We start from the raw sequence: 115,343 nt of genomic DNA on the forward strand, positions 1-115,343 counted from the left end.
GCCCGGTGCTGGAACGTTAAGGGGACCGGTTAGTCACATTTCGGTGTGGCGAAGCTGAGAACTTAAGCGCCAGTAAACGGCGGTGGTAACTATAACCATCCTAAGGTAGCGAAATTCCTTGTCGGGTAAGTTCCGACCTGCACGAATGGCGTAACGACTTCTCGACTGTCTCAACCATAGGCCCGGTGAAATTGCACTACGAGTAAAGATGCTCGTTTCGCGCAGCAGGACGGAAAGACCCCGGGACCTTTACTATAGCTTGATATTGGTGTTCGGTTCGGCTTGTGTAGGATAGGTGGGAGACTTTGATCATCGAGCGCCAGCTTGGTGGGAGTCGTCGTTGAAATACCACTCTGGTCGTGCTGGATGTCTAACCTCGGTCCGTGATCCGGATCAGGGACAGTGTCTGGTGGGTAGTTTAACTGGGGCGGTTGCCTCCTAAAGGGTAACGGAGGCGCCCAAAGGTTCCCTCAGCCTGGTTGGCAATCAGGTGTTGAGTGTAAGTGCACAAGGGAGCTTGACTGTGAGACTGACGGGTCGAGCAGGTACGAAAGTAGGGACTAGTGATCCGGCGGTGGCTTGTGGAAGCGCCGTCGCTCAACGGATAAAAGGTACCCCGGGGATAACAGGCTGATCTTCCCCAAGAGTCCATATCGACGGGATGGTTTGGCACCTCGATGTCGGCTCGTCGCATCCTGGGGCTGGAGTCGGTCCCAAGGGTTGGGCTGTTCGCCCATTAAAGCGGTACGCGAGCTGGGTTTAGAACGTCGTGAGACAGTTCGGTCCCTATCCGCTGCGCGCGTTGGAGTCTTGAGAAGGGCTGTCCCTAGTACGAGAGGACCGGGACGGACGAACCTCTGGTGTGCCAGTTGTTCTGCCAAGGGCATGGCTGGTTGGCTACGTTCGGGAGGGATAACCGCTGAAAGCATCTAAGCGGGAAGCCTGCTTCGAGATGAGGGCTCCCACCCACTTGATGGGGTAAGGCTCCCAGTAGACGACTGGGTTGATAGGCCGGATGTGGAAGCCTCGTGAGGGGTGGAGCTGACCGGTACTAATAGGCCGAGGGCTTGTCCATGTGTGCTCGCGTCCACTGTGTGGTTCTGAAACAACCAGCTACCCATACGCACTTGTTCTGGCAGTGATGTCAGGGCGGGGTGTGTGGGTGTGGAGAGTTTCATAGTGTTTCGGTGGTCATAGCGTTAGGGAAACGCCCGGTCACATTCCGAACCCGGAAGCTAAGCCTTTCAGCGCCGATGGTACTGCAGGGGGGACCCTGTGGGAGAGTAGGACACCGCCGAACAAATTTTGAGGCCCGGCCTCGGATCCTGTATCCGAGGCCGGGCCTTTGCCGTTTTCGGGCCTGGGGTAGAGTCGGCCCGCGACATCCCCGCGTACACCCGCAGGTCCGTACGCGCCGGCACACACGTAGACGCACATACAGCAGCAGGAGGGGCCCCGGTGGAGGTCCAGGAGACACGGGTGCAAACGGATCGGATCTTCACGATCCCCAACATCCTGAGTATGGCGCGCCTGGTCGGCGTTCCGGTGTTCCTGTGGCTGATTCTGTGGCCCGAGTTCGGCGGCCCCAAGGAGGACGGGTGGGCACTCCTCGTGCTCGCCTTCAGCGGGGTGAGTGACTACCTCGACGGCAAGCTCGCCCGGCGCTGGAATCAGATCAGCGAACTGGGCCGGGTGCTGGACCCCGCCGCCGACCGGCTGTACGTGCTGACCACCCTGGTGGGCCTGACCTGGCGCGGCATCCTCCCGCTGTGGATCACCGTGCTGCTGCTGGCCCGTGAGGCCATGATGGCCGTGATGCTGCTGATTCTGCGGAGGCACCGCTACGGCCCTCCCCAGGTGAACTTCATCGGGAAAGCGGCTACCTTCAACCTCATGTACGCCTTTCCGCTGCTGCTGTTGAGCGACGGGAGCGGGTGGCTCGCGAGCCTGGCGACTGTTTTCGGCTGGGCGTTCGCGGGTTGGGGTACAACCCTGTACTGGTGGGCAGGGTTCCTCTATGTGGTGCAGGTCCGGCGACTTGTCAGGGCGGACGCCACGGCTGGCTGAGTCAAGAGGAGGACGTTTCCGACATGAAGGCGGTTGTAATGGCCGGCGGCGAGGGCACACGCCTTCGCCCCATGACATCGAGCATGCCGAAACCGCTGCTGCCGGTGGTGAATCGCCCCATCATGCAGCACGTTCTCAATCTGCTCAAGCGGCACGGGCTTACCGAGACGGTGGTGACGGTCCAGTTCCTGGCCTCCCTGGTGAAGAACTACTTCGGGGACGGCGAGGAAATGGGGATGGAGCTTTCCTATGCCAACGAGGAAAAACCACTGGGTACCGCGGGGAGCGTCAAGAACGCCGAGGAGGCACTCAAGGACGACGCCTTCCTCGTCATCTCCGGCGACGCGCTGACCGATTTCGATCTGACCGAGCTCATCGCGTTCCACAAGGAGAAGGGCGCACTGGTGACGGTGTGCCTGACCCGGGTGCCGAACCCGCTGGAGTTCGGTATCACCATCATCGACGACGACGGCAAGGTCGAGCGTTTCCTGGAGAAGCCGACCTGGGGCCAGGTCTTCTCGGACACCGTCAACACCGGGATCTACGTGATGGAGCCGGAGGTGTTCGACTACGTCGAGCCCGATGTGCCCGTCGACTGGTCCGGTGACGTCTTCCCGCAGCTCATGAAGGAGGGCAAGCCGATCTACGGCTTCGTCGCCGAGGGCTACTGGGAGGACGTCGGCACGCACGAGAGCTACGTGAAGGCCCAGGCGGACGTCCTGGAGGGCAAGGTCGACGTCGACATCGACGGCTTCGAGATCTCGCCCGGCGTGTGGGTCGCCGAGGGCGCCGAGGTGCACCCGGACGCGACGCTCCGCGGTCCGCTGTACATCGGCGACTACGCGAAGGTGGAGGCCGGCGCGGAGATCCGCGAGCACAGCGTCATCGGCTCCAACGTCGTGGTGAAGACCGGCGCCTTCCTGCACAAGGCCGTGATCGCCGACAACGTGTACGTCGGTCCGCAGACGAACCTGCGCGGCTGCGTCATCGGCAAGAACACCGACGTGATGCGGGCGGCGCGGATCGACGAGGGCGCGGTCATCGGCGACGAGTGCCTGATCGGCGAGGAGTCGATCATCGCGGGTACCGTCCGGGTGTACCCGTTCAAGACCGTCGAGGCCGGCGCGTTCGTCAACACCTCGGTGATCTGGGAGTCCCGCGGCCAGGCGCACCTGTTCGGCGCCCGGGGCGTCTCCGGCATCCTGAACGTGGAGATCACCCCGGAACTCGCCGTGCGGCTCGCCGGCGCGTACGCGACGACGCTCAAGAAGGGCGCGACGGTCACCACGGCCCGTGACCACTCCCGTGGCGCCCGCGCGCTCAAGCGGGCGGTCATCTCGGCGCTCCAGGCCAGCGCGATCGACGTGCGCGACCTGGAGAACGTGCCGATGCCGGTGGCCCGGCAGCAGACCGCGCGGGGCAGTGCGGGCGGCATCATGATCAGGACCAGCCCGGGCCGGCCCGACTCGCTGGACATCATGTTCTTCGACGAGCGCGGCGCCGACCTGTCCGGGGCGGGGCAGCGCAAGCTGGACCGGGTGTTCTCCCGACAGGAGTACCGCCGGGCGTTCCCGGGCGAGATCGGCGACCTCACCTTCCCGGCGACGGTCTTCGACTCGTACACCGGCGCGCTGCTGCGGGCGGTGGACACCACCGGGATCGCGGACGCCGGGCTGAAGGTCGTGGTCGACGCGGCCAACGGCAGCGCGGGCCTGGTCCTGCCGAGCCTGCTCGGCCGGCTGGGCGTGGACGCGCTGACCGTCAACCCGGGCCTCGACGAGGCGCGGCCGACCGAGACCGAGCAGAGCCGGAGGGCCGGGCTGGTCCGGCTCGGCGAGATCGTCTCCTCGGCGCGGGCCGCGTTCGGGGTGCGTTTCGACCCGGTCGGCGAGCGGATGTCGCTGGTCGACGAGCGGGGCCGGATCGTGGAGGACGACCGGGCGCTGCTGGTGCTGCTCGACCTGGTGGCCGCGGAGCGGCGCAGCGGCCGGGTGGCGCTGCCGGTCACCACGACCCGTATCGCCGAGCAGGTCGCGGCGTACCACGGCACCCAGGTGACCTGGACGACCACCTCGCCCGACGACCTGACCAGGGTCGGCCGCGACGAGGGCACGATCTTCGGCGGCGACGGGCGCGGCGCGTACATCGTGCCCGAGTTCAGCGGGGTCTTCGACGGCTCGGCGGCGTTCGTGCGGCTGATCGGCCTGGTGGCCAGGACGCAGCTCACACTCAGCCAGATCGACGCCCGCATCCCCAAGGCGCACGTCCTCAAGCGGGACGTGCCGACACCGTGGGCGGTCAAGGGCTCGGTCATGCGGCGGGTGGTCGAGGAGGCCGGCGACCGGTCGGTGGACACCACCGACGGCGTGCGGGTGGTGGAGTCCGACGGCCGGTGGGTGATGGTGCTCCCGGACCCGGCGGAGGCCGTCACGCACCTGTGGGCCGAGGGTCCCGACGACGCGTCCGCGCAGGCACTGCTCGACGAGTGGTCCGAGGTGGTGGAGAGCGCCGGTCCCTGACCGGTCCGGATGTTCGGGTGACCGGTTGCCGACCGGTTGCCGACCGGTCGGTCGCCGGTCGGCAACCGGTCGCGAGGCTTCCCGAAGCCGTCGCGGAACCGGTCCGGCCGCCTGCCGGAACCGGTCCGAAAGCGGACCGGGAGCGGTCGGAACCGGTCGCGCGGGGTGAACGGCGCGTCTGGAGGGGCCCGTTCGAAAGTGGGGCCCCCGACGTGCGACGATGTGCGGCATGCCGCAGCAGCAACCCGATCGGAGCAGCCCTGTACCCGGGGCCGCTCCGCGACGCCTCGACGCGTCGATGTCGCTGCTGACGAACATCATCGAGCACAGCCTCGACGACGGGTACGCGCAGGCCGCGGCCCGGCGCGGGCAGGTCGGCACCTCGCGCCTGCCGAAGGCGCTGGGCGGCAGGCTGGGACTGGCCGCCGGGCTGGTGCTCGCCGCGCTCGTGGTGACGCTCGGGGCCGCCCAGGCGCGGGAGTCGGCGCCCACGGTCGCCAAGGAGCGCCAGAACCTCATCGACCGGATCCAGACCGAGACCAAGAGCACCGACCAGGTGCAGAAGAACGTCGACTCGCTGCGGGACACCGTCTCCGCTCAGCAGCAGGCCGCGCTGAAGCAGAAGGGCGACGGCGGGGAGCGGCTGGTCGAACTCCTCGCCGCCGCCACGCCGGTGCACGGCCCGGGGATCAAGCTGGTCGTCAACGACGCCGAGGAAGCCTCTGAAGGGGGCACCGGCGGCCCACGGGAGAGCAGTGGCTTCTCCGACACCGGGCGGGTCCGCGACCGCGACATGCAGCAAGTGGTCAACGGCCTGTGGTCGTCGGGCGCGGAGGCGATCTCGGTCAACGGCGAGCGCCTGACGGCGCTGTCGGCGATCCGGGCCGCCGGGGACGCCATACTGGTCGACAACAAGCCGCTGGTGCCGCCGTACACGGTGCTGGCGATCGGGGACGGGAAGCGGTTGAGCACGACATTCCAGGACAGCGCGGACGGGGAGTACCTGCACGTGTTGGTGGCGAACTACGGCATCAGGTCGAGCATCAGCGTGCAGGGCGACGTCCGGTTGCCCGCCGCGCCGTCGCTGATCCTGCGGTACGCCGCGCCCGACGTGGCGACGCCGTCCGAAACGCCGTCCCAGAAGCCGTCCAAGACGCCGTCCGACGGGAGGGGTTGACGAAGTGATCGCCGTTCTTGGCCTCGTGGTGGGGGTCGTGGTCGGGCTGGTGGTGCGCCCCGTGGTGCCCTCGGGCGTCGAGCCGTACCTGCCGATCGCCGTGGTGGCCGCGCTCGACGCGGTGTTCGGCGGGCTGCGGGCGATGCTCGACGGGATCTTCGACGACAAGGTGTTCGTGGTCTCCTTCCTGTCCAACGTGGTGGTGGCGGCGCTGATCGTGTTCCTGGGCGACAAGCTCGGTGTCGGCGCGCAGTTGTCGACCGGCGTGGTGGTCGTCCTGGGCATCCGGATCTTCTCCAACGCCGCCGCGATCCGCCGGCACGTCTTCCGGGCGTGAGGCGGCGATGAGCGACGAGCACCAGGGCGGGAGCCGTGAGGGCCCGGAGGGCCGCGAACGCCCGGACGGCAGCCCCGAAGAGCCCGGCAGCCCCGAAGAGCCCGGCAGCGTCGGGGAGCCGGCGGCCGGGCCGCGGACGGGGCGGCAGCGGCTGGTGGCCGGACTGTGGCCGCCGCGGCTGACCCGCGCACAACTCATCGTCGCGGTCCTGCTGTTCGTGCTGGGGCTGGGGCTGGCCATCCAGGTACGCACCACCAGCGACGACAACAGCACGCTGCGCGGGGCGCGCCAGGAGGACCTGGTGCGTATCCTCACCGAGCTGGACAACCGCGGCCAGCGGCTCCAGGACGAGAAGCGCGGGCTGGAGAACCAGCGCAGCGAGCTGGAGACCAGCTCCGACCAGGCTGCGGAGGCGCTCAAGCAGACGCAGGAGAAGGCCAGGGAGCTCGGTGTCCTGGCCGGTACGGTGGCGGCGAAGGGCCCGGGGATCACCCTGACGGTCAAGGACCCGCACGACCAGGTCGAGGCGGACTCGCTGCTGGACACCGTCCAGGAGCTGCGTGCGGCGGGGGCGGAGGCGATCCAGGTGAACAACGTGCGCGTGATCAGCGACACTTACTTCACCGACAGCACGAACAGCGTGCTCGTGGACGGGCACCGACTGGCCCAGCCGTACGTCTTCAAGGTCATCGGGAACCCGCCGGATCTCGAACCCGCGCTGAACATCCCCGGCGGGGTGGTTCAGACGCTGGAGAAGGAGCAGGCGAGTGCCGATGTGGTCAGGTCGCAGAAGATCGTCGTGGATGCCTTGCGGCCGTCGGAGCAGCCTGACTACGCTCGGTCATCCCAATGAGGCGGGGGTCGGGGGCCTGGCCGGGTGCTGAGTGGTGGAAACTGTGAGTAGTGAGAGTTCGTCCTGCCCCACGGGCGGGTCTGCTTCTTTCAAGGGGAATCGCCCGTGAAGTTGTTTGGGAAGTTGTTCGGCAAGAGCGCCCGCCAGTCGGGTGACCCGGCCACGGCACGCCACCGTGCGCCGCGAAGTGGTGAGGAGGACACCGGCCAGCCGGCGGAGCGTCCGCTGTTCCGCGCGGACGCGCCGCAGCAGGACGGCGGATTTTCGGCCGCGCCCGGCGTGGCGCCTGTTGACCACGGTTCGGCGCCCCGCATAGGTTTCGGGGAATCTTCGGCCTCGGACACGGGTGGTGAGCAGGGCGTGCTGGTCTGCGGCAGGTGCGGGCACCAGAACGCGGCGGCGAGCCGCTTCTGCAACAACTGCGGCGCGCCGCTGCGCGCGGGGCAGGGCACCGGGTCGTTCGAGCGGCCGTCGGAGACCACCTCGACGATCTCGATCTCCAGCATCGAGGCGTACGAGGCCGAGGCGACCGGCCAGACCCCGATGCCGTCGCTCTCCCCGGAGGCGCAGGCGGCCGTGGCCGCGCTGCCCCTGGGCTCGGCGCTGCTGGTGGTGCGCCGGGGGCCGAACTCCGGCAGCCGCTTCCTGCTGGACGGCGAGCTGACCACCGCCGGCCGGCACCCGCAGAGCGACATCTTCCTGGACGACGTGACGGTCTCGCGCCGCCACGTGGAGTTCCGGCGCGGGGCCGACGGCGTGTTCACCGTCTCCGACGTGGGCAGCCTCAACGGCACCTACGTCAACCGGGAGCGGATCGACGCGGTGCAGCTTTCCAACGGGGACGAGGTGCAGATCGGCAAGTACCGGCTCGTGTTCTACGCGAGCCAGGCGGGTGTCTGACCCTCCCGCCGCAGGTCCCAGGGAAGGTGCGCATGCCGCGATCGACAGGCGGTGCCGGTGACGGCACCGCCACCGTCCCGGCCGCAGAGGACGGCACCCTGCTGAGTATCGGCGCGGTGCTGTCCCGGCTGCGGGACGAGTTCCCCGAGGTCACCATCTCCAAGATCCGCTTCCTGGAGGCGGAGGGGCTGGTGGAGCCGCAGCGCACCCCCTCGGGGTACCGGAAGTTCGGTGTCGCGGACGTGGAGCGGCTCGCCTACGTGCTGCGGGTGCAGCGGGACCACTACCTGCCCCTGCGGGTGATCCGCGAGCACCTGGACGCCCTCGACCGGGGCGAGCCGGTGGCGCTGCCGGGCCCCGGCGAGTCCCGCGGGGTGCTGGACGGCTCCATGGAGCCCGAGGAGCCCGCCCGGATGCGGATCGGCCGCGACGAGCTGCTGGCCGCCACCGGGGCCGGCGGGGACGCCCTCGCCGAGTGGGAGTCCTACGGGCTGGTCCTGCCGGACGCCGACGGCGGCTACGCCGCGGACGCGGTGAACGTGGCCCGGCTGATCGTGGACCTCGGGCGTTTCGGACTGGAGCCGCGCCACCTGCGCGCGGTGAAGGCCGCCGCCGACCGGGAGGCGGGCCTGGTCGAGCAGGTGGTGGCGCCGCTGCGCCGGCACCGCAACCCGCAGACCCGGCTGCACGCCGAGGCGACCGCCCGGGAGCTCGCCATGCTGTCGGTGCGGCTGCACGCCGCGATGGTGCAGTCGGCGCTGCGGGTCCGACTGGACTGATCGCGGCCGCGCGTCCCCGGTCCGGCCGCACGGTTCGGCCCCTCGGTCCGGGCACGAGCGGTCCGGTTCCACGCCCCGCCCCCCGGCCCGGTTCCGCGGGTCCGACGGCGGGCACCGGCGGCCGGCCGACCTGCGCCGCGCCGCCCCTCCCGGCGTCGGATTTCGGTCGGATCGCGGCCGGAACCGCGGCCCGGAGCGGCATCCGCGGGGGCGAACCGCCTGGCGGAGGCGGGTTCCGGAACGCCTCGGAGCCGCGCCCGGCGGCTGCCCGACTACCCAAACCCCGCAGGCACGGCCTAGGGTTGCTGGTGTGAACGAGCTCGACGTTGTGGGTGTCCGGGTCGAAATGCCCTCCAACCAACCGATCGTGCTCCTGCGTGAAGTAGGAGGCGACCGGTACCTGCCCATCTGGATCGGGCCGGGAGAGGCGACGGCCATCGCTTTCGCGCAGCAGGGCATGACGCCTGCGCGACCGCTGACTCACGACCTCTTCAAGGACGTGCTCGAGGCGGTGGGACAGACGCTGACGGAGGTGCGCATCACCGACCTGAGGGACGGCGTGTTCTATGCGGAGCTGGTCTTCGCCGGCGGGGTGGAGGTCAGTGCCCGCCCGTCCGACGCCATAGCGCTCGCCCTGCGCACCGGCACGCCGATCTACGGCAGCGACGGTGTGCTGGACGACGCGGGGATCGCGATCCCGGACGAGCAGGAGGACGAGGTGGAGAAGTTCCGCGAGTTCCTCGACCAGATCTCGCCCGAGGACTTCGGGACCAGCAACCAGTAGGCTCCGCCGGTCGGCGGGGCCGTGGGGACCGGTAGGACGCGAGCGGCAGACCGGTCGCCACCTGGCGCGGGCCGCGACCGCGCGCAGGACGACGCCCGGACGGGCGCGGCGCGACCGGGTGACGCCCGCCCGGGGCGGACGCGCCATACCGCCCCCAAAGGGGGCAAGGTTGCCGCCATGCAGCCATTCGGAACTGTGTTCCCGCTGTGCGCTCGGAGCAAACCACTCCTGGGGTGAATTTCACTCGGCGTGCCGAGCGTGGCGATCGTTGACGCACGTGTGACGACTGCCTACCGTCAGAAGGGAAAGTCCGGTGGCACGTGCGCGCGGCCAGCGGACGCGAAGGGGACGGAGGGCGTCGTGAGAAGTACCGGCGACGGTTTGGCGACCGGCGGCCCGTATCCGGCCCGGGGGGCGCTCGCCCCCGCGGCGGTGGGCGCGGACGGCGGCCCACCGGCCGAGACGCCGTCCGAGCAGGTCGGCTACCGCGGCCCGGCGGCATGTGCCGCCACCGGCATCACCTACCGCCAGTTGGACTACTGGGCCCGCACCGGCCTGGTCGAGCCCAGCGTCCGCCCGGCCTACGGATCGGGCACCCAGCGGCTGTACGGCTTCTCCGACGTCGTCGTGCTCAAGATCGTCAAGCGGCTGCTCGACACCGGTGTCTCCCTCCAGAACATCCGCACCGCCGTCCAGCACCTGCGCTCGGTCGGCCCCGGCGAGCTGGCCCGGATGACGCTGATGAGCGACGGCGCGACCGTCTACGAGTGCACGTCGCCCGACGAGGTGGTCCAGCTCCTCCAGGGCGGCCAGGGCATCTTCGGGATCGCGGTCGGCGTGGTGTGGCGCGACGTGGAGAGCGCGCTGTCCCAGATGCACGGCGAGCGCGTGGACACCGGCGAGACCCTGGTCGGGCACAACCCGGCCGACGAGCTGGCCCGCCGCCGCAACAAGGCGGTCTGAAGCACCCGGGTCCGAGGGCGTCCGGCCGCCCGACCCGCCGTCGCCGTACACGTGTACGGCTGATGTCGGCGGTATGCGGGACGCTGGAGGTGTGAGAAGTGCGCCGACGATCCTCCACCTGGACATGGACGCGTTCTTCGCCGCGGTCGAGCAGGCGTCCAAGCCCAGCCTGCGGGGCAAGCCGGTGGTGGTCGGCGGCCTGGGACCCCGCGGTGTGGTCTCGACCGCGTCCTACGAGGCACGCGTGCACGGCGTCCACTCCGCCATGGCCATGGCGCACGCCCGCCGGCTCGCCCCCCACGCGGCCTACCTCGTGCCGCGCTTCGGCATCTACCGCCAGATCAGCGAGATCGTCATGGCCCTGCTGCGCGAGGCATCACCCCTGATAGAGCCCCTGAGCGTCGACGAGGCGTTCGTCGACCTGGAGGCGGGCGGGCACGCCGGCGACCCGAGGGCCGTGGCCCGCGGGCTGCGCGCCGACATCAGGGCCGCCACCGGCCTGACCGCCTCGGTCGGGCTGGCCGGCTCCAAGCTGCTCGCCAAGATCGCCTCGGAGAAGGCCAAGCCGGACGGCCTGGTGGTGGTCGAGCCCGGCACCGAGCGGGCGCTGCTGGACCCGATGCCGGTGCGCACCCTGCCGGGGGTCGGCCCGGCCACCGCCGAGCACCTGCGCAGGGCCGGCATCCTCACCGTCGCCGAGATCTCCCGGGCCGGCGAGGGCGAGCTGGTCCGGCTGCTCGGGAAGGCCCACGGCGCCGGCCTGCACGCCATGGCCGCCGGTGTCGACAACCGCCCCGTCGTCGCCGACCGCGACGTCAAGTCCATCTCGGTCGAGGACACCTTCGACACCGATCTGACCGACCGCGCCCATGTGCGGTACGAGATCGACCGGCTCGCCGAGCGCTGCGTGCAGCGGTTGCGCGGGGCCGGCCGCTCCGGCCGCACCGTGGTGGTCAAGGTCCGGCGGTACGACTTCTCCACGCTCACCCGCTCCGAGACGCTGCGCGCCCCCACCGACGACCCGGCCGTGGTCCGCGAGACCGCCCGCCGCCTCGCCGAGGCCGTCGACACCACCGGAGGCGTGCGGCTGCTCGGGGTGGGCGTCGCCGGGCTGGCCGACTTCACCCAGGAGGACCTGTTCGCCCACGCCGAGAGCGAGCTCGCCCTGCACGGCGGGTCCGACCAGGGCGTCCCCGAGCCGCTGCCCAGCAGCCCGCCGCCGGCACCCGAGCGGGCGAACCGCTGGCTGCCCGGCCACGACGTCGTCCACGAGGTCCACGGCGCCGGATGGGTGCAGGGCAGCGGTGTCGGGCGGGTGACCGTGCGCTTCGAGGTGCCCTCGGACAGCCGGCCGGGCCGGGTGCGCACCTTCCCGGTCGACGACCCGGCGCTCAGCCGCAGCGACCCGCTCCCGCTGGCCGCCCAGCGGGAGCACGGCCCGCCGGGCGCCCCGGGCACCCGGCACGTGTCGGAGGCGGCCCCGGACCCCCAGGACGCACCGGCGGCCCGGGAGACCCCGTAGAGCACAGGGGCCCGCCCCCCGGCTCCGCGCCGGCGGCCGTGCCCGCTCACTCCCCGTCGGCCAGCTCCCCGAAGTCCCCGGACGGCGCCCGCTCGGCGCCCGCGCGCGGCACGTCCATCCCGTAGTGGTGGTAGAGCTGCAACTCCTGCTCGGGCGACAGGTGCCGGCCCACCCCGAAGTCCGGCGCGTCCTTGATCAGTGCCTTCTCGTACGGCACTCGCAGCGTGTCGCCGTCCAGCTCGCTCGGGCCGAGCGGCACGAACGCGTCCCGGGTGAACAGGCCGGTGCGCACCGCCGCCCACTCCGGCGTGCCGGTCGCGTCGTCGAGGTAGACCTCGTCCACCGTGCCGATCCTCGTCCCGTCACGGTCGAAGGCGCGGCGGCCGATCAGGCTGCGCGGATCGATGTCGGTTCGCACGGTCCCTCCAAGCACTCCGACCAACCCCGGGCCGCCGTCACACGGCGGATGCTTCTTCCTACCCAAAGCCACGATCGGGGCGGTGTCGACTCGGCACCTGTCCCCACCCGTGCCCCGGAACGCGCTGGTAGGCTGGCAGCAGGCCGTCGACCCCGTGCGGGAGAGTCCTCCAAGAGCCCGCCTGGCGGCGGGTGGCGGAGGACGCCGAAGGAGCAAATCCTCCCCGGAAACTCTCAGGCATCCGTACCGCTCGGGCGAGGTCACTCTGGAAAGCAGGACCTGTCCCGGAAGCAGCGCGGCCGCCGGGACGCGTCCTCACCGACGGTGAAAGCCGCCCCGTGGCCGGGGCGGTGAAGCTCTCAGGTTCTGATGACAGAGGGGGAGGCCGTACGGGTGCCCGTGACGGCACCCCCGAAGGTCGTCACAGACCAGGAGGCCCCCGAAGATGAGTGACCGCCGAACCACGCTCGCCGAGCTCGAGGCAGGCCGGCCCTTCGCCCGCCGCCACATCGGTCCCGACGTCGGGGCGCAGGCCAAGATGCTCGCCCAGGTGGGCTACGGCTCGCTGGACGAACTGACCGCCGCGGCCGTCCCCGACACCATCAGGAGCACCGGGGCGCTCGGCCTGCCCGCCGCCGTCACGGAGGCCGAGGCACTCGCCGAACTGCGGGCGCTCGCCGACCGCAACCAGGTGCTCACCCCGATGATCGGCCTGGGCTACTACGGCACCTTCACCCCGCCGGTCATCCTGCGCAACGTGCTGGAGAACCCCGCCTGGTACACCGCCTACACCCCGTACCAGCCGGAGATCTCGCAGGGCCGCCTCGAAGCGCTGCTGAACTTCCAGACCGTCGTCGCCGACCTCACCGGTCTGCCCACCTCGGGGGCCTCCCTGCTGGACGAGGGCACCGCGGCCGCCGAGGCGATGGCGCTGTCCCGCCGGGTCGGCAAGGTCAGGAACGGCGTCTACCTCGTCGATGCCGACACCTTCCCGCAGACCCTCGCGGTGATCCGCACCCGCGCCGAACCGACCGGCGTCGAGGTCGTCACCGCCGACCTGTCCGCGGGCATCCCCGCCGACGTCGCCAAGCGCGGCGTCACCGGGGTGCTGCTCCAGTACCCGGGCGCCTCGGGCGCCGTACGCGACCTGCGGCCGGTCATCGAGCAGGCGCACGACCTGGGTGCGATCGTCACCGTGGCCGCCGACCTGCTGGCGCTGACCCTGCTCACCCCGCCCGGCGAGCTCGGCGCGGACATCGCGGTCGGCACCACCCAGCGCTTCGGCGTCCCGATGGGCTTCGGCGGCCCGCACGCCGGCTACATGGCGGTCCGCGACTCCTACGCCCGCAACCTGCCGGGCCGGCTCGTCGGCGTCTCCGTCGACGCCGACGGCGACACCGCCTTCCGGCTGGCCCTCCAGACGCGCGAGCAGCACATCCGGCGCGAGAAGGCCACCAGCAACATCTGCACCGCCCAGGTGCTGCTCGCGGTGATGGCCGGCATGTACGCCGTCTACCACGGGCCCGACGGACTGGCCGCCATCGCGCGCCGCACCCACCGCTACGCCGCGGTGCTCGCCGCGGGCCTGCGCGCGGCCGGCGTCGAGGTCGTCGGGGACGCGTTCTTCGACACCCTGACCGCGAGGGTGCCGGGCCGGGCCGCCGACGTGGTGGCCGCCGCCCGCGCGGCCGGCGTCAACCTGCGGCAGACCGACGCCGACCACGTCGGCGTCGCCTGCGACGAGACCACCGACCGCGCCGCGCTGGCCGCGGTGCTCGCCGCGTTCGGCGCCGCCACCGTCGACCTCGACGCGCTCGACGACGCCACCGCCGACGCGCTGCCCGACGCGCTGCTGCGCACCGGCGACTACCTCACCCACCCGGTCTTCCACCGGCACCGCAGCGAGACCTCGATGCTGCGCTACCTGCGCCGCCTCGCGGACCGCGACTACGCCCTGGACCGCGGCATGATCCCGCTGGGCTCGTGCACCATGAAGCTCAACGCGACCACCGAGATGGAGCCGGTCACCTGGCCGGAGTTCGGCGCGCTGCACCCCTTCGCGCCCGCCGACCAGGCCGAGGGCTACCTCAGCCTGATCCACGGCCTGGAGGACCAGCTCGCCGAGATCACCGGCTACGACAAGGTCAGCCTCCAGCCGAACGCCGGATCGCAGGGCGAACTGGCCGGCCTGCTCGCGGTGCGCGCCTACCACCGCGCGAACGGCGACCTCGACCGCACGGTCTGCCTGATCCCGTCCTCCGCGCACGGCACCAACGCCGCCAGCGCCGTGATGGCCGGCATGAGCGTGGTCGTGGTCAAGACCCGCCAGGACGGCGACGTGGACGTCGACGACCTGCGCGCGAAGATCGAGCAGCACCGCGACCGGCTCGCCGTGCTGATGGTCACCTACCCCTCCACGCACGGCGTGTTCGAGGAGCACATCACCGACATCTGCGCGGCCGTGCACGACGCCGGCGGACAGGTCTACGTGGACGGCGCGAACCTCAACGCGCTGGTCGGGCTGGCCCGCCCGGGCCGGTTCGGCGCCGACGTGTCCCACCTGAACCTGCACAAGACGTTCTGCATCCCGCACGGCGGCGGCGGCCCCGGCGTCGGCCCGGTCGCGGTCCGCGCCCACCTCGCCCCGCACCTTCCCAACCACCCGCTCCAACCCGAGGCCGGCCCCGCCACCGGTGTCGGCCCGGTGTCGGCCGCGCCCTGGGGCTCGGCGGGCATCCTGCCGATCTCCTGGACGTACGTCCGGCTGATGGGCGCCGAGGGCCTCAAGCAGGCCACCCAGATCGCGGTGCTGAGCGCCAACTACGTCGCCAAGCGGCTGGAGGCGCACTACCCGGTGCTCTACACCGGTCCCGGCGGCCTCGTCGCCCACGAGTGCATCGTCGACCTGCGGCAGCTCACCCGGGAGACCGGCGTCAGCGTCGACGACGTGGCCAAGCGGCTGATCGACTACGGCTTCCACGCGCCGACGATGTCCTTCCCGGTGGCCGGCACCCTGATGATCGAGCCCACCGAGAGCGAGGACCTCGCCGAACTCGACCGGTTCTGCGAGGCGATGATCGCGATCCGCGGCGAGATCGACCGGGTCGGCGCGGGGGAGTGGCCGGCGGACGACAACCCGCTGCGCTCGGCCCCGCACACCGCGGCCGCGCTCGGCGGCGACTGGGACCACCCCTACAGCCGCCAGGAGGCCGTCTTCCCGGCCGGGGTGCACCCCGCGGACAAGTACTGGCCGCCGGTGCGCCGCATCGACGGGGCGTTCGGCGACCGCAACCTGGTGTGCTCCTGCCCCCCGCTGGACGCCTACGAGGGCTGATCCGCGCGGCGCCTCCGCGGGGCGCCGACGGGGCTCCGGAGACGGCGCCCTTCGACCGGGAAACGGTCGAAGGACGCCGTCGCGCGTGCGCGACCGGCCGGGCGGGCGATGCGCCCGGCACCAATGAGGAGCGCGCTCGTGAAATGCCTGCGGAATGCCGTCCGGGGAGCAAGACTGGGACCGGCCGCGCGAGAACGGGGGACCCACATGAGCCAGTCAGGCCACGCGACCGACCGCACCATTCACCTCTCGCAGCGAAAGACACCAGTGACCATGTGCCAGCACGAGCCGCAGTGCCCCACCGCCGACAGCCCCGACCGTGAGGCGGCCCTGATCGTGGCCCACCACCCGGAGCAGGGGTGGAGCCTGCTGTGCAACGGGGTGCTGCTCTTCGAGGACACCGGGGAGATCCTGCCCGACGGGCAGATCATCGCCCCGCACCGGCCGCTGGCCTCGGCGGGTGCCGCCACGGTCGTCTGACGGCGCGGCCGTGCCCGGCCTGCCCGCGCCGCAGGGGACGCGGGCCGACCGGGCACGGCTGGTTCCCCCGAGCGCTGGGCGCCCGGGAGAACGGGCCTCGTCCGGGTCCCTACGCGGGGGAGCCGGCCAGCGGCGGAGGCGCGAGCCACGCGCTGAGCAGCGGCGCCAGCTCGACGATCCGGTACACCCGGTGCGAGGCGATCCCCGGCGGTGCCGGGGCCAGCGGGATGACGAGGTCGGCCGGGTCCGGCTGGGCGGTGGCGGCGTCGGCGCGCGGCACCGAGTGCAGCCACAGCGCCATCATGTACCGGCTCGGCACCGAGAGCAGGTGCGGCTGGTAGGTGGCCGGCAGCGGCTCGGCCTGGCGCAGCGCCCGCTCGGTCGAGGCCAGGTAGGGACCCTCGGAGAAGCGTGAGAACACCCAGCCGTCGGGGGTCGCCACGGTCTCGCCCGCCGCGGCCACCCGGGCCCCCGCCCTGATATGGAACCGCCAGCCGGCCAGCCGCGCGTGAGGCAGGCCGCCGGGGACCGACGCCGGTTCGAACACGTGGACCGGCAGGGGGAGTTCGGCGTCCAGCGGGCCCTGCGCGGTGCGCAGGGCGGGGGTCCGGGCTTCCAGGACCGCGGTGGGCGAACTGAGCGCGGCCAGGACGCTCAACAGGGCGGGTGCGGGTGCAGGGGGGACAAGCAGCGGCATGGTGTTGTCGCCTCTCACTGGGAGACACGTGGTGCGGGCACAAAGCGGTGCGGGCGAGGTGCGGACGGCGCGGTCAGTACCCGGTGGGGGTTACTGCTCAAGCTCGCCCGGCGACGGCGGATACTCTGCCTCGTGCGCGGAGTTTATACGACGTGTGTTCGCTCCATGTTTCATCTACCCGCTGCCGGTATTACCCGCAAGGCGGTTATCCGCCTTCCTCCCCGGCTGCCCGGCCGGCATTCCCGCAGGGTATCGGACGGTTGCCCCCGATTTGCGCCCCGTACGGTCGGCCGGAAACATACGGTGGTATTCATCAGGATTTTACGCGCGTCCCTGCTCCGAATGTGCCACCGGTACATGACCACTGCCGGTCACTACGGCAAGCGTAGCGTGCACACCGGGTCCCGGGGGGCGTTATCGATCAGCCGGCTGGGCATCCTCCCGTGAGGACCCGCACGAGGAGGGACGCTTCGATGGGGGAGAAGGTCGTGGCCGGGGAGTTCGACCTGGCCGACCGGCGCATGTACCGGAACAAGCTCCAGCAGTGCCTGCTGGGGCTCGAGAGGCTGCTGGCGGAGCGGCGCTTCGACCGGCCGCGCAATCTCATGGGTCTGGAGATCGAATTGAATCTCGCGGATTCCGACGGACTGCCGCGCATGATGAACGAAGAGGTTCTGGAGCGCATCGCGAGCCGAGATTTCCAGACCGAGCTGGCGCAGTTCAACATTGAAGTGAACATCGCGCCGCACGCGCTTTCCGGCCGGGTCCTCGACCGGCTCGCCGAGGAACTGCGCACCGGTCTCGGCTACGCCGACCGGATGGCCGGGGAGGTCGGCGCGGGCATCGTGATGGTCGGAATCCTGCCCACCCTCCAGGCGCAGGACCTGGTCTCGGCGAACCTCTCCCGGGCCGACCGCTACACCCTGCTCAACGACCGGATCCTCGCCATGCGCGGCGAGGACATCACCCTGGACATCGAGGGCGTCGAGCACCTCGTCTACACCTCCGCCTCGATCGCGCCCGAGGCGGCCTGCACCTCCACGCAGATGCACCTCCAGGTCACCCCGGGCCGCTTCGGCCCGGCGTGGAACGCCGCCCAGGTGGTGTCCGCGCCGCAGGTCGCGATCGGCGCGAACTCGCCCTTCCTGTTCGGCCGCGAGCTGTGGCGCGAGACCCGCCCGCTGCTGTTCCAGCAGGCCACCGACGTGCGCCCGCAGGAGCTGCGGGCCCAGGGGGTGCGGCCGCTGACCTGGTTCGGTGAGCGGTGGATCGACTCCGCGGCGGACCTGTTCGCGGAGAACCTGCGCTACTTCCCCTCGCTGCTGCCGATCTGCGACGCGGAGGATCCGCTGCGGGTGCTCGACGAGGGCGGGGTGCCCCAACTGCGCGAGCTGACCCTGCACAACGGCACGATCTACCGCTGGAACCGCCCGGTCTACCAGGTCGTCGACGGCGTGCCGCACCTGCGGGTGGAGAACCGGGTGATGCCGGCCGGGCCGACCGTCGCCGACGTGATCGCGAACGCGGCGTTCTACTACGGCCTGGTCCGCGCGCTCGCCGAGGCGCCCCGGCCGATCTGGCAGCGGCTGCCCTTCGGCGCCGCCGCCGCGAACTTCGACGCCGCGTGCCGTGACGGTGTGGACGCGGTGCTGCACTGGCCGCGTCCGCGCGGCACCGCCCTCAGCCAGGTGCCGGCGACCGACCTGATCCGCGACGAGCTGCTGCCGCTGGCCGCGGCCGGGCTCGACGGCTGGGGCATCGACCCCGCCGACCGCGACCTCTACCTCGGCATCATCGAGCAGCGCTGCCGCCTCCGTACCAACGGGGCCCGCTGGCAGGCCGAGACGTTCCACCACTACCTCGGCCGCGGGCTGGACCGGCGTGCGGCGCTCGCCGCGATGACCCAGCGCTACCGGGCCCTGTCCACCGAGGGCTCCCCGGTGCACACCTGGCCGCTCCCGGACTGACCCGTCGGGCGGCGTCCGGGCAGGTCGCGGGACTGGGCAGGTCGCGGGGACCGGCCCGGTCGCGGGACCGCGGCCCAGCTTCGTGGCGTAGGCTCGCGCGGCACACGCAACGGCGCCGCGTGGGGGCGCGGCGGTGCGGTGGTAGGGCGGCGGGCGGGATCTTCGTATCGTGTCCACGACGACACGGGAGGACCGCGTGCAGGCACCAGTACAGGCACAGGCCGGGCAGCCGGGCCGGCCGCAGCCGCTGCTCGAGGAGCGGACGCTGCGCAGCGAGACGCTGATCGTGCTGGCGCTGTCCCTCGGCGCCAGCGGCGTCTCCGCGGTGATCAGCTTCATCGGGTCGGTGACGCGGCCGGGCGCGCTGAAGGACCAGGCCGCCACGCTGGTCGGCTCGCAGGCCCCCGGCCGCCCCTGGCTCGACCTGGCCTGGCAGGTCTTCGCCATCGCCACGGCGCTCGCCCCGGTCGCGCTGGTCGCGCACCTGTTGGCGCGCGAGCGGGTCGGGATGCCCGCGCTCGGCTTCGACCTCACCCGCCCGCGCCGCGACCTGGCGTGGGGGGCGCTGGTCGCGGCGGTGATCGGCGGCACCGGACTCGCCTTCTACCTGGGCGCGCGGGCCGCCGGCTTCAACCTCACGGTGGTGCCGGAGTCGTTGCCGGACGTGTGGTGGCGCATCCCGGTGCTGGTCGCCTCCGCCGTGCAGAACGCGGTGCTCGAAGAGGTCATCGTGGTCGGCTACCTGCTGCGCCGGCTCGACCAGTTGAAGTGGTCACCGACCGCCGCGCTCGTCGCCAGCGCGGTGCTGCGCGGGTCGTACCACCTGTACCAGGGCATCGGCGGCATGGTCGGCAACATGGCGATGGGCGTGGTGTTCGTGCTGCTCTACCGCCGGTGGGGCCGGATCGGCCCGCTGGTCGCCGCGCACTCCCTCATCGACACGGTCGCCTTCGTCGGGTACGCGCTGCTCGCGGGGAAGGTGGGCTGGCTGCCCACCGGCTGAGCACCCGCCGGCGGGGCGGACCTCTTCCAGGCTGGACGTTTCCCGGCTGGATGTCCCCCGGACGGATCGGCTCGGGCGGCACGCGTACGGGGGTCCGCCGGCCCTTGCGGCAACCCGCCTTTCAGGGCACCGCGTGCAGTTCACCGTCGATTACCGTCACGGCCGTGCCGGTCAGCTCGACCCGGTCGCCGCGCAGGCGCGTCCCGACCAGCCCGCCGCGGGCGGACGCCTGGAAGCCGGTCAGTGCCGCACGGCCCAGCCGGGCGGACCAGAACGGCGCGAGAGCGGTGTGCGCGCTGCCGGTGACGGGGTCCTCGTGGACGCCGACGCCGGGGAAGAAGCAGCGTGAGACGAAGTCGTAGCCCGCCCCCGGGTCGGCGGGCGCCGCTGTGGCGATCACCCCGCGCCGGGACAGCCCGGCGAGGGCTCCCGCGTCCGGGGTGAGCGCGCGCACCGTCGCCTCGTCGGCCAGCTCCACCAGGAGGTCGCCGCAGTCCGGGCCGGTGTCCAGCACGGTCAGCGGCTCGGCGCCGAGTGCCGCGGCCAGTCCCGGCGGGGCCTGCTCCGGGGTGAGCGGCGCGGTCGGGAAGTCCAGCGCGATGGCGCCGTCGCCCGCGGTCGTCGCCGCCAGCACCCCCGCCTTCGTACGGAACCTGACGGTGCCGCGCGTCTGGCCGGTGGTCCGCAGGACGTGCGCGGTGGCCAGGGTGGCGTGCCCGCACAGCCGTACCTCGGTGGTCGGGGTGAACCAGCGCAGCGCCCAGTGCGCGTCCTCGCCGTCACCCGGGGGGAGCGGGTGCGCGAACGCCGTCTCGGAGAGGTTCAGCTCGGCCGCGACCTGCTGGAGCCAGCCGTCGGCGGGGAAACCGTCCGCCCCGAGCAGCAGGACGCCCGCGGGGTTCCCGGAGAAGGGCCGGTCGGTGAAGGCGTCGACGATCCGGATGCGCATGCCGCGAGGCTACGGGATCGGGGCCACGGGCAGGAGGGGGCCTCCCCGGGGGCGGGGGCGGGCATACGGCGGGGCTGGTCCGGTGGGGCGGGCGGGCTCACGGCAGGGCTGGTCCGGCGCGCGTCGTGCGCCGCGCCGGACGGGGGCTCGCAGCGGGACCCGGGGGCGTACACACGGCGCCGCCGCCCTCCCGGAGCGGCGGCGGGTTGCCGGCGGCCGGACGGATCGCCCGGTGCCGGGCGCTTCAGGCGTGCTGCGGAACCTCGTCCTTGAGCATGCCGCGGATCTGCTCGCGCATCTCCGGGGTGTCGGCGTGGCCGTGCACGGACGCCGCGTGCTCGGTCGCGGCACGCACGACCTCGTCCTCCTCGCCCGAGATGGTGAGGGTGCAGTTGGACTCGCTCGGGAAGTCCCGGCAGTCGGCTACTTTGCGCATGGTGCACCTCCTCCTCTCCTTCCAGCGTAGTGCGGGGACCGGCGGGTGCAGAGCGTGCGGGCCGGGCCCGGGCTGGGCGGTCGTACGGGGGTGGGCCGTCCGGTGGCGCGGGGCGACCGGTGATGCGGCCCGGGGGCGGCGGGGACGGTGCCCGCGCGGTGGCCCGCGCGGGGGATACCCGCTTGACCGGGGAATCCGGCGTGGGCAGGCTCTGCACGGTGACCGGAGACGAGGCCGTATCCCCCTGCGTGGTGGGGGCGTTGCTGCGTTACCCCGTGAAGTCGATGCTCGGCGAGGAGGTGGGCGCCGCCGAGGTGACGGAGCGGGGGCTGCCCCACGACCGCGGACTCGCGCTGGTGCACCGCGAGAGCGGAAAGGTCGCCAGCGCGAAGAACCCGAGGATGTGGCGCCGGCTGCTCACGCTCAGCGCCCACGCGACGCCGGCGGCGGTGCGGATCGTGCCGCCGGACGGCAAGGCGCTGTGGAGCACCGACGCCGACGTGGACGAACGGCTCTCCGAACTCCTCGGCCAGCCCGTCGTGCTGACCGGCCGCCCGCCGGCCGGGGCGGAACTCGACCGGGCCCACCCCGACGAGGTGCTGCGCCACGGCATCCGCGCCCCCGTCGGCGTGGACGTGGGCCGACTGGGCGGCGCCGCGCCCGAGGGCACCTTCTTCGACTTCGCACCGCTGCACCTGATCACGTCGGCCACGCTGCGCCGCATCGGCGAGCTGAGCCCGCTGGGCGCGGTGGACGTCGCCCGCTACCGGCCGAACATCGTCGTGGACGGTGCGGGGGCGGGGTTCGCCGAGAACGACTGGCTCGGGCGCGACCTGCGGATCGGGGAGCGGCTCACGCTGCGCGTCATCGCCCGCACCCCGCGCTGCGCGGTCCCCACCCTCGCACACGGCCCGCTGCCCCGCGACACCCACGCCCTGCGCGTCCCGGCCGCCCACAACCGGGTGGAGCCGATGGCCGACTCCGACCCGCAGCCCTGCGCCGGCGTCTACGCCCAGGTCGTCCGCCCGGGCCGCGTCGCGGTCGGCGACCGTCTGACGCTCCTTGCCGCCGGCGGTTAGGGTCCCCGCCCGACCCGCCATCACGGCCCCCACGCGTGGGCCCATGCACGGGCCTCGTCGCCCGCCGCGTCGCCGTCAGCCGGCTCCGGAACCCTCACATGCCCGTGCGCGTATCCGTGCCCGTGTCGGCGGCCCGGGCGGCCGTGACCGCGCGCGCGACGGCCGCCGTGGCGGCGAGGGCGAGGGTGGCCAGGCCCGACGCCGCCAGCACCGGGCGCGGTCCGAGCGCGGCGGTGAGGGGGCCGCCCAGCGCGGTGCCCACCGGCGCGGCGGTGAGGAGGGCCGCGCCGCGGGCGGCCAGCACCGTGGTGAGCAGAGCCGCAGGGGTGCGGTCCTGGAAGAGGGTGAAGGAGAGCGCGGTGAAGGGCCCGTAGATCAGGCCGCCGGCGGCGAAGCAGACGAGGGTGACCGACGCCGGCGCGCCCAGGCCGAAGGGCACGAGTGCCACGCCCCAGCCGGCGACGATCCCGAGCGTGACCGGCCACAGCGGGAGCCGGCGCAGCGCACCGGCGCCCAGAGCGCCGAGGACGGCACCCACCCCGAAGAGCGTCCAGTACAGGCCGAGCAGGCGCGCGCCGGCGTGCAGGTCGTCGGTGACGTGCAGGGGCAGCGCGACTTCGACCGGGCCGTAGAGGAAGTTGAAGAACCAGGTCAGGGCGAGGATGCCGAGCAGTTCGGGCTGGCCGGCGAGCAGCCGTCGGCCCACCGCGCGGTGCTCTCCGGCGGGTTCCGTCACAGTGGCCGCCGGGGCAGGGGCGGCGGTCCCGGGCGCGGTGGCCGCACCCGTCGAACCGGCCCTGCCGGCCGTGTCGGGTCCGGTGCCCGGTTCCGGTTCCGGTCCCGGGGTCGTGGCCGTGGTCGGGGCCGGGGACAGGGCGGAGGCCGGCGCCGGTCCCGGACGCCCGACGGTCGCCGCCGCGCTGTCGGGCAGGGCCGGAGCCACCGTGTTCTGCGCGGGCACCTCCGCCGGGCCCGGGTCGGGGGGTGTCGTGGGGTTCGGGTCGGCCGGTGCCGCCGTGGTCTGTGCGGGCACCTGCGCGGGGACCGGGTGGGGCGGTGTCGCGGAGCCAGGGGTGTCATGGTCGTCGCCGTGCCGGACGGCCACGCCGAGCCGGCCCGTCTGCACGGCCAGGAAGGCGAAGGACAGGGCGTCCAGGCCGATGATCCACGCCGGGGCGACGGCGGCCGCCAGGAAGCCGGCGAGCGCGGGACCGACGATCACGGCGGCCGAGCCGCTCGTGCTGACCAGCGCGTTCGCGGCGAGCCGGTGCCGCGGCGGCAGCGCCTGCGCGAGCAGCGCGTACTTGCCGGCCCCGCCCCACGCGTGCAGCAGCGACGAGCCGGCCAGCAGCGCAACGTAGACGCCGGGGCGCAGCACCCCCAGCGCCCAGGCCAGGGGCACGCAGCCCAGCAGGACCGCGCGCAGGCAACTGTCGGCGGCCAGCAGCCGGCGGGCCGGGACGCGGCGGAGGCGGGGCGCCAGGACGAGCGCGCCGAGGGCGCCGGGGAGCGCGTACGCGGCCACCGCGGCACCGAGCAGGATCCCGGCGTCGCCCGTCGGCGCGATCGACAGGGCCGTCCAGGCGACGGCGACCATGCTCATGCCGTCCCCGAGGTCACAGGCGGCCAGGGCGGCCAGCAGACGCCGCACGGGGCGGTGCGTGAAGAGCGGGCGGTAGGCGGGCGGCAGCAGGAGCAGGGCCCGGCGCGGGGTGGGAGTGGGCACCGGCCCAGGCTGCCGCCTCAAGCGCGGTTGAGGTCAAGCCGCAGCCGAACCGTACTCCTCGGACGCGCCCGGTCCGCCGGGACATCCGACCCCGGCATGGGAACGACGCCCGGTGCCGCCCGGGGGCCTCGCCACGTCAGGAGGTCACCGCTACGTCAGGCGGTCACCGGCACGTCGGGAACGTGTGCGGTGGTACGAGGCCAGGGCGGTGTTGAGGACGACGGCCACGGTGAACCAGAGGAACGGCGACCGGTGCCCGAGCACGAGCAGCGCCAAGGCGGCGGCGCCGAACACCCCCGCCTTCACCCCGAGCTGGGCAGCGTACGGAATCGCGAACATCCCCCAGAGCACGGCGGCGCCGAGCGGTGCGGCCACCGCGAGGGCCAGGGACCCCGCCCAGCCGAGGCCACGGGTGGAGCCCCACCAGGCCAACAGGCCGAGCGCCACCACCTCCAGCAGGAAGGCGAGGCCCTCGTTGACGAGGAAGAAGGCACGGACGGCCGGTGGCGGCGAAGCGGTCATGGGGCCACCTTCATGGTTCCGCGGGAAGGGGTCCACCCCGATCGACCCGGTCCCGCCCGACGGCCGGGCGGGACCGGGACCACGGCGTCCCCGCGGCGGTCGTGCAGCGGTGCCGCCGAAGCGCGGTGGGGGCGATCAAGGACCACGGCGACCGGACGGCGGCGGTTTCCGGAGGGGCTTGCCAGGCGATGGGTTCCGATATATCGTTGAGCTGTCGCGTACGATCAACGATGGAAGGAGCGACATCATGCGTTCCCAAGGACATGCACATGGTCACGGAAACCGCGGACCCGGACATCGCGGGTGGGGCGAGCGAGAGGGGTCGCGGGCGGCGTTCGGGCCGTTCGGGCCGCCCTTCGGCGGCGGGCCGTTCGGGCCCGGCGGCCGCGGGCGCGGCGGACCGCGCGGACGCGCCCGGCGGGGCGACGTGCGCGCGTCGATCCTGGCGCTGCTCACCGACCGTCCCATGCACGGCTACGAGATGATCCAGGAGATCGCCGAGCGCAGCGGCGGCGCGTGGCGGCCGAGCCCCGGCTCGGTCTACCCGACGCTGCAACTGCTGGAGGACGAGGGCCTGATCGGCAGCGAGAGCGAGGGCGGCAAGAAGCTGTTCACGCTCACGGACACCGGTCGGGCGGAGGCCGAGGCCGGCCCCGACGCGCCCTGGGAGGACGCCGGTCGCGGCGTCGACTGGGACGCGCTCAACGAGATCAGGAGGGCCGGCGGAGGGCTGATCGAGGCGTTCCGCCAGGTCTGGGCGACGGGTACCCCGGAGCAGCGCGACAGGGCGCTGACCGTGGTGAACGACGCGCGGAAGAAGCTGTACCTGATCCTCGCCGACGAGGACGTCGAGAAGTAGTACCCGCGATGGCGCCGGCTCCGTCGGCGCCACGCGGCCGGTCCGCCGGCGGGCACCGCGCCCGGCGCCGGAACCGGCCGCACCGACCAGGCCGCCGCGGCCGCCCACATGACGACGGGCGGCCGCGGCGGCCTCTCCCATGACGGGCGTCCGCACACCCCGGGCGGTGGGCCGGACGCCGCGCCCGCTCCACCCGGCTCGACCCTGGGACTCCGCCCGGTTCGACGCCCGGACTACACCCGGCTCGACCCTCGGACCAGCAACCGGGTCGGCACGATGTACGCGTGCACGAGGTCCGCCGGCCGCCCTGGATCGGCGTCCAGCAGGCCGCGCAGGGCCGCGACCGCGGCCTCGCCCAGCGCGCGCTGGTCCTGCGCGACCGTGGTGAGGGCCGGACGGACCAGCGCCGCCGCGTCGATGTCGTCGAAGCCGACCACCGCCAGGTCCCGCGGCACCGACAGCCCGGCGTCCGCCGCCGCGTGCAGCGCGCCGATCGCCATCTGGTCACCCGCCGCGAAGATCGCGGTCGGCGGCTCCGGGAGGTCGAGCAGCCCGCGCGCCGCGGCCTCGCCGCTGGCCAGGAAGAAGTCGCCCTCGACCACGTACGCGTCGGGCACGGGGAGCTTCAGCCGCTCGCACGCCCGCCGGTAGCCGGTCAGCCGCTCGGCCGCCGGCGGCAGGTGCAGCGGGCCGGTGACGGTGGCGATCCGGCGGTGCCCCAGCTCGTACAGGTGCTGCACGGCCGCGGCCGCGCCCGCCGCGTTGTCGGAGCTGACCCGTACCGTGCGCGGGCCGGTGAACGCGGTGTCGATGCCCGCGCAGGGCACCGTGGAGGCGGCCAGCGCGCGCAGGCACCGGTCGTCGGGGGGAGTGGTCAGCACGATCACGCCCTCCAGGTTGTGCCGCTGGACCGCCTGGAGGTACGCCCCGTCGGGGTCGTCGTCGCCCGCGGTGGTGAGCAGCATCAGGTGGTAGTCGGCCTCCGACAGCGCGGTGCGCACCGCGCTGAGCAGCCCGAGCAGGAAGGGGTTGTGCAGGCCCTGCGCCTCCTGTCCGCTGTCCCAGATCAGCCCGATGGTGTCCGAGCGGCGGCGGACCAGCGTGCGGGCGGGCTCGTTGGGCGCGTATCCCAACTCCGTGGCCAGCCGGCGTATCCGGGCGCGGGTGGCCTCGCTCACCTCGGCGCGGTCGTTGAGCGCCCGCGAGACGGTGGCGGTCGACACCCCGCTGCGGCGGGCGAGTTCACGGATGTTCACGAGGTAGCCGTTCTGCGCGAGTTCGGACAGGAAAGCGCTCCCGTAAGGGTGCGGCACGACAACGCCCTGCGTACAGTCCTGACGATCTGTGAATACGGGTGCCGGACGGACCGTGGGCACGGAATCGTTTACGGTGCCGGGGCCCGGACCGGCCGTGGGGGAGCGCCGGGCGAGGCACCCGCGGCGGCGCCGGGCGGTCCGCGGGCGGGGCAACCCGCCGTCCACGGCGGGGCGGTGTGTGATGGACGCTGTCCGGAGAGCGGCGAGAGCGGCACGGCGGAAGGGGCACGGCATGGACGGGCGGACGGACGGCGGCGACGGCCGGCACGCGGCGGAGGGCCCGGAGGCGGGCCCGGTGGGCGCTCGGGACGCCGGCTCGGGGAGTGGGCAGGACGCGGGGCGGCGCGAGGACGAGGCGTTGCTCGCGCGGACCCGGGCCGTACCGGTGCTCGCCGGACCGCTGCCGCACCTCGACCCGGAGCGGGTACCGGACGCCCCCGGGCCGTTGTTCGCCGAGTGGCTGGCCGCGGCGATCGACGCCGGGGTGCCCGAGCCGCAGGTCATGACGCTCAGCACCGCCGCCCCCGACGGCACGCCCAGCGCCCGCGTGCTGATCCTGCGCGGCATCGACTCGGCCGGTTGCGCCTACGACTTCGCGTCGGACTCCCGTACCCGCAAGGGCCGCGACCTGGCGGCCAACCCCCGCGCGGCGCTCACCTGGTACTGGCCCGCCCTCGGCCGTCAGATCCGGATGGCGGGGCCGGTCGTCGTGCTCGGCCCCGACGCCACCGCGAGGGACTTCCTCGGCCGCGGCGAGCACGCCCGGGCGGCGGCGTTCGCCGGTCCGCCGAGCGCGCCGCTGGACTCCGCCGCGCGGTACGTGGAGGCGCTGCGGGTCGCGCGCGACCTCGTCGCCGCCGAGCCGGACCGGGTGCCGGCCACGCACACGCTCTACCGGCTCCGGGCGGACGAGGCCGAGTTCTGGCAGGCCGACCCGGCGCGCTTCCACGTCCGGGTGCGGTACGGGCGGCAGCCGGGGGGCCGGGGGTGGTCGCGGACACTGCTGTGGCCGTGACCAGCACGGTCCGGACGAACGCCTTCCGGATCGGCTCCCGGACCCGCTCCCGGACCGGCTTCCGGGGCCGGCGGCGCGGCCGCCGCCGGTGCCCGAGATGACGCTGCTGTCGCGGACTGCCATCATGTCCGGATGTCGTCAACTCAGGTGCGGAGCAGCGGGGTCGGGCTCGCCCTGCTGTCGGCGGTGGCCTTCGGCGGGTCGGGGGTGGCGGCGAAGCCCCTCATCGAGGCCGGGTTCGAGCCGCTGCACGTCGTCTGGATGCGGGTGGCCGGCGCGGCGCTGGTGCTGCTGCCGGTCGCGCTGCGGCACCGGCGGCTGCCGCTGCGCCGGCCGGGGCTGGTGATCGGCTTCGGGCTGCTCGGCATCGTGGGCGTCCAGGCGCTGTACTACCTGGCGATCTCCCGGATACCCGTCGGCATCGCGATCCTCGTGGAGTACCTGGGGCCCGCGCTGCTGCTGGGCTGGGTGCGGTTCGTGCAGCGGCGGAAGGTGAGCCGTGCCGCGGTCGTCGGGGTGGTGCTCGCGGTCGGCGGCATGTGCCTGGTGGTCCGGATCTGGTCCGGGCTCGCCTTCGCACCGGTCGGCCTGCTCTGCTCGTTCGGCGCGGCCTGCTGCCAGGTCGCCTACTTCGTGCTGGCCGACCACGGCGCCCAGGACGGCGCGTCCGTGCCCGCGGACCCCGGCGGCCTCGCCGCCGACGGGTTCGCCGCCGACGGGTTCGCGGACGCGCCGGGTGACAGCTTCCCGAGCGGGTTCGACGACCGGCCCGGCCACCGGCCCGACGACCGGTTCACCGACCGGGCCGAGGACGGGTTCGCCGACCGGGCCGGTGACGGCGCCGGCGACGGATCGGCCGACCGGCACGGGGACGACGCCGAGGACGGGGGAGCACCGGACCCGGTCGCGGTGGTCGCGCACGCGCTGCTGATCGGCACCGCGGCGCTCACCCTGGTCGCGCGCCCGTGGGACATCGCCTGGACCTCCCTGGCCCACCAGGTGCCGCTCGGCGACGCGGACGTCCCCGGCATCCTGCTGGTCGGCTGGATCGTGCTGGTGTGCACGGTCGTCTCCTACCTGACCGGGGTGGTGGCGGTGCGGCGCCTCAGCCCGCAGGTCGCCGCGGTCGTCTCCTGCGTGGAGGCCGTGGTCGGCGCGGTGCTCGCCTGGTTCCTGCTGGGCGAACACCTCGGCGTCCCCCCGCTGTTCGGCGGCGCGCTGGTGCTGGTCGGCGCGTTCGTGGCGCAGACGGCCCTGCCCGGGGCGGCGGAGCCGGGGCCGCCCGCGCCGCCTGCGGTTCCGGAGCCGCAGGCCGAGCCGGACCTCGCGCCGCGGCCCTGATCCGAACGGACCGCGTCGCCCACCGACCGCCGGGAACGGCGGACGGGCCGTGTCCGACACGGCCCGTCCGCCGGCCCCCGGGGCACCCCGCCCGCGCGCTCCCGTCCCGCCCGCGGCGCGAGGCGTCCCCGGGCGGTCGGTGGCCGACGCGGTCCGCGCGCTCCCGTCTCCGCCGGGAGCCTCGGGGGTGCTCCCGCCCCCGCAGGCCGCGCCGGGAGCCCCCGGGCTGCGGGGGCCGCTGCTCCCCGGGCGGGACGACTCCCCGCCCCCGGGCCCCGCGGGCGGGGGCTACAGTGGCGGCATGCGCTCCTTCGCTGTCCTTCCGCCGCCCGCCGCCTGACGCGGGCGGCCCGGACCAGGTCACATCCACGGCCCGCCGTGGCGCCGACGGACCTCATGGCCGTCCCGCCATCCCCGACGGGCGTGCGACGACAGCTACGGTGCCTCGCTTCGTTGTCGGGATCATCCACATACAACCCGGTATGAGGACGACCCTCGCGCCTTGCGATCCACCGCATCCGACGTCCCACGCCGATCCGCCGGGGACGACGGGACAGCCCTTCGGCGCCCCGCGGCGATGAGCGCTGCCCGCAGACGGTGATGTTCGCCTCTCAACTCACTTTCTGGCGGGAGAACTCCCTTGTCACGTGCGCAGTTTTCGGCTGCCCGGACCAGCTCCGGGCAGGGGCTGCTGTATGTCGTCTTCGCCGCGACCGCCTGGGGCACGGCGGGCGCCGTCGCCGCGGTCCTCTACCGCGGGAGCGGCCTCGGTCCGCTCGCGCTGACCTTCTGGCGGGCGGCGGGTGGCTTCGTCCTGCTGCTCGCCGCCCGTACGGTGCGCCGGGTGCCCGCGCCGCGGGCGACCGTCCCCGGGCCCGCGGGGAGGCGGGTCGCCGCGGCGCGCAGCAGCCTCCCCTCCGCGGCCGTGCCCTCGGCTGCCTTCCCCTCCGCGGCCGTCCCTTCCGCAGCGGTGACCGCGGGCGGACCGGTGCCCGTCGTGCTGCCGACCGCGCCGGCAACAGGCGCCGCCCCCGCGGGCACGCCGGTCCTGGGTGCGGCGTCCGCTCCGCAGCCGTCCGTACCGAGGCCGTCCGCGGCTCCCGCGGTGCCCCTGCGGGCGCGGTGCGTCCGGATCGCGGTCACCGGCGCCGGGCTGACGCTCTTCCAGGTCGCGTACTTCTGCGCGGTGCGCTCGACCGGCCTCGCGGTGGCCACCGTGGTCACGCTCGGCTCGGGGCCGGTGCTGATCGCGTTGGCCGCCCGGGCCGTGATGGGCGAGCGGATCGGCAGGGGCGGCGCGGTCGCGGTGGCCGGGGCACTGCTCGGCCTGGCGGTGCTGGTGCTCGGCGGCGGTGGCGCGCAGGTGCGCCCGGCCGGGGTGGCGCTGGCGGTGCTGTCGGCTGCCGGGTACGCCGGAATGACGCTGCTGACCCGGTGGTACGGCACCCGCGGGGCGGCCGGCGACCCGCTGACCACCTCGCTGTGGTCCTTCGGGATCTGCGCGGCGGTGCTGCTGCCGGCCGCATGGGCGGAGGGGTTGCTGCCGCACGCCGCGCACCTCGGCCGCACCCTGGCGTTGCTCGGCTTCCTCGCCTCCGTGCCGACCGCGCTCGCCTACGCGCTGTACTTCGCGGGCGCGGCGGTGCTGCGTGCCGCGACGGTCTCGGTGGTGGCGCTGATCGAGCCGGTGTCCGCGGCCGTGCTGGCGGTGACCCTGCTCGGGGAGCGGCTCACCGCCGCCACCCTGGCCGGGACGCTGGTGCTGCTGGTGGCGGTCGGCGCGCTGGCCTGGGAGGAGGCGCGGGTGCGGCCGGCCGCCGGGGCCGGCCCGGACACGACGTCAGCCGGCTGACAGCCGGCGGAGCTGGTGGGCTCGCGCGGCCGCGTCGCCGGGTGCGGCGCGGTCGGCGAGCAGCCCGGTGACCCGGCGCCGCACCTCCTCGGGCTTGTTGCCGCCGTACTTGAACTTGGCCCGCACCCGGGTGACGTCGATCCGCACCCCGCGGATGCCGGCGAGCATCCGGCCGAACGGCTCCTGGCCGGGGGCGATCGGCGCGGTGCCGCCGTCGGGCTGGAAGTGGGAGATCTGGCGCCGCAGCAGGTCGGCCTTGGCCTGCGGGTCGTCCAGGACACGGGCGACGCCGGTGAGTTGGACGGCGGCGTAGAAGCTGGTCGGGGTGCCGTGCTCGGGAGGCGCGCCCGGTGCGGCGTGCCAGGGGCCGGGGATGAAGGCGTGGTCGTCCACCACGCTGAGGGTGACCTGCGGTGCGGCCTCCAAAGCGCCCCACAGCGGGTTCGGCCGGGCCAGGTGCAGCAGGACCTCGCCGTGCGCGCCGGACGCCGGGTCGTACACGAAGTGGGTGGGCTGGACGAACGGCGGTTCACCGTCGAGGCCGTTGACCGCGAGCTGGCCGAAGTCGTGTGCGGCCAGCCACTCCTGCCACTCCGCGTCGTCGCAGGCCGCGTCCCAGGGGTGGATCAGCACGCGGAGCCGTCCTTCCGGTCGGTGCCGCGCGGGCCGGCGGGGGCGAGGTAGCGGGGCAGGGGGAGGGAGGCGGCCGCGTGGTCGGCCGGGACGGGGGCGGCGTAGGCGGGCGCCACCGGGACGACGCCGGACCAGTGCGGCAGGTCCAGGTCCTCCGGCTCGTCGTTGGGGCCGCCGGTGCGGATCTTCGCCGACACCTCGCCCAGGTCCAGCCGGATCACGGCGGTCGCGGCCAGCTCCTTCGCGTTGGCGCGGCGGGAGTCGGCGGCCCGGCCGGGTACGGCCTGCTCCACGATCGCGTCCAGCGCCAGGGCGCGCTCCTCCGGGTCGGTGACCTGGTGGGCGGTGCCGTGCACCACCACGGAGCGGTAGTTGATCGAGTGGTGGAACGCCGACTTCGCCAGCACCAGCCCGTCCACGTGGGTCACCGTCAGGCAGACCGCCAGCCCCGGCCCGCCGCCCGCGCCCCGCAGCGGGCGCGAGCCCGTGGACCCGTGCACGTACAGCCGCTCGCCGTGGCGCGCGTAGAGGGTCGGCAGCACCACCGGCGCGCCGTCGCGGACGAAGCCGAGGTGGCAGAGGTAGCCCTCGTCGAGGATGGCGTGCACCACGGCGCGGTCGTACGAAGCGCGGTCGGCGGAGCGCGTCGGGACGGTGCGGTCGGTGGCGGGGTAGGGCGGCCGGGCGGGTTCGGCGGGTTCTGCGGGAGCGGGCGGCGCGCTGGGCATGGTGCGATCCTTTGAACTAGTGCATAATGCTGTTTGTGCTAGGAGATTACTCGATCACCGGCCGCGGCGCATCGGCGATCGCCGCCGACATCGAACGCGCGGTCGGCACCGGCGCGCTGCGGCCCGGCGCGGTCCTGCCGCCGCTGCGCGAACTCGCCCGCGAACTCGACGTGAACCCCAACACGGTCGCCGCCGCCTACCGGTTGCTGCGCGACCGCGGGGTGATCGAGACGGCCGGCCGCCGCGGCAGCCGGGTGCGGGCCCGCCCGGCCGTCGCCCCGCGCGAGGCGATCCGGATCGAGGTGCCCGCCGGCACCCGCGACCTGTCGACGGGCAACCCCGACCTCGCGCTGCTGCCGCCGCTGGCCGACGCCCTCGCCGACGCGGCCGCCCACCACGCCCTCGCCCCCGGCCTGTACGGCGGCACCACCGTCGATCCGGACCTCGCCGACCTGGCCCGGGCCGCCTTCGACGCCGACGGGGTGCCGGCCGGCCCGGTCGCCCTCACCTCCGGGTCGCTCGACGCGATCGAACGGGTCCTCGCCGCCCACCTGCGGCCCGGTGACGCCGTCGCCGTGGAGGACCCGGGCTGGGGCAGCGTGCTGGACCTGGTGCCGGCGATGGGCCTGCGCGCGGTGCCCGTCGCCGTCGACGACGAGGGCCCGCTGGCCGCCGACGTCGCCCGCGCCCTGGCCGCCGGCGTGCGCGCCCTGCTGGTCACCGACCGCGGCCAGAACCCCACCGGCGCCGCCCTGTCCGCGGCCCGCGCGGCCGAACTGCGCGCCCTGCTCGCCGCCCACCCGCACGTCCTGGTCATCGACGACGACCACCTGCACGGCCTGGTGGACATCCCCCTGCACTGCCTGTCCGGCGCCACCGACCGCTGGGCGCTGGTCCGCTCCACCGCGAAGGCGTACGGCCCCGACCTGCGGCTGGCGGTCTTCACCGGCGACGAGGTCACCGTGGCCCGGGTCCGCGGCCGGCACCGGCTCGGCGCGGGCTGGGTCAGCCACCTGTTGCAGCGGGCGGTGGTGCACCTCTGGCGCGGCGACGCCGTGGACCCCGCGCGCACCGCCCGCTCCTACGCCGTCCGCCGGGACGCCCTGCTCGCGGCCCTCGACGGGCGCGGGGTCGCCGCCCACGGCCGGTGCGGCCTCAACGTCTGGGTGCCGGTCGCCGACGAGACCGGCGCCGTCGCCGGGCTGCTCCAGCACGGCTGGGCCGTCGCGCCCGGCGGGCGCTTCCGGGTGAACTCCCCGCCCGGCATCCGGATCACGGTCTCCCCGCTGGAAGCGGCCGACATCGCTCCGCTCGCCGACGCCGTGGCCGCGGTGCTGCACCCGGCGGGGGCGAGCCGCTTCGGCTGACACACCTGCGCCCCGGCCCGGCCCGCGCCCCGGCGCCCGGGACACCGGGTGGGCGTCCCGCTCAGCGCGCGGCGGGCGGCTCCAGCAGGTCCGTCGGGTCCGTGTTCGCCCCGCACAGCACCACCGCCACCTTCTCGCCGGGCGCCGCCCGGTAGCCGCGGGCGGGGTCCTCGGACGGCAGGAGCGCGGCGAGCGCGGTGGCGGCGGCGTGCTCCACCACGATCCGGCGCTCCTCCCACAGCGACCTGCGGGCGGCGACGATCTGCTCCTCGGCCACCAGCACCGACCGCGCGCCGTCCTGCCGCACCGCGGCCAGCGCACCCTGCCAGGCCCGGCGGGCGCCGAGCGCGTCCGAGGCGACGGACTCCACCTCCACGTCCACCAACCGCCCCGCCTCAAGTGCCGCGTTGAGCGCCCGGCAGTTCTCCGGCTCCACGGCGACGGCCCGCACGCCGTGCTGCCGCGCCGAGGCCGCGACCCCCGCGAACAGCCCGCCGCCGCCCACCGAGACCACCACCGTGTCCAGGTCCGGCACCTGCGCGTGGATCTCCTCCATCAAGGTGCCCGCCCCGGCGCTCACGTACGGATCGGCGTACGCGTGCTGCGCGAGGGCGCCGGACTCCGCGGCGAAGTGCTCGCACGCGTCGAGCGCGTCCGCGTACTGCGTGCCGACCAGCCGGACCTCGGCACCGTAGCCGCGCAGCCTGGCCACCTTCAGGGCCGGGGCGTTGCGCGGCAGGAACACCGTGGCGTTCAGGCCCTGCCGGGACGCCGCCCAGGCGCACGCCAGGCCGGCGTTGCCGCCGCTGGCGATGCAGACGCCGGCTGCGGGCAGCGTGCCCGCGTCGCGGTGGGCGGCGAGGAAGTTCTGCGCGCCGCGCGCCTTGAACGAGCCGGTGTGCTGCATGTATTCGAGGGCGAACCAGACCTGCGGGCCCCGCGGTCCGCCGGCCGGGGGCACGACGGCCACCGGCCGGACCCGGCCGGCCACCCGGTCCGTGGCGGCCTTGACGTCTCCGTAGCTGATCTCGTGCACGTGGCGCTCCGTATAACGGTAGAGGGAGGTCGGCGCCGGGCCCGGTCGCGGGGGTGTGCGCCGCATCGACACGCTACGCCCGGGTGCCCTTCGGCCGACGCTGGGTCAGCGCCGCCCCCACCAGGATCACCGCGGCGCCCACCGGTTCGTTCCAGCTCAGCGACTCGCCGAGGAGCAGCACACCGGCGGCGGTGGCGACGATCGGGATCAGGTAGGTGACCATCGACCCGATGGTGGGGCCCTTCTCCGCCACCAGGCCGTACTGGACCAGGAACGCGGCCCCCGTGCCGAGCGCGCCCAGCGCCAGCACCGACAGCACCGGCCGCGCCGGGAAGGACGACGGCATCGAGGTGAACAGCGGGGTGACGACCAGGAGTTGCAGGGTGCCCACCGCCAACTGGCTCGCGGACATCGCCAGGTGGGAGGCCCCGGTGCCGCTCAGGGTGCGCCGGACGTAGGCCCAGCCCACCGCGTAGCTCAGCGCCGCGGCCAGCGCCATCAGGGTGCCCTTCGGGTCCTGCCCGGAGAAGCCCTGCCACGCGCCGAGCACCGTCAACACCCCGGCGAAACCGAGGCCGACCCCGGCGAACCGCTCCCGCGAGGGCCGGTCCTCCGACAGCGCCACCAGCGAGACCAGCATCGAGAACAGCGGCGTCGCCGCGTTGCATATCCCCGCCAGCATCGACGGGATGCTCTGCTCGGCGGTCGCGAACAGCGTGAACGGCAGCGAGTTGAGCAGGACCGCGGCCACGAAGAGGTGCATCCAGGTGCGGCGGCCGCGCGGCAGCCGCTCCCGCTTCACCGCGACCGCGGCGGCCAGCACCGCGGTGCCGAAGACCATCCGGCCCAAGGTGACCTGGAGCGGCGCGAACGCCTCGTTCCCCACCTTCATGAACAGGAAGCTGAAGCCCCACACCAGGCCCAGCGCGGCGAAGCGGACCCGCCAGTCCAGCAGCCGGCGCGGCCCGCGCGGCGGTGGCGCGGGGTCCGGCCCCGCAGTGGCCGCGGCGGACACCTGGACGAGCGGCTCGGCGGACGGCCCAACGGCCGTGCGCGGACCGGCGGAAGTCTTCATGGGTCCACGATGACGGCCGCGACCTCGTAGAACAAGCGAGATCTCCTGCATCGACGACGTAGAATCGCTTACATGTTGTCCCTGGAACGGCTCCGTGTCCTGCACGCCATCGACACCTACGGCTCGGTGAGCGCCGCGGCCGAGGTGCTGAACGTGACGACCTCCGCGGTGTCGCAGCAGATGGCCAAGCTGGAGCGGGAGACCGGGCAGGCGCTGCTCGGCAGGAACGGGCGCGGGGTGCGGCTGACGGACGCCGGCCGCCTGCTGTCCGGACACGCCGAGAAGATCCTGTCCCTGGTCGAACTCGCCCACGCCGACCTGGAGGCGCACCGCGGCGCCGCGGTCGGCGAGCTGCGGGCCGGCGCGTTCCCGACCGCGGTGCGCGGGCTGTTCCCCGCCGCGCTCGGCGACCTGCGCGCCGCGCACCCCCAACTGCGCACGGTCGTCCACGAGCTGGAGCCGCACGACTCGCTGGCCCGGCTCACCCGCGGCGACATCGACCTCGCGGTGGTGCTCGACTGGTACAACAAGCCGCTGTCCCTGCCCGGTGGCCTGGCCAAGGCGCCGCTGTTCGACGACATCGTGGACGTCGCCCTGCCGCTGGGCCACCGGCTGGAGGGCCGCGCGGAGATCGAGCTGGACGAACTGGCCGGCGACGAGTGGATCGCCTGGCCGGACGGCGGCTTCTGCCACGAGTGGCTGCTGTTCACGCTGCGCGGCAAGGGCATCGAGCCGCACGTCGCCCACCACGCCGAGGAGCACGCCACGGTGCTCGCGCTGGTCGCGGCCGGACTCGGGGTGGCCGTGATGCCCCGGCTGGGCCGCGACCCGGTGCCGCCGGGCGTGCGCATCATCCCCGTCCGCCACACGATGCGGCGGCACGTCTACGCGGTCTGGCGCGAGGACGCCGACCGCCGTCCGGCCATACGGGTGGCCGTGGACGCGCTGCGGGCGTCCGCCCACGCCTACCGGCCGCCGGCGGACTGAGGGACGCGCCCGGAGCACCGCGGGCGCGGCGGGGAGACGGCGCCGGGGAACGGGCCGGAAGGGGCCGGGGGAGACAGGGAGACGGGGAGCCGGGGGGACGGGCGGCGGAGGTGGGGCGGGGGAGCGGGCGACGGAGGGCCGGTCCGGGTTCGGGGCCCGCCCCGCGAACCCGGACCGGCGTACAGGGGGTCAGGCGAGCGTGATCTTGTCGCCCGACACGGTGACGCTCTTCGCGGGGAGCGCCGCGGTGGCCGGCCCCTGGGCCACGGAGCCGTCCGCCACGTGGAAGGCGCTGCCGTGGCACGGGCATTCGATCAGGCCGTCGGAGACCTTGGCGACCGTGCAGCCCTGATGCGTGCACACCGCGGAGAAGCCCTTGAACTGGCCGGCGCTCGGCTGGGTGACCACGACCTTCTGGTCGGCGAAGACCTTCCCGCCGCCGACCGGGATCTCCGAGGTCGTGCCGAGCGCGGTGCCACCGCCCCCGCCGCCGGCCGACGGGGTGCCCGAGCCGCCGGTCGTGTCCTGCGCGGCGGACGAGCCGCTGGAGGCGCCGTCCGAGGAGTCGGAGGAGGAGCCGGAACCGCAGGCGGTCAGGACGGCGGCGAGGCCCGCGCCACCGGCCGCCGCGACGACGCCGCGGCGGGTCGGTGACACGGGGATTCCGGAGCTTTCTGCCATGGGGTTGCATCCTGTTCGTGGAACGGACCGGACGGCGGGGCCCTCGCCGGCCGGCAGCGTGCTGTCACGCGTACCGGTTCATACGGACGGCCGCGGCGGGGTGTTCAACGCGTCGCAGAGGAATACCAACTGGTGTCGCAACAGCCCCTCCACCATCACCGGATCACTCGGTCCGTGCGTGGCGTGCGACAGCGGAAGCACCTGGTGGTAGCGGCCCGCGGCCAGCAGCGCCTCCGACAGGCGCAGGGTGTGCGCGGCCACCACGTTGTCGTCGGCCAGACCGTGTACCAGCAGCAGCGGGCGCTCCAGCGCGGCCGCCAGCCCGATCGGCGAGCTGCGGTCGTACGCCTCCGGGTCCTCGTCGGGGTGGCCGAGGAACCGCTCGCGCCAGTGCGTGTCGTACAGCCGCTGATCGCTGGGGGCCGCGCCGCTGATCGCCGCGTGGAACACCTCCGGGCGCCGCAGCACCGCCATCGCCGCCAGCGAGCCGCCGAAGCTCCAGCCGCGGATCGCCACCCGGTCGAGGTCGAGGTCCGCGCAGTGCGCGGCCGCCGCGTGCAACGCGGTCACCTGGTCCTCCACGGGCGCGCCCAGGGTGTCCTTGTGGACGGTCTTCTCCCAGCGCGGGCCGCGCCCGGGGGTGCCCCGGCCGTCGGCGACGACCACCGCGAAGCCCTCCTCGGCGAACCACTGCGCCTCGGCCAGCGGCCAGGTCGCCGCCCGTACCGCCAGCCGCAGCGCCGGGCCGCCGTACGGCGCGAGCAGCACCGGCAGCCGCCCCGACCCGGGCCGGTGCCAGGACGGCAGCAGCAGCGCGGTCCGGATGCCGTGCTCACCCGCACGCAGCCACGTCACCCGCGGTGCCACCACCGGCCGGGCCGCCCGGCACGGCACCCGCAGCTCCCCGCCGGGCCCGGTCACCCGGATGTCGCGGCCGTGCTCGGTCAGCGACGCCAGCAGCAGCGCGCCGCCGGCCCGCCGGCCGGTGTGCAGGCCCGGGTCACTGCTCAGCCGGGTCGCGCCGCCGTCCGGGCGGTAGGACCACAGGTGCTCCTCGGTCGGCTCGTCGCACGCCGTGAACAGCACCGACTCGCCGTCCACGGACAGCACCTCGCGGATCTGGAGGCCCTCCGCGGTGACCGGTTCGCCGCCGACGGTGAGGAACCGGGTACCGCCCTCGTCCGCGGTGTGCACCAGGGCGCCGGACGCGGTCCGCGCGGGGGTGCCGGGCACCAACTGCACCCACGCCGGGTCGCGTTGCTCGTGCAGCAGCCGGGTCGCGCCCGTCGCCGGGTCGGCGGCCAGCACCCGTACGCTCCGCTGGTCGCGGCTCTGCACGCTCAGCAGCGGGCCGTGCGCGTCCCAGGCGGCGGCCGTCAGGTACTCGTGGGCGGCGCGGTCCCAGACGACCTCGGTGCGGCCGGACGAACCGGCCGGGCCTCCCGACCCGCCCGCGCCGTTCGCCCGGCCCGCTCTGTTCACCCCGCCGGAGCCGGCCGTGTCGGAGCCGGCCGCGTCGGTCCCGCCGCCCACGCCGCGCGCGTCCAGGATGTGCAGCGACACGTCGGCGTTCGCGGTACCGGCCGCCGGGTAGGCCATCGCCCGCGGCCGCCGCGTCGGGTCCACCTGGTCGGCGATCCACCAGCGCGCCACCGGCGCGGTGTCCACGCGCGCGACCAGCAGCCGGTCGCCGTCGGGGGCCCACCAGTAGCCGCGGTGGCGGTGCATCGACTCGGCCGCCACGTGCTCGGCCGCGCCGTACGCCACCTCGTCGCCCTCCGGTACGGCGAGCGCGCGGTCCGCGCCGGTGGCGAGGTCCAGGACGTGCAGCGCGCCGCCGGTCAGGTAGGCGACGCGGCGGCCGGTCGGGTCGGGGCGCGGGTCGAGGACGGGCCCGGCGGTGGCGTGCCGGCGCGGCGGCCGCCCGCCGGCCGGGTCCGCGGTCCACAGCGCGCCGTCCAGGGCGAACGCCACGACGCGCACGGCCGCGTCGGCGGCGTAGCCGACGATCCCGGTGGCGCGCTGGCGGGCCCGCTCGCGCCGGACCAGTTCCTCCGGCGGAACCTCGCCGGCGGGGTCGGCCAGCGCGGCCGGGTCGGCGACCAGGTGCTCGCCGTCGGAGTCGAGCCGCCACAGGCACCCGACCCGGTCCTCGGGGCCGCGGGTGCGCACGTAGAGGACCGACGAGCCGTCGGGGGAGAGGGTGAAGTCGTGCGGGACGCCCAGGGAGAAGCGCTGGGTGCGGGCGAACTGGGCCGGGAAGTCGCGATGATCGGTGATCTTGTCCATGAGGGCAGTCTCCCCACCGATAACCTGGGGGGATGTTGAGAGAAGTGACCGGCATCCGCTACGTCACGCCGCTGCGCGAGGGCGGCTCGGTGCCGGGTGTGGTCGAGGCCGACGACCTCGGTACCTACGTCGTGAAGTTCAGCGGTGCCGCGCAGGGCCGCAAGGCGCTGGTCGCGGAGGTGATCGCGGGCGAACTCGGCCGCCGGCTGGGGCTGCGGGTGCCCGAGCTGGTGCGGTTCGACTTCGATCCGGTGATCGGGCTCGGGGAGCCCGACGAGGAGATCCAGGACCTGCTCAAGGCGAGCGGGGGGCTGAACCTCGGGATGGACTTCCTGCCGGGCTCACTCGGGTTCGATCCGCTGGTCTTCACCATGGAGCCCGAAGAAGCGAGCCGCATCGTCTGGTTCGACGCGCTCATCGCCAACGTCGACCGGTCGTGGCGGAATCCTAACATGCTGGTCTGGCACCGGAAGGTGTGGCTGATCGACCACGGCGCCTCGCTCATCTGGCACCACAACTGGCGGTCGGCGCCCGCCGCGTCGGCCAAGCCGTACGACGCGACCGACCACGCGCTGTCCCGGTTCTCGCCCGAACCCGCGGCAGTGGCACCGGAGTTGGCGGCCAAGGTGACGGAGTCGCTGCTCACCGAGGTGACCGCCCTGGTGCCGGACGAGTGGCTGCTCGACGAGCCGGGCTTCGACTCGCCGGACGACGTGCGCGCGGCGTACCGCGAGCTGCTGGGCGCCCGTGCGGCCGACATCCACGAACGCATCACCACCGCCCGCGTGAAGGCGAAACAACCGCCGCCGGAGTGGCTGCGCACCTGGGTCGAGGGGAAGAACGCGGAATGAGCGGGCGGGACGTCTTCGAGTACGCGGTGGTGCGGGTGGTGCCGCGGATCGAGCGCGGCGAGCTGATCAACGCGGGCGTGCTGGTGTACTGCCGCGCGCAGGAGTACGTGGGCGCGAGGGTGCACCTCGACGTGGCGCGGCTGCGCTGCCTCGACCCCCGGGTCGACGTGGAGGGCGTCGAGGCGGCGCTGCGCGGCTACCAGGGCATCTGCGAGGGGGGGACCGCCGCCGGGCAGGCGGCCGGGGACGACCCCGGGCGCAGGTTCCGCTGGCTGACGGCCCCGCGCAGCACGATCGTGCAGCCCGGGCCGATCCACACCGGCCTCACCCCGGACGCGCGCAAGGAGGCCGACCGCCTCCTCGACCTCCTCGTCCGCTGAGCGGCCGCCCGCCGCCCGCCCGCCGCGCCGCCCGCTGCCCGCACGCGCCCAGGGCCGCCGGGAACGCCTTCCAGGCCGGGGCCCCGGGGGAGGGACGGCGCGACCGGACCTCCGCCGGCGGGCGGCCCCGAAAGCGGCGAAACCGCCCGCTCCGGGGGGTCCTGTTGACAGCGTCAGCGCCCCCTCCTACGGTTCGGGACGTGACCTACTAAGCGGTCGCTCATCGGGCGGGCGCGTCATCGGGCCGAGGCTGAGGAGACGAAGATGTCCACCACCGACCAGCGCGTCGCGATCGTGACGGGCGGGGCCCGCGGTATCGGAGCGGCGACCGCGGTGCGGCTGGCCGCCGAGGGCCGGGCCGTCGCCGTCATCGACCTGGACGAGGGCGCCTGCAAGGGGACCGTGGAGTCGATCACGGGCGCGGGCGGCCGCGCGATCGCGGTCGGCGCGGACGTCTCGGACGAGGCCCAGGTCGAGGCGGCCGTCGCCAGGGTGGCCGAGGAACTGGGCGCGCCCACCATCCTGGTGAACAACGCGGGCGTGCTCCGCGACAACCTGCTCTTCAAGATGTCCGCCGCCGACTGGGACACCGTGCTGGGCGTGCACCTGCGCGGCGCGTTCCTGATGACCCGCGCGGTCCAGAAGCACATGGTGGACGCGAAGTTCGGCCGGGTGGTGAACCTGTCCTCGTCCTCGGCGCTGGGCAACCGCGGGCAGGCCAACTACGCCGCCGCGAAGGCGGGCATGCAGGGGTTCACCAAGACCCTCGCCATCGAACTCGGCAAGTTCGGCGTCACCGCGAACGCGGTCGCGCCCGGCTTCATCGTCACCGACATGACCGCCGCCACCGCCGCCCGGGTCGGCATGGGCTTCGAGGAGTTCCAGGCCGCGGCCGCCACCCAGATCCCGGTGCAGCGGGTCGGCCGCCCCGAGGACGTCGCGGGCGCCATCGCGTTCTTCACCGGCGACGCGGCCGGCTTCGTCTCCGGCCAGGTGCTGTACGTCGCCGGCGGCCCGCTCGACTGACCCGCGCACCCCACCAGTAGCGAAGGCGTACCAGCACATGACTGAACTCCCCCCGGACAGCGGCCGCGCCGCGATCGTCACCGGTGCCAGCCGCGGCATCGGCTACGGGATAGCCGAGGCGCTCGTCGCCCGCGGCGACCGTGTCTGCATCACCGGCCGCAACGAGGACGCGCTCAAGGAGGCCGTCGAGCGCCTCGGCGGTGGCGACCGGGTGATCGGCGTGGCCGGCAAGGCACACGACGAGGCGCACCAGGAGGCGGCCGTCGGCCGCGCGATGGAGGCGTTCGGCCGGATCGACCACCTCGTCAACAACGCGGGCACCAACCCGGTCTTCGGGCTGCTCACCGACCTCGATCTCGGCGTCGCCCGCAAGGTCTACGAGACCAACGTGCTGTCCGCGCTCGGCTTCGCGCAGCAGACCTGGCGCGCGTGGCAGCAGGAGAACGGCGGCTCGATCGTCAACATCGCCTCCATCGCCGGGATCGCCCCCTCGCCGTTCATCGCCGCCTACGGAATGAGCAAGGCGGCCATGGTCAACCTGACGGTGCAGCTCGCCGCCGAGATGGCGCCCAAGGTGCGGGTCAACTCCATCGCCCCGGCGGTGGTGAAGACGAAGTTCGCCGCGGCGCTGTACGAGGGCCGCGAGGAGGAGGCGGCGGCCGCCTACCCGATGCAGCGACTCGGTGTGCCGGAGGACATCGGCGGCGCGGCGGTGTTCCTGCTGTCCGACCAGGCGTCCTGGATCACCGGGCAGAACCTGGTGGTCGACGGCGGCCTCATGCTCAAGGCAGGCGCCTGAGCGCGGGCGGCACCGGTGCGGAGGCGGCGTCTCGCCGTCGCCGCACCGGCCGCGCCGCCCGGTTCGCGGACGGGGGCGGGAGTGTCAGTGGGGCGCGGTAGTTTCGGGATCAGTAACCGATCGCGTACCGGAGGTTCCCGACGTGCCCAGCATGCTGCCCGACTCCTGGCAGGCCGTACTCGGCGAGGAGTTGGACAAGCCCTACTTCCAGCAGCTCACCGACTTCGTCGCGGCCGAGCGGCGGGAGCACCAGGTCTTCCCGCCCGAGGAGGAGGTGTTCGCCGCCCTGGCGGCCACCCCGTTCGACAAGGTGAAGGTGCTGGTGCTCGGCCAGGACCCGTACCACGGCGCGGGGCAGGGCCACGGGCTGTGCTTCTCCGTGCGGCCCGGGGTGCGGACCCCGCCGTCGCTGCGGAACATCTTCAAGGAGCTGAAGGACGAGTTCGGCTACCCGGTGCCGGACAACGGCTACCTGATGCCCTGGGCCGAGCAGGGCGTCCTGCTGCTCAACGCGGTGCTGACGGTCCGCGAGGGCGAGGCCAACTCGCACAAGGGCAAGGGCTGGGAGAAGTTCACCGACGCGGTCATCCGCGCCGTCTCGGACCGCCCCGACCCGGCCGTCTTCGTGCTGTGGGGGAACTACGCGAAGAAGAAGAAGCCGCTCATCGACGCCGACCGCCACACCGTCATAGAAGGCGCCCACCCCTCGCCGCTGTCGGCGAAGCTCTTCCTCGGCAGCCACCCCTTCACGCAGATCGACGAGGCGGTCAAGTCCCAGGGCCACGAGCCGATCGACTGGCGCATCCCCGACCTGGCGTCCGTGTAGCGGTACCGGCCGGGAGGCCCCACGAGGCCGCGACGGCGACCCGGCCCCCGGCCCGGGGTCGGGTCCGGGCCGGGAACCGGGAGCAGGGGGTCAACGGCGGTAGACCTGGTGGCAGATCGAGGACGCCTGGCCGTCCGGCGCCCAGCCGCCGTACTCCTCGCCGAGCCCGCAGACGTCGGGCGCGGTCGGCGGCGCCGGACGGGCGGGGCCGCGCGGGCGGGGGACCACGGGCCGCGCGGCCGTACGCGGGGGAGGCGCCGCCCGCGCGGGGCCGGCCGCCCCCGGCGCGCCCGGCGACGGGGTGTCCGACGGCGGGGTGTCCGGACGCGTCGTGGCGAGCACCCGGTGGGAAGGCGCCGGCACCACCCGCACGTCGTCGGGCCGCTCGGGCCGCCCGGACACCGGTCGCTGCGCCTCGCCGCCGCCGGTCGGCGGCGGCGAGACGGTGGTGCACCCGGCGAGCGCGTACACCGCGCACAGCGCGAACACCGGGGCCTGGAAGGGGAGGAGGCCACGCACCCGCGTCACTGTGCCGCACCCGGCACGGCGGCGGGTATTCCCCGCAGGGGTGAATGTGCGCCCCGTATGCTGCCGTGACACCGCACGGCCCGTACCGCACCAGGAGCACGGATGGCAGCGCCCAGCGCCCCCTTGAAGATCGGCGTCATCGGACTCGGTGACATCGCGCGGAAGGCGTACCTGCCGGTGCTCGCGGCGCAGCCGGGGCTGGAACTGCACCTGCACACCCGGACCCCCGCGACCCTGGCCGCGGTCGGGGACGCCTACCGGCTGCCGCACCGGCACGCCACCTTGGACGCACTGCTGGACCAGGGCCTCGACGCGGCCTTCGTGCACGCCCCCACCGTCCACCACGGGGAGATCGGCGCCCGCCTGATCGAGGCCGGTGTCCCGACCTACGTCGACAAGCCGCTCGCCTACGACCTGGCCGGCGCCCGCCGCCTGGTGGACCTCGCCGAGACGCGCGGCGTGCCGCTGGCCGTCGGCTTCAACCGCCGCCACGCACCCGGGTACGCGCAGTGCCTCGACCACCCGCGCGACCTGATCCTGATGCAGAAGAACCGGGTCGGCCTCGCGGACGAGGTGCGCACGGTCGTCTTCGACGACTTCGTGCACGTCGCCGACACGCTGCGCTTCCTGGCGCCGGGCCCGATCGAGCAGGTCCGGGTCTCCGCCCGGGTGCGGGACGGGCTGCTGCACCACGTGGTGGCGCACCTGTCGGGCGACGGCTTCACCGCGATCGGGTCCATGAACCGCATGAGCGGGTCCACCGAGGAGATCCTCGACGTCAGCGGTGCCGACTCCCGCCGCCAGGTGCTCAACCTCGCCGAGGTGGTCGACCACAAGGGCCAGCCGAGCGTGCGGCGCCGCGGGGACTGGGTGCCGGTGGCGCGCCAGCGCGGCATCGAGCAGGTCGCCCTCGCCTTCCTCGACGCGGTCCGCGCAGGCCGGCCGCTCGACGCGCGGGACGCGCTGCGCACCCACGAGCTGTGCGAGCGGATCGTCGCGGAGATCACCGGGAGTCCGGTGCCGGGTCAGGAGACCGGTTGAGCGGGGGCGCCGAGAGGCCGGCGGGAGCCGGGGACCCAGCGGGGGGAGCGGCCCCCTCGGACAGGTCGTCGGATGTGGCGGGCGGGTGGTCGCCGCCCTGATCGGCGGGGCGGGCCGGTTCGGTCCCGCCGGGCGCTTCGGTCCCGGGCACGCCGGCCGCGCGGCCCGGCCCGGTCGCCTCGGCACGTGCGGCGGCCGCGGCCCCGCGGCGCACGGTGCGGACCGTCTCGCGGACCGCGGCGGCGAGCACCAGCAGCAGGGCGAGCCGCGGCACCCAGTCGCCGAACCGCACATACGGGCTCGTGTCCGTGGCGGTCGGCACGTCGTACACCGCGGCGGTGCTGCCGCCCGTGCCGACGCGGTGCCCGACCCGCGTGCCGTCGGGGCCGTAGACCGCGCTGATCCCGGTGAGGGTGGCGTGCACCATCGGCCGCCAGCTCTCCGCGGACCGCAGCGCCGCGAGCGAGGCGTGCTGCGCGGGCGCCCAACTGCCCTGGAACGACGCGGTGGACGACTGGGCGACGAGCAACCGCGCGCCGTCCGCCGCCAGGTGGCGGCTCATGTCGGGGAACGCCGACTCGAAGCAGACCAGCGGACCGAACCGCAGCGTCCCGGTGTCCATCACCACCTGACGGCTCCCCCGCCGGCGGTCCTCCCCGGCGGCCTTCCCGACGGAGGTGGCCCAGCCCAGCAGCGGCCGCATCGGGACGTACTCCCCGAACGGCACCAGCCGCATCTTGTCGTACGTCGGGCCGGTGACGCCGTGCGGGCCGACCAGTGCGGAGGTCTTGGAGATGCCGGTGCCGTCGGCGCGTTCGGCGTCCACGTCGACGAGCAGGTCGGCGCCGACCAGGCGGGAGAGGGCCGCGAGCGTCGCGGTGGTGCCCGGGTGGTCGGACAGGTCGACGCCGACGCTGCTCTCGCCCCACACCACCAGGTCCGGGCGGCTGCCGGCCAGGCGCCGGGTGAGGCGGACCTCGCGGGCGAACCGGGCGGCCGGCCCGGCCACCGGGCCGGGCTGCACGACGGCGATCCGGACGGGCGCGGCGCGCTGCGGGCGCGGTGCCCACAGCCACACGGCGCCGGTGGCCACCGCCGAGGCGAGCAGCGCCGCGGCCGCCGCCCGGCGCGCCGACGGCAGCGCGCACAGGGCCGCGACGGCGGTGTTGACCAGCACCACCAGGGCGCTGACCAGCCACACCCCGCCGATCGAGGCCAGACGCAGCGCGGGCGCCACCTGCCACTGGCTCGCGCCGAGCAGGCCCCAGGGGCCGCCGAGGTACTGCCAGGAGCGGACGAGTTCGATCAGCAGCCAGCCGCTGGGCAGGAGGACCAGTGCGGTGCCCACCGCCGGACGGCCGGTCCCTGCGCCCAGCAGCCGCCGGACCAGCCAGCCCCACGGTGCCCACAGCCCGCCGAGCAGGAGGGCGAGGACGGGCAGGAAGACGGTCAGGCTCGGCAGCAGCCAGTGGTGGACGGCGAGCATGAAGCCGGCGCCGCCGAACCAGCCGTCCAGGGCCGCCCGGCGTCCGGTCGGGGCCGAGCGGACGAGCAGGAGCCAGGGGACGAGGGCGACGTAGGCGAGCCACCACAGGGAGGGGGCGGGGAACGCGAGGGCCGGGAGGGCGCCGGCGGCGACGGCACCGAGGGTGCGCCGCGCGCGGCCGGGAGCAGAGCGCCGCGTGAGCCCGGGGGGAGGGTTCTCGGCGTGCCCGGGTGCGGGGCGCCGCGTGCGGCCGCGTGCGGGGCGGGGCTCGCCCGGGAGCGGGGTGGGGCGGGCCGTCGGCGTCATCCGCTGCTCCCTTCCTCGGGGCGCTGACCCCGCCCGGGGCGCCTCCGTGCTGTCGGACCAGGGGCCACCTGCCGGTGGGGCGGCGCCACCGGACTCGCCGCCCCTCCGGCACCACGTCTTCGCAAGAGCCGCTGTGGCGGGTCGCGCGGCCCACCGGTCCGCGGGTGCGGTTGGGCGACGGCACCCGGGCGGGCGACGGCACCCGGTTGGGCGACGACGCGCGGCCGGTCCGCGGGCGACCCGTGGTGTCCCGGAGGGACCGGACCCTGCGGCGCCCCCGGCGGCGCACCTCCGTCGGGGCACCCCGGCCGGGCGGACCTGGGTACCCGGGCAGGGGTCAGGCCGAGGCGTCCTCGGACACCGCGCGGTTCCGGGTGGTGACGACCGCGGCCGCGGCGAGAGCGGCGGCGCCGAAGGCGGCGGCGATCACCCAGGGACGGTCGAGGCAGTGCCCGGTCGCGTGGTCGAGGGAGAACCGCCCGGGGCCCGCGAGCCCGAGGGACGCGGCCGTCCAGCCGAGGAGCGCGGGGTGCTCGAACCCCCCGGACATCGCGAAGAAGCCCGCCGGGGCGTGCACGGCGACGGCACCGGCCATCGCGCCGGCGGCGGCCGCACCTGCCGCGGGGGTGGCCAGGCCGAGCGCGAGGAGCGCGCCGCCGCCCGCCTCGCCGAGCCCCGCCGCGACGGCGGCCGGCCTGCCCGGGCGGAAGCCCATGTGCTCCATCGCGCCGGCGGTGGCGGCGAGCCCGCCGCCGCCGAACCACCCGAACAGCTTCTGCGCACCGTGTGCGAAGAGCGCCGACCCCGCGCCGAGACGCAGCGCCAGCAGTCCGATGTCCTTGCGGTACGCCGATCCCATGACCGCGTCCTTTCGTTGGCCCGGACCCTCCGTCGGAAGGGCCCCACCCGGCCAGTGTGTGCGGGTGGCCGGCCATCGCGCCGCGCCAGGCGGTCTGTCCGGGCGACACCCGACGGCCGACGCCAGCCGGGGTAGCCGACCGCCGACCGACCCCGGCCCGTGGCCGTCGTCCGGGCGCCGGCCTGTGCCGTGGGGAGCGGGCCTACGGCGGACCGGTGCGGTGGGAGGCCGCGCGCGGTGTGCGGTGGAAGCCGCCGGCCAGCGACCCGCGGCAGCGGACCGCGGGTGGGCGTGGGAGCCCCGGTCCCCGGCGGGAGCGCGGGCGTCCGCACCGCGACGGGCGAGGCGGAGGAATCGGGCCCCACTCGCGCAGGGCGGGCCCGGCGCCCGTCACGGCAGGCGGTTCCAGGCGGTCAGCACGTGCCGGCCGTGTTCCGTACCGAGCCGGCTGACCGTACCGGTGGCGAGTTGGAAGAGCGCGCCGTCGGCGGGCGGCAGCCCGAGCCGCCGGGCGGTCAGCACCCGCAGGAAGTGCGCGTGGGCCACCAGGACGACGTCGCCGCCGTCGCCGTTGGTGAAGGCCGCCTCGACCCGGGCGAGCACGCGGTCGGCGCGGTCGCCGACCTGCTCGGGGCTCTCCCCGGGGTGCGCCTCGGGACCGGGCACCACGCCGTCGGTCCAGATCTCCCAGGTCGGCCGGGTGCGGTGGATGTCGCGGGTGGTGACGCCCTCGTAGCCGCCGTAGTCCCACTCGTGCAGGTCGGGGTCGATCCGCACGTGGTCCAGGCCGGCCAGCTTCGCGGTCTGCTGCGCGCGCTGCATCGGGCTGCTGATCACGCACCCGATGTGCCGGGTGGCGAGCAGCGGCGCCAGCGACCGCGCCTGGTCCTCGCCGTGCTCGGTCAGCGGCAGGTCGGTGTAGCTGGTGTGCTGACCGGACTGCGACCACTCGGTCTCGCCGTGCCGGATCAGGACGAGCTCACCCATCGGACACCTCCCGTGGCGCCCCGCGGCGCCCGTTTGTGATCATATGCCGACTGCCCGCCGCGACCACCGCGCGGGCCCGCCGTGCACCTGGTCGGCACAACCACGCGCCGGGCGCCGGGCTTCCCTCCCGCGCCGCGTCAGTACGATGGCGCGGGTCGCTCCGGTTGCGGAGGCGGCGCGTTCTCGGTCGGATCGAAGCAGCGTACGGGGGTACGCCCCGGGCGCGCGCGGCGTGCCGTGGGCGACCGAGGAGACGGACGGGCGGACGCGCGGGCACGCGCGGCAGCGACCAGTAACAGGAGCCGGAATGAACGACGCACCCCGCACGTACGACGTGGTCGTCATCGGAGCGGGCCCGGTCGGGGAGAACCTGGCCGAGCGGACCCGGGCGGCCGGGCTCAGCACGGTTGTCGTGGAGAGCGAACTCGTCGGCGGTGAGTGCTCCTACTGGGCGTGCATGCCGAGCAAGGCGCTGCTGCGGCCGGTGGCCGCCCGCGCCGACGCGCGCCGGCTGCCGGGACTGGCCGCCGCCGCGGCCGGGCCGCTGGACTCCGCCGAGGTGCTGGCCCGCCGGGACGAGTTCACCTCGCACTGGAAGGACGACGGCCAGGTGCAGTGGCTGGACTCCGCGACCATCGACCTGGTCCGGGGCCGCGGGCGGCTCGACGGGCCCCGGCAGGTCGTGGTCGACACCCCGGACGGCGGAACGGTGCGGCTGGCCGCGCGGCACGCCGTCGCGGTCTGCACCGGCACCACCGCGGCGCTGCCCGACCTGGCGGGACTGGCCGACGTCAAGCCGTGGACCAGCCGGGAGGCGACCAGCGCCCGGCAGGTGCCGGAGAGCCTGGTGGTGGTCGGGGGCGGTGTGGTCGCCGTGGAGATGGCGACCGCCTGGCAGGCGCTCGGCGCGCGCGTGACCGTGCTGGTGCGCGGCGGCGAACTGCTGGGCCGGATGGAGCCGTTCGCCGGCGAGATGGTCGCCGACGGGCTGCGGGAGGCCGGCGTCGAGCTGCGGTTCGGGGTCTCCGTGGCGTCCGTGGTGCGCGAGGGCCGCCAGGTGCGGGTCGGGCTCGACGACGGCGGCGAGCTGACCGCCGACGAGATCCTGTTCGCGGTCGGCCGCGAGCCCCACACCGCCGACCTCGGGCTCGACACGGTCGGACTCACCCCCGGCGACTGGCTGGAGGTCGACGACACCTGCCAGGTCACCGCGGTTCCCGACGGCTGGCTCTACGCCGCGGGCGACGTCAACCACCGGGCGCTCCTGACCCACCAGGGCAAGTACCAGGGCCGGATGGCCGGGGCGGCGATCGCCGCGCGCGCCACGGGCCGGCCGGTGGACAACTCGCCCTGGGGAGCCCACGTCGCGACCGCCGACCATGCGGCGGTGCCGCAGGTCGTCTTCACCGACCCCGAGGTCGGCTCGGTCGGCCTGACCGCCCAGGAGGCCGAGCGCTCCGGGCGGCGGGTGCGGGCGGTGGACTACGACCTCGCGAACGTCGCGGGGGCGAGCCTCTACGGCGACGGCTACCGGGGCCGGGCGCGCATGGTGGTCGACCTCGACCGCGAGGTGCTGGTCGGGGTCACCTTCGTCGGGCCGGGGGTGAGCGAGCTGGTGCACTCCGCCACCGTGGCCGTCGTGGGCGAGGTGCCCGTCTCCCGGCTCTGGCACGCGGTGCCCTCCTACCCCACCATCAGCGAGGTGTGGCTGCGCCTGCTGGAGACCTACCGGGGATGACCGCGCGGCCCGGTCCGCCGGGGCGGGCGACGACTCCGCGGACCTCGCCGCGGAGTCGTCGAGCGGAAGGCGGACGGCCGACGGCCGCCGCCGCGCCGAGGGCCACCGGCCCGGGCGGCCGGTCGTCCGCACCCTCCAGCGTTCCAGCCGGCGTCGGACCGTCCACGCGGCCGGGGGGCGCCACGCGCGCCGGCTACACCGCCGGCGCCGCGGTCAGCCGGGGGTACAGCGCGGCGGCGCCGGCCGAGAGGGCCGCCTTGACCTGCCGGGCGGTGTCGTCCGCGGTGACCTCGAAGTCGCCCGCGGCGAAGCCGTCCAGCGCGGCGCGGACGATGTCCGCCGGGTGGGACTTGGGCGCCTGCACGTCGGTGGTGAGGTCCGTGTCGACGTAGCCCATGTGCAGGCCGGTCACCTGGGTGCCCTGGGCGGCGAGTTCGACGCGCAGCGCGTTCGTCAGCGACCACTCCGCCGACTTCGCCGCGCAGTAGGCGGCGCTGGCCGGGAGGGCGACCCAGGACAGCGCGGAGAGCACGTTGAGCAGCCCGCCGCCTCCGTTGCGGGCCAGGACGGGGGCGAACGCGCGGCTGACGGCGAGCGTGCCGAAGACGTGCGTGTCGAACTCCCGCCGGAAGTCGGCGAGGTCCCCGTCGAGGACGGAGGCGCCGGTGGCGATCCCCGCGTTGTTGACCAGGAGGGTGACGTCGCCGGCCTGCTCCGCGGCGGCGCGCACGGACGCGGGGTCCGTGATGTCCAGCGTCAGCGGGACCGCGCCCGGTACGGCGACCTTCCGCGGATCGCGCGCGGCGGCGTAGACCCTGGCGGCGCCGCGGTCGAGCAGTTCCTTGACGAACTGCTCGCCGATGCCGCGGTTGCCGCCGGTGACGAGGGCGACGGAGCCGTCGATCTTCATGGGATGCCCTTCGGTGGGCCGGTCCGACGGTGCCGACGGGCCGGTGCTCGGTGCTGCGGGTGGGCCGGGCGGTCGTGGAAACCGATCGGTTTCCACCTACGGTAGACCGATCGGTTTCCGATGTCGAGCGCGGGCGTTAGCCTGGGCGCATGACCACCACGGCGAAGCCCTCACCGCGCGACCGGCTGCTCGACGCGGCGGCGGAGCTGATCTACCGGGAGGGCGTCGGCACCGGCATCGACGCGCTGTGCAGGGCGGCCGGGGTCTCGAAGCGGTCGATGTACCAGCTCTTCGGCAGCAAGGACGAGGTGCTGGCCGCCGCGCTGGCCCGGCAGGAGCCGCGGCTGGCCGCGCTGCTGATGCCGCCGCCCGGCGAGCCCGCCGCCCCGCGCGAGCGCATCCTGTACGTCTTCCGGCGCATGGAGGAGGCGGCCGCCTCGCCCGGCTACCGGGGGTGCCCCTTCCTCTCGGCGCAGGTCGAGCTGAAGGACCCCGGGCACGCCGCCAGTTCCGTGGCCGCGCGCGGCAAGCGGGGCATCACCGACTTCTTCCGGGCCGAGGCCGAACGCGCGGGCGTGGCCGAACCCGGCCTGCTGGCCCGCCGGCTGGCCGTCGTGTACGACGGCGCGAGCACCCGCGCGGGCATCGGGTCCGAGGTCCTGGACGGCCTCGCGGTGAGCACCGCCGCACTGCTGCTCGACGCCGCCGGGCTCACCGAGCAGGAGGGACCCGCGGAGGACACCGCCGGCGGTGCGAAGGACGGTGGCGAAGCCGCCTGACGGGAGGCGGACGGCCCGGACCGGCGGTCGCGGGTCGGGGCCGGGGCGCCCGGGTGCGCGCCGGGCGCCCGCACGCGGGCCCCGGCCCCCGCGACCGCGCCGACGCGCCTCCACCCGCCGGGGTCCGCGGCGGGGACGGACCGGGCCCCGCGAGCACTTCACCGGATCGACGCGCTCAAAGGTTGGGGATACATGATGTGCCGGGCCCGGGGGCACGTGTCCAGCCGGACATGACCGCCCACGGGCTGGCCGGCCGCGGCGCCTTCGGGACCGCGGCCGCCACGGCGGCGGGACCGGTCGCGGGACCGGTCCGGCCGGCGCCCGTACCCGCATCCGCTTCCGTGACCGAGGAGACGAAGTCCGATGAGCAGCAGGGCCGATCGCAAGCCCCCGTACGCCGACTCCCACCCCGTGCCCTCCGGGCGCCGCGCGGCCGCGCCGCGCCGGCCGGAGGCCCCTGAGACGGGCAGCGCCGCGCGGGAACACTGCAGGCGCGTCGCGGGATTCGCCGAACCTGCCGAAGCGGCCGACCCGGCCGAACCCGCCGAACACCGTCCGTCGGCGTCCCGAACTCCCGCGTCCCGCAGGGTGATCGCGGGCGCCCTGTGACGGGCGGAACCGAGCAGCCCCGCGGCACCGGTCCGGTCGGCCGTACCGAGGACGCTGGCACCGCCGCTGCGACCGGTGGCGGTACGGCGGGGTCCGCCCGCGGAACCGAGCGCGGCACGGAGCGGCCCCGCGCCACTGATGCGGCCGGCCGGGTCGGCCGTACGGCAGGAGGCGGCGGCACCGAGGAACCCGACAGCGCGGCGCGGCCCGCCACGGGGTGGGTGCGCCGGCTCGGCGCGTACTGCCTGCGGCACCGCCGGGACGCCCTGATGGCCTTCGGCGGTGCCATCGCCGCCGCGATAGCCACGGCGACGCTCCCGCTCGTGCTGCGGCACGTCGTGGACCACGTCGCCTCGGGCCGTACCGGGTCCCTCACCGTGTGGACGGCGGTGCTCGCCGGGCTGGGCGCCGTCCGCTTCGCCGGCGGCTTCACCCGCCGCTACACCGCCGGCCGGCTGTCGCTGGGCGTCCAGTACGACCTGCGCAACGACGCGTTCGCGGCGCTGCTGCGGCTCGGCGGCGCCCAGCAGGACGGCCTGCGCACCGGCCAGATCGTCAGCCGCTCCATCTCCGACATCACCCTGATCCAGACGCTGCTGCAGTTCCTGCCGAACATGACGGGCAACGCCCTGATGTTCGCGGTCTCGCTGGTCTTCATGGCGTGGCTGTCCCCGCTGCTGACCCTGGTCGCGGTCGTCGTCGGCCCGCTTCTGTGGCTGATCGCGCTGCGCAGCCGCCGCGACCTGTTCCCCGCCAACTGGCACGCCCAGCAGGAGGCCGCCGAGGTCGCCTCCGGCGTGGAGGCGACCGTCACCGGGGTGCGGGTGGTCAAGGGGTTCGGGCAGGAGGAGCGCGAACTGGTCGGGCTGGAGGGGCGCGCCCGCCGGCTGTTCGCGTCCCGGCTGCGGGTGGTCCGCTACAACAGCCGCTACAACCCGGCCCTGCAAGCGGTGCCCGCGCTCGGCCAGGTCGCGGTGCTCGCCTTCGGCGGCTACCTCGCGCTGCACGGCCGGATCTCGCTGGGCACGTTCCTGGCGTTCACCAGCTACCTCGGCTCGTTCGTGACCCCGGTCCGCCAGGTGGCCACGCTGCTGACCGTGTGGCAGCAGGCCAGGGCCGGCACCGAACGCGTCCTGGAGGTCATCGACGAGGCCCCGGTGATCACCGACGCGCCCGATGCCCGCGAACTGCCCGACGAGCCGCCCGCGCTGTCCTGGCAGGACGTCACCTTCGGCTACGGCGAGGGCCGGCCGCTGCTGGACGGCTTCAGCCTCGACATCGCGCCGGGCGAGACGGTCGCCCTGATCGGGCCGGCCGGCTCCGGCAAGTCCACCGCGGCGGCGCTGCTGCCGCGCTTCTACGACGTCCCCTCCGGCACGGTCCGCGTCGGCGGCACCGACGTGCGGGAGCTGACCCTGGACTCGCTGCGCGGCCGGATCGGCTTCGTCTTCGAGGAGAGCCTGCTGCTGTCCGACACGGTGCGCAACAACATCGCCTACGGCGAGCCCGGCGCGAGCCAGGAGCGGGTCAGGGCGGCCGCCCGGGTCGCGCGCGCCGACGAGTTCGTCGAACGGCTTCCGCAGGGCTACGACACGGTCGTCGGCGAGCAGGGGCTGACGCTGTCCGGAGGGCAGCGGCAGCGCGTCGCGCTCGCCCGGGCGCTGCTGTGCGACCCGGCGGTGCTCGTGCTCGACGACGCGACCTCCGCGATCGACGCCCGCGTCGAGTCGGAGATCCACGCGGCCCTGCACGAGGCGGTGCGCCGCCCCACCACGCTGATCATCGCGCACCGCCGCTCCACCCTGGAACTCGCCGACCGGATCGCGCTGCTGGACGGCGGCCGGGTGGTGGACACCGGCACGATGGACGAACTGCGGTCCCGCTCGGCGCTGTTCCGGTCCCTGCTGTCGGCCGTCGACGTCCCCGAGCCGGAGGCGGACCACCGGCCGGGGTCGGCGGGCGATGCCGTGGCCGCCGCGGGAGCGGCGGGCCCGGGCGAGCCTGCGGGTGCCGTGGCCCTCTCCGCCGCGAGCGACGAGGACCCTGACCCGGCGGCCACCGTCGCCGCGTCCGCGTCCGCGTCCGGTTCCGGGTCCGCGGCCGCCGCGAGCGCCGCGGCCGGCGCCACCGGGGCGCGTGGCACCGCGCCGGACCGGGCCGGGGCCCTCGACGGCGCCGGGACACGGGCGCCGACCCCCGCCCGCGACGGCGGCCCGGCCCGTGACGCCGCGGCCCCCGCCGTCACCGCGGACCTGTGGCGGCGCCCCGACGGCGAGGACGACCCGGCCGTCGGCGAGGTCGCCGCACTCCGCGCCGCGCAGGCGATGTCGCTCTCCTCGGCGACCGCCGGACGCGGCCGCGGCCCGGGCGGGGGCGTGCTCGGCGGGGCCCCGCCCACCCCCGAACTCCTCGCCGGACTGGCGAAGATGCCGCTGCGCGACGCCGACCCCGACGTGCCCGCGGACCGTACCCGCGCGGCCGACCCGCACTTCGGGCTGCGCCCGCTGGTGCGGCCGTTCCGGCTGGCGCTGCTGCTGGGCCTCGCCCTGGTCGCCCTCGACGCGCTCGCCCAGATCATCGTGCCGGTGCTGGTGCGCAGGGGCGTGGACGACGGGGTGGCGCACCACTCGGGACGGGTGCTGCTGGAGGCGGCGGCCGCCGCCGCGGTGGTCGTCCTCGCGGACTGGCTGATCGGGGTCGGTCAGATCCGCACCACCGGCCGTACCGGCGAACGCCTGCTCTACACGCTGCGGGTCAAGACGTTCGCCCAGCTCCAGCGGCTCGGCCTGGACTACTACGAGCGCGAGCTGGGCGGCCGGATCATGACCCGGATGACCACCGACGTGGACGCGCTGTCCACCTTCCTCCAGACCGGTCTGATCACCGCGGTGGTCAGCCTGCTCACGGTGTTCGGCGTGCTCGTCACCCTGCTCGTCATCGACGCCGGGCTGGCGGTGGTGCTGCTCGGCGCGCTGCCGCTGCTGGTCGTCGGCACCGCGGTCTTCCGCCACCACTCGGTGCCCGCCTACCACGAGGCGCGCGAGCGGGTCAGCGCCGTCAACGCCGCCCTCCAGGAGAACGTCACCGCGATCCGCGTCACCCAGGCGTTCCGCCGGGAGCGCCGCAATGCCGAGGACTTCGCCGGGCTCGCCTGGTCCTTCCGCGACTCGCGGCTGCGGGCCCAGCGCTACATGGCGACGTTCTTCCCGTTCGTGGAGTTCCTGGGCACCCTGTCCACCGCCTCGGTGCTCGCGGTCGGCGCCGGGCAGGTCCGCTCCGGCGCTCTCACCGCCGGCACCCTGATCGCCTTCCTGCTCTACGTCGACCTGTTCTTCTCGCCGATCCAGCAGTTCTCGCAGGTCTTCGACGGCTACCAGCAGGCGGTCGTCGGGCTCAGCAGGCTGCGCACCCTCATGCGCACCCCCACCGGCACGCCGGTCCCCGAACATCCGCGCGAGGTACGCCGGTTGAAGGGAGAGGTGGTCTTCGACGACGTGTCCTTCGGGTACGAGGGCGGCGGTGGGCAGGAGGTGCTGCACGCCGTCCGCCTGCGGATCGCGCCCGGCGAGACGGTCGCGCTGGTCGGCGCGACCGGCGCGGGCAAGTCCACCGTCATGAAGCTGATCGCCCGGTTCTACGACCCCACCTCCGGCGCGGTCCGGGTCGACGGCCACGACCTGCGCGGACTGGACCTGGCCGGGTACCGCAGCCGGCTCGGCGTGGTGCCGCAGGAGGCCCACCTGTTCAGCGGCACCGTGCGCGACGCGATCGCCTACGGCCGGCCCGGCGCGACCGACGCGGAGGTGGAGGCCGCGGCCCGCGCGGTCGGCGCCCACGAGATGGTGGCGACGCTCGAAGCCGGGTACCTCCAGCCGGTCGGCGAGCGCGGCCGCAACCTGTCGGCCGGGCAGCGCCAGCTCCTCGCGCTGGCGCGGGCCCAACTCGTGGACCCGGACGTGCTGCTGCTGGACGAGGCCACCGCGTCGCTCGACCTCGCCACCGAGAGCAGGGTGGCGGCGGCCACCGACGCGCTGACCCGCCGGCGCACCACGCTCGTGGTGGCGCACCGGCTCACCACCGCCGCCCGGGCCGACCGGGTGGTGGTGCTGGACCACGGCACGGTCGTGGAGACCGGCACGCACGCGTCGCTGCTCGCCGCGGGCGGGGTGTACCGGAAGCTGTGGGACGCCTTCCGGCAGCAGGGCGCCGCGGCCACCGTCGACCAGTTGGCGGCCGGAGGCGCCTGAGCCCGGGCGCCGGGGCCCCTCCGCCCCCGGCGCCCGCCCGCGCGGGCGTCAGGGGCGCGGCGGGAGCCCGAGGTGGTCGCGCAGGGTGGTGCCCGCGTACTCGGTGCGGAAGACCCCGCGCTCCTGGAGGAGCGGCACCACCGTGTCGGCGAAGGCGTCGAGGCCGCCGGGGGTGACGTGGGGCACCAGGATGAACCCGTCGCTGGCGTCGGCCTGGACGTACGCGTCGATGGCGTCGGCCACGGTGGCGGGGGAGCCGATGAAGGTCTGCCGTGCGCTGGTCCTGATCACCAGGTCGCGGATCGACAGGTGCTCGGCGGCGGCCAGCTCTCGGTACTCGCGGGCGACGGCCAGCGGGTCGCGGACCATCCGCACGCTGGCCCGGCCGCGCGCGAGGGTGTGCTCGCCCGGGTCCGGGTCCACGTCCGGCAGCGGGCCCTCCGGGTCGTACGCCGACAGGTCGCGGTTCCAGACCTGTTCGAGCAGCTTGATCGCGGTCTGGCCGCTGACCTGGGCCCGGCGGACCTCCCGGGCGGCGTCCTGGGCCTCGTCGTCGGTGTCGCCGAGGACGAAGGTCGCTGCGGGCAGGATCAGCAGTTCCTCCGGGGCGCGGCCGTAGCGGGCCAGCCGCCCCTTCACGTCGCGGTAGAACGCCTGGCCGGCCGCCAGTTCCGCGTGCCGGCTGAAGATCGCGTCGGCCGAGCGGGCCGCGAACTCCCGGCCGTCGTCCGAGTCGCCGGCCTGGAAGACCACCGGGCGGCCCTGCGGGCTGCGCGGCACGTTGAAGCGGCCCTCGATGGCGAAGTGCTCGTCCTCGTGCCGGAAGGCGCCGGCGCCCGGGCCGGTGAGGAAGCGGCCGGTCGACCGGTCGGCCGCGACCTCGTCGCCGCGCCAGGAGTCGAACAGCTCCTGGGCGGTGCGCAGGAACTGCTCGGCCCGGGTGTAGCGGTCGCCCTGTTCCAGGAAGCCGCCGCGGCGGAAGTTCTCGCCGGTGAAGGCGTCCCAGGAGGTGACCACGTTCCATGCCGCGCGGCCGGCCGACAGGTGGTCGAGGGACGCGAACTGCCGTGCCACCTCGTAGGGTTCGTTGAAGGTGGAGTTGATGGTGCCGGCCAGGCCGATCCGGTCGGTGACGGCGGCGAGCGCGGCGAGCACGGTGAAGGTGTCGGGGCGGCCCACCACGTCCAGGTCGTAGATGCGGCCGCCCTGCTCGCGCAGCCGCAGTCCCTCGGCGAGGAACAGGAAGTCGAACCTGGCGCGTTCGGCGGTGCGGGCGAAGCGGGCGAAGGAGTCGAACGCGATGTGGCTGCCGGCCTCGGGGTCGCTCCACACGGTGGTGTTGTTGACGCCCGGGAAGTGGGCGGCGAGGTGGATCTGCTTCTGCTGCGTGCTCATGGGTGTCCGGTCCTCCGGCTGGGGCGGGTCAGGGTGACGGCGCGGCAGGCCGCCCGGGGCGGGGCGCGCGGGGGCCTCTCCCCGGCGCCGCCGCGCGGCGCGGCGGGGCGGTCAGCGGCGACAGAGCGCGCCGGCCACCCGCAGCAGGTCGATGTGCCGGCGCCCGTGCAGGTGGACCACCCGGCCGCGGCGCGGCAGCGAACGCGCCGCGGCCCGGAGCGTCATGGCGGGCCCCGCCCTACACGCCGGACCCGGGGACGAGCCCGCCCCGGGCGCGGCCGTCCCCGACCACGGCGCCGACGGCCTCGTCACCGGACCCCGCGGGGCGGCCGGGCGCGGGTGCGCCGACCGGACGGAGCCCGCCGCGGCACCCTCGGCCGACCGGGGCGACCCGGGCCGCCCGGCCCGCGAACGGCGGCCGGCCTGGACCGGGCACCGGTCGCGGCGGACCGGTGGCGGACCCGGCCCGCGGGACGGCGAGCGCGGTGCGAGCGTGGGCCTCGGGCATGGCCGCTCACCTCACGTCGAGAGGGGAGGCGGGCGGGGGCACGGGCAGCGGCCCGGGGGCGGGCGCGGACACGGCGTCCGGCGCCGGCGCGGCCTGGTCGGGCACCCGGACCTGGCGGAAGAAGGTGGTGCGGCGGAGGGTGAAGCCGATCGACTCGTACAGCCGGATGGCGGAGGTGTTCGCGGCGGCGGCGTGCAGGAACGGCGTGTCGCCGCGGGCACCGATCCCGGCGGCGACGTGGCGGACCAGGCGGGTCGCCAGGCCGTGCCCGCGGTGGTCGGGGTCGGTGCACACCGCGCTGATCTCGGTCCAGCCCGGCGGGTGCAGCCGCTCCCCGGCCATGGCCACCAGCGCTCCCGCGCGGCGGATGCCGTGGTAGGCGCCCATCTCGACGGTGCGGGGCAGGAAGGGGCCCGGCTGGGTCCGCGCCACCAGGTCCAGCATCTCGGGGACGTCGGCGGGGCCGAGCGGCACCGCCTCGGGGTCGGGCTCGCCGCGCAGCGTGGTCGCCACGAGCTGCACGCCCGCGATCGCCTCGCCCGCGACCCACCCGGCGGGCGGCTCGGCGAGCCCGGCGATGGTGAAGGAGTTGCCCGGCCCGACCAGCTCGGCGAGGTCGGCCCACGCGCGCGGGTCGGCGGGGTCCGCGACCGCGACGAACGGCGACACGTCGCGGAGGTAGCGGCCCGCCCGGCCGACGAACTCCGCCAGGTGCCGGTGCTCGCCGCTCATCGAGGCCCAGGCGGCGTTGTCCAGGACGTGGGCGCCGGGCGTCCTTGCCGGGTCCTGCGGGAGGGGCGCGTACGAGGGCGGTGGCGTGGTCCGAGGGCTGGTCGACATGGGCGCCGTGACTCTCCGTTCCGGATGTGCGGTGTGCGGTGTGCGGCGCCCGGGGGCGCCTGCGGGTGCTCCTGAGGGACAACGCCGGCCCGGCCCGCGGAAAATCCCGCGGGACCGGGCCGATCCGGCGGCCCGGCCCGACTCCGGCCGGAGCCGGGCCGGGGTCGGGGCGCCGTCAGGAGTTGCTCAGCGGCAGGCCGGGCGGGTTGATCCGCGCGCTCGGCACCGCCTCGTCGCTGAGGTTCCACGCGGCCAGCCACTTCGCGTACTGGCCGTTCCTGATCAGGTAGTTGATGGCGTCCGACAGCGGCTTGACCAGGCCGTCGTCCTTCTTGGTGGTGGCGCAGATCAGGCCCTGGAGGCTCGCCCCGGCGCCGGAGTAGGTGCCCGCGCTGCGGGTGGCCTGCGGGCTGCCCGCGGTCTTGGCGACGTGGTAGGCGACGCTGGGGTTGGGCGCGAAGTAGGCGTCGATGCGGCGCGAGTCGAGTGCCAGGTAGGTGCTGTTCGCCTCCTGGTAGTACTTGATGGTGAGCTTCTTGCCCTCCGCCTTGAGCTTGCTCTGCCACTCCAGCAGGATCTTCTCCTGGTTGGTGCCGGAGGCGACCGCCACCGTCTTGCCCGCGAGCTGGTTGAAGTCGCCGGTGAAGTTCCAGGCGTCGTCCTTGCGGACCTCGAAGCCGACGTTGTCCTGCCGGTAGCTGGCGAAGTCGTACTTCTCCTTGCGCTGCTCGGTGTCGGTGATGTTGGAGAAGCCGACGTCGGTCTTGCCGCTGTCGATGCCGATGAACAGGTTGTCCCAGGTGGCGTCGGTGAGCACCGGCTTGAGCCCGAAGACCGCCGCGACCAGTCGGCCGAGGTCGGGCTCCGACCCGGTCAGGGTCTTCTGGTCGGTGCCGGTGTAGCCGATCGGCGGGGAGCCCGAGGGCAGGAAGCCCAGGCCCACCACCAGTTCCTTGCTGTCCAGGACGGACTTGGGCAGCTCGGCGCGGATCGAGGCCACCTCGGGCACCTTCAGGGTGGTCTGCTTCGCCGCGCCGTTGGACAGCGCGCCGACCGTCACGGTGCCCTTGGCGTCCGCCGTGGCGGGGGCGCCGGAGCCCGAGCCGTCGTCGCTGCCGCAGGCGGCCAGGCCCAGCAGGAGGGATGTCGCGGCGACGGCGCTCAGGGCGAGTCTGGAAGCGGTACGGGGCATGGCGGCCTTCCTTGGCGGGTGCGGCGGGGAACTGCGGGGGACACGGACACGGGGACCCGGGAACGGCGGGGCCCGGAAGCGAGGGACACGGAAACGGTGGGGACCCGGGAACGGCGGTGGCGGCGACCGGGGTGCGGTGGGACGCGGGGCGGCGGCCCGGAGCCGGGCGGCCGCCTCACAGGACGCGGCTGAGGAACTCCCGGGTCCGGGGATGGCGCGGGGCCGACAGCACGTCCGCGGGCGGCCCCTGTTCCAGGACCCGGCCGCCGTCGAGGAAGACCACGCTGTCGGCGACCTCCCGGGCGAAGCCGACCTCGTGGGTCACCACGATCAGCGTGGTGCCGCCGGTGGCCAGGTCCTTGATCACTGACAGCACCTCGCCCACCAGTTCGGGGTCGAGCGCCGAGGTGGGCTCGTCGAAGAGGATCACGCCGGGCTCCAGCGCGAGCGCCCGCGCGATGGCCACCCGCTGCTGCTGCCCGCCGGACAACTGCCGCGGATACGCCTCGGCCCGGTCGCCGAGCCCGACCCGCGCGAGCAGTTCCCGCGCCGCCTCGCGCGCCTGCGCCCGGCTCCTGCGGCCGGTCGCCGCGGGCGCGGCGGCCACGTTCTCCAGCGCGGTGAGGTGCGGGAAGAGGTTGAAGTTCTGGAAGACGAAGCCGATCCGGCCGCGCTGCGCGAGGATCGCCCGCTCGCCCAGCTCCTTGAACCGCCCGCGGTGCCGGCGCACCCCGACCGGCTCGCCGCCGACCTCGACGTGCCCGGCGTCCAGCTTCTCCAGGTGGTTGATCGTCCGCAGCAGCGTGGACTTGCCGGAGCCGGACGGCCCGAGGATCACCGTCACCTCGCCGGCCGGCACGGTCAGGTCCACCCCGGCCAGCACCTGCTGCGCGCCGAACCGCTTGTACGCGCCCCGGACGGTGACCGCGACCGGCCGCGCCGCGCGTTCCCGCGTCCCGCCCGCCTTCGCCGCCGCGCTCATCGGGCCGCTCCCGTCGCGAGCCGGGCCCGGGCCCGGAGGTCGAGGAACCCGGAGCGCAGCCGTTGCAGCGGTGTCGGCGGCAGGGTCCGCAGCGCGCCGCGGGAGAAGTACCGCTCCACGTAGAACTGCGCGACCGACACCACGCTGGTCAGCACCACGTACCAGACCGTCGCCACCAGCAGCAGCGGCACGATGTCGCCGGGGTAGGTGCTGCCCAGCGTCTCGACGCGGCCGAAGACGTCCAGCAGGGAGACGTAGAAGACCAGCGACGTGCTCTTCACCAGGCCGATGAGCTGGTTGACGTAGGCCGGCACGATGGCGCGCAGCGCCTGCGGGAAGATGATCCGGGTGAACTGGTAGTGCCGGGGCAGCCCGAGCGCGGCCGCCGCCTCGTGCTGGCCCTGGTCCACCGACAGCAGCCCGCCGCGCACCACCTCGGCGGCGTACGCGGCCTCGTTGAGGCTGATCCCGACCACCGCGACCACCATGCTGGTGGCGGCCCTGGACTCGTCGAAGTCGACGAAGTGCGGGCCGAACGGCACACCGAGGCTCAACGTGGCGTACAGCGCCTGGAAGTTGGCGAGGAACAGCAGCACCACGATCAGCGGGATCGAGCGGAACAGCCAGACGTACACCCAGCTGACGATCCGCAGCACCGGGCTGCGCGACATCCGGGCGAGGGCGAGCACCACGCCGGCGAGCAGCCCGAACACCGCGCTCCACGCGGTGACCTGGAGCGTGACGCCGAGCCCGTGCAGGATGACCGGCCGCAGGAACCAGTAGCGGAACCTGCCCCACTGGAAGAACGGGTTGGTGGCCAGGCCGTGGGCGATCTGCGCGACGACCACCAGCACCGCCGCGGTCAGCACCCACCGCAGCGGGTGGCGCAGCGGCACCACCCGCTGTTCGTCGGCGCGGTCCGGCGCGAGGCCGGCGCCCTCGCGGTCGGGGGGTGGCGGGGGAGGCCCGTCGTCGGTGGGGGCGGCGGCGCGGGGCAGGTCGGTCATCTGGCGACTCCGGCGCGGGGAGGACGGCCGCACCGCGGCCCGCGTCCCGTACGGGGCGGCGCGCGGCGGCAGGCGGCGGTGGAGGGAAGGGGGAAGACTGGGGTGGGCGAACGCGACTCGCGCACACGGTCGTTCGTGCGCGCCGGGGCTGCGACGGGTGGTGCGGGGTGCGGGGTGCGTGCCGACGTGCGGTTCGTGCCTCGACGGGCGGGCGGCCCGGGGGTGTTCAGCCGCGACAGAGTGCGCTGCTGACGCGCAGCAGGTCGATGTGCCGGGCCAGGACCGCACGGTGCGGGCGGTGGCAGCGCCGCTGCTCCGTGCCGTGCGCCGTGTCCATCCCGCCCACCTTCGCCGCCCGTTGCCACGGGCCTCGCGTCACTGCTCGACGGCCGGGCGGAAGCGCCCTGACCCGGGCGTCAACGTAGGCAGCGCCGTTACACGTGTCAATGCGGGGCGCGCCGGTACGCCCCCGTGTGTACGGGTTTCGGCGGACGGGTTTCACGCGCCGTTCGCAATCCGCGGGACCGCGCCGCGACCGGGTGGTCGGGCGGAGCGGCGGTGGCCCGCCCGAGGCGGTCGGTGCCAGGCGCACCGACCGGCGCGACCGGCACGACCGGCACGGGCGACCCTGGCGGGAAGCGGGTCAGCTCGCCTTCCGCCCGGAGGACGCCGTCTTGCGCGACGCCGTCTTCTTGGCGGCGCCCGACGTGGAGCCGGCCGCCTTGGACGTGCCGGCCCCGGAACCGTCGGACTTGGCCGCGGCCTTCTTCGTCCCCGCCCGCTTGCCCGACGCCGCCTTCCTGGCCCCGCCGGACCTCCCGCCGGAGCCGGAGCCGGACCTTCCGCCGGAGCCGGCCCGCCCGCCCGACGGCTTCGCCTGCTCCACCGACGCCCGCAGCGCCGCCATCAGGTCCACCACGTTTCCGCCGCCGGCCTCCTCGCCGACCGTCGGCGGCTCCGCCCCCTCCAGCTTCGCGGTCACCAGTGCCTCGACCGCCTGGGCGTACTCGTCGTGGTACGCGGTGAGGTCCGCCTCGCCCAGCGCCTCGATCAGGGTGTCGGCGAGCTTCAGCTCGGAGTCGCTGATCTTGACGCTGCCCTTCGGCGCCGCCTCCGCGGGGTTGCCCAACTCGTCCGGCCAGCGCAGCGTCTGGAGCAGGAGCACGTCGTCGCGCGGCATGACCAGGGCCAGGTGCTCGGAGTTGCGCATCGCGAACTTGCCGACCGCGGCCTTCCCCGACCGTTCCAGCGCCTCGCGCATCAGGACGTAGGGCCGGTTCGCGCCGGCCGAGGCGGGGGCGAGGAAGTAGGGGGTGTCGAGTTGCATCGAGTCCACCGACGCCAGGTCCACGAAACCGCTCACCTCGATGGTCTTCGCGGTGGGCAGCGGCAACGACCGGAGGTCGGAGTCGGTGACCTGCACGAGCTGGTCGTCCGGCGTCTCGTAGGCGCGGCCGATGTCCGAGGCGGTCAGCACCTCCTCGTCCAGCTCGCAGGTCTTCTGGTAGCGGACCCGGCCCTGGTCGGCCAGGTGGATCTGCCGGAAGCCGACCTTGTGGCTGGAGACGGCGGAGCCGAGCTTCACCGGTATCGACACCAGACCGAACGCGAGGTTGCCCGACCAGACGCTGCGCATGGCGTGTCCTTTGTGTCAGGTTATGGGATGTTTATCGTATGCCGATCACCGAGGTCGAGGGCCGCCGGCTCAGGCTCAGCCACCTCGACCGGGTGCTCTGGCCGGAGACGGGCACCACCAAGGCGGAGCTGCTGGAGTACTACGCCACCGTCGCCGGGGCCCTGCTGCCGCACACCACCGGCCGGCTGGCCAGCTTCGTCCGCACCCCCGACGGCGTGGACGGCCAGCGGTTCTTCCAGAAACGCCCGCCCGCCGGTACGCCCGGGTGGGTGACCACCACCGAGCGGGTGCGCAGTGGCGGCGAGCTGATGGACCAGGTCGAGGTGAACGACCTCGCCACCCTCGTCTGGGCCGGCAACCTCGCCTGCGTGGAGATCCACACCCCGCAGTGGCGCGCGGCGGACCCGGACACCGCCGACCGGCTGGTCCTCGACCTCGACCCGGGACCGGACCGCACGGTCGTGGACTGCTGCCGGGTCGCCCTCGACCTGCGCGAACGGCTCGCCGCCGACGGCATCACCGCCCTGGCCAAGACCAGCGGCTCGAAGGGGCTGCACCTGCTGGCCGCGCTGCGCGGCGCCACGCCCGACCAGGCGCGGGCGTACGCCAGGACCGTCGCCCGCGAGCTGGAGGCGGCGCACCCGGACCGGGTGGTCTCCCGCATGGCCAAGGCGGACCGGGCCGGGCGGGTCTTCATCGACTGGTCGCAGAACTCGGCGAGCAAGACCACCGCCGTGCCCTACACAGTGCGCGCCCGCGCCCGGCCCACCGTCTCCGCGCCGCTGACCTGGGACGAGGTGGCCGCCGCCGACACGCCGGAGCACCTCGCCTTCACGATCGGCGAGGTGCCGGAGCGGCTGGAGGAGATCGGCGACCCGCTCGCCGCGCTGCTCGCACCGGGCGGTGCGGGCGCGCTGCCGGGCTGAGGCGCCTCCGGCGCGCGGGGGTCAGGGGCGCGGAGCGCCCTGCCAGCGCCACTTCTCCAACCGGTCCCGGCCGGGCAGCGCGGCGCGGCCGGTCGACCACAGGAGGGCGGGCCACGGCTCGGCGTCCGCGGGGGCGTCCGGGAACAGCCGGTGCAGCGTCCGCGCGCACAGGCCGGCCGGCGGCCGCCACGGCAGGCCGAACGCGGCCGCCACGTCGTGGGTGTGCACCAGCGTCTCCACCACGCCCATCGCCCCGAACCCCTCCGGGTCGGAGGCGCCGAACACGTGGTGCGCGCGCACCTCCGGCGCGGTGGTACGCACCATCGCCACCAGCAGCGCGCCGCACGCCTCCAGCGCCTGGAGCAGCCCGGCCGGGCCCTCCGCGCGCGCCACGAACACCATGCCGGTCGGCCCGTCCGGCCGCTCCTTCCGCCAGGAGACCGGCACATGGGTCGTCAACGGCGGTGTCCCCGGGCCGAGTTGGAGTGCATACGCGAACAGGTCGTCGGCCAGGTGCTCCACGGTCTCCCAGCATGACCAGGTCAGGTCGCCGGCCGGCCGCTCCCAGCCGTCGGCCGGCACCTCGTCGAGCGCACGCACCGCCAGCCGTACGGCCAGCGCCACGTCGTCGGCGGTGACCGCTCCGACCGGTCCGGGGGCGGCGGGGGACGGGAGGCGCGAGGCCCGCGCCCGGGGTGAGGGATCCACGCCCGGCACCGTATGCCGCGCCGGGCGCAACGGCCAACCGGATTCCGCCGAGGCGCCCGACCGGTGCGGGTGGGCCGCGCCGCCGTGCGGGTTCGGGTCAGGTGGGCGGGTGCGGGTCAGGCAGGCGGCGCGGGCGGGGTCCAGACCGCGAACCACTGCTCGGCGCCGTACTCCTCGAACCGCCCCGCCTCGGCGAACCCCAGCTTCGTCGCGACCCGCACCGAGCGGTCGTTGGCGGTCCGGGTGGTGAGGACCACCGGCTCACCGGGGCGGGTGGCGGCGAACCAGCCGAGCACGGCCCGGCACGCCTCCGAGGCGTAGCCGCGGCCCCAGGACCGGGGCAGGAACAGGTAGCCGAGTTCGGCCTCGCCGCCGTCCGGCCGGACATGGCCGGGACGCTGCGCGTCACGCGGGTCCAGCGTGATCATGCCGATCATCGCGCCGTCGAGTTCCGCCACGAAGACCCCCGGACGCTGCCCGGGCACCTCCGGCATCCCGCGTTCCAGCTCCTCGCGCGGCCGCGCGCCGCCGACGTGGACGCCCACCTCCGGAGAGGAGAACAGTTCGACGAACGCCGGCCGGTCCCGCGCCTGCGAGGCGCGCAGCACGAGGCGGTCGGTGCTCAGCGGCGCCGGCGGCCAGGAGGCGGGGTCCACGGTCATGGGGGGAACCTATCCGGTCCCCCCTGCGGGCGCGGCCCCACGGCCCGCCGGGGAAGCGCTTTTCGGCCGGCCGGCCGGGAGCCCGCGGGCCGGCCGGTCATCCCGCGCACAGCCGGTCCAGCGCCGCCCGGCTCCCGGCGTCCGCCGCGCGGAAGATCAGCAGCCTCTGGCCGGGGTCCTGGAGCGGCGCGAGCACCTCGAAGTCCACGGCGATCGTGCCGGCGTCCGGATGCCGGAGCACCTTGCGCCCCCGCCCGCTGACCTCGATGTCCCGCTCGTCCCACAGCCGTGCGAACTGCTCGTCGGCGGCGAGGAACCCGTCGATGAGGCCGGTGAGCGCCCGGTCCTGCGGGTGCGCGGCCCAAGCCGAGCGCAGGTGCGCGACCCCCTCCCGCACGACGCGCTCCCGGTCGACGTACAGCTCGCGGACCTCCGGGTGCAGCAGGCACAGCCACATCGCGTTGCGCCGCTCCGGGGGCAGGGTGCCGAAGTCCACCAGCAGCCGGGCCATCTCGTGGTTCCAGGCCAGGATGTCGAAGCGGTGGTTCACCAGCATGACCGGCAGCGGCGACAGGTCGGCGACCAGCCCGGACAGCGGCGCCGCCGCGGACGTCGCGGGTGTCCCGGCCTCGCGGGGACGCTGCCGCGCCAGGTCGAAGAGGTAGGCGCGCTCGGCGGCGGGCAGGCGCAGCGCCCTGGCCAGGGCCTCCACCACGTCGGACGACGGCCGCAGTCCGCGGCCCTGCTCCAGCCGCACCACGTAGTCGACGCTGACCCCCGCCAGTTCGGCGACCTCCTCGCGGCGCAGCCCCGGGGTGCGCCGGGCCTGCCGGCGCGCGGGCAGGTCGAAGTCGCCCGGGTCCAGCCGCTCGCGGCGGGCCCGCAGGAAGGCGGCCAGCTCCCGCGCTGTGTCCACGCTCTCGGTCGTCATGCCCGGTGCAACACCCAGGGTGGTACCGGCCTTCCCAGGAAGCGCCCTCCCTTACCCCTCTCCCGCGGCGGCCACAGGCTGGGTCCCGTAACGCACCACGAGCACAGGAGGACACGATGCCGCTCACCCTCGACACCTACCGGCTGCTGGGCCGCTCCGGGCTGCGGGTCTCCCCGCTGGCGCTGGGGGCGGCGACCTTCGGCACCGAATGGGGCTGGGGCGCCGGCAAGGAGGAGGCCCGCGCGCTGTTCGACCACTACGTCGAGCGGGGCGGCAACTTCGTCGACACCGCCAACACCTACACTGACGGCAGCTCCGAGCGCCTCCTCGGCGAGTTCGCCCACGGCCGGCGCGAGAGCCTGGTGCTGGCGACGAAGTACACGACGCTGCGCCGGCCGGGAGACCCCAACTCCGGCGGCGGCCACCGCAAGAGCCTGTTCGCGTCGGTGGAGGCGAGCCTGCGCCGGCTGCGCACGGACTACCTCGACCTGCTCCACCTGCACGTGTGGGACCCCGCGACGCCGGTCGAGGAGATCCTGCGCGGCCTGGACGACCTGGTCCGGCAGGGCAAGATCCTGTACGCGGGGATCAGCAACTCCCCGGCGTGGCAGGTGTCGCGCCTCCAGGCGATCGCCGACCTGCGCGGCTGGACGCCGCTGGTCGCCCTCCAGATCGAGTACAACCTGATCGAGCGGACGGGCGAACGCGACCTGATCCCGATGGCACGGGAGATGGGGCTGGGGGTGCTCCCGTACTCCCCGCTGGCCGGCGGCCTGCTCACGGGCAAGTACAGCCGCGCCGACCTGGCCGGCGCCCCGGCCGGCCGGCCCGCGGGGGACGCAGCGGGCGCCGGCAGGTCAGCCGCCGACGGCGGCGGCGCCGACGGAGCCGGCGCGGGAGGCGGCGCGGCCACGACGGAACCCGCGCCCGGTGACGGCACCCGCAGGAACTTCAACCTCGCCCTGGGCACGCTGACCGAGCGGAACCTGTCGGTGGCCGACGCCGTGCGGGAGGTGGCCGCGGAACTCGGCCGCACGCCCGCCCAGGTCGGGCTCGCCTGGACGCTGCGGAACCCGGCCGTGACGGCGCCGGTGGTCGGCGCCCGCACCCCCGCCCAGCTCGCGGACAACCTGGGCGCCCTGGACGTGGACTTCCACCCCTCGCAGCTTGCCCGCCTGGACGCCGCGAGCGCGTTCGACCTCGGCTACCCGCACGCGATGCTCGCCAGCGAGCACATCCGCAAGGTCACCGCGGGCGACCTGAAGACCGAGGCCCGCCGCTGAGAACCGCTGGGCCTGTCCGGCGGATCCTGCCGGGCTCACGGCGTCCGGCACCGCACCTCCCTGCGGTGTCGAACCACCCCCTTACGACCCGGTACGAGGGTGTTCCTCCGCCTTGCGACGCACGGCACCGGACGCCGCGAGCCCGACCGGCACGATCCGCCGGACAGGCCCTAGCCGGCGGTGTCCGCGCCGGTGAGCGGGGCGGGGGCCGCGTCGAGCCGGGCCAGCTCGTCCTCGGTGAGCAGCCGGGAGCGCAGCAGGAACCGGACGCCCTCCGGCGCCTCCACGGAGAAGCCGCTGCCGCGTCCCGCGACCACGTCGACCGTGAGGTGCGTGTGGCGCCAGTACGCGAACTGGCTCGCGCTCATCCAGAACGGCACGTCGTCCCCGACCCTGCCGAGCAGCACGTCGGCGGCGCCCACCCGGAACTCCCCGCGCGGGTAGCACATCGGGGAACTGCCGTCGCAGCAGCCGCCGGACTGGTGGAACATCAGCGGGCCGTGCCGGTCGGCGAGCCGTTCGAGCAACTCCTCGGCGGCCGGGGTCAGTTCGACCCGCCGGACACCGCCGGCGGGTCCGGCCGGCTCGCTCGGGTGCACCGGGGAAGTCATCACAGCCCTCCGTTCCTGGCGGACGGCGGGCGGGCACGCGGTCGCCGACCGCGCCCGGACCGCCGTGGGCCGCGGCGGTGCGGCCCGCAGCATCGAGGCTACTGCCGGAACCCCGCCGCCGAACCCCCCCCGCGACGCGAGGTACGTCCACACGCCGGTCCCGGCCGCCCGCGCACGGGATCGGACGGGGGCCGGAACTCGGGCTTGGGGCCGGACGCCGGGATCGGACGCCGGGCCGGACGGGGGATCGCTCCGGGATCGGACGCCGGGCCGGACGGGGGTCGGAACTCGGGCTCGGGGCGGGAGCCGGAGCCCGGGGGAGAGCCGGAGCGGGGGCCGCCGTGCGCCCCGCACGGCGGCCGGTCAGCGCAGGAACAGCCCCAGCAGTCCGAGCAGGGCCTCGGGCCGGTGCAGCGGGATGATGTGGCCGCAGTCCTCGATCACGTGGCCCACCAGGTCGTCGGCGATCGGCCGCAACTGGCGTGCGAGCGCGGGCCCGACGGGATGGGCGCCGATCGCCATGGTCGGCACGGTCAGCCGGCCGCGCGCGGCGGCCGCCCGGATCTGCCGGGAGCTGTCGGGCATCGCGCGGTAGTACGCGAACGCGCGGCGCAGCGCCGGTCCGCCGGTGTACGCGGCGACGAAGGCGTCGCGGACGTCGGCCCGCATCCCCTGCCCGAGGGTGCCCGCGTCGAGGAACCAGTCGACGTAGCGGGCCTCGTGGCCGGCCAGCACCTCTTCCGCGAGGCCCGGCACGGAGTGGAAGCCGAACCACCACGGGGGACCGCCGGCGAGGAAGTCCTCCGCGCCGGGCAGCGTGCCGAGCAGCGACTCCATGACCACCAGGCGGCCGACCAGGTCGGGGCGGCGCATGGCGAGCAGGAAGGCGGGCGGGGTGCCCGCGTCGATGCCGACCACGGCCGCGCTGGTCTCGCCGAGGGCGGCGAGGAGCGCTTCGGCGTCGGCGGCCAGCGTGCCGGCGTCGTACCCGCCGTCGGCCGGCGCGCTGGCGCCCAGCCCGCGCAGGTCCGGGGCGATCACGCGGTGGTCGCGGGCCAGCTCGCCGATCACGTCGGTCCACAGCCGCCAGGTGTGCGGGAACCCGTGCAGGAGCAGGACGGCGGGGCCCTCCCCGGCGGTGGCGACGTTCAGCTCGACGCCGCCCGCCTCGACGCGGCGCAGCACCACCGGCGGTGCGGGACGAGGGGCGGTGGAAGGGGGCACGGGCGGCACGGGACCTCCAGTGAGGTGGTTACCAATGGTGACGACCCCACCGTAGGAAACTATGATGGGTCGGCCAAGACCGCACTTCCGCCCCAGGTGGTGAGCTTCAGGTGACCGCCCCTCCCGCCGGCTCCGCCCCTTCCGCCGGCTCCGCGCCGTCCGCCGGACCGGCGCCCTCCGCCGCTCCGCGCGGCCGCGGGGACCTCTTCGACCCGCTCTGCCCGACCCGGCGGCTGCTCGACCGGATCGGCACCAAGTGGACCTCGATGGCCGTGAAGGTGCTCGCGGAGGCGCACCCGCAGGAGGTGCGCTTCGCGGAGCTCCGGCGCCGGATGGCGGGCGTCTCCCAGAAGATGCTGTCGGTCACCCTGCGCGGCATGGTCCGCGACGGCCTGGTCGCCCGCCGGGTGGAGCCCACCGTCCCGCCCCGCGTCCACTACCGCCTCACCGACCTCGGCCTCTCCCTGGAGGGCCCGCTGTCCGCGATCAGGAACTGGGCGGAGGAGCACATGGCCGAGATCGACCACGCCAACGCCCGCGCGGACGACCTCCCCCCGGACGCCTGACCGCCGATGCCTGACCCGCCGACGCCCGACCGCCGGCGGCCGAGCACCCCGCCGACCCTCGGTGCGCCGGCGCTCAGCGGAACGTGTGGACCACCTGGACGGTGCCGACGATGTGGGCGTTGAACTCTGGCAACTCCTCCGCCGGGACCCACAGTTCGAGGATCGTCCGGCCACCCGCCCGCCGTACGGGGTACCGGCTGAGGAAGCCGGAGCGGACCTCGAAGCGCGTCACGAAGCCGACTCCGCTGTGCGGCACGTTCCACTCCCGCGCGATCCGGATCGCGTAGTCCTCGTTGAGGACCGGGTAGAAGATCGGCTGCTCCGGCAACCGGGGCGGCCAGGCCCTCCAGTCGAGCGCGCGGACGAGGGCCAGTTCCTCGGGGCCGGTCGGGCGCCACAGGGTCGTCGTCGCGGGCCGGCCGGTCATGGGGCCCCTCCTCGGGTGGTGGGCCGCCACGGCGGGCCCGGTGGTCCGGACGGTACCGGCGCGTCCACCCCGGCGGCCAGCGGTTAACGCCCTGGCCCCACCTGGTCCGGCCGTGTCGGCGGCGCACTACCCGGTCCGGCCGTGTCGGCGGCGCCCCACCCGGCACCGCTGACACACCGTCACCAGGCCCCGGGCGCCTCGGGGGTCCGCATCGCCCCTCCCGCTTACGTGCAGTTGACCGCCTTTGTCCCCCCGACCCGCGCACCTTTCCTTGACACCCCTCCGGCGCCCGGAGGAACATCGTCTTCCATCTCCTGACAACGTTGTCGGGTTCGGCCCTGCCACCCGCCCAGCCGGGGGGAGAGGCCGTTCCCTGCCGATCACCCGTACTCCACGAAGGGCAGGATTGGTGCCAGACTCAACCCCGCACCGGACGGTCGGAACCCGCCGCAGGCGCAGAGCCGCCTGCGCGCTGGCCGCGGCGACCGCACTCCTCGGACTCGGCCTCGGCGCCGGGACCGCCCAGGCCGCGGCGGCGCACGGCGCGCCCGCCGACCCGGCCGCCACCGTCAACCCGCTGATCGGATCGTCGAACGCGGGCAACACGTATCCCGGCTCCGTGGTGCCCTTCGGCATGCTCGCGTGGAGCCCGCAGAACTCGACGGGCAACCAGTTCTCCACGCCGGCCCCGGGCGGCTACCGCTACGACGCCACCACGATCCGCGGCTTCAGCCTCACCCACCTCAACGGCGTGGGCTGTTCGGGCGCGAACGGCGACATCCCGATCATGCCGTACGTCGGCGACGTCGACTCCTCGCCCAGCGCGGACACCAAGGACGCCACGTACGCGAGCACCTTCAGCCACGCCAACGAGACCGCCTCGCCCGGCTACTACAAGGTCGGCCTGGACAGCGGCGCGAGCGCCGAGCTGACCACCACCGCCCGGACCGGGACCGGGGAGTTCGGCTTCCCGGCCGACAAGCCCGCGAGCATGCTGCTGCGCACCTCCAACTCCGAGAGCGGCAGCACCGCCGCCGACGTCCACGTGGACGCGGCGACCCGGACCGTCACCGGCTCGGTCAGCGCCGGCAACTTCTGCGGCCCGCAGAGCGCGAACAACCGGCACGACCTGTACACCCTGTACTTCACCGCGCACTTCGACCAGCCGTTCGCGAAGGTCGGCACCTGGACCGACGGCACGCTCAGCCCCGGCTCCACCTCGGCCTCCGGCGGCACCGGCTACAACTCCAGTGGCAACCCCGCCGCGGGCAAGGGCTCCGGCGCCTACGTCACCTTCGCCCAGGGCACCACGCACGTGCAGGCCAAGGTGGCGATCTCGTACGTCAGCGCCGCCAACGCCGAGGCGAACCTGCGCGCGGAGAACCCGGCGAAGAAGTCCTTCGCCGCGGTCCACGCGGAGGCCGTCGCCGCCTGGAACACCGCGCTGCGCAAGGTGCAGGTCTCCGGCGGCAGCGACGCCCAGACCAGCACCTTCTACACCGCGCTCTACCACTCGATGCTGGAGCCGACGCTCACCAACGACGTCAACGGGCAGTACCTGGGCGGCGACCGCAAGGTCCACCAGCTCGCCCGCGGCCAGAAGGCGCAGTACGGCACCTTCTCCGGCTGGGACCAGTACCGCGCCCAGGTGCAGTTGCTGACGCTGCTCCAGCCGAAGGTCGGCAGCGACTACGCCCAGTCGCTGTTCAACTACGCCACCCAGCGCGGCGGCGAGTGGGACCGCTGGCTGCTGGAGAACGGCAAGACCAGCGTCATGTCCGGCGACCCCTCGGACGCGGCGCTCGCCGGCATCTACGCCTTCGGGGGTACCGACTTCGACGTCAAGGGCGCCCTCGCCTCGCTGGTGAAGGCCGCCACGGTGCCGACCGCGAACGACTCCGACAGCGCCGGCTGCAACGTCGAGTGCGTCGGCCAGCGCCCCGCACTCGACCAGTACGAGGCGCTCGGCTACGTGCCCGCCGACGACTGCAGTTGCTGGGGCGGCGCCGCCGAGACGCTGGAGGACGCCGCGGCCGACTTCGGCCTGTCGCAGCTCGCCGGCCAGGTCGGCGACCGCGCCGACGAGAAGGAGTTCGCGCAGCGCAGCGGTAGCTGGACCAACGTCTTCGACCCGGACGCCACCGCGCAGGGCGGCTGGATGCGCAACCGCAACTCCGACGGCTCCTGGGCGGGCACCAACTTCAGCCCCGCCACCGGTGACGGCTTCGTGGAGGGCACCAGCTCGCAGTACAGCTGGATGGTGTACTCCGACATCGCCGGGCTGGCCCAGGCGATGGGCGGCGACAAGGCCGCCGTCGACCGCCTCGACGCGTTCTTCCACGACGCCGACGGCAGCTTCGACTTCACCGCCGACGACCCGACCAAGAACGACCCCACCAACGAGCCCGACATCAACGCGGCCTACCTGTACGACTACTTCGGCGCGCCCTACAAGACGCAGGAGACCGTCCGCGCCGAGACCGACTCGCTGTGGACGGACACCCCCGGCGGCATCCCCGGCAACGACGACGCCGGCACCATGTCGTCCTGGTACGTCTTCTCCGCGCTCGGCATGTACCCGCAGGTCCCCAGCCGCGCCGACCTGGTGCTCAGCGCGCCGGTCTTCCCGCACGCCGTGATCCACACCGGGCTGGGCAGGACCATCACGGTCAACGCCCCGCAGACCTCGGCGAAGAACGTCTACGTCCAGAGCCTGCGCACCAACGGCAAGAGCTCCGACCAGCCCTGGGTCCCCGCCTCGTTCGTCACCAAGGGCGGCACCCTGGACTACACCCTCGGCAGCACCCCGAACACCAAGTGGGGCAGCGCCGCGAAGGACGCGCCGCCGTCCTTCCGCGACGGTGAGGCGCCGTTCTTCGGCCGCACCACGCCCGGCTCGGTCAAGGCCGAGCCCGGCGGGACCGCGGACAGCACGCTGACCGTCTCCACCATCCAGGACCGCGGGCAGGAGGTGCGCTGGTCGGCGTCGGTGCCGGACGGCATCACGCTCAGCCCGGCGAGCGGGCGGATCAACCTGAAGGCGAACGGCACCGCCGGCGCGAAGCTGTCGGTCTCGGTCGCCGCGGGCACCAAGTCCGGCGTCTACGAGATCCCGCTCACGCTGACCTCCTCGGCCGCCTCCCACGGCAGCACCCCCGCCCCCAAGGCGTGGCTGTCGGTGACGGTCGGGGTCAAGGGCAGCATCAGCTGGTACGTCAACAACCGCGGCATCTCGGCCGACGACGCCGACCCCGCCGCGAACTTCGACGGCGGCGGCTGGAGCTACTCGGCCAAGGCGCTGGCCGCGGCCGGGGTCACCCCCGGCAGCACCGTCTCCGCCGGCGGGTTCGACTTCGCCTGGCCGCAGGTGACGGCGGGAGCCCCCGACAACATCCAGGTCGGCGGCGGCGACCAGGTGCTGGACGTGTCGAAGACGTCGGCGGGCGCCACCCGGCTCAGCCTGCTGGGCAGCGCCGACGACGGGCCGACCAGCGGCACGGCCACCCTCACCTACACCGACGGCACCACCCAGCAGGCCGACATCGGCTTCAGCGACTGGACCCTCGGCGGGGGCGGTGACCAGCCCTCCTTCGGCAACATCACGGCGGTGCACACCGCGTACCGCGACGTGATGGGCGGCACCACCGACCCGGTGGGCACGGACGTCTTCGCGACCGCGCCCATCACCCTCCAGGCGGGCAAGCAGCTCGCCTCGGTGACGCTGCCGGCCACCACCACGGGCGGCGACATGCACGTCTTCGCGGTGGCCACCGCGTGACACACGCCGCGGGCGGCCGTCCCCGGACCGGGAAGGAGGGTCCGGGGACGGCCGCCCGCGGCTGCCGGGCCGGCCGCTCAGGCGGCCGGGTGCACCGCCACCGTCCGGGTGCCCGCGGTCAGCCCGTCCAGCGTGACGTAGCCGTCCTCGGCCCGGGCGGCGTACGCCTTGGCCTTCCTGCCGTTCCAGGCCACCCTGCCGTCCACGTGCACGCTGACGGTCCGTCCGTCGGTGGGTACGGCGACGCTGCCGCGGGTGCCGCGCGGCACCCGCACCGTCAGGGCGAAGGCGCCCTGGCCGGAGTGCTGCCAGTCCACGCCGAGCGGGCCGCGCGGGGTGGGTACCTGGCCGCGCGCCCAGGCGACCGAGCCGGGCCGCGGCCGTACCGACCAGGTGGTGAAGCCCGGTGCGGCCGGACGGATGCCGAGCAGCTCGTTGGTGAGCGCCGGCACCACGCCGGTGGACCAGCCGTGCGCCATGCTCGTGTAGGCCCCCTCGTACAGCGAGCCGTCCGGGCCGATCCCCTCCCAGCTCGTGATGCCCGGGTCGTGGGTGTCCATCCAGCCGTAGGTGCGGCGGATCTGGTCCAGCGCGGAGTCCGCCCGGCCGGAGCGGAAGCGCGCGACCAGCTCCGGGTAGGAGGTGAAGGCGTAGACCCGCTGGGAGGCGCCGTCGAAGATCGTGTCGTTGTCCATGAAGGCGTTGCCGTACGGCAGCACCGTGGTGGCGTCCAGGTGGGCTAGGGCGGAGGCGGCCCGGCCGGCGTCGGCGACGCCGGCGGTGATCGCGATGGCGTTGCCGTCCTGGGCGTGCCGGGCCGGGCCGCTGGAGGAGTCCAGGTAGGCGCCGGCGGCGGCGTCCCACAGGTGCGCGTTGATCGCGGCGGCGACGGTGGACGCCCGGGTGCTCCAGCGGGCCGCGTCGGCGGAGTTGCCGAGGTAGGCGGCGATCGAGGCGGCGTCGGTGAGCGCCTGGACGTAGTTGGCGTTGTAGTAGGTGATCTGTCCGGAGCGGCCGAGGAAGGCGTAGTCGCCGTACCCCGACGTGCCGTTCAGGCCCTTGCTGAGCAGCCCGTCGCCGTCGGTCACCGACGGGTACCAGGAGTCGAGGACCTTCGTCAGGTGCGGGTAGTAGCCGCTGGCGTAGGCGCGGTCGCCGGTGTGCAGGACGTAGTCCCAGCTACAGGTCACCCACCACAGCGGGTAGTCGAAGAGCGGGAGGGTGTAGCCGTTGATCGACGCCGGCGGTATCCAGCCGTCGGAGCGCTGGTGGTCGGCGAGGTCGGCGAGCACGTTGCGGGCGGCGGCCGCCGCGTCGTCGTGGGTCAGGTAGAGGGTGCGGGCGGACACCGCGAGGTCGCCGACGTAGGGGTCCCGGTCGCGCTTGGCGCCGTCCTGGAGGACCAGCTTGCCGTCCAGGGTGGGGCTGTCGGCGCCGCGCGGGTCGATGTCGTCGGACCGGAAGGTGTCGGTGACCAGCTCGTTGGTGTAGGCGGCGCCGTACCAGTAGCGGTTGAGGTCGTCGTCGGCGCTGAGGAACCAGCCGCTGTAGGAGTCGGGGGTGCCGAGGTAGGCGGTGAACTCCAGCCACACCTCGTCGACGGACACCTCGCCCCACGGCTGCGCGGCCGGCGCGTCGGAGGCGAGCGCGTCCAGGCTGATCTGGAGGTAGCGGAAGCCGTGCAGGCCGTCGGCGTAGACCTGGGTGCCGGACTGGTAGCCCTTGGTGTCCTTCCAGTCGGCGCCGCCGGCCGGCACCGCGAACTGGTCGGTGCCCTGCGAGGCCACTCCGGACTGGTCGGCCCGGGTGAAGTCGCTGCGGTCGGTGAGGAACTGGACGGTCTCGGAGAACGCCAGCCGCACGCCGGGGGAGTTGTCCGAGGCCGAGCTGAACCTGACGTGCGGGTAGCCCACCACGACCTTGCCGAAGTCCACCACCACGCGCGGCACGTCGTCGTCGGGCAGCAGCCCCGGGTACACCTCGTTGATCCGGGTGAACTCGCCCTGGGGGGTGCTCTGGTCGGCCGTGACGTTGATCCGGACCCGGGTGGTGGAGACCGTGGCGGCGAACGGCACGGCGCGCCGCACGGAGGTGTTGCCGGTGACGGTGGCGGCCGGCTGCCAGGCGGAGCCGTCCCAGGTCTCCACGGTGAAGTCGGTGGGCACGCCGTCGGCGTCGGACAGCAGCGTGACGCCCGGCAGGGACAGCGGCGCGGCGGTGGTGACGGTCAGGGTGTCCGGGTAGGCCGCGATGGTGTCGTCGTTCCAGAACGTGTCGGGGTCGCCGTCGATCGCGTTGGCGGCGTCGTAGGTGCGCGGCCGGCCGTCGTCACCGCTGTTGGGGGCGTGCGAGGAGGAGGCGGCGGCCGTGGTGCCGGCCGGCCAGCGCGGCGGCTGGGGCGGCTGCGGGCGGCTGAGCCGGGTGACGCCGCCGCCGGGGGCCAGCAGCGCCTTCGGGTCGGTCACGGCGCCGCTGCTGCGCAGCACGGACACCGGCCGCACAGTGCGGCTGGTCGGGCCCTGGACGTAGCGCTGCCAGTCGGTGGTGCCCTGCGGCGCGCCGTGTCCGGCGCTGTCGGCGGCGGCGGTCCCGGCCGCGCCGAAGGTGAGCCCGGCGGCCGCCAGCGCGGCGCCGCCGAGTCCGGCCCTCATGACGGTACGGCGCTGCGGCCCGGACGGGCGGGAACCTTCTCCGGAGGGGGAGTTGGGCATGGTGGCGGCTCCAGACGGGAATGCGGTATGAAACGATTCAAGGACGGAGTGCGGCTTGAGGCTACAAGCACTTCCGACCTCCGTCCAGGTGTCGCGTCGGGCCGGGATCGGGCGTGGCCGCCGCCCGCTCCCGGGCTCGATCCGACCGCGTTCGGGCTTGAATCGATATGGACGGCGCGTCGGCGCCCGATTCCTGAGGGGCCGTCAGGCGTCGAACGCTTGACGTCGGGGCGCTTCGTCGCCAGGATTCCAGTCATTCTTGGCATGCCCTGCGCCGCGGATTCTCACAGGCCCGGTCTGTGTGGAGAGCTGACAACGTTGTCAACGAAGTGGAGTACACGATGACCCGACGGACGCGGCTGCGAAGAGCGGCCACCGCGGCAGTGGTCGCGCTCGCCGCGGCCTGCGCGGCGGCCCTGCCGGCGCAGTCCGCCTCGGCCGGCACGGTGAGCGCGGGCGGGGACCTCACCCACCTGGTGAACCCGTTCATCGGCAGCCAGGACGACGGCAACACCTACCCCGGCGCGGCCGTGCCCTTCGGCATGGTCCAGCTCTCCCCGGACACCGGCCACAACACCGGCTACGACTACAACCAGGACCACATCCTCGGCTTCAGCTCGGTGCACCTGTCCGGCGTCGGCTGCGGCCTCGGCGGCGACCTGCCGGTGCTGCCCACCACCGGTGACATCACCAGTACCGACGACGCCCAGTACGCCGCGCCCTTCAGCCACGACGACGAGAGCGCCTCGCCCGGCTCCTACCAGGTGAAGCTCGGCACGGGCATCACCGCGGAGCTGACCGCGACCACCCGCACCGGCTGGCAGCGCTACACCTTCCCGGCCACCGACAAGGCCAACGTCCTGCTCAACAGCGGCCAGGCGCTGCACAAGGTGACCAGCAGCACCGTCACCGTGCTGGACGACCGCACCGTGCTCACCGCGATCACCGGCAGCGGCTTCTGCCAGGACACCAAGCCGTACACGCTGTACACCGAGACCCGGTTCGACCGGCCCTTCGCCTCCTACGGCACCTGGAACGGCGACACCGTCACCGCCGGCAGCGCCACCTCCACCTCCACCGGACGCGGCGGCGCCTACGTGCGGTTCGACACCACCGAGGACCGCACCGTCACCGCCGTGACCTCGCTGTCGTGGACCGGCCCGGCCGGCGCCGCGAAGAACCTCGCCGCCGAGGGGCGCGGCAGCTTCGACCACGCCCGCGACGCCGCCCGGCAGGCGTGGCAGGACCGGCTCGCGCAGATCCGGGTCAGCGGCGGCACCGACGAGCAGCAGCGCACCTTCTACTCCTCGCTCTACCGGTCCTTCCTCGCCCCCAACGTCGGCGACGACGTGGACGGCCGCTACACCGGCTGGGACGGGAAGACGCACGCGGCCGACGGCATCACCTACTACCAGAACTGGTCGCTGTGGGACACCTACCGCACCCAGCAGCAACTGCTGTCGCTGCTGGCGCCGCGCGAGTCCCGGGACATGGCGCTGTCGCTGCTGCGGGTGGCCGACGAGAGCGGCCAACTGCCGCGCTGGGGCTACGCCTCCGTCGAGACGAACATCATGACCGGTGACCCGGTCACGCCGTTCCTCGTGGACGCCTACCGGCAGGGCCTGCTCAAGGGCCACGAGGAGGAGGCGTACCGGGTGCTGAAGCAGCACGTCGACCACGCCGCGCCCGACTCCTCACCCTCCGCGGACCGCCAGGCCGACGCGGAGTACCTGGCCGGCGGCTACGTGCCCTACGACCCGACCCGGCCGCAGACCAAGCCCGGCGACGACGACTACCAGCACGGGCCGTCCGCGACGCTGGAGTACGCCCTCGCCGACGCCGCGCTCGGCGGGATGGCCCGCGACCTGGGCCACACCGCGGACGCGGAGAAGTACCTGACCCGCGGCCAGAACTACCGCAGCATCCTCAACCCGGCGACCGGCTTCTTCCAGGCGCGCGACACCGACGGCGCGTTCGTCGGGCCCACCGACCCCGCCTCCAGCGTCGGCTTCCACGAGGGCACGTCCTGGCAGTACATGTGGCTGGTCCCGCAGGACCTGCCCGGCCTGGTCGGCCAGATCGGCGGCACCGCCGCCGCGAACGCCCGGCTGGACTCCTTCTTCGCCTACGACCAACTGCTCCAGGACCCGGCCGGCACCGCCCGGAACGTGTGGGTCAACGGCACCTACTCGTACTACAACCAGGACAAGTACAACCCGCAGAACGAGCCCGACCTCAGCGCGCCGTACACGTACCTGTCCACCGGGCAGCCGTGGAAGACCACCGACGTGGTGCACGCCGCCCTGACGCTGTTCACCGACGCGCCCAACGGGGTCACCGGCAACGACGACCTCGGCACGATGTCCGCCTGGCAGGTGCTGTCCGCGATCGGGATCTACCCGATGGCCCCCGGCACCGACGAGTGGGGCGTGTCCACGCCGCTGTTCGACCGCGTCGACCTCAGCCTGGACCGCGCGTACTACCCGGCCGGCCGGATGACCGTCACCGCGCCCGGCAGCAGCGACTCCGACCGCTACATCCAGTCCGCGAGCCTCGGCGGCAAGAAGCTCTCCCACACCTACGTCACCACCGCCGACATCAGGGCCGGGAAGAACATCGCGCTCAAGCTCGGCACCTCCCCGTCGAGCTGGGGCACCGCCAAGGCCGACGCCCCGCCCGCGCTGGACCAGGTGCCCGACAACCGGCGGCACACCGCGGCGGCCGCCAGCCCGGCCGCGCCCGGCATCCTGGCCGGGGCGAAGGCCACCGAGGTGGACCTGTCCGCGGTGCTCTCCGGACCCGGCACGGTCGCCGGCTCGGTGAGCGTGTCGGCGAAGGCGCCGCTGACGGTGGACCCGTCCCGCGCCTCCTTCACCGTCGTGTCGAAGTCCCTGCCGGCCACCCACGTGGTGCCGCTGCACGTCTCCGCCCCGGCCGGCACGCCCGACGGCACCTACCCGGTGACGGTCACGGTGAAGCAGGCCGGCGGCCCGACCGCGACCAGGACCGTGCCGGTCTCGGTGACCAGTGCGACCTGCCAGGGCACCGGCGGCTACTGCGCGCAGGACCTGTCCGCGCAGTACGACCTGGACGGCGTGAGCGTCTCCGGCGGACCCGGCGCCGACTTCGACGGCACCGGCACCAGCTACCCCGCCGAGCAGATGCCGGCCCCCGGCACCGGGGTGCTGGCCGGGCGCGCGTACGACTTCCCCGACACCGCGGGCACCGCGAAGAACTTCGTCACCGCCCACGGCCAGACCCTCTCCCTGGTGCCGCGCGCCTACTCCGGACTCGACGTGCTGCTCTCCGCGCACGGCGGCGACGTCACCTCGACCGCGACCGTCCACTACTCCGACGGCAGCAGCGCGCAGGTCGCGCTGGACGCCACCGACTGGGCGGCCGCCTCCCCGCGGCTCGGTGAGGACACCGCGGTGCACGCCGACAGCCGCTACGACTCCGGCGGCGCGCCCGACGGTGTCGCGGTGAACCTGTGGCACGTCGGCATCCCGCTGGACAGCGGCAGGACCGCGCAGTCCGTCACCCTCCCCGACAACACGAACCTGGCGCTGTACGCGATCAGCGGCCACAACGCCTGACCGGCCGTCACCCGCGTCCTACCGGCCGCCGTACGGCGCCCGACCGACCCGCCACGTACCACCGGTGCCCCGCCCGCCCGCGACCCCCGTGCAAGCGGGCGGGGCACCGGTCAGCACCTGGAGCCGTCACCAGAAAGGCAGCACCTTCATGAGAAGTGGCCGATCCCGCCGCACGCTCGCCAGATCACTGCTGGCAGCCGCGGTGTCCATGGCCCTGACCGTGCCCGCCGCCGGCCTCGCGCACGCCGCGGGCAGCGGCTCGCACGGCGCGGGCGACACCCCCGCCCCGGCGTTCACCACCTCCTTCGAGTCCGGGCAGGCGCAGCCGACCTGGACGAGCACCTCGGAGACCGACGCCAAGGGCAAGGCGTGGGTGTCCGGCGTCACCGCCGGCACCGTGCCGGTGCTGGCCGGCAGCATCAAGGACCAGATCGCCAAGGTCACGGCCAACTCCGACAACCCGCCCAACGAGACGGCCGACAAGGCCGCCGACGAGGACTCCAACACCAAGTGGCTGACCTTCGCCACCACCGGCTGGCTCCAGTACCAGCTCACCGGTGACGTCACCGTCAAGAAGTACGCGCTGACCTCGGCCAACGACAGCCCGGACCGCGACCCGAAGAACTTCGAGCTCCAGGGCTCGGACGACGGCTCCACCTGGACCACCGTCGACACCGAGAGCGGCCAGACGTTCGCCAACCGCTACCAGTCGGAGATCTACGAGGTCGCCCACCCCGGCGCCTACAGCTACTACCGGCTGAAGGTGACGGCCAACAGCGGCAACACCGGCGCCACGCAGCTCGCCGACCTGATCCTCTCCGATGGCTCGGCCGCCCCGACGCCGGTGGCCGGCATGACCACCGACGTGGGCAGCGGCCCGTCCTCCGGGCCGGACATCAAGGCGAACGTCGGCTTCACCGGCGCCAAGGCGCTGGAGTACGCCGGCACGCACACCGCCTCCGGCGCGGTTCAGGCGTGGAACAAGCTCTACAGCGTGCACATCCCGGTGAAGAGCGACACGCAGTTGTCGTACGACATCTTCCCGGAGCTGACCGGCGGGGACCTGAAGTACCCCAGCACGTACGCCTCGATCGACCTGCACTTCACCGACGGCACCTACCTGAGCCAGTTGCGCAAGAGCGCGCAGGACGTCAACGGCGTGGCGCTCACCCCGCGCGCGCAGGGCGACTCGAAGATCCTCTACGCCTCGCAGTGGAACGCGGTCGCCGCGTCCGTCGGCAAGGTCGCCGCGGGCAAGACCATCGACCGCATCCTGCTCGGCTACGACGACCCGGCCGGCAGCAACGCCGAAGGCGCCGCCACCCAGTTCAAGGGCTGGATCGACGACCTGACGATCGGCGCGGCCCCCGCGGCGAACACCTCCGCGAGCTACGTCGACCACGTCGACACCCGGCGCGGCACCAACTCCTCCGGGTCGTTCTCCCGCGGCAACAACCTGCCGCTGACCGCGGTGCCGAACGGCTTCAACTTCTTCACCCCGGTCACCGACGCGGGCTCGGACAGCTGGGAGTACAGCTACGCCGCCCAGAACAACGCCGACAACCTGCCCACGCTCCAGGCGCTCGGCATCAGCCACGAGCCCAGCCCGTGGATGGGCGACCGCGACCTGTTCCAGGTGATGCCCTCCACGGCGACCGGCACCCCGGACCTGGACCGCACCAAGCGCGCGCTGCCCTTCAAGCACTCCGACGAGGTGGCCCAGCCCGACTACTACGGCGTGACCTTCACCAACGGCCTCAAGGCCGAGATCGCGCCCGCCGACCACTCGGCGATCCTCCGCTTCACCTTCCCGGGCGACACCGGTGACCTGCTGTTCGACAACATCGACAACAACGGCGGCCTGACCCTCGACGCCGCCAACGGCACCCTCGACGGCTACGCGGACCACAAGAGCGGGCTGTCCACCGGCGCCAGCCGGATGTACATCCACGCCGAGTTCGACCGGACGCCCGGCACCGCCGCCAAGACCACCGGCGCCGGCCGCGACAACGTCACCGGGTACGCGCAGTTCGACACCTCCGGCAACAAGGTGGTGACCATGCGCGTGGCCACCTCCTTCATCAGCGCCGCCCAGGCGAAGAAGAACCTGGACCAGGAGATCCCGCAGGGCACCTCCTTCGACACGGTGAAGAACCGCGCCGCGCAGGCGTGGAACGCCAAGCTCGGCAAGGTCCAGGTGCAGGGCGCCAGCGACGACCAGCTCACCACGCTCTACTCCGACCTGTACCGGATGAACCTGTACCCGAACTCCGCCTCGGAGAACACCGGTACCAACGCCCACCCGGTGTGGCAGTACGCCAGCGCGTTCTCGCCGCAGGGCACCAGCACGGCCACCCAGACCGGCGCCAAGGTCGTCGACGGCCAGGTCTACGTCAACAACGGTTTCTGGGACACCTACCGCACCGAGTGGCCGGCCTACTCGCTGCTGGAGTCCGACACCGCGGGCAAGCTCGCGAACGGCTTCGTGCAGCAGTACGAGGACGGCGGCTGGACCGCCCGCTGGTCCTCGCCCGGCTACGCCGACCTGATGACCGGCACCAGCTCCGACGTCGCCTTCGCCGACGCCTACGCCAAGGGCGTCACCGGCTTCGACGCCAAGGCCGCCTACGAGGCGGCGGTGAAGAACGCCACCACCGTCTCGCCGATCTCCGGCACCGGCCGCAAGGGCATCGACACCTCCGTCTTCACCGGCTACACCAACACCTCGGTGGACGGCAGCGTCTCCTGGTCGCTCGACGGCTACGTCAACGACTACGGCATCGGCACCATGGCGGCGAAGCTCGCCAAGGCGCCCGGCACCTCGAAGGCCGACCGCGAGCGGTACCAGGAGGAGTCGGCGTACTTCCTGGCCCGCGCGCAGAACTACACCACGATCTTCAACCAGAACGTGGGCTTCTTCGAGGGCCGCAACGCCGACGGCTCCTGGCGCGTCGCGGACTCCGCCTACGACCCCAAGACCTGGGGCTACGAGTACACCGAGTCCAACGGCTGGAACTACGCCTTCACCGTGCCGCAGGACCCGGCCGGCCTGGCCTCGCTGTACGGCGGCCAGAAGAACATGGAGAAGAAGCTCGACACGTTCTTCTCCACGCAGGAGACCGCCCAGGGCGACACCGGGTCCTACGGCGGCACCATCCACGAGATGATCGAGGCCCGTGACGTCCGGATGGGCGAGCTGGGCATGAGCAACCAGCCCTCCTACGGCATCCCGTACATGTACGACTACGCGGGCGCGCCGGCCAAGACCCAGGCCACGGTCCGGGAGATCGAGCAGCGGCTGTTCACCGGCAGCTCGATCGGCCAGGGCTACCCCGGCGACGAGGACAACGGCGCCACGTCCACCTGGCAGATCTTCAGCGCGCTCGGCTTCTACCCGCTCCAGACCGGCAGCGGCAACTACGAGATCGGCTCGCCGCTGTTCACCAAGGCGACGATCCACCTCGACAACGGCAAGACCATCACCGTCAACGCCAAGAACAACAGCCGCAGCAACGTCTACGTGCAGTCGCTGAAGGTGAACGGCAAGGCGTACGACAAGGTCTACCTGACGCAGGACCAGCTCGCGAACGGCGCCACGCTCGACTTCACCATGGGATCCAAGCCCTCGAACTGGGGCACCGGCAGCAAGGCCGTCCAGACCTCGCTGACCCCGGCCGGCGGTACCCCGAAGCCGCTCGCGGACACCACCGGCGCGGGCCTCGGCACCGCCTCGGCGGCCGACGGCACCGCCGTCGCCGGCCTGTTCGACAACACCTCCAAGACCGCGGTCACCTTCCCGTCCGCGACGCCGCAGGTCACCTACGCCTACCAGGGCAGCGGCAAGGCGGCCGAGCAGAAGGCCACCTTCTACACCCTGACCTCCGGCAGCACCGCCGCGCAGGACCCGAAGAGCTGGCAGCTCCAGGGCTCCGACGACGGCGGCAAGCACTGGAAGACCGTGGACACCCGGAGCGGCCAGACGTTCGACGACCGCCTCCAGACCCGTCCCTTCGAGATCGCCCACCCCGGCGCCTACTCGTCCTACCGCCTGGTGGTGACCGCGAACAACGGCGGCACGTCCACCACGCTCTCCGAGGTGGAGCTGCTCGCCACCTCCACGGGCACCGGCCACTGATCCGGACCCGCTGAACACGGCGCCCCCGTCACATCCGTGGCGGGGGCGCCGCCTCGTTCGGCTGTCCGGGCGAGCCGCCCGTGTGCCTGAGGGCCCTCGCCCGGCCCCCCGGGTTGACTGGCGTGCACGCCCGGACCCGGGCGCACGGCAGGCGGTGCGAGGGAGGCCGGGTGGTCGCGGTGGCCGGAGGCGGGGGCGGGGGCGACGGGCTGGACTACGCGGCCCTGTTCGCCGCGATGCCGGCGGCCTGCATCGTGCTCGACCGGGAACTGACCATCCTCGCGCTCAACGACGCCTACACCGAGGCCACCGGCCGGACCGCGGCCGACCTGGTCGGCCTGCGGTTCTTCGACGCCTACCCGCCCGACCCGGGCGACCCCGCCTCGCGCGGCGCCGAGGTCCAGCGCCGGTCGCTGGAGACCGCGCTCGCCTCGGGCCGCACCAACATACTGCTGCTGCACCGCTTCACCATCCCCCGCGCGGACCGCCCCGAGCACTTCGCCCCGCGCTGGTGGAACGTGGTGAACCGGCCGGTGCGGGGCCCCGGCGGGCAGGTGGAGCTGCTCATCCACCAGGTCGACGACGTCACCGAGTACGTCCGTGCCGAGCGCGGCGCCGACGATGCCGCGGGGAGCGGCGCCGGGCAGGAGCCGGGCCCGCGGACCGACGACGTGGTCGTGGAGGCGCCGCGCGCCGAACTGTTCACCCGGGCCCGTGAACTGCAGCGGGCCAACGCCCGGCTCCAGGAGTCCGCGGTGCGCACACACGACGTGGCGCTCACCCTCCAGCGGGCGATGCTCGCCACGCCCGACCTGGCGGCGCACCCCGAGGTCGCGGTGCGGTACCTGCCGGCGCTGGAGGGCATGAACGCCTGCGGCGACTGGTACGACGTCGTCGACCTGCCCGAGGGCCGGATGGCGCTGTCGGTCGGCGACGTGGTGGGCCACGGGGTGAACGCCGCCAGCGTCATGGGCATGCTGCGCGCCGCGCTCAGCGCGGCGATCCGCGTCGCCGACAGCCCCAGCGGCGCGCTGGAGACGCTGGGGCTGTACGCGCGCTCCCAGGACGGCGCCGTGGCCACCACCACCTTCACCTGCCAGCTCTTCCCGGCCAGCCGGCTGCTGATGTACAGCAGCGCCGGCCATCCGCCGCCCGTGCTCATGCACCGCGACGGCTCGTCCGAACTGCTGGACCGCGCCACCGACCCGCCGCTGGGGGTGCGCATGGAGCACGTGCCGCGCCCGCAGGCCACCGCCGACTACCGCCCCGGCGACATCCTGGTGCTCTACACCGACGGCCTGATCGAGCGGCGCGGCGAGGACATCGACGTCGGACTCGGCCGGCTGGTCGACGCGGTGCGCGCACTGCGGGCGCTGCCGCCGGAGGAGGTGGCGGACGGCCTGCTGCGCGCCATGGCCGGGCCGGCCGGCCAGCAGGACGACATCTCGCTGCTGGTCACCCGGCTCTGACGGCCGGTCGGCCCGGGCCGACCGGTGCCGCCGCACCGGGCCGCGCGGGCCGCCGGATTGCGGCGTCCCGCTGGTTGACGCTGCATGGCCGCGATGATTCACTTCCTCCCTGAGAGCGCTCTCACGAGGTCAGGGCCAGGCCAAGTTCTCCTCCTTTTCCCACCACTCACAGGGAGAGCCGTGTCCGTCATACCCACGCGCCGTACCATGCTCCGCGGGGCGGCAGTCGCCGCCGCGGTGCCGCTGGTCGGCGGTATCTCCACCGGATCAGCCTTCGCCGCGCAGCCCGAGCACCGGGGCGGCCCCCAGCACCACGGCGGCGCCGATCTGGGCCCGAACGTCCTGGTCTTCGACCCGTCGATGGGCGACGCGGCGATCCAGGCGCGGCTCGACGCGGTGTTCGCCACCCAGCAGTCCAACCAGTTCGGCACCGAGCGCTACGCCCTGGCCTTCAAGCCCGGCACCTACCACGTCGACGTCAACGTGGGCTTCTACACCCACGTGCTCGGGCTGGGCGACAGCCCCGACGACGTGGTGATCAACGGCCATGTCACCGTCGACGCGCAGTGGCTGGACGGCAACGGCACGCAGAACTTCTGGCGCGCCGCGGAGAACCTGAGCATCGCGCCTCCGGACGGGCTGGAGCGCTGGGCGGTGGCCCAGGCCGGGCCGATGCGCCGGGTGCACGTGAAGGGCGACATGACCCTGTGGCCGAGCCCGCCCGGCAACCAGTGGTCCAGCGGCGGTTTCCTCGCCGACAGCGTGGTGGACGGCCAGGTCGAGTCCGGGTCGCAGCAGCAGTGGCTGTCGCGCAACGACACCTTCGGGAGCTGGACCGGCTCCAACTGGAACATGGTCTTCGTGGGCACCCAGGGCGCGCCCGCCCAGTCCTTCCCCACGCCGCCCTTCACCACCGTCGACCGGACCCCGACCGTCCGCGAGAAGCCGTTCCTGACCGTGGACCGGCACGGTGCCTACCACGTCTTCGTGCCCGCCCTGCGCGGTGACAGCACCGGCACCACCTGGGCGCACGGCCCCGCCCGGGGGCACAGCATCCCGCTCTCCGACTTCCACGTGGCCACGCCCGGCGAGTCCGCCGCCGACCTCAACCGTGCCCTGGCCGGCGGCCGGCACCTGCTGTTCACCCCCGGCGTCTACCCGCTGTCCGCGCCGCTGAAGGTGGACCGCCCCGGCACCGTGGTGCTGGGCCTGGGGCTGGCCACGCTGCGGGCCACGCACGGCAACTCCCTGGTGGAGGTCGCCGACGTCGGCGGAGCCACCGTCGCCGGCGTGCTCCTGGAGGCCGCCTCGGCCCACTCCCCGCTGCTGCTGCGGGTCGGACACGGCCGCAGCCGCGTGCGCCACGCCGCGGACCCCACCGCGCTCTTCGACGTCTACGCCCGCATCGGCGGGGCGCTGTCCGGCGGCGCGGGGGTCAGCGTCCAGGTCGACAGCAACGACGTGATCTGCGACAACCTGTGGCTGTGGCGGGCCGACCACGGCCTGGACGGCTCCGTCGGCTGGTCGGTCAACCCGGCCGACACCGGCTTCCTGGTCAACGGCGACCACGTCACCGCCTACGCGCTGGCCGTGGAGCACTACCAGAAGTACGAGGTGGTGTGGAACGGCAACCACGGCCGCACGTACTTCTTCCAGAACGAGCACCCGTACGACGTGCCCACCCAGTCCGCCTGGGTGCACGGCGGCACCAACGGGTACGCCGCCTACAAGGTGGGCGACGCCGTCACCGACCACCACGCCTGGGGGCTGGGCAGCTACTGCTTCTTCGACCTGGAGGCGAACATCTACACCGACCGCGCCTACGAGGTCCCCGACACCCCCGGCGTGGTCTTCACCGACCTGATGACGGTCTGCCTCAACGACGCGGCCGGCGGGGGCATCCTGCACTGCATCAACTCCAGCGGCGACCCGGTGGAGAACGGCTTCGGGACGTACAACATGAAGCGGTACGCGAACGGCGTCGCAACCGTCTGACGGCGCCGGAACGGGCGTCGGGCAGGCCGCCGGTGCGGACCGGGGACGACCCGGTCCGCACCGGCGGCCGCGCATCCGGCGGTGCGCCGGTGCCGGGCGGGGCGGGAGGTCAGCCGGCCGCCGGCCGCGCCCAGTCCTCGATGGTGGCGCCGGCGGTGAAGCGCAGCGCGGGGTCGGCGTAGCGGGCGGCCGGCACCGCGTAGAGGGCGTCCACGTCGGCGCGGCGCTGCGGGTAGAGCGCGGTGAGCAGGGCGAGTTCGCCCGGGTCGGCGGGCAGTGAGGCGGCGGCGAGCAGGAGGCGGGCGGTCGCCTCGTCGGGTCCCGCGGCCTGCCGGGGAGCGCCTTCGGGGGTCGTGGCGGCGTCGTGCATGGCGGTGTCCTTCCGTCGGTGTGTGCGGCGCCCGCGTGCCCGCGGGCGCGGGTCGGGGGCCGCGGTCAGCCGGGGTACGGTGCCGCGCCGGCCGGCAGCCGCAGGTGCCAGTCGGTGGACTGCTGGAAGGCGTCGGCGGCCCGCAGCAGCACCGCCTCGCCGAAGGCGGGGCCGGCGAGTTGGAGGGACAGCGGCAGTCCCGCGGCGGTGAATCCCATGGGCAGCGCGATGACCGGGTTGCCCACGCTGTCCCAGTAGGGCGTGTGGATGAAGCGGAAGAGCGTGTCCACGTCGAGCCGGCCCTCGGCGTCGACGACCGACTCGTAGGCCGGTGCGCCGACCGAGACGGTCGGGCAGGCGATGACGTCCACCTCCTGGAAGAGGCGGGCGAGCGCGTCCTGGGCGACCCGGCGCACCCGTTGGGCCTGGACGTAGTCGGCGCCGGAGACCAGCGCGCCGAGCGCGACGGTGGCCCGGGTGGAGCTGAAGTAGTCGCCCCACCGCTCGGCCAGGTCGGTGCGGTGGTAGGCGAGCGCCTCGCAGGACATGGTGACCATGTCCGCGGTGATCATCTCCGACCAGTACGGCAGGGTCGTCCCGACGACGGTCGCGCCGCGCTCGGTGAGCACCGCGGCCGCCGCCTCGAACGCGGGCGCCGCCGCGGGGTCGCTGCCCTCGGGGAAGTGGTGTTCGCGCACCAGGCCGACCCGCACCCCGGTGAGGTCGCCGGTCAGGGCGGGGGCGGTGAACGGCGCGTCCACGCAGTCCGGGTCGCTCGCGTCCGGCCCGGCCAGCACCTCCAGCACCGACGCGCAGTCGCGGGCGCTGCGGGCCAGCGGGCCGATGTGGTCGAGGCTGTAACCCAGCGGAACGCAGCCGGACTTGGGCACCCGGCCGAAGGTCGGCATCAGGCCGGTCACCCCGCAGAAGGCGGCCGGGATGCGGATGCTGCCCGCCGTGTCGGTGCCCAGCCCGGCCAGGAACAGCCCGCCGGCCACCCCGGTGCCGGTGCCCGAGCTGGAACCGCCCGGCCAGGTCGCGGTGTCCCACGGGTTGCGCGGCACCGGGAAGGGCTTCGTGGTGTCGGGCATGCCGCAGGCGAACTCCATGGTGGAGGTCTTGCCGGTGATCACCGCGCCGGCCGCCTTCAGCCGGGCGACCGCGGGCGCGTCCCGGCCCTCGCCCCACCGGCGGTCCAGCACCAGGCTCTGCGCGGTGGTGGGGCCCTCCGCCATCGCCAGGATGTCCTTCACCCCGAACGGGATGCCGTGCAGCGGGCCGCGGTCCCGGCCGGCGGCCAGCTCCCGGTCGGCGCGCTCGGCGGTGGCCAGGGCGTACTCGTCGAACCGGTGGAGGTAGGTCCCGGTGGCCGCGTCCAGCCGGTCGGCCGCGGCCAGCGCGGCTCTGGTGAGGTCGGCCGAGGTCACGCTGCCCTCGCGCAGCGCCCGGGCCGCGTCGGTGAGGGTGACGGGCAGGCCGGTGGTGGTGGTCATGACGGCAGCTCCAAGGGGCAGGAGGGAAGAGGGAGTTCGGTACGGCGGCGCGCCGGTCCGCGGGCCGGCGGGGTCGGCGGCGGTACGCGGGAGGGGGAAAGGGGTTCGGCGGGGCGGCCGGGTGTCAGGCGCCCGGTGGCCGGGCGGCCACCACGGCCCGGGACACGAACCGCATCCGGTCGCTGCGGGTGTAGATGAACGCGACGTCGAACGGCCGGCCGTCCGGGTCGTAGATGACCTGCTCCATGGCCAGCAGCGGCGCTCCCGGACGCAGGCCCAGCATGCCGGCGGTGAGCGGGTCGGCCAGCTCGGAGCCGATCACGAACTCGGACTGCCCGAAGTCCGCTCCGGCGGTGGCCATCAGCGCGTACCAGTCGGTGGTGAACGGGCTGTCGCCCAGCCGCTCCGCCTCCGGGTAGAGCGCGTAGTTGGTGGCGACGAGCAGCGGTTCCTCGTCGAGCAGGCCGATGTACTCCAGCCGCAGGCACGGGGTGCCGGGCGGGACGCCGAGGCGTTCGGCGACCGTGCCGGGCACGGGGATGCGGGTGCGGTCCAGCACCCGCGGGCGCATCCGGCGGTCGAGCAGGCCGTCGGCGGTGGGACGCACCGCGCCGTGCGCCTCGGCGAGACCGGTGGTCACGGTGGCGGTCACCACATGGGTGCCGACGCCCTGGGTGCGCTCGATGAGGCCGTCGGCGCGCAGCATCGCCAGCGCCTCCCGGACGGTGGCCCGGGACATCCCGTGGCCGGCCATCAGCTCCGACTCGTGGGGCAGCAGGCCGCCGGGGTAGCCGTCGCGCTGGATGGTGGTCCTGATCATGTCCCGCAGCCGGCGCACCTCGTGCACGCGCGCGGTCTCGCGGCGGCCGGGGGAGGGCGTTACGGGTCTCATCCGGCGCCATGCTGGCCGGGTCCGGTTGCCGGCGGGTTTCCGGTCCCGCACGGGCGCGTTGCGATCGGTGCCCGCGCTCACGCCTGCGCCTCCTCGACCGGGCCTGCACCGGCGGCGTGCGCGGGCACGGCGGCCGGGCCGTCGCCGCCGCGGGCCACCAGGGTCGGCACGGTGGGCATGCCGAGCATCGTGGCGCCGGCCGGCGGCCGCCAGGCGCTGGGCTTGCAGCGGTCGTGGCAGGCGCCCTCGGTCGAGCAGCACAGCGAGCAGATCGTGCCGCGGTGGAACGGGCAGGTGGCCAGGTCGGACACGTCGTAGTCGCCGCCGCACACCGTGCAGGGCAACTCCTCGACCCCCGGGGGGAACTCGCTGAGGCGGGCGATGTACCAGCGGCCCCGGGTCGCGGCGGCGACCAGCGGCGGCAGCAGCAGCGCGAGGCCGACCGACAGGAAGGGGGCGAGCGCGGCCGCGGTCGGGCCGAACACCTTGTAGGAGGCGGTCATCGACACCCCGGCGGCCACCAGCATCGACCCGAAGCCCACCGGGTTCACGTGGTAGAGGTGGGCCCGGTGGAAGACGACCTGCGGCGGGCTCAGCCGCAGCCAGCGCTTGTTGATCACCAGGTCGCTGAACATCGCGGTGATCCAGGCGACGCCGATGTTCGCGTACCAGGTCAGCACCGTGACGATGTGGTGGAAGATGTCCAGCTCCATCAGCACCAGCGCCAGGCCCACCTGGAGGAAGACCCAGGCGGCGCGGCCGGGGTGGCGGTGCAGCAGCCGGGAGAAGAAGTTCGACCAGGACAGCGAGCCCGAGTAGGTGTTCATGATGTTGATCTTGAGCTGGGAGAGCAGCACCAGGCTGCCGGCGAGCACCAGCGCCGAGGTGTGGCCGCCGGTCACCCGCTCGAAGACCACCGTGAACAGGTCCACCGGCACCGCCACCACGCCCGCGTCCGCCCGGGTGCCGGCGTAGCCGACCAGCAGCGTGGAGGCGAAGAAGATCGCCACGGCGAACAGCGACATGCCCGGCCCGCCGAAGAGCACCGCGAGCCGCCAGGAGCGCTCCCGGCCCGGCTCCGGGTCCTTCATCAGCCGCAGGTAGTCGCCCTGCTCGCCGATCTGGGTGGCCAGCGACAGTTGGGCGGCCGCGATCGTGAAGACCGCCAGCACGCTGATCCCGGCCGCCCCCGACGCGGAGACGGTGGCCGGCGAGGTCATGTGGTGTCCCGCGTCCGGCGAGGTGACCGCCGCCCCCACCGCCAGGCCGATCAGCGCCACCCACAGCGGCCAGGTCCACGCCTGGAACTTCGAGCTGAACGTCATCCCGTACAGCGTCAGCGGGATCATCACCGCCGCCACGAGCACGTACGACAGGTGGATGTCGAGGTGGGTCAGCGCGGTGACCGCCTGCGCCATGATGGCGCCCTCGTACGCGAGGAAGATCAGCGTGTAGGTCGCGTACACCAGCGAGGTGAGGGTCGAACCGAGGTAGCCGAAGCCCGAACCGCGGGTCAGCAGGTCGATGTCCACGTGCTTACGGGCGATGGCGAAGGCCAGCACCAGGGTCAGCGGCACCGTCACCGCCGCGGCCACCAGGAAGCCGACCAGCGCGTTGCCGAACCCGTACGCGTCGACGAACGCGGCGTCCAACGCGTAGCCGGCCATGGCCGAGATGCCCACCAGGCAGGAAAGGAACACCATCCACGGCGACCACTTGCGGAAGGCCGCGGGCGTGAAACGTAGCGAGTAGTCTTCCATCTCCGGGTTGTCGGCCAGGCCCATACCCACCATCCCCTTCGTAGCGGAGCCGTCGCAGGCGGCTTGGCCGGGAAGCTATGAAGGGGGTGTTTCGCGCCGATGCCGGGCCGCTTTACGCCTCGCTACGCCGACCGGCGCCCCGCGCCCGGCCCTCCTACCTGCGCTGATGCGTCCGGACCCGGTCCGGTACGCCGCCGCCGGCCGGCATGCGCCGCTCCCCGGCCGGAGCGCAGGGGCGGTTTCGGGCCAGGGGCGTGAGCGTGGGCGGGGACGAGGCGGGGGCGGCCATCGCGACCGGCCGTGGCGCTACGGCGTCTCCCTCGGGTCCGCGGCGCGGCCCAGGACGCCGCCGGCGGAAGGCGAGGCCGACGGAGACGCCGACGCCGACGCCGAGGGGGAGGGCGCCGTGGTCGGGCCGGTGCCGCCCCCGCCCGTGCCGCCCCCGGTCGAGGTGCCTCCGCCCCCCGACGTGGTGCCGGTCCCGGTGGAGGGAGCGGTGGACGGCGTCGGGGAGGAGGGGGCGGTGGGCGCGGTGCGGCCGGTGCTCGGGGTGGTGCCGCTCGGCGTCGGCGTGCCGGATTCCGCGGGGCTGTCCGATGCTCCCCCGGAGGGGGTGTCCGAGGTGGAGGGGGTCGGTGTGGTCGTCGAGTGCGACGAGGTGTGACCGGTGAAGGCGTTGCCGATGGTGGTGCCGCTGCCGTGGCCGCTGATGTTCTGGCCCGAGGCGAGTTCGGCCACGGTGATGCCGCCCATGGTCAGGCCGAAGGCGAGGGCCACGGCCGCGGCGGGCCTCTTCCAGCGCGGCCCGCGGGTGCGGTGCACGGTGCCTTCGGAGTAGCCGGTGTCCTCCGGGTGCCCCGGGTGCCCCGGGGGCCCGAGGCGCTCGGGGTGGTCCGCGGCGGCGGCGTCGTACGCGGCGGTGTCGTCGTACGCGGCGGTGCCGGTGGGGTCCAGGGCGTAGACCCGGGTCGAGCCGTCGGGGGAGCCGAGGATGGCGGAGTCGGGGTCGGGGGCGTGGTCGGTGGAGTCGTGGACGGTGGCGCCGAAACCGGTGGCGCCGTGGTCGGCGGCGCCGTCGGAGGAGTCCTGCGGTGGGTCCGCCGCCGGCCCGGTCGGCCCGATCGCGGTGGGCGCCGTCGGATACGGCTCGGCGCCCGCGGGCAGCGCTCCGGTCGCGCCGTTGCCGGCGAGCGGGCCCGCGAACGGCGAACCCGGGGCCGCGTCCGCCGAGGTGTCCGCCGCCCCCTCCGGGCCGGACCGAGGGCCTTTGAGGAGGTCCAGGGGCGTGGACAGGCCGGTGCGCACAGCGGTGTCCGTCGCCGAGGATGGGTGGCGCGGCCTGGGCCTGGCCTGGAAGGCGGCCTCGTGCACATGGCCGGCCACCTCGTGGACGTGCCGCCCGGTGCGGTGGAAGACGTGCTGGAGGATCGAGCCGCCGCAGGTGCCCAGCACGCTGACCACGCCGGCGCCCATGATCGTGCCGTACACCCCGAGGTTGGACGCGAGCTTGGCGGCCACGACCGCGGCCACGGCGCTGCCCGCCACCTGCGGCACGCTCAGGTCCAGCCCCCGGCCGCCCTTGGCCGCCGGCTCAGGCACGGCCGCCGGCTCGGGCACTCCGGCCGCGTCCGGCCCGGCGGCGTGATCCGGCGCTCCGGCCCGCTCGGGCCGCGCCGCGTCCCGGCGGCGCGCCCCGTCGGCCGGGGCGGGGTGCGCCGGGCGCCACGCGGACCCGTTCGGCCCCGTCGGCGCGGGACCCCCGCCCTGCTGCTGCGGGCCCCTCTCGCCGGCCCGTTCCTCTCCCATCCCGGACACAGCCCTCCTCGCCCTCCTCGCGCGGTCAACCGCAAGGAAGACGGACGGCCGGCGGCGTAAAGTTCCTTTTGCGCTCTTTTCGTGAAGTACGCCACTCCGTGCCGCCCGCGACCCGCCGGACGCGCCTGACCAGGCGCGACAGCACATCGCAACCGGGGTACTACGCTGGGCCGATGGCGCGATACCTCGACGTACACCCTGAGAACCCCCAGCCGCGCATCATCGGCGGCGTGGCCGAGAGCATCCGGTCCGGCGCGCTCGTCGCCTACCCGACGGACTCCTGCTACGCGCTGGGCTGCCGGATGGGCAACCGCGACGGGCTCGACCGCATCCGGTCCATCCGCGACCTCGACGACCGGCACCACTTCACCCTGATGTGCCGGAACTTCGCGCAGCTCGGCCAGCTCGTGCAGATCGACAACGACGTGTTCCGGGCGATCAAGGCGGCCACACCGGGCAGCTACACCTTCATCCTGCCGGCCACGCGGGAGGTGCCGCGGCAACTGCTGCACCCCAAGAAGCGGACGGTCGGCGTGCGCATCCCCGACCACGTCGTCACGCAGGCGCTCCTGGCGGAACTCGACGAGCCGCTCGTCTCCAGCACCCTGCTGCTGCCCGACGAGGCCGAACCGCTCACGCAGGGCTGGGAGATCAAGGAGCGGCTCGACCACGTGGTGGACGCCGTGGTGGACTCCGGCGACTGCGGCACCGAGCCCACCACCGTCGTCGACTTCTCCGACGGCGCCGTCGAGATCGTCCGCCGCGGCGCCGGCGACCCCGCCCGCTTCGAGTAGCGGGACCGGCGCGCGGACACCCGCCCCGCCCCGCCGGGCACGGGGTCACACCCAGCCGCGGCGGGCGGCCGCGAGGGCGGCCTGGAAGCGGGTGGTCGCCCCGAGGGCGGTCATCAGGTCGTGGATCCGCCGCTGCGTGGTGCGCGGGCTCCACCCCTGGGTCCTCGCGATCGCCGCGTCGGTCAGCCCGGAGGCCATCAGCATGAGCAGGGTCCTGGTCTCCTCGGCCGGCGCGGGAGGGGCCGGCGCCCCGCCCGCGGGGGCCGCCGCCGCGGACGCCGGCCCCTCCGCCTCGCCGAGCGGCACCGCCCGGTCCCACTCCGCCTCGAACAGCGCCTCCAGCGCCGCCAGGATCGGCGAGGGGTGCACGAGGTACGCGGCGGAGTGCCCGCCGGCCGACAGGCTGAACGGGATGAGGGCCGCAAGGCCGTCGCGTATCACCAGCTTGAGCGGCAACTCGCCGCGCACCCGGGCCTGTTCGCCGGCACCCACGCTCGGCAGGATGTCGTCGAGCAGCCGGCCCGGCCAGGCCACGGCGTCCCGCGAGTAGATCACCCGGTGCACCACGCCGATGCGCTGCCGCCGCAGTTGGTGCTGGAGGTTGCTGCCCGGGCGGTCGATGTACGGCGGCCGGTCGAACGCGCGCACCTCGCGCTCCGCCTCGTTGATCAGCCGGCCCGCCGCCGCACTGATGTCCTCGCGGCGGGTGAGCAACTCCACCGCGATGTCCGGGTCGTTGATCCGCAGCGCCTCCCGGTGCGTCTGCGCCAGGCGCTGCACCAGCGAGCGCGCCGCGTCGAGCTGCCGCTGCCGCTCCTGGATCAGCGCGGTGACCGCGACGTCCGGCGGCGTGGCGGTGAAGCGCGGCGGCCTGCTCCCGGCGCGGGTGGCCAGGCCCTTGGCGACCAGCGCCGCGAGCACCTTCGCGACCGCCGCGGTGCTGCCGCCGTACGCCGTGGCCAGCTCCGTGGCGCTGCACCGCGGCAGGCCGACCAGCGTCGTGTAGACGCGTTCCGTTTCGTCACCGAGTCCCAGGACGTCAAGTTTCATGGTTTCTCCGCAGTCGTGTGGCGACCCCCCGCCACCTGGCACAACCCGGCCAGCGTGAACATCTTGCGCGTCATCGGCGGCAGTTGGCATCTTCCACCGCACAGGGCGCCGTTCCCGCGTCGAGGAAGCCGGCGGGAGCGCGCCCGCAACCCCCCTGTGCGCCCGCACTCGCACTCCCTCCGTCGGAAGGTGTTTCATGCACCGCTCCAACCCGCCGGGCGTCGCGCCCGGCCGCGCCCGCGCCGCCGTGGTGGCGGTCGTCGCGGCCGTCGCCACCGCCGTGGCCGCTCCGACAACGGTGTCAGCGGCGACCCCGCACGCCTCCGCGTTCTCCGCGCCGGCCGCGCCGGGGACCTCGTCCGCCACGGCGCCCGCCGCGTCGTCCGCGGGCGCCTCGACCTCCCTGCCCGCCCCCGCCCGCTCCGCGCTCGGCGCGTCGTCCGCGCCGCCCCCGCCCGCCGCCCAGCGCCAGGGCGTCGTGCCCGGGCAGGTGCTGGTGACCCTGGACTCCTCGACCTCGGTGACCGGGGGCGGCGTGCCCGGCACCCGCGTCGCCGCGCGCCGCCCCGACACCAGCAACGCGACGCTGGACACCCGGCTGAAGGCGGCCGGCGCGCAGTCGCTGACCCCGCTGCTGCCCGGCGTCTCCGCGTCGGCCGCCGAGACGCTGACCGGCGCCGCGCGCGACCGGCTCGGCGCGGGCGCGCCCGACCTGGCCCGCACCTACGTCCTGCGCACCTCCGAGCGGGACACCGCCGCCGTGGCACGGGAGCTGGCGACGAGCCCGGGCGTGGCCGCGGCCGAACCCGACCGGTACGTCAACACCATGAACACCGGCGCCCAGCGACTCCCGAAGGGCGCGACGGCGCCCGGCACCGGCGCGCACACCCCGGCCGCGAAGGCGGAGCCCGCCACCCCTGCCCCGCAGGGCGGTGCGGCCGCCGCCGTCCCCGGCAACGACACCCTCGCCGACTCCGCACAGGCGTTCCTCAACGCCGGCGGTGTGGACGCGGTCGGCGCCTACTCCCTGCTGAAGGGGGAGTTCGGGCAGCAGCCCGGCACCGGCGAGACCGTCACCAACGTCTCCGTCGGCGACCTCACCGACCAGTCGATGGCCGACGCCGGCGACGCGTACGTCCAGGAGAACGGCCCGACCACCGTCGTCCGCGACGGACAGCGCTACCTCGACCTGCCCTCGATGCCGCTGATCCCGACCTACGTCGCCGAGGACTCCGGCGGACTGGACGGCGCGGCCTCCACCGAACAGCAGGACCCGACCCTCGACGAGGTCATGCTCGACTTCGGCGTGATGGCGCCGCTGCCGCACGACCGGCAGCGCGCCGCGGCCACCGGCAGCGGCTACACCGACCTGCTGGGCATCGCGCCGGGCGCGGACTACCGGCTGGTGGTGCCCGAGCAGCCGACCACCGACCGCATCGCCGGGGCGCTGCTGGCGGCCGCCGCCCAGTCGCCCGCGCCGGACGTGATCACCGCGAGCCTGGGATTCGGCACCGACTCCCAGGGCCTGCCCGGCCGTTACCTGGAGGACGACCCGGTGATCCGCTCGGTCGTCGCGTCGATCGTGCAGCACGACCACATCGTGGTGACGATCTCCTCCAACGACGGCACCCGGCTCTACACCCCGGCCTCGGTCGGCCCGGACGGCGGCAGCACCCCGACCGACACCGCGACCGGCCGCACCGGGACGACCACCATCGACGACGACGCGCTGTCCACCACGCCGACCCTCGTGCCCGACACCGGCGCCATCGCCGCCGGCGGCAGCACCCTCGACGACACCCTCGCGCAGGGCACCGGCGGCCCGGCCACCACGGCGGAGACCCGCCTGAGCGGGTTCGGCAGCTTCTCCTCCGGCTTCGGCAGCCGGGTCGACCTGTCCGCGCCCAGCGACAACATCCTCGCCTTCTCGCACGCCGTCGGCGGCAGTGCGCAGGACGTCGACGTGTCGCTGAACGGCGGCACCTCGGCCTCCGCGCCGGAGATCGCCGCGGCCGCCGCCGTGGTGCTCCAGGCCGGCCGGCTCGACGGCCGCGCGCTGAGCCCGCAGCAGGTCCGCGACGTGCTGGAGCAGACCGGCCGCGCGGTGCCGACCCCGCCGCAGATCGACCGCACCCTGCACGTCGGCCCGCAGATCGACGTGACCGCCGCCGCGGAGCGGGCGCTGGGCGGCAGGGCGCCGGTCCGGCCGACCCTGGTCCGGCTGTCGGTGGCGCACCGGGTCACCCAGGGCGGCCTGGGCGGCGACTTCCTGGAGGGCACCGACCAGGACCGGATCGACCTGGACGACATGGCCTCGGGCGGCAACGGCGAGGGCCTGATCGGCCCGATCACCTTCGCCGGCGACGTGACCGGATCGACCGGCGCGGGCACGTCGTACACCCTCACCGTCGGCCGCACCGTCCTGCGCTCGGCCTCGCCCGCGATCCGGGTGACGCCGCGGGACCTGCTCACCGCCGCGGGGCTGCCGGTGGTCTCCACCGCGGACCGGCAGGTCACCGTCACCTACGCGGTGGTCCGCGGCGGCCACGTCGTCGCGAGTCAGCGGCGCACCCTCACCGTCGGGCCAAGCGACGGGCAGTACGCCGAGGCGGCCGCCCCGACCGCGCCCGCGGTGGCCGCCGCCGGGCACGCGGTGAAGGTCTCCTACGACCTGACCGGCGTGGCGAACACGACCGACCCGCAGCTCGTCGTGTCCACCGCGGGCCACTGGAACCCGCAGCTCGCCCCGCTGTTCACCGCCGCCTGGCACCAGGAGCTGACCGCGACCAAGGGCACCGTCACCGTCCCGGCGTCCGCGTTCGCCGACGGCGGCGGGATCTACGGGATCGGCGTGGTGCAGTACGGCTACGGCGGCAACCCGCAGCTCACCGGCTACGGCGAGTTCGCGCCGATCCGGGTGGCGGGCGCCACCGCGGCGCAGCGCCCCGACGCGCCCCTGCTGTCGGCGGCGGGCGGCGCGGCCGGCCACGCCGCCGAACCCACCCGCGCCGCCCCGCGGTTCGACGTGCGCTACGACGTGCGCGGCGTGCCGGGCGCGCACAGCGCGGAGCTGGAGTTCTCCGCACCGGGCCCCACCGCGTTCGGCTCGCTGAACACCTTCACCAACGCCAACGGCACGGTGCTGGACGACGACGGCGTGGACAGCCCCTCGGCCGCGCACCGGGCACTGCCGGGCACCTCCGGGACGGTACGGCTGGACGCCGCGGCGCTCGGCCTGGGCGGCTCCGACGCCTACGGGGTGCGCGTGCTGGCCCTCGACCGCGCCGGCCACGTGGTCGGCCAGGCGTCCCCGCTGTCCTCGCTCGCCTTCGACGACGGGCTCGCCCCCGCCGGCTCGTCGGTGACCGGGTTCGCCGCCGACGGCGCCCACTCCGTGGCGGCGCTGGCCACCGCCTCCGGCGGCAGCGAGGTGCGGCACTACGCGACGGCGACCGGCCGCTACGGCGCCGCCGTCACCGCCGACGGCGAGGCGGGCTCCGGGTACGACGTGGTCGGAGCCACGGACGACCGGGTGCTGCTGGTGCACCGCTCCGCGGCCGGCGGCCTGCGGGTGGAGACCTGGAACACCGCGTCCGACACGCTCGTCGGCAGTACCGCGCTGCCCGCCGCGGACGGCACCTACGTCACCGGCCGGGTGGACGCCGCCCACCACCGCGGCGCCCTGCTGCTGCACGGCGCCGACGGCGGCGACCTGGTGCTGCCGGTCGACCTGGCCGGCGGTACGGCGGCCGCGCCGATCCCCGCCGACCCGGCCGGGGTGACCGCGGGCTCGTACGGCCTGCTGACCGTGGACGCCGCCACCGGCGCGGTGTTCCTCGCCCGCCCGGCCGGAATCTTCAACTGCCTGGGCAGCGCCACCGTCGCCCGCGTGGACCTGACCGCCCGGACGGTCACCGCGGACGGCACCACCTCGGCGTGCAGCCACGGCATCGCCTCCGACGGCGCCGGCACGCTCTACAACCTGTCGGCCACCGAGATCAGCGTGAACATCGTGCCCACCGGCGTGGTCTCCGGCACCGACGAGGCCACCGGGACCAGCACCGGCGACGCGGTCAGCGTGCGGCTGGGCAAGCCCGCCGCCCTGGCGGTGGACGGCGCGCACGAGGTCGCGGTGGTCTCCTACGCCTCGCCCGCGGGCACCGCGTACTTCGGGGCGGGCATGTACGTCCCGGACAACAACGCGACCGGACAACTGGTCGTGGTCGACCTGACCACCGGGAAGGTACTGCGCACCCTCACCGGCGTCACGCTGGGCGGGCACGCCGCGCCGGACGACACGATCCAGCTCGACCCGGCGACGCGGACGGGCTGGACGTTCGGGGCGTACGACCAGCAGATCCAGCAGTTCTCCTACTGAGCGCGGCGGAACACGGCCGGCCCCGGCCGGCGGTACCGGCCGGTGTCCGCGGGCGATCCCGCGGGCACCGGCCCTCCGCGCGTCCCGGCCCCGGTGCGGTGCACCCGGCGGCCGCCGGCCCGGCGGCCCCGGCCGGCGGTGGGCGGTCAGCCGGCGGGCGGGGCGAGGACGGTGCGCTCGAACGGACCCGGGTGCGCCGCCGCGTACGCGATCGCCTCGTTGACCGCGTCGAGCCCGAAGGTCCGGACGTGCTCGGGTGCGAGGTCGAGCGCGCCCGACGCCACGAGCCGGACCACGCCCACGTTCGCGCCGCGCGGGCCCATCCACTGGCCGCGCACGGTGACGGAGTTGCGCATGATCCACGGGTACGGGAGCGCGAGGTCGTCGCCGCCGAGCATGCCGACACCGCCCATCAGCACCACCCGGCCGTACTCCCGCACCGTCATGGCGGCCGTGCGCGCCACCGAACTGGGCGCGCTCGGCGGGAGCAGGTCGAGCACCATGTCGACCGGCCCGCCCGCCGCCGCGGACATCGCCGCCCCGTCGGCGGCCGTGTCGCCGGTCAGCCGCACCGGCCGCACGCGCGACCCGAACCGGTCGGCGAGCAGGTCGAGCGCGGCGCGGTTCCTGCCCGGCGCCACCACCCGGCCCGCGCCCATCGCCAGCGCCACCGCGACCGCGCTGCTGCCGAGGTTCCCGGTGGCGCCGCTGACCAGCAGCGTCTCCCCGGCCGCGAACCCACCGGCCAGCAGCCCGCTGTAGGGGATGAGGTGCACGGCGAGGGCGGCCCAGCGGGCCGGGTCGGCGGCCGCCTCCCCGGGCAGCGGGAAGACGTTCTCGGTCGGCACCCGCATCGACTCGGCGAAGGACCCGTCGTGCAGGTGCTCGGCCAGGCGCGCGCCGCCCTCGCCCCGGGAACTCCAGCCCTGGAGCGCGATGTCGGGCGTCAGGGCGTCGTCCCGGGAGCGCACCGTCGGATCGCACCACACCAGGTCGCCGGCCCGCAGCCGGGTCGCGTCCGGTCCGACGGCGACCACCCGGCCCACGCCGCCGAGCCCGGGCACGACGGGAGGGACCAGCGGGTAGGAGCGCTCGCCGCTGAAGACCTCGGCCGCGTACGGCAGGACGCAGGTGGCCAGCACGTCCACCACCACCTCGCCGCCCCCGGCCCGCGGAGCGGGCACCTCCCGCACCGCCAGGGGCGCGCCGAACTCCGTCAGAACTGCTGCTCGCACGTGATGACCTCAGCTTTCGTCCGCTTCTCGGCACCGACGCTACGACCGCGGCAGCGATGCGGGAAGCGAAGATCGGGCATGCGTGGTATGCCTGATGCGCATGGACCTCTCCAGCGCGGGCCTGCGCGTCCTGCGGCAGATCGCCGAGTCCGGCAGCTTCACCGCGGCCGCCGCCCGGCTCGGCTACACGCAGTCGGCCGTCTCGCGGCAGGCGGCCGCCCTCGAACGGAGCGCCGGCGCCACCCTGTTCGAGCGCCACCCCGACGGGGTGCGGCTCACCCCCGCCGGCCTCGTCCTGCTGCGCCACGCCCGGACGATCCTGGACTCGGTGGCCGACGCCGAGCGCGAACTCGCCGGCGCCGCCGAGCGGACGGAGGCGGTGCGGCTCGGCGTGTTCCCCAGCGCCGGCTGGGGCCTGCTGCCCGCCCTGCTCGCACGCCTCGCCGTCCACCCGCGGATCGCCGTCACCACGACCGAGGGCACCACGCCGGTGCTGATCAGGGCGCTGCGGGCCGGTTCGTCGGACCTGGCCCTGCTCACCTCCCGTCCACCGCACCGGCCCTCGGACGGCGAGTCGCCGCGGCTGCACATCGAGACCGTCGAGGACACCGCGCTGGTCGTCGCGGCGTCCGCCTCCGGGGAGTTCGCCGGCCGCACCTCGGTGCACCTCGACGAGCTCGCCGGCGCGCCCTGGATCGCCACCCCGTCCTCGACCGCGCAGCCCCTGCTCGGGGTCTGGCCGGGCCTGCCCGGGCGGCCGCGCGTCGCCCACCGCGCGACCGACTGGCTGACCAAACTCCGCCTGGTCGCCGGCGGGTTCGGCGTGACGACGGTGCCCGACCGGGTGGTGCCCGCGCTGCCGCCCGGCGTGATCGCGCTGCGGGTGGAGGGCGCGCCGCCCGAGGTCCGCCGGGTGCTCCTGGCCCGCCTCCCCGGGCGCCCCGCCCCCGCGGTCGCGGCGGTCGCGCGCGCGGTCATGTCGGGCTGAACCGGGGGCGGCGTGCGGCGGCGGGGTGCGGGGGCCGGCGGCCGGCGGGATGTGTGACGGGTCGTCAGCCGACTTTCACTTTCAGGATCTTGTCGTCGCCGGAGCCGGGGGAGATCCGTCCGTCCGTGTTGCTGGTGGTCACCAACAGCCCGCCGTCGTAGGCGAGCACCGTGCGCAGCCGGCCGTGGGCGGAGACGAGCTTGCTCTGCGGCGCGGCGACCAGCGTGGTGCCGTCCAGGGGGATGCGCCACAGCCGCTCGCCCTTCAGCGCGGCCATCCAGATGGAACCGTCGACCCAGGCGATGCCGCTGGGGGAGTCCTCCTCGGTGCCGAACTGGGCGACCGGTGAGGTGTATCCGGCGCGGCTGGTCCGGCCCTGGGTGGCGGGCCAGCCGTAGTCGCGGCCGGCCCTGATCAGGTTCAGCTCGTCGGCCTCGCGGTCGCCGAGTTCGGAGGCCCACAGGTTCCCCGACGGGTCCCAGGCCAGTCCCTGCACGTTGCGGTGGCCGATGGTGTACACGACGGACTTGCCGAACGGGTTGCCCGGCGCCGGCTTGCCGTCCGCCGTCATCCGCAGGATCTTGCCGCCGAGCGAGGACTTGTCCTGCGGCAGCGCGGTGTTCTCGGCGTCGCCGGTGCCCGCGTAGAGCATGCCGTCGGGGCCGAACGCGATACGGCCGCCGTTGTGGTGGATGCTGCGCGGGATGCCCTTGAGGATGACGTCGAGCCGGCCGAGCTGGTGCCCGGCGCTCGCCGACGGGGTGTAGGTCAGCTTCGCGATGCGGTTGTCGGTCGCGGTGGAGAAGTAGACGTAGATCAGGCGGTCCGAGCCGAAGTCGGGCGAGAGCGCCAGCCCCAGCAGGCCCGTCTCACCCTCTGAGCTCTTGGTGGAGACCACTCCGGGCACCGTGCCGGCGACCGTGCGCTTGCCGGTGCCCGGCACGACGCGCTGGATCACGCCGGTGTCCCGCGAGTTCACCAGCAGGTCGCCCCCGGGCAGCAGGGCCACGCCCCACGGCACGTTCAGGTTCGAGGCGACGGTGCCGGTGACGGTCGCCGACCCGGAGGCCGCGCCGGCGGTCGGGGTCGGGGTGCTGGTCGCCGTGGCCGCGGGAGGCGCGGAGCTGGCCGCACCGGTCGAGGCGGGGGCGCCCGCCGTCGGCGTCGCCGACCCGCCGGCGGAGGCGGACACCGAGGGGGAGGCGCCGTCCGACCCCGACGAGCACCCGGCCAGCAGCAGCGCAATCGCGGCGGCGCACCCCGCGGCGGCCTGCCCGCGCCCGCGCCCGCGCCCGCGTGCCGCGGTCCGCGGCCACCGGCCCCGCGTGCCCCGGCCCTCACGGCGGGACCCGTCCGCGTCCCGTGCCGCTGTCCTGCGCCATCCCGTCATCCGCCCGGCCGCCCTTCTCGCTCGCCGTCCGCGCCGTGGCGCCGTCCGCGCCGCCCGCGCCGTGTGTCCGGCAGGGCCCGTGCGGACCCTCGGACCACTCCTACCCGATGACCGGCGCCCTTGCGAGTTCCGCCCCCCACCGGCGCCCGAACGGCCCCGGGCCGTGACGGCCGTGACAGCCGCAACGAGCCGTAGTGAGCCGCAGCGGGCCGCAATGAGCCGCGGCTGCGACGGGCCGCAACTTGGGGCAGGTGGGGGCGGGGAGCGGCCGTCGGTCCGACGGCTTCCCGCCGACGGGCCCTGGGCCGGCGTTCTCAGCGTTCGGCGAGGGTGCGTCGGATGCCCCGGCGGACGAAGGCGCGGGCCCGCAGGGCGCGGCGGACCCGCCGGAGGGGGCTGATCGGGGCGGGGTCGGCGTAGCGGCGGTCGCGGATGTCGCGGACCAGGTCCGCGGGGGCGCCGAGTTCGGTCAGCACGTCGAGGGCCTCGCCCTTGGTGATCAGGCGCCCGTCGCGCAACGTCACGGTGGCGCGGGCCAGCACCAAGGGCCCCAGGTCCACCCAGATGTCCCGCATCCACGGCACCGGGCTGCGCGTGGCCGGCAGCCAGAACCGGGCCAGGTCCTGCCGGATGAACTCCTCCAACTGCCCCTCGGCCAGCGGCGGCAGCAGCTCCGTGGCCGGCGCTCCGTACAGCGTCAGCCCGCCGTCGAGCAGTTCGCGCCGGGAGACCGGCGTCACCGGACGCTCCTGGAGCCGGTTGTGGGCCCAGGTGAAGTGGCTGCGCTCCGCGCCGTCCAGTGCGGCGCGCGCCATGTAGGTGCAGTGCAGTTTGGCCGCGGCCGGCTCCTCGGCCAGCATCCGCCGGTGCATGTCCCCCAGCAGGGCCCGCTGCTCGGGGCCGGGCGGTGCCTCGACGACCGTGATGAGGTCGAGGTCGCTGCGGCCGGCCTGGAAGTCGCCCATCGCGAGCGAGCCGTGCGCCCATACGGAGACGGTCGGCACGGCCTGCCGGACGTCGGCGACGAAGCGTTCGAGGAAGAGGTCCGTGGCAGTCCGCTCCATGCCGGGCAGTGTCCCACGGCGCCGCCCGCCACGGCAGTGGGCGAACCATCCGCCCGGCCCCGCGCCGGCCCGACCCGCGCGCCGCTCGGGCGGCAACTCCCGTGCACCGGGGGCGACGTGGGACCGTCCTGTGCGCGTGTGCCCTTCGGGGCGAGCGGGGGTGGGACCTCGTGCGGCTCGACCGCACCGCGTGGAAACCCCGTTGTCGCAGGTGGGGTCGCGGTCTAGGGTCGCCCGCATGTCTCTACGTCCTCGGATGCGCCAGGCCCTGCTGGAAGCGATGCGCGCGCGGGACCGTGCCGCGGTGAGCGCGCTGCGCTCGGCCCTCGCCGCGCTGGACAACGCCGAGGCCGCGCCCGTGGACGAGGCGGACCTGCGGGGCCTGGCCCTGGAGCAGGCACCGGTCGGCGCGGGCGCCACCGAGGTGGCCCGGCGCGAGCTGGACGAGGGCGAGGTCGCCGACGTGGTGCGGGCCGAGGCCGATGAACGACTGGCGGTCGCGGCGCGGCTGACCGCTCCCGCGCATGCCGAACGGGCGGCGCGGCTGCGTGCGGAGGCCGCCGTGCTGCACCGCTTCCTCGACGGCCCCGCCGCCCCGTAGACGGGCGGGGCCCCGGCGCCCGCGCCCGCGTTCGACGGGTTCGTGGCCGAGCAGGTGCCGGTGTTCCGGACCATGGACCTGTCCACGATGACCACGCCCGCGCTGGTGGTCGCCGGCGACCGGGACGACTCGCGGCACTGGACGACCATGGGGCCGGACTGGCACGCCGACCCCTACCACCTGGCCCGGCTCCCAAGACCCTGCTCACCGTCTTCGGCGGGGAGCACCTCCTCGGCGGGATCTCCGGCTACGACGCGAAGGAGACCACGGACGACGACCCGGCCAGGGTCGCCGCGATCGGCCGCCTCACTGCCGCCTCACCGCCGCCTACCTGCGCAGCCGGTTCGTCCCCGGCGACGACGCCTGGCGGCGGGCTCAGGACGAGTTGACCACCGGTCCCGACGCGGCCGGGCGCGTGGAGTCGAAGGAGGAAGCGCGCTCCCGCCCGCCCGGCGGCGGCCGGAGGGCCGCGAGCAGGTGGCCGGCGGCTCCCGCCGCGGCGGGCAGGCACGGGCCGAGGTCGCCGGCGGCGAGCCGCGCGAGCGCCCCGCGGGCCTCGGGGCCCAGCGTCCCGGCGGGGCTCAGGGGGATGTGCACCGAGAACGGCGGAGCCGGGTGGACGGGGTCGCGGGAGATGCGGACCCAGACCGGGGACGGACCGGCGCTGATCCGGTCGGCGAGGCGGGCGGCGACCAGGGCGCTGGTGGCGCGGTCGACCGCGGGGGTGGCCCAGGCGGAGATGACCAGGGGCGCCCGGTCGACGGCGGAGATCGCCTCGCGGTAGGGGTCGCCGGTGGGAGCCGGCACCGTGGCGGCGGCGACCCGCAGGCCCGCCGCGCGCAGGATGTCGGCGATCGGCAGCGCCGTGCCCGGGTCGGTGAGCACCGCGGCGTCGCACCGCGCGACGTGGAACGTCGGTTCTGGCCTGGGAGCGGTCACGGGGCGATCCCCTCTACCGGAGCGGAGCCGGTGGTCGGTGCCGAGGCGTCGCGGCCGGGCCGGCGGTACCCGCCGGGAGCCGCGAGGAGGGCCGCCGGTCGCGTCCGGGCGGCGCCGGCCGGTGGCCGCCGTCCGCCCTCGTCCGCGTGGGGGCCCGCCGTGGTGTGCCGCGGCGGAACGTCGTGCATGTCTCCAGGGGATCGCGTCCGCCCGGTGGCCGGAAGGGTCAGCCGCGGACCCGGGTCGGCCGCGGACCCGGGTCCACCGCCGACCCGGGTCCGCGCCGGACCCGCTCGGAATGCTCACCGGGCGCCGGCGGCCGAAGCCGCCTAGTCTGGCGGTGGGGCGCAGTGCGGGTCTCCTGGTGTCTGGGGGCGAGCGGATGGCGGAGTCGGCCTCGGGGCTGGGTACGGACCTGCTGCCGTCCTGGCGGGCGCGGATCAGGCCGCGGGAGCTGCCCGAGGCGGCATGGCTGGAGCCGCTGCCGGAAGAGCTCACCGTGGCTCTCATGGCTCGGCTGCTGCATGTGGACGAGCGCCACTACCGCCGGATCGAGAAGGGCACCGCCCACGGTGTGAGCGTGACGCTGATCACGGCCATCGCCCAGTTGCTCCGGCTGGCTCCCGACGAGACGGAGATGCTGTACCTGTGGTGCGGGAAGCCGCCGCCCCAGGCGCCCCCCGCCGACACCGGTGAGGTGCCGCGGGACCTGGTGGAGGTGCTGGAGCGCGAGGAGCACGGCGCCTACTGGTGCTCGGCCGGGTACCGGATGATGGCCGCCAACCGCCGGGCACTGGCCAACTGGCCGTGGATGGAGCCGGGCGTCAACATCATGGTCTCGCTGCTGCGGGGGCCGGGCCGCGCCCAGTGCGTGGACTGGGAGACGCGCTGGGCGCCCCTGCTGCTCGCGCAGTTGCGGCGCGAGCTGATCCAGGCGCCGGGCGACGGGGAGCTGTGGCAGCTCGTCGACCGCCTGGTGGCCGACGATCCGCTGGTGGACCGCATCTGGCGGGCCACCGCCGAGAGCCAGCCGCCCGCCTACGGCACCACGCGCCCGATGCTCATGCCGCCGTGGCGGCCGTACACCGGCGGCCCGGTGGAGATCACGGTCACGGCACTGGTGCCGGTCAGCAGGCCGGACCTGCGGCTGGTGGTGGGCGTCCCGGCGCCGGACGTCGCGCCCCAGTTGCCCGAACTGCCCGAGCTGCCGTAGGGGTCGGAAGGGCCGGCCCGGCCGCATGCCGCCGGGCCGGCCCCGCCGGTTCCCGACGGACCCCCTCCACCCCCCACCCGGATCGCCGGGAAGAGGGGCGGATCCCTCCGCGGCTCGGTGTCGCTCGCGCCCGCGCTCCCTCCGGGCCGCACCCCGAGTGCGGTTCACCACATTCCGAGGCGTCAATCCCGCGCTGAAATGGGTGAACCCGGGTGTGGCGGCCATCACTGCGGCATGCTGGTCACCGGTGGCCAAGGGTCGTGCACGATGGAGCAATTCGTGCCTTCGGGTCCATATCGGACCAATCGACCTGAGAGTAGGGGACGGCATGCGGATAGCTGTGGGCAAGCCGGTGGTGGTGCGGGCGCCGCACGAGGTGTCGACGGACGCGATAGAGGCGGACTGGCTTGCGCGTTGGCCGCCGGAGACCCGTCTGCCGGAGCAGCGGCGCCGGTTGGCGGGCGCGTTGCGGATGGTGCGCTCCACGACGGTGGCCAACCGGCCGTGGGTGGCGCCGCTGGAGGTCGTCGGGGACGGCGCCCGCGACGCGCGCGAGGTGTACGAGGCGGCCTTCGCCGCGGTGGTGGACATGGCGGCGGAAGCCGCGCACGGCGCCCTCGCGGCGGCGGGGCTGGCGCCGGAGGACGTCGACTGCGTGGTGACGACCCACACCACCAGTTGGACGATCCCGCAGTTGGACGTGGCCCTCGTCAACCGGCTGGGCCTGCGGCGGGACGTGGCGCGGGTGCCGGCCGCCACGCTGGCCTGCGCCGGGGGCGCGCACGCGCTGGTCCAGGCGACGCGCTACCTCGCTGGGCGGCCCGAGGGCGTGGTCCTGGTCGTCGCGGGCGAGGCGCTGTCGATCCTGCACATGCCCTGGCGCGAGCCGACCCGGACCGGTGTGCTGTACGGGGCGCTGTTCGGGGACTCCGCGGGCGCGGCGGTGGTGGCCGGCGCCGGGCGCAGGCAGGAGGACTCCGCGCGGCGGCTGGTCGCGGCCGGCGGCGGGCTGGTCGCGGACGTCGAGACGTGGGAGTGGTTGCAGCACGGCGAGAGCCCGTACTGGGGCGAGTTGCACCCGGGCGGGGTGCCCGGCGCGGGGCGCATCACCTTCGAGTCCAACCGGGACGCCACCAAGGGCGCCCGCGAGACCATGCCGCACCTGGTGAAGTGGCTGAACGGCCGGCAGGTGGACTGGGCGGTGGTGCATCCCGGCGGGCCGGGCATCATCGCGGACACCGTCGACGCGCTGGGCCTGCCGCCGGAGGCGGGCCGGCACTCCGCCGACTCCCTGCGCGGCGGCAACCTCGGCGGGGTCGCCGTCCTCGACGTCCTGCGCCGCACGCTCGACGAGGGCCCGGCCCGGGGCCCGGGCCTGCTGGTGGCCTACGGTCCCGGCTTCACCGCCGACGCGCTCTTCCTCGACGTCCCGGAGGCCGACGTCCCGGAGGCCGACGTCCCGGGCGCCGACGTCACCGGCACCACCGTCCCGGGCGCCGCCACTCCGTAACCGCCGCCGAGCCCGCCCCGGCGGCGGGACGGGAGGAGCCGGTGCCCCCGTGCCGGCGGGTCGGATGCGGTGCCCCGGCCCGCCGCACGGGGGTGGACGGCCCGCAGCCCGAGGCGCGTTGCCGGGCCGACCGGCGCCGCTCCACCGTGGGCGGGTGCGACCGGGCCCGCAACCGCGCGCGGTACGGCACTCCGCCGGGGCGGGGCGCCGTACCGCGCGGGCCGCACCGCGGGGTTCACAGCAGCCAGCGGTGGCGCCGCACGATCGGCAGGGCGGCCCACACGCGGCCCAGGCCCCAGGTGGTGCCGGCGGCCGCGTAGGCGGACAGGACCATCACCAGGGCGTAGACGACGTGGTAGTCCACGAACGGGTTGGACGACCCGCTCGGGGCTCCGGTGGACAGGTGCTGGGCGGGCGGCCACTCGGCCGCCCACATCAGCGCCATCAGCACGGTGCCGGCCACGGCCGTCATGCGCAGGGCGACGCCGCCGGTGAGGGCGGCGCCGATGCCGAGCAGGGCGAGCATGAACAGCCAGTCGGTCCAGCCCTGCCCGGCGATGTGGTGGAAGAACGACTGGAGCGGGCCGGCGGACACGCCGGACAGGAAGCCCTTGGTGGGGGAGCCGCCGTCGACCCAGCCGCGGCCGGAGGCGGTGGCGTAGTGCCAGCCGAAGAGCTTGTCGAGGAAGGCCCATAGGAAGACGAGGCCGGTGGCGATCCGCACGGCGGCCAGCGACCTGCGGGCCGCGCCCGCGCCGGCAGCCGTGTCGCCCGCGTGGACGGCCACCGCCGACCTCCGGGTCGGCAGGCGGAATCCGGTGCGCTGCCGGGGGTGCTCGTGGACGGCCATGATGACTCCCTGATCGATGGCGGGGGTGCTCGGTACGCCCTCACTGTCCTGCGCGTCACGACCGGGCCGCAGGGGGCCCAGGGCCCCGCCGCGGGGGCCGAACGGCCCTGCCCGCGAGGTCGGTCGGGCCCGGCGCGCTGTCCCGCCCCGGCCCGCGGCGCCGGCCCGGGCCGTCGTCCGGCCCGGTCCCGTTCCGGGGCGGCGGCACGACCGCCACCGGGCAGCGCGCGTGCCGCAGCAGCAGGTCGGCGACCGGGCCGGGCGGCGGGCTCGTCCAGCGGGCGTGCCGGCGGGCGCCGACGACTATCAGGCCCGCGCCCTCGGTTGCCTTCGCCAACTCGCCGCGCGGCAGGCATCGAGGCGCGGCGGTGCCCGTGCCGGTGCGGCGCCGGTAGGTCCACGGGTGCAGGACAGCCACCGTGGTGCCGCGCAACTCCGCCTCCTGGAAGGCGAACAGGGCGGCGTCCGCGTCGGCGTCGTCCTCCACCGCGAGCAGCACCCGGCCGGTACGGCGGTCGCGGACGCGAGGGCGCGGCTGCATCCCGCGCACCACGACCAGCGGTGCGGCGGCGCGGGCCGCCACCCGCCGGGCCACCGAGTGCGCCAGCAGCCCGGCGCCGCCGCCCACCGCGCGGGCGCCCACGACCGTGAGCTGCGCGTGGCGGCCCAGCCGGACGAGGACGTCGGCCGGGTCGCCCGTGGCGGACGACGCGGTCACGGTCAGACCGGGGCGGAGCCGGGCGGCGTGCGCGACCGCGGCGCGCAGCACCGGCCCGGCCTCGGCCGGATCGGCCGCGCAGGCCAGCAGTTCGAGGCGGGCACCGCGCAGCCGCGCCTCGGCGGCGGCGGTCTCCAGGGCGAGGAAGGACGTCACGGATCCGTCGATCCCCACGAGGACGCGTGGTGGGCTCATGGCCGCTCCTTCTGGTCGCGGTGCGGGAAGCGCGCGGGTGTCGCCGGCGGGTGTCGCCGGCCACGATCCTCGGCCGCGCCGCCGCGGGCGGGCAGGGCCGTTCGCGGCGTTCCGGCCGATCGATCCGCCCTCTTCGAGGGGCCGTTCGGCCCTGGTGCGGGCAGGCACCGGCCGCGCACCGACCGGGCGGGTGGGGCGTCGCGGTCCGGCGGGGTGCGCGGGTGAAGGGCGCGCCCGGGGCGCGGGTCCGCGGCAGGGCCGGGGCCGGCCGCCTGTCACAGGACGACCGCGGCGACCGCGGCGGCGGGGCGCGCGGAAAGGGCGGCTGTCGTGATATCTCCTCACCAATGGTGGAAAATGCACGTGTTGCCCAGACCGGAGTGGGCGGCGACGACGAGAGGACGCGGATGGCGCGCCGGCAGGAGCCGCTGTTCACCGTGGACGGCATCGGCCGTGTGACGTCGTGGAGCGCTGCCGCGGCACGACGTTTCGCGCACGGCGAGGAGGCGGCGCTGGGACGCCCGGCGGACGCCCTGATCAGGTCGGCCGCCCTGGGGCCGGACCCGGCCGGGGGCGACCCGGGGCTGCTCGCCGTGCCGCTGGAGGAGGACGGCGCCTGGGCCCTGTACGCCCAGCCGCGCGGCCCCCAGGGCCTCGACGCCGCCATCGAGGACGCGCTGCTGCGGGCGCTGCTGTCCGAGTCGCAGCTGAGCATCGTGGTGCTGGACACGGACCTGAGGCTGGTCCGGGTCAGCATGGCCACCCAGGCGTTGCGACGCCCGGGCGCCGACATCATGGGCAAGCGCGTCGACGAGGCGTATCCCCTGGACCGCCCGCAGGAGGAACTGGCGGTGCTGGAACGGGTGCTGAGCACCGGTGAGCCGGTGTACTCCCGGCTCGTCGGCACCGCGGTGGCCGGCCGTACCGGGCGGCGGTTCTTCTCGGCCTCCGCGTTCCGGCTGAGCCGGCCGGCGGGCGAGGTCATCGGGGTCGCCGTCACGCTCCTCGACGTCACCCGGCGGGAGCGCGACCACGTGCGCCGTCAGGCGGTGTCGCGGGTCCGCCAGGAGGTGGGGCGGTCGCTGGGCCTGGCGCGGACCTGCGAGGACCTCGCGGGCGCGCTGGTGCCGGAGTTCGCCGACATCGTGCTGGTGGCGCTGGCCGAGCAGGTGACCGCGGGGGACAACCCGCCGTCCATGCCCGCCGACCCCGCGGCGCTCCTGCTGCGGACGGTGGCGGTGCAGGGCAGGGCCGACGGGGCCGACGGGCGTAAGACAGGCGGCGCGGACCACGCCGAGGACGGCGGACGCGGCGGAGACGGCGCAGACGGCGCAGACGCGGGGGACGCCCCGGGGATCGAGTGGATCGAGGCCGTCGGGGACATCGGCGACATCGGGGACGTCGAGGCCGTCGAACGGGAGTCGTCCTTCGCGCAGGCGGTCACCGAGGGACGTCCGGTGCTGCGCACCACGCGCCGCGCCGCGCACCTGCTGGACCTCCCCGCCCACGACGAGATCCTGCGCGCGGCCGGCGCGCACAGCATGGTCGTGATCCCGCTGGCGGTCCGGGGCCGGCTGCTGGGACTCGCGGTCGCCGTCCGGACCGGGGACTCCGCGCGCTACCTCCGGGCGGACCTGGCGGCCGCCGAGGAGATCGGCCTGCACACCGCGCTGTGCCTGGAGAACGCCCGCCGCAGCGCGGTCGCCAGGGTGATCGCCTCCACCGTGCAGCGCCGGTTCCTGCCCGAGCGCCCCCGGTCCGCCCTCGGCGTGGAGACCGCGTTCGTGGCGTTGTCCCCGCCGTCCCGGAAGGGCGCCTGGTTCGACGTCATCCCGCTGTCCGGCGCCCGCTGCGCCCTGGCCACGGGCGAGATCGGCCGGGGCGGCACGGCCTCGCTGACGGCGATGGGCCGGCTGCGGACCACGCTGCGCGCCCTGGCGGACCTGGAGTTGCAGCCGGACGAGGTCCTCGCCCGGCTCAGCGACACCGTGGCGGGCATCCCGTCGGACGCCGCGCTGCCCGAGGAGACCGGCGCGCTCTCCGTGGCCTGCACCTACGGCGTCTACGACCCGGCGACGAGCGTGTTCACGGTGTCCTGCGCGGGACAGCCGGCGCCCCGGGTGATCGCGCCGGACGGCGGCGTGGTCCGGCTGGGCGAGGCAGTCGGGCCGCGGCTGGGCGGCGAGGGCATGGAGCCGTTCGGCATGGTCACCCACAGCGTGCCCCACGGCGCGACGCTCCTGCTGGCCAGTGCGGACTTCGACGAAGTGCTGGACAGTGGCGGTGAGCTGCGGCAGGCGCTGCGCACCTCCGGGTCCGTCCAGGACCTCGCCAACGCGCTCTTCGTCAAACTCGCGCCGCAGCCGGGGCGGTCCGGCACCGCCATGCTCGCCCGCACCAACCGGCTCGGCACCGACCGCACCATCGCCTGGGAACTCCCCGC

General features: G+C 74.7%; 89 protein-coding genes, 2 rRNA genes, 2 pseudogenes and 2 riboswitches (2 of these 95 running past the window's edge). Of the genes and pseudogenes, 49 read left to right on the forward strand and 44 right to left on the reverse strand.

Annotation, left to right across the window (positions count from 1 at the left end; genetic code table 11):
* The 12 genes from RVR_RS33500 to RVR_RS33555 form a co-directional block, all read left to right on the forward strand.
* Window positions 1-1,075 (forward strand): 23S ribosomal RNA (locus tag RVR_RS33500) (it extends 2,051 nt beyond the left edge of the window).
* A 108-nt stretch (window positions 1,076-1,183) separates the two neighbouring features.
* Window positions 1,184-1,300 (forward strand): 5S ribosomal RNA (gene rrf / locus RVR_RS33505).
* Window positions 1,301-1,458: 158 nt separating this feature from the next.
* Complete coding sequence (gene clsA / locus RVR_RS33510; RefSeq protein WP_202237669.1) at window positions 1,459-2,067, forward strand: cardiolipin synthase ClsA; 609 nt, start codon at window positions 1,459-1,461, stop codon at window positions 2,065-2,067.
* A 23-nt stretch (window positions 2,068-2,090) separates the two neighbouring features.
* Window positions 2,091-4,586: a mannose-1-phosphate guanyltransferase gene (locus RVR_RS33515; RefSeq protein WP_202237670.1), complete on the forward strand. Its 2,496-nt coding sequence runs from the start codon at window positions 2,091-2,093 to the stop codon at window positions 4,584-4,586.
* A gap of 220 nt (window positions 4,587-4,806) precedes the next feature.
* Window positions 4,807-5,763, forward strand: a complete 957-nt coding sequence (locus tag RVR_RS33520) for a DUF881 domain-containing protein (protein WP_202237671.1) — start codon at window positions 4,807-4,809, stop codon at window positions 5,761-5,763.
* A gap of 4 nt (window positions 5,764-5,767) precedes the next feature.
* On the forward strand, window positions 5,768-6,100 hold the full coding sequence (locus RVR_RS33525; RefSeq protein WP_202237672.1) for a small basic family protein: 333 nt from the start codon (window positions 5,768-5,770) through the stop codon (window positions 6,098-6,100).
* A gap of 7 nt (window positions 6,101-6,107) precedes the next feature.
* A complete protein-coding gene (locus RVR_RS33530; RefSeq protein WP_202237673.1) occupies window positions 6,108-6,953 on the forward strand; it encodes a DUF881 domain-containing protein in 846 nt (281 codons plus the stop codon).
* A gap of 105 nt (window positions 6,954-7,058) precedes the next feature.
* Window positions 7,059-7,853 (forward strand): double zinc ribbon and FHA domain-containing protein, encoded by a 795-nt coding sequence (locus tag RVR_RS38175; RefSeq protein ID WP_346731492.1) that lies wholly within the window; start codon window positions 7,059-7,061, stop codon window positions 7,851-7,853.
* Window positions 7,854-7,885: 32 nt separating this feature from the next.
* Entirely contained in the window at window positions 7,886-8,632 is a 747-nt protein-coding gene (ftsR, locus tag RVR_RS33540; RefSeq protein ID WP_202237674.1) for a transcriptional regulator FtsR, read from the forward strand.
* Between the two features lie 310 nt (window positions 8,633-8,942).
* Window positions 8,943-9,416, forward strand: coding sequence for a bifunctional nuclease family protein (locus tag RVR_RS33545; protein ID WP_202237675.1), 474 nt, complete (start codon window positions 8,943-8,945; stop codon window positions 9,414-9,416).
* Window positions 9,417-9,776: 360 nt separating this feature from the next.
* Window positions 9,777-10,379, forward strand: a complete 603-nt coding sequence (locus RVR_RS33550) for a MerR family transcriptional regulator (protein WP_202237676.1) — start codon at window positions 9,777-9,779, stop codon at window positions 10,377-10,379.
* 91 nt (window positions 10,380-10,470) lie between these two features.
* Complete coding sequence (locus RVR_RS33555) at window positions 10,471-11,901, forward strand: DNA polymerase IV (protein ID WP_202237677.1); 1,431 nt, start codon at window positions 10,471-10,473, stop codon at window positions 11,899-11,901.
* A gap of 46 nt (window positions 11,902-11,947) precedes the next feature.
* Here RVR_RS33555 and RVR_RS33560 read toward each other — a convergent pair whose 3' ends face one another.
* Complete coding sequence (locus RVR_RS33560) at window positions 11,948-12,319, reverse strand: PRC-barrel domain-containing protein (RefSeq protein WP_202237678.1); 372 nt, start codon at window positions 12,317-12,319, stop codon at window positions 11,948-11,950.
* Between the two features lie 147 nt (window positions 12,320-12,466).
* A riboswitch (glycine riboswitch) is annotated at window positions 12,467-12,578 on the forward strand.
* A riboswitch (glycine riboswitch) is annotated at window positions 12,579-12,705 on the forward strand.
* 59 nt (window positions 12,706-12,764) lie between these two features.
* Between RVR_RS33560 and gcvP the strand changes: the two genes are divergently transcribed.
* Together gcvP and RVR_RS33570 are read left to right on the forward strand one after the other, a co-directional pair.
* Window positions 12,765-15,653, forward strand: coding sequence for an aminomethyl-transferring glycine dehydrogenase (gene gcvP / locus RVR_RS33565; RefSeq protein ID WP_202237679.1), 2,889 nt, complete (start codon window positions 12,765-12,767; stop codon window positions 15,651-15,653).
* 273 nt (window positions 15,654-15,926) lie between these two features.
* Complete coding sequence (locus tag RVR_RS33570) at window positions 15,927-16,133, forward strand: DUF5999 family protein (protein WP_202237680.1); 207 nt, start codon at window positions 15,927-15,929, stop codon at window positions 16,131-16,133.
* Window positions 16,134-16,242: 109 nt separating this feature from the next.
* Here RVR_RS33570 and RVR_RS33575 read toward each other — a convergent pair whose 3' ends face one another.
* Window positions 16,243-16,830, reverse strand: coding sequence for a hypothetical protein (locus tag RVR_RS33575; RefSeq protein WP_202237681.1), 588 nt, complete (start codon window positions 16,828-16,830; stop codon window positions 16,243-16,245).
* 473 nt (window positions 16,831-17,303) lie between these two features.
* Here RVR_RS33575 and RVR_RS33580 point away from each other — a divergent pair, with 473 nt between their 5' ends.
* Both RVR_RS33580 and RVR_RS33585 read left to right on the forward strand, forming a co-directional pair.
* Window positions 17,304-18,797 (forward strand): glutamate-cysteine ligase family protein, encoded by a 1,494-nt coding sequence (locus tag RVR_RS33580; RefSeq protein ID WP_202237682.1) that lies wholly within the window; start codon window positions 17,304-17,306, stop codon window positions 18,795-18,797.
* Between the two features lie 196 nt (window positions 18,798-18,993).
* Window positions 18,994-19,800 (forward strand): CPBP family intramembrane glutamic endopeptidase, encoded by an 807-nt coding sequence (locus tag RVR_RS33585; RefSeq protein WP_202239562.1) that lies wholly within the window; start codon window positions 18,994-18,996, stop codon window positions 19,798-19,800.
* 121 nt (window positions 19,801-19,921) lie between these two features.
* Here RVR_RS33585 and RVR_RS33590 read toward each other — a convergent pair whose 3' ends face one another.
* Entirely contained in the window at window positions 19,922-20,749 is an 828-nt protein-coding gene (locus RVR_RS33590; protein ID WP_202237683.1) for a PhzF family phenazine biosynthesis protein, read from the reverse strand.
* Window positions 20,750-20,993: 244 nt separating this feature from the next.
* Window positions 20,994-21,185, reverse strand: coding sequence for a DUF1059 domain-containing protein (locus tag RVR_RS33595; protein WP_202237684.1), 192 nt, complete (start codon window positions 21,183-21,185; stop codon window positions 20,994-20,996).
* Window positions 21,186-21,403: 218 nt separating this feature from the next.
* Here RVR_RS33595 and RVR_RS33600 point away from each other — a divergent pair, with 218 nt between their 5' ends.
* Window positions 21,404-22,264 carry an MOSC domain-containing protein gene (locus tag RVR_RS33600; protein ID WP_237405123.1) on the forward strand — a complete coding sequence of 287 codons (861 nt, stop codon included), beginning with the start codon at window positions 21,404-21,406 and terminating at the stop codon, window positions 22,262-22,264.
* Window positions 22,265-22,358: 94 nt separating this feature from the next.
* Here the strand turns inward: RVR_RS33600 and RVR_RS38180 are convergent, their stop codons facing one another.
* Together RVR_RS38180 and RVR_RS33610 are read right to left on the reverse strand one after the other, a co-directional pair.
* Window positions 22,359-23,990, reverse strand: coding sequence for an MFS transporter (locus tag RVR_RS38180; protein WP_237405124.1), 1,632 nt, complete (start codon window positions 23,988-23,990; stop codon window positions 22,359-22,361).
* A gap of 150 nt (window positions 23,991-24,140) precedes the next feature.
* Window positions 24,141-24,512 carry a YrdB family protein gene (locus RVR_RS33610; protein WP_202237686.1) on the reverse strand — a complete coding sequence of 124 codons (372 nt, stop codon included), beginning with the start codon at window positions 24,510-24,512 and terminating at the stop codon, window positions 24,141-24,143.
* A 247-nt stretch (window positions 24,513-24,759) separates the two neighbouring features.
* Here RVR_RS33610 and RVR_RS33615 point away from each other — a divergent pair, with 247 nt between their 5' ends.
* The gene (locus RVR_RS33615) at window positions 24,760-25,371 is read left to right on the forward strand and encodes a PadR family transcriptional regulator (protein ID WP_202237687.1); all 612 of its coding nucleotides are present in this window, start codon (window positions 24,760-24,762) and stop codon (window positions 25,369-25,371) included.
* Between the two features lie 233 nt (window positions 25,372-25,604).
* On the opposite strand, the gene RVR_RS33620 is transcribed toward RVR_RS33615, so the two are convergent.
* Window positions 25,605-26,684: a LacI family DNA-binding transcriptional regulator gene (locus tag RVR_RS33620; RefSeq protein WP_202237688.1), complete on the reverse strand. Its 1,080-nt coding sequence runs from the start codon at window positions 26,682-26,684 to the stop codon at window positions 25,605-25,607.
* 235 nt (window positions 26,685-26,919) lie between these two features.
* On the opposite strand from RVR_RS33620, the gene RVR_RS33625 reads away from it, so the two are divergent.
* From RVR_RS33625 to RVR_RS39000, 3 genes are all read left to right on the forward strand, one after another.
* Entirely contained in the window at window positions 26,920-27,702 is a 783-nt protein-coding gene (locus RVR_RS33625) for a pyridoxine/pyridoxamine 5'-phosphate oxidase (RefSeq protein WP_202237689.1), read from the forward strand.
* Window positions 27,703-27,834: 132 nt separating this feature from the next.
* The gene (locus RVR_RS38185; protein WP_237405125.1) at window positions 27,835-29,043 is read left to right on the forward strand and encodes an EamA family transporter; all 1,209 of its coding nucleotides are present in this window, start codon (window positions 27,835-27,837) and stop codon (window positions 29,041-29,043) included.
* Between the two features lie 640 nt (window positions 29,044-29,683).
* Entirely contained in the window at window positions 29,684-30,895 is a 1,212-nt protein-coding gene (locus tag RVR_RS39000; RefSeq protein ID WP_346731493.1) for a DMT family transporter, read from the forward strand.
* Here the strand turns inward: RVR_RS39000 and RVR_RS33640 are convergent.
* Window positions 30,884-31,528, reverse strand: coding sequence for an FMN-binding negative transcriptional regulator (locus RVR_RS33640; RefSeq protein WP_202237690.1), 645 nt, complete (start codon window positions 31,526-31,528; stop codon window positions 30,884-30,886). The two genes, RVR_RS39000 and RVR_RS33640, sit on opposite strands and share 12 nt — an antisense overlap.
* A complete protein-coding gene (locus tag RVR_RS33645; protein ID WP_202237691.1) occupies window positions 31,522-32,256 on the reverse strand; it encodes a pyridoxamine 5'-phosphate oxidase family protein in 735 nt (244 codons plus the stop codon). The genes RVR_RS33640 and RVR_RS33645 overlap by 7 nt, the downstream gene beginning before the upstream one ends.
* Window positions 32,257-32,291: 35 nt before the next feature.
* Here RVR_RS33645 and RVR_RS33650 point away from each other — a divergent pair, with 35 nt between their 5' ends.
* On the forward strand, window positions 32,292-33,623 hold the full coding sequence (locus RVR_RS33650; protein WP_237405126.1) for an aminotransferase class I/II-fold pyridoxal phosphate-dependent enzyme: 1,332 nt from the start codon (window positions 32,292-32,294) through the stop codon (window positions 33,621-33,623).
* 61 nt (window positions 33,624-33,684) lie between these two features.
* On the opposite strand, the gene RVR_RS33655 is transcribed toward RVR_RS33650, so the two are convergent.
* Complete coding sequence (locus RVR_RS33655) at window positions 33,685-34,659, reverse strand: serine/threonine dehydratase (protein WP_237405127.1); 975 nt, start codon at window positions 34,657-34,659, stop codon at window positions 33,685-33,687.
* Between the two features lie 73 nt (window positions 34,660-34,732).
* A complete protein-coding gene (locus RVR_RS33660) occupies window positions 34,733-35,734 on the reverse strand; it encodes a DMT family transporter (protein WP_202237694.1) in 1,002 nt (333 codons plus the stop codon).
* A gap of 72 nt (window positions 35,735-35,806) precedes the next feature.
* Here RVR_RS33660 and RVR_RS33665 point away from each other — a divergent pair, with 72 nt between their 5' ends.
* Window positions 35,807-36,721, forward strand: a complete 915-nt coding sequence (locus RVR_RS33665; protein ID WP_202237695.1) for a LysR family transcriptional regulator — start codon at window positions 35,807-35,809, stop codon at window positions 36,719-36,721.
* 189 nt (window positions 36,722-36,910) lie between these two features.
* Here the strand turns inward: RVR_RS33665 and RVR_RS33670 are convergent, their stop codons facing one another.
* Window positions 36,911-37,402, reverse strand: a complete 492-nt coding sequence (locus tag RVR_RS33670; RefSeq protein WP_202237696.1) for a Rieske (2Fe-2S) protein — start codon at window positions 37,400-37,402, stop codon at window positions 36,911-36,913.
* A gap of 78 nt (window positions 37,403-37,480) precedes the next feature.
* Window positions 37,481-39,691 carry a S9 family peptidase gene (locus RVR_RS33675; RefSeq protein WP_202237697.1) on the reverse strand — a complete coding sequence of 737 codons (2,211 nt, stop codon included), beginning with the start codon at window positions 39,689-39,691 and terminating at the stop codon, window positions 37,481-37,483.
* Between the two features lie 32 nt (window positions 39,692-39,723).
* Between RVR_RS33675 and RVR_RS33680 the strand changes: the two genes are divergently transcribed.
* The 5 genes from RVR_RS33680 (at window position 39,724) to ung (ending at window position 43,573) form a co-directional block, all read left to right on the forward strand.
* Window positions 39,724-40,542 carry a HipA family kinase gene (locus RVR_RS33680; protein WP_202237698.1) on the forward strand — a complete coding sequence of 273 codons (819 nt, stop codon included), beginning with the start codon at window positions 39,724-39,726 and terminating at the stop codon, window positions 40,540-40,542.
* Window positions 40,539-40,922: a DUF3037 domain-containing protein gene (locus tag RVR_RS33685; protein WP_202237699.1), complete on the forward strand. Its 384-nt coding sequence runs from the start codon at window positions 40,539-40,541 to the stop codon at window positions 40,920-40,922. The genes RVR_RS33680 and RVR_RS33685 overlap by 4 nt, the downstream gene beginning before the upstream one ends.
* Before the next feature lie 264 nt (window positions 40,923-41,186).
* A complete protein-coding gene (fabG, locus tag RVR_RS33690) occupies window positions 41,187-41,948 on the forward strand; it encodes a 3-oxoacyl-ACP reductase FabG (protein ID WP_202237700.1) in 762 nt (253 codons plus the stop codon).
* A gap of 37 nt (window positions 41,949-41,985) precedes the next feature.
* Entirely contained in the window at window positions 41,986-42,747 is a 762-nt protein-coding gene (locus RVR_RS33695; protein WP_202237701.1) for an SDR family oxidoreductase, read from the forward strand.
* A gap of 151 nt (window positions 42,748-42,898) precedes the next feature.
* A complete protein-coding gene (gene ung / locus RVR_RS33700; RefSeq protein ID WP_202239568.1) occupies window positions 42,899-43,573 on the forward strand; it encodes a uracil-DNA glycosylase in 675 nt (224 codons plus the stop codon).
* 90 nt (window positions 43,574-43,663) lie between these two features.
* Here the strand turns inward: ung and RVR_RS33705 are convergent, their stop codons facing one another.
* A complete protein-coding gene (locus RVR_RS33705; RefSeq protein ID WP_202237702.1) occupies window positions 43,664-44,092 on the reverse strand; it encodes a hypothetical protein in 429 nt (142 codons plus the stop codon).
* A 132-nt stretch (window positions 44,093-44,224) separates the two neighbouring features.
* Here RVR_RS33705 and RVR_RS33710 point away from each other — a divergent pair, with 132 nt between their 5' ends.
* Window positions 44,225-45,142 (forward strand): Gfo/Idh/MocA family protein, encoded by a 918-nt coding sequence (locus tag RVR_RS33710; RefSeq protein WP_202239570.1) that lies wholly within the window; start codon window positions 44,225-44,227, stop codon window positions 45,140-45,142.
* Here RVR_RS33710 and lnt read toward each other — a convergent pair.
* The 3 genes from lnt to RVR_RS33725 form a co-directional block, all read right to left on the reverse strand.
* Window positions 45,105-46,934, reverse strand: a complete 1,830-nt coding sequence (gene lnt / locus RVR_RS33715) for an apolipoprotein N-acyltransferase (protein WP_202237703.1) — start codon at window positions 46,932-46,934, stop codon at window positions 45,105-45,107. The genes RVR_RS33710 and lnt overlap by 38 nt on opposite strands.
* 337 nt (window positions 46,935-47,271) lie before the next feature.
* Window positions 47,272-47,793 (reverse strand): DoxX family protein, encoded by a 522-nt coding sequence (locus RVR_RS33720; RefSeq protein WP_202237704.1) that lies wholly within the window; start codon window positions 47,791-47,793, stop codon window positions 47,272-47,274.
* A gap of 390 nt (window positions 47,794-48,183) precedes the next feature.
* The gene (locus RVR_RS33725; protein ID WP_202237705.1) at window positions 48,184-48,780 is read right to left on the reverse strand and encodes a histidine phosphatase family protein; all 597 of its coding nucleotides are present in this window, start codon (window positions 48,778-48,780) and stop codon (window positions 48,184-48,186) included.
* Window positions 48,781-49,087: 307 nt separating this feature from the next.
* Here RVR_RS33725 and RVR_RS33730 point away from each other — a divergent pair, with 307 nt between their 5' ends.
* On the forward strand, window positions 49,088-50,518 hold the full coding sequence (locus tag RVR_RS33730; protein ID WP_202237706.1) for a dihydrolipoyl dehydrogenase family protein: 1,431 nt from the start codon (window positions 49,088-49,090) through the stop codon (window positions 50,516-50,518).
* A 193-nt stretch (window positions 50,519-50,711) separates the two neighbouring features.
* On the opposite strand, the gene RVR_RS33735 is transcribed toward RVR_RS33730, so the two are convergent.
* The gene (locus tag RVR_RS33735; RefSeq protein WP_202237707.1) at window positions 50,712-51,428 is read right to left on the reverse strand and encodes an SDR family oxidoreductase; all 717 of its coding nucleotides are present in this window, start codon (window positions 51,426-51,428) and stop codon (window positions 50,712-50,714) included.
* 149 nt (window positions 51,429-51,577) lie between these two features.
* Between RVR_RS33735 and RVR_RS33740 the strand changes: the two genes are divergently transcribed.
* A complete protein-coding gene (locus RVR_RS33740; protein ID WP_202237708.1) occupies window positions 51,578-52,207 on the forward strand; it encodes a TetR/AcrR family transcriptional regulator in 630 nt (209 codons plus the stop codon).
* 605 nt (window positions 52,208-52,812) lie between these two features.
* Complete coding sequence (locus RVR_RS33745) at window positions 52,813-57,063, forward strand: ABC transporter ATP-binding protein (protein WP_202237709.1); 4,251 nt, start codon at window positions 52,813-52,815, stop codon at window positions 57,061-57,063.
* A 48-nt stretch (window positions 57,064-57,111) separates the two neighbouring features.
* Here RVR_RS33745 and RVR_RS33750 read toward each other — a convergent pair whose 3' ends face one another.
* From RVR_RS33750 to ku, 7 genes are all read right to left on the reverse strand, one after another.
* Complete coding sequence (locus tag RVR_RS33750) at window positions 57,112-58,458, reverse strand: NtaA/DmoA family FMN-dependent monooxygenase (protein ID WP_202237710.1); 1,347 nt, start codon at window positions 58,456-58,458, stop codon at window positions 57,112-57,114.
* Between the two features lie 111 nt (window positions 58,459-58,569).
* Window positions 58,570-58,683, reverse strand: coding sequence for a putative leader peptide (locus RVR_RS39005; RefSeq protein WP_346731494.1), 114 nt, complete (start codon window positions 58,681-58,683; stop codon window positions 58,570-58,572).
* Between the two features lie 289 nt (window positions 58,684-58,972).
* Window positions 58,973-59,806, reverse strand: coding sequence for a GNAT family N-acetyltransferase (locus RVR_RS33755; protein ID WP_202237711.1), 834 nt, complete (start codon window positions 59,804-59,806; stop codon window positions 58,973-58,975).
* Window positions 59,807-59,981: 175 nt separating this feature from the next.
* Window positions 59,982-60,998: a transporter substrate-binding domain-containing protein gene (locus tag RVR_RS33760; protein ID WP_202237712.1), complete on the reverse strand. Its 1,017-nt coding sequence runs from the start codon at window positions 60,996-60,998 to the stop codon at window positions 59,982-59,984.
* 175 nt (window positions 60,999-61,173) lie between these two features.
* Complete coding sequence (locus tag RVR_RS33765; RefSeq protein ID WP_202237713.1) at window positions 61,174-61,980, reverse strand: amino acid ABC transporter ATP-binding protein; 807 nt, start codon at window positions 61,978-61,980, stop codon at window positions 61,174-61,176.
* A complete protein-coding gene (locus RVR_RS33770) occupies window positions 61,977-62,987 on the reverse strand; it encodes an amino acid ABC transporter permease (RefSeq protein ID WP_202237714.1) in 1,011 nt (336 codons plus the stop codon). The genes RVR_RS33765 and RVR_RS33770 overlap by 4 nt, the downstream gene beginning before the upstream one ends.
* Window positions 62,988-63,630: 643 nt before the next feature.
* Window positions 63,631-64,623, reverse strand: coding sequence for a non-homologous end joining protein Ku (gene ku, locus RVR_RS33775; RefSeq protein ID WP_202237715.1), 993 nt, complete (start codon window positions 64,621-64,623; stop codon window positions 63,631-63,633).
* Between the two features lie 38 nt (window positions 64,624-64,661).
* Here ku and ligD point away from each other — a divergent pair, with 38 nt between their 5' ends.
* The gene (gene ligD, locus RVR_RS33780; protein WP_202237716.1) at window positions 64,662-65,549 is read left to right on the forward strand and encodes a non-homologous end-joining DNA ligase; all 888 of its coding nucleotides are present in this window, start codon (window positions 64,662-64,664) and stop codon (window positions 65,547-65,549) included.
* A 21-nt stretch (window positions 65,550-65,570) separates the two neighbouring features.
* Here ligD and RVR_RS33785 read toward each other — a convergent pair whose 3' ends face one another.
* The 3 genes from RVR_RS33785 to RVR_RS33795 all read right to left on the reverse strand — a co-directional run bounded on the left by RVR_RS33785 (window position 65,571) and on the right by RVR_RS33795 (window position 67,850).
* The gene (locus RVR_RS33785) at window positions 65,571-66,257 is read right to left on the reverse strand and encodes a DinB family protein (protein ID WP_237405129.1); all 687 of its coding nucleotides are present in this window, start codon (window positions 66,255-66,257) and stop codon (window positions 65,571-65,573) included.
* Window positions 66,258-66,373: 116 nt separating this feature from the next.
* Window positions 66,374-66,919 (reverse strand): GNAT family N-acetyltransferase, encoded by a 546-nt coding sequence (locus tag RVR_RS33790; protein WP_202237717.1) that lies wholly within the window; start codon window positions 66,917-66,919, stop codon window positions 66,374-66,376.
* 97 nt (window positions 66,920-67,016) lie between these two features.
* Complete coding sequence (locus RVR_RS33795; RefSeq protein WP_202237718.1) at window positions 67,017-67,850, reverse strand: helix-turn-helix domain-containing protein; 834 nt, start codon at window positions 67,848-67,850, stop codon at window positions 67,017-67,019.
* Between the two features lie 116 nt (window positions 67,851-67,966).
* Between RVR_RS33795 and RVR_RS33800 the strand changes: the two genes are divergently transcribed.
* Complete coding sequence (locus RVR_RS33800; RefSeq protein WP_202237719.1) at window positions 67,967-69,133, forward strand: aldo/keto reductase; 1,167 nt, start codon at window positions 67,967-67,969, stop codon at window positions 69,131-69,133.
* A gap of 170 nt (window positions 69,134-69,303) precedes the next feature.
* Here RVR_RS33800 and RVR_RS33805 read toward each other — a convergent pair whose 3' ends face one another.
* On the reverse strand, window positions 69,304-69,744 hold the full coding sequence (locus RVR_RS33805) for a DUF779 domain-containing protein (RefSeq protein WP_202237720.1): 441 nt from the start codon (window positions 69,742-69,744) through the stop codon (window positions 69,304-69,306).
* 363 nt (window positions 69,745-70,107) lie between these two features.
* Entirely contained in the window at window positions 70,108-70,968 is an 861-nt protein-coding gene (locus tag RVR_RS33810) for an alpha/beta fold hydrolase (RefSeq protein WP_430393200.1), read from the reverse strand.
* A gap of 233 nt (window positions 70,969-71,201) precedes the next feature.
* On the opposite strand from RVR_RS33810, the gene RVR_RS33815 reads away from it, so the two are divergent.
* On the forward strand, window positions 71,202-71,534 hold the full coding sequence (locus RVR_RS33815) for a winged helix-turn-helix transcriptional regulator (RefSeq protein WP_237405461.1): 333 nt from the start codon (window positions 71,202-71,204) through the stop codon (window positions 71,532-71,534).
* A gap of 73 nt (window positions 71,535-71,607) precedes the next feature.
* Here the strand turns inward: RVR_RS33815 and RVR_RS33820 are convergent, their stop codons facing one another.
* A complete protein-coding gene (locus tag RVR_RS33820; protein WP_202237723.1) occupies window positions 71,608-71,961 on the reverse strand; it encodes a hypothetical protein in 354 nt (117 codons plus the stop codon).
* A 472-nt stretch (window positions 71,962-72,433) separates the two neighbouring features.
* Between RVR_RS33820 and RVR_RS33825 the strand changes: the two genes are divergently transcribed.
* Complete coding sequence (locus tag RVR_RS33825) at window positions 72,434-75,739, forward strand: GH92 family glycosyl hydrolase (protein WP_202239574.1); 3,306 nt, start codon at window positions 72,434-72,436, stop codon at window positions 75,737-75,739.
* A gap of 77 nt (window positions 75,740-75,816) precedes the next feature.
* Here RVR_RS33825 and RVR_RS33830 read toward each other — a convergent pair whose 3' ends face one another.
* On the reverse strand, window positions 75,817-78,390 hold the full coding sequence (locus RVR_RS33830) for an alpha-L-rhamnosidase-related protein (RefSeq protein ID WP_237405131.1): 2,574 nt from the start codon (window positions 78,388-78,390) through the stop codon (window positions 75,817-75,819).
* 401 nt (window positions 78,391-78,791) lie between these two features.
* Here RVR_RS33830 and RVR_RS33835 point away from each other — a divergent pair.
* From RVR_RS33835 to RVR_RS33850, 5 genes and pseudogenes are all read left to right on the forward strand, one after another.
* Window positions 78,792-81,137 (forward strand): annotated as a pseudogene (locus RVR_RS33835) (GH92 family glycosyl hydrolase); the annotation flags it as partial.
* 333 nt (window positions 81,138-81,470) lie between these two features.
* Window positions 81,471-82,046, forward strand: a complete 576-nt coding sequence (locus tag RVR_RS39310) for a hypothetical protein (protein WP_488165674.1) — start codon at window positions 81,471-81,473, stop codon at window positions 82,044-82,046.
* A gap of 148 nt (window positions 82,047-82,194) precedes the next feature.
* On the forward strand, window positions 82,195-86,181 hold the full coding sequence (locus RVR_RS33840) for a GH92 family glycosyl hydrolase (RefSeq protein ID WP_202237726.1): 3,987 nt from the start codon (window positions 82,195-82,197) through the stop codon (window positions 86,179-86,181).
* Window positions 86,182-86,351: 170 nt separating this feature from the next.
* Window positions 86,352-87,650, forward strand: a complete 1,299-nt coding sequence (locus tag RVR_RS33845) for a PP2C family protein-serine/threonine phosphatase (RefSeq protein ID WP_237405132.1) — start codon at window positions 86,352-86,354, stop codon at window positions 87,648-87,650.
* A 180-nt stretch (window positions 87,651-87,830) separates the two neighbouring features.
* A complete protein-coding gene (locus tag RVR_RS33850) occupies window positions 87,831-89,645 on the forward strand; it encodes an adenylyl cyclase (protein ID WP_346731495.1) in 1,815 nt (604 codons plus the stop codon).
* A 109-nt stretch (window positions 89,646-89,754) separates the two neighbouring features.
* Here the strand turns inward: RVR_RS33850 and RVR_RS33855 are convergent, their stop codons facing one another.
* From RVR_RS33855 to RVR_RS33875, 5 genes are all read right to left on the reverse strand, one after another.
* A complete protein-coding gene (locus RVR_RS33855; protein ID WP_202237727.1) occupies window positions 89,755-90,015 on the reverse strand; it encodes a hypothetical protein in 261 nt (86 codons plus the stop codon).
* A 65-nt stretch (window positions 90,016-90,080) separates the two neighbouring features.
* Window positions 90,081-91,508: an amidase gene (locus RVR_RS33860; protein ID WP_202237728.1), complete on the reverse strand. Its 1,428-nt coding sequence runs from the start codon at window positions 91,506-91,508 to the stop codon at window positions 90,081-90,083.
* Window positions 91,509-91,632: 124 nt separating this feature from the next.
* Complete coding sequence (locus RVR_RS33865) at window positions 91,633-92,400, reverse strand: GntR family transcriptional regulator (RefSeq protein WP_202237729.1); 768 nt, start codon at window positions 92,398-92,400, stop codon at window positions 91,633-91,635.
* Window positions 92,401-92,477: 77 nt separating this feature from the next.
* A complete protein-coding gene (locus RVR_RS33870) occupies window positions 92,478-94,184 on the reverse strand; it encodes a purine-cytosine permease family protein (RefSeq protein ID WP_237405133.1) in 1,707 nt (568 codons plus the stop codon).
* Window positions 94,185-94,466: 282 nt separating this feature from the next.
* Entirely contained in the window at window positions 94,467-95,759 is a 1,293-nt protein-coding gene (locus RVR_RS33875; RefSeq protein WP_202237731.1) for a hypothetical protein, read from the reverse strand.
* A 389-nt stretch (window positions 95,760-96,148) separates the two neighbouring features.
* Here RVR_RS33875 and RVR_RS33880 point away from each other — a divergent pair, with 389 nt between their 5' ends.
* Window positions 96,149-96,769, forward strand: coding sequence for an L-threonylcarbamoyladenylate synthase (locus RVR_RS33880; protein ID WP_202237732.1), 621 nt, complete (start codon window positions 96,149-96,151; stop codon window positions 96,767-96,769).
* A 45-nt stretch (window positions 96,770-96,814) separates the two neighbouring features.
* Here RVR_RS33880 and RVR_RS33885 read toward each other — a convergent pair whose 3' ends face one another.
* Window positions 96,815-97,819: a helix-turn-helix domain-containing protein gene (locus RVR_RS33885; protein ID WP_202237733.1), complete on the reverse strand. Its 1,005-nt coding sequence runs from the start codon at window positions 97,817-97,819 to the stop codon at window positions 96,815-96,817.
* A 196-nt stretch (window positions 97,820-98,015) separates the two neighbouring features.
* On the opposite strand from RVR_RS33885, the gene RVR_RS33890 reads away from it, so the two are divergent.
* A complete protein-coding gene (locus RVR_RS33890) occupies window positions 98,016-102,197 on the forward strand; it encodes an RHS repeat domain-containing protein (RefSeq protein ID WP_202237734.1) in 4,182 nt (1,393 codons plus the stop codon).
* Window positions 102,198-102,343: 146 nt separating this feature from the next.
* Here RVR_RS33890 and RVR_RS33895 read toward each other — a convergent pair whose 3' ends face one another.
* Complete coding sequence (locus tag RVR_RS33895) at window positions 102,344-103,432, reverse strand: alcohol dehydrogenase catalytic domain-containing protein (protein WP_202237736.1); 1,089 nt, start codon at window positions 103,430-103,432, stop codon at window positions 102,344-102,346.
* Window positions 103,433-103,532: 100 nt separating this feature from the next.
* On the opposite strand from RVR_RS33895, the gene RVR_RS33900 reads away from it, so the two are divergent.
* Entirely contained in the window at window positions 103,533-104,420 is an 888-nt protein-coding gene (locus RVR_RS33900) for a LysR family transcriptional regulator (RefSeq protein WP_202237738.1), read from the forward strand.
* Window positions 104,421-104,484: 64 nt separating this feature from the next.
* Here the strand turns inward: RVR_RS33900 and RVR_RS33905 are convergent, their stop codons facing one another.
* Entirely contained in the window at window positions 104,485-105,612 is a 1,128-nt protein-coding gene (locus tag RVR_RS33905; protein ID WP_346731496.1) for a PQQ-dependent sugar dehydrogenase, read from the reverse strand.
* A 512-nt stretch (window positions 105,613-106,124) separates the two neighbouring features.
* Window positions 106,125-106,874 carry a nucleotidyltransferase domain-containing protein gene (locus RVR_RS33910; RefSeq protein ID WP_202237741.1) on the reverse strand — a complete coding sequence of 250 codons (750 nt, stop codon included), beginning with the start codon at window positions 106,872-106,874 and terminating at the stop codon, window positions 106,125-106,127.
* Window positions 106,875-107,154: 280 nt separating this feature from the next.
* Between RVR_RS33910 and RVR_RS33915 the strand changes: the two genes are divergently transcribed.
* Window positions 107,155-107,475, forward strand: coding sequence for a hypothetical protein (locus tag RVR_RS33915; protein WP_202239580.1), 321 nt, complete (start codon window positions 107,155-107,157; stop codon window positions 107,473-107,475).
* Window positions 107,476-107,505: 30 nt separating this feature from the next.
* Window positions 107,506-107,902: pseudogene (locus tag RVR_RS38190) on the forward strand (chlorophyllase); the annotation flags it as partial.
* On the opposite strand, the gene RVR_RS33920 reads toward RVR_RS38190, so the two are convergent.
* Window positions 107,851-108,414, reverse strand: coding sequence for a hypothetical protein (locus RVR_RS33920; RefSeq protein ID WP_202237743.1), 564 nt, complete (start codon window positions 108,412-108,414; stop codon window positions 107,851-107,853). The pseudogene RVR_RS38190 and the gene RVR_RS33920 sit on opposite strands and share 52 nt — an antisense overlap.
* A 340-nt stretch (window positions 108,415-108,754) precedes the next feature.
* On the opposite strand from RVR_RS33920, the gene RVR_RS33925 reads away from it, so the two are divergent.
* Together RVR_RS33925 and RVR_RS33930 are read left to right on the forward strand one after the other, a co-directional pair.
* Window positions 108,755-109,627, forward strand: a complete 873-nt coding sequence (locus RVR_RS33925) for an MmyB family transcriptional regulator (RefSeq protein WP_202237744.1) — start codon at window positions 108,755-108,757, stop codon at window positions 109,625-109,627.
* A 328-nt stretch (window positions 109,628-109,955) separates the two neighbouring features.
* Window positions 109,956-111,137 (forward strand): PhlD, encoded by a 1,182-nt coding sequence (locus RVR_RS33930; protein WP_202237745.1) that lies wholly within the window; start codon window positions 109,956-109,958, stop codon window positions 111,135-111,137.
* Between the two features lie 235 nt (window positions 111,138-111,372).
* Here RVR_RS33930 and RVR_RS33935 read toward each other — a convergent pair whose 3' ends face one another.
* Window positions 111,373-111,987 (reverse strand): hypothetical protein, encoded by a 615-nt coding sequence (locus RVR_RS33935; protein ID WP_202237746.1) that lies wholly within the window; start codon window positions 111,985-111,987, stop codon window positions 111,373-111,375.
* 55 nt (window positions 111,988-112,042) lie between these two features.
* Window positions 112,043-112,900 carry a universal stress protein gene (locus RVR_RS33940; protein ID WP_202237747.1) on the reverse strand — a complete coding sequence of 286 codons (858 nt, stop codon included), beginning with the start codon at window positions 112,898-112,900 and terminating at the stop codon, window positions 112,043-112,045.
* A gap of 407 nt (window positions 112,901-113,307) precedes the next feature.
* Here RVR_RS33940 and RVR_RS33945 point away from each other — a divergent pair, with 407 nt between their 5' ends.
* A protein-coding gene (locus RVR_RS33945; protein WP_202237750.1) for a SpoIIE family protein phosphatase crosses the window boundary here: on the forward strand, window positions 113,308-115,343 show its 5' portion. The gene runs 349 nt beyond the window's last position; only the first 2,036 of its 2,385 coding nucleotides appear in the window; its start codon is at window positions 113,308-113,310; its stop codon lies beyond the right edge, outside the window.

The sequence above is a fragment of the Streptomyces sp. SN-593 genome (assembly GCF_016756395.1).
Lineage (GTDB): Bacteria > Actinomycetota > Actinomycetes > Streptomycetales > Streptomycetaceae > Actinacidiphila > Actinacidiphila reveromycinica.

Coding starts and splice junctions, on each gene's coding strand:
- RVR_RS33515 (WP_202237670.1), top strand. CDS start 2,091: ATGAAGGCGGTTGTAATGGCCGGCGGCGAGGGCACACGCCTTCGCCCC.
- RVR_RS33520 (WP_202237671.1), top strand. CDS start 4,807: ATGTGCGGCATGCCGCAGCAGCAACCCGATCGGAGCAGCCCTGTACCC.
- RVR_RS33530 (WP_202237673.1), top strand. CDS start 6,108: ATGAGCGACGAGCACCAGGGCGGGAGCCGTGAGGGCCCGGAGGGCCGC.
- ftsR (WP_202237674.1), top strand. CDS start 7,886: ATGCCGCGATCGACAGGCGGTGCCGGTGACGGCACCGCCACCGTCCCG.
- gcvP (WP_202237679.1), top strand. CDS start 12,765: ATGAGTGACCGCCGAACCACGCTCGCCGAGCTCGAGGCAGGCCGGCCC.
- RVR_RS33570 (WP_202237680.1), top strand. CDS start 15,927: ATGTGCCAGCACGAGCCGCAGTGCCCCACCGCCGACAGCCCCGACCGT.
- RVR_RS33575 (WP_202237681.1), bottom strand. CDS start 16,830: ATGCCGCTGCTTGTCCCCCCTGCACCCGCACCCGCCCTGTTGAGCGTC.
- RVR_RS33580 (WP_202237682.1), top strand. CDS start 17,304: ATGGGGGAGAAGGTCGTGGCCGGGGAGTTCGACCTGGCCGACCGGCGC.
- RVR_RS33590 (WP_202237683.1), bottom strand. CDS start 20,749: ATGCGCATCCGGATCGTCGACGCCTTCACCGACCGGCCCTTCTCCGGG.
- RVR_RS33595 (WP_202237684.1), bottom strand. CDS start 21,185: ATGCGCAAAGTAGCCGACTGCCGGGACTTCCCGAGCGAGTCCAACTGC.
- RVR_RS33610 (WP_202237686.1), bottom strand. CDS start 24,512: ATGACCGCTTCGCCGCCACCGGCCGTCCGTGCCTTCTTCCTCGTCAAC.
- RVR_RS33615 (WP_202237687.1), top strand. CDS start 24,760: ATGCGTTCCCAAGGACATGCACATGGTCACGGAAACCGCGGACCCGGA.
- RVR_RS33625 (WP_202237689.1), top strand. CDS start 26,920: ATGGACGGGCGGACGGACGGCGGCGACGGCCGGCACGCGGCGGAGGGC.
- RVR_RS38185 (WP_237405125.1), top strand. CDS start 27,835: ATGTCGTCAACTCAGGTGCGGAGCAGCGGGGTCGGGCTCGCCCTGCTG.
- RVR_RS33645 (WP_202237691.1), bottom strand. CDS start 32,256: ATGCCCAGCGCGCCGCCCGCTCCCGCAGAACCCGCCGAACCCGCCCGG.
- RVR_RS33660 (WP_202237694.1), bottom strand. CDS start 35,734: ATGAAGACTTCCGCCGGTCCGCGCACGGCCGTTGGGCCGTCCGCCGAG.
- RVR_RS33665 (WP_202237695.1), top strand. CDS start 35,807: ATGTTGTCCCTGGAACGGCTCCGTGTCCTGCACGCCATCGACACCTAC.
- RVR_RS33670 (WP_202237696.1), bottom strand. CDS start 37,402: ATGGCAGAAAGCTCCGGAATCCCCGTGTCACCGACCCGCCGCGGCGTC.
- RVR_RS33675 (WP_202237697.1), bottom strand. CDS start 39,691: ATGGACAAGATCACCGATCATCGCGACTTCCCGGCCCAGTTCGCCCGC.
- RVR_RS33680 (WP_202237698.1), top strand. CDS start 39,724: ATGTTGAGAGAAGTGACCGGCATCCGCTACGTCACGCCGCTGCGCGAG.
- RVR_RS33685 (WP_202237699.1), top strand. CDS start 40,539: ATGAGCGGGCGGGACGTCTTCGAGTACGCGGTGGTGCGGGTGGTGCCG.
- fabG (WP_202237700.1), top strand. CDS start 41,187: ATGTCCACCACCGACCAGCGCGTCGCGATCGTGACGGGCGGGGCCCGC.
- RVR_RS33695 (WP_202237701.1), top strand. CDS start 41,986: ATGACTGAACTCCCCCCGGACAGCGGCCGCGCCGCGATCGTCACCGGT.
- ung (WP_202239568.1), top strand. CDS start 42,899: ATGCTGCCCGACTCCTGGCAGGCCGTACTCGGCGAGGAGTTGGACAAG.
- lnt (WP_202237703.1), bottom strand. CDS start 46,934: ATGACGCCGACGGCCCGCCCCACCCCGCTCCCGGGCGAGCCCCGCCCC.
- RVR_RS33720 (WP_202237704.1), bottom strand. CDS start 47,793: ATGGGATCGGCGTACCGCAAGGACATCGGACTGCTGGCGCTGCGTCTC.
- RVR_RS33725 (WP_202237705.1), bottom strand. CDS start 48,780: ATGGGTGAGCTCGTCCTGATCCGGCACGGCGAGACCGAGTGGTCGCAG.
- RVR_RS33730 (WP_202237706.1), top strand. CDS start 49,088: ATGAACGACGCACCCCGCACGTACGACGTGGTCGTCATCGGAGCGGGC.
- RVR_RS33735 (WP_202237707.1), bottom strand. CDS start 51,428: ATGAAGATCGACGGCTCCGTCGCCCTCGTCACCGGCGGCAACCGCGGC.
- RVR_RS33740 (WP_202237708.1), top strand. CDS start 51,578: ATGACCACCACGGCGAAGCCCTCACCGCGCGACCGGCTGCTCGACGCG.
- RVR_RS33750 (WP_202237710.1), bottom strand. CDS start 58,458: ATGAGCACGCAGCAGAAGCAGATCCACCTCGCCGCCCACTTCCCGGGC.
- RVR_RS39005 (WP_346731494.1), bottom strand. CDS start 58,683: ATGACGCTCCGGGCCGCGGCGCGTTCGCTGCCGCGCCGCGGCCGGGTG.
- RVR_RS33755 (WP_202237711.1), bottom strand. CDS start 59,806: ATGTCGACCAGCCCTCGGACCACGCCACCGCCCTCGTACGCGCCCCTC.
- RVR_RS33760 (WP_202237712.1), bottom strand. CDS start 60,998: ATGCCCCGTACCGCTTCCAGACTCGCCCTGAGCGCCGTCGCCGCGACA.
- RVR_RS33765 (WP_202237713.1), bottom strand. CDS start 61,980: ATGAGCGCGGCGGCGAAGGCGGGCGGGACGCGGGAACGCGCGGCGCGG.
- RVR_RS33770 (WP_202237714.1), bottom strand. CDS start 62,987: ATGACCGACCTGCCCCGCGCCGCCGCCCCCACCGACGACGGGCCTCCC.
- ku (WP_202237715.1), bottom strand. CDS start 64,623: ATGCGCAGCGTCTGGTCGGGCAACCTCGCGTTCGGTCTGGTGTCGATA.
- ligD (WP_202237716.1), top strand. CDS start 64,662: ATGCCGATCACCGAGGTCGAGGGCCGCCGGCTCAGGCTCAGCCACCTC.
- RVR_RS33790 (WP_202237717.1), bottom strand. CDS start 66,919: ATGACCGTGGACCCCGCCTCCTGGCCGCCGGCGCCGCTGAGCACCGAC.
- RVR_RS33795 (WP_202237718.1), bottom strand. CDS start 67,850: ATGACGACCGAGAGCGTGGACACAGCGCGGGAGCTGGCCGCCTTCCTG.
- RVR_RS33800 (WP_202237719.1), top strand. CDS start 67,967: ATGCCGCTCACCCTCGACACCTACCGGCTGCTGGGCCGCTCCGGGCTG.
- RVR_RS33805 (WP_202237720.1), bottom strand. CDS start 69,744: ATGACTTCCCCGGTGCACCCGAGCGAGCCGGCCGGACCCGCCGGCGGT.
- RVR_RS33820 (WP_202237723.1), bottom strand. CDS start 71,961: ATGACCGGCCGGCCCGCGACGACGACCCTGTGGCGCCCGACCGGCCCC.
- RVR_RS33830 (WP_237405131.1), bottom strand. CDS start 78,390: ATGAGGGCCGGACTCGGCGGCGCCGCGCTGGCGGCCGCCGGGCTCACC.
- RVR_RS33840 (WP_202237726.1), top strand. CDS start 82,195: ATGAGAAGTGGCCGATCCCGCCGCACGCTCGCCAGATCACTGCTGGCA.
- RVR_RS33855 (WP_202237727.1), bottom strand. CDS start 90,015: ATGCACGACGCCGCCACGACCCCCGAAGGCGCTCCCCGGCAGGCCGCG.
- RVR_RS33860 (WP_202237728.1), bottom strand. CDS start 91,508: ATGACCACCACCACCGGCCTGCCCGTCACCCTCACCGACGCGGCCCGG.
- RVR_RS33865 (WP_202237729.1), bottom strand. CDS start 92,400: ATGAGACCCGTAACGCCCTCCCCCGGCCGCCGCGAGACCGCGCGCGTG.
- RVR_RS33870 (WP_237405133.1), bottom strand. CDS start 94,184: ATGGGCCTGGCCGACAACCCGGAGATGGAAGACTACTCGCTACGTTTC.
- RVR_RS33880 (WP_202237732.1), top strand. CDS start 96,149: ATGGCGCGATACCTCGACGTACACCCTGAGAACCCCCAGCCGCGCATC.
- RVR_RS33885 (WP_202237733.1), bottom strand. CDS start 97,819: ATGAAACTTGACGTCCTGGGACTCGGTGACGAAACGGAACGCGTCTAC.
- RVR_RS33890 (WP_202237734.1), top strand. CDS start 98,016: ATGCACCGCTCCAACCCGCCGGGCGTCGCGCCCGGCCGCGCCCGCGCC.
- RVR_RS33900 (WP_202237738.1), top strand. CDS start 103,533: ATGGACCTCTCCAGCGCGGGCCTGCGCGTCCTGCGGCAGATCGCCGAG.
- RVR_RS33910 (WP_202237741.1), bottom strand. CDS start 106,874: ATGGAGCGGACTGCCACGGACCTCTTCCTCGAACGCTTCGTCGCCGAC.
- RVR_RS33915 (WP_202239580.1), top strand. CDS start 107,155: ATGCGCGCGCGGGACCGTGCCGCGGTGAGCGCGCTGCGCTCGGCCCTC.
- RVR_RS33930 (WP_202237745.1), top strand. CDS start 109,956: ATGCGGATAGCTGTGGGCAAGCCGGTGGTGGTGCGGGCGCCGCACGAG.
- RVR_RS33935 (WP_202237746.1), bottom strand. CDS start 111,987: ATGGCCGTCCACGAGCACCCCCGGCAGCGCACCGGATTCCGCCTGCCG.
- RVR_RS33940 (WP_202237747.1), bottom strand. CDS start 112,900: ATGAGCCCACCACGCGTCCTCGTGGGGATCGACGGATCCGTGACGTCC.